Raw genomic sequence first — 109233 nt, 5'->3', positions numbered from 1 at the left:
TCATGGACGCGCCGCACGTTGGCGGTTTGGGCGGCACCTTCGGCGGAAACCCTCTAGCTTGCGCGGCCGCGCTGGCCACCATCGAGACGATCGAGAACGACGGTCTGATCGAACGGGCCCAGCAGTTGGAACGCCTGATCACCGAACCGCTGCTGCGCCTGCAGGCCGCCGACGACCGAATCGGCGACGTGCGCGGCCGGGGCGCCATGATCGCCATCGAACTGGTGAAGTCGGGAACCGCCGAGCCCGACAAAGAACTGACGCAGAAGTTGACCGTCGCGGCCGCCGCGGCCGGCGTGATTGTCCTGACCTGCGGCATGTACGGCAACATCATCCGCCTGCTGCCTCCGCTGACCATCGGCGACGAGCTGCTGACGGAGGGCATCGAAATCCTCGGCGGACTCCTGCGCGACCTGTAAGACCTGGACAAGCGTCCCGTCCCGCGTGGGCAATCTCACAACACCACGAAGGCGGGATCATGGTGGAATACCGTTACTTTAGCTAACGTTCTATGAATCAGCGCGCACAGCGCAAATTGACTCGCTAACTTTCATTCGCAAGGGATCTGTTATGTCGACTGCTATTCATGACGAAGAACTCGACCGCCGCATCGAGCACCTCATTGCCAACGACCCCCAGTTCGCCGCCGCCCGGCCGGACCCGGCGATCACCGCTGCCACCGAACAGCCAGGGCTGCGGCTGCCGCAGATCATCCGGACGGTGCTGGACGGTTACGCCGACCGGCCGGCACTGGGGCAGCGCGTCGTGGAGTTCGTCAAGGACGCCAAGACCGGACGGACGTCGGCCGAGCTGCTCCCGCGCTTCGAGACAGTCACGTATGGCGAACTCGGCGAACGGGTTTCGGCTCTCGGCCGCGCCTGGGCCAGTGACTCGGTAAGCACCGGCGACCGCGTCTGCGTGCTGGGCTTCAACAGTGTCGACTACGCCACCATCGACATCGCGCTGGGGACCATCGGCGCCGTGTCGGTGCCGCTGCAGACCAGCGCGGCGATCTCGTCGCTGGAGCCGATCGTGGCCGAAACCGAGCCCAGCCTGATCGCCTCGAGCGTCAACCAGCTGGCCGACGCGGTGGAGCTGATCCTGGCCGGCGAGCACGTGCCCGGCAAGCTCGTCGTGTTCGACTACCAGCCCGAGGTCGACGACCAGCGCGAGGCTGTGGAAAACGCCGTGGCCCGACTGGCCGACACCGGCGTGGTCGTCGAGAAGCTCGCCGACGTGCTGCAGCGCGGCAAGGACCTACCCCCGGCGCCCGAGCAGCAGACCGACGAGGACTCACTCGCGCTGCTGATCTACACCTCCGGAAGCACCGGCGCCCCCAAGGGCGCGATGTACCCGCAGAGCAACGTCGGCAAGATGTGGCGGCGCGGCAGCAAGAACTGGTTCGGCGAGACCGCCGCGTCGATCACCCTCAACTTCATGCCGATGAGCCACGTCATGGGCCGCGGAATCCTCTACGGCACGTTGGGCAATGGCGGCACCGCCTACTTCGCGGCGCGCAGCGACCTGTCCACCCTGCTCGAGGACCTCGAGTTGGTGCGGCCCACCGAGATGAACTTCGTCCCGCGCATCTGGGAGACGCTGTTCGGTGAATTCCAGCGCCAGGTCGAACGTCGTCTGGCCGACGGCGATGCGGGCCCAGAGGCGCGCGAGACTGTGGCGGCCGCGGTGTTGGAAGAACAGCGTCAGTACCTGCTGGGCGGGCGGTTCATCTTCGCGATGACGGGCTCCGCGCCCACCTCACCGGAGTTGAAGAAGTGGGCCGAGTCGCTGCTGCAGATGCACCTGATGGACGGCTACGGCTCGACCGAGGCCGGAATGGTGTTGTTCGACGGGGAGATTCAGCGCCCGCCGGTGATCGACTACAAGCTGGTCGACGTTCCGGACCTGGGCTACTTCAGCACCGACCGCCCGCACCCGCGCGGTGAGCTGTTGTTGCGGACCGAGAACATGTTCCCCGGCTACTACAAGCGGGCCGAGACCACCGCCAACGTTTTCGACGACGACGGCTACTACCGCACCGGTGACGTGTTCGCCGAAATCGCTCCGAACCGGCTGGTGTACGTCGACCGCCGCAACAACGTGCTCAAGCTCGCACAGGGCGAGTTCGTGACGCTGGCCAAGCTCGAAGCGGTGTTCGGCAACAGCCCGCTGATCCGCCAGATCTACGTCTACGGCAACAGCGCCCAGCCCTACCTGCTGGCCGTCGTGGTGCCTACCGAAGAGGCCTTGGCGGACAACGACATTGAGTCGCTCAAGCCAAAGATCGCCGACTCGCTGCAGAAGGTCGCCAAAGAGACCAACCTGCAGTCCTACGAGGTGCCGCGCGACTTCATCATCGAGACCACCCCGTTCACGCTGGAAAACGGTCTGCTGACCGGGATCCGCAAGCTGGCATGGCCGAAGCTGAAGCAGCACTACGGCGAACGGCTCGAGCAGATCTACGCCGACCTGGCCGCCGGACAGGCCAACGAGCTGGCCGAACTGCGCCGCAGCGGTGCCGAGGCGCCGGTGCTGCAGACCGTGAGCCGCGCCGCGGCCGCCATGCTGGGCGCCGCGACCAGCGACCTGTCCCCCGACGCCCACTTCACCGATCTGGGTGGAGACTCGTTGTCGGCGTTGACATTCGGCAACCTGCTCCGCGAGATCTTCGACGTCGACGTCCCGGTGGGTGTCATCGTCAGCCCGGCCAACGACCTGGCGGCCATCGCCACCTACATCGAGGCCGAGCTGCAGGGCTCCAAGCGGCCGACGTTGGCCGCGGTGCACGGACGCGACGCCACGACGGTGCACGCCAGTGACCTCACACTGGACAAGTTCCTCGACGAGGCCATCCTGGCCGGCGCGCCGAGCCTGCCGAAGCCGGCGACCGAGGTGCGCACGGTGCTGTTGACCGGCGCGACCGGATTCCTGGGCCGCTACCTGGCACTGGACTGGCTCGAGCGGATGGACATGGTCGACGGCAAGGTCATCGCCCTGGTGCGGGCCAAGTCCGACGAGGAGGCGCGCGCCCGGCTGGACAAGACCTTCGACAGCGGCGACCCGGAACTGCTGGCGCACTATCAGGAGCTGGCCGCCGACCACCTCGAGGTCATCGCGGGCGACAAGGGCGAGGCCAACCTCGGCCTGGACCAGCAGACCTGGCAGCGACTGGCCGACACGGTCGACGTCATCGTCGACCCGGCGGCGCTGGTGAACCACGTGCTGCCCTACAGCGAGCTGTTCGGCCCCAACGCCCTGGGCACCGCGGAGCTGATCCGAATTGCGTTGACGTCCAAGCAAAAGCCGTACACGTATGTGTCGACCATCGGTGTGGGCGACCAGATCCAGCCGGGCAAGTTCGTCGAGAACGCCGACATCCGGCAGATCAGCGCCACCCGCGAGATCAACGACAACTACGCCAACGGCTACGGCAACAGCAAGTGGGCCGGCGAGGTGTTACTGCGTGAGGCACACGACCTGTGCGGCCTGCCCGTCACGGTGTTCCGCTGCGACATGATCCTGGCCGACACCACCTATGCCGGACAGCTCAACCTGCCGGACATGTTCACCCGGCTGATGCTGAGCCTGGTCGCCACCGGTATCGCGCCCGGTTCGTTCTACGAGCTCGACGCCGACGGCAACCGGCAGCGGGCGCACTACGACGGTCTGCCGGTCGAGTTCATCGCCGCGGCGATCTCGACGCTGGGAACGCAGATCCTGGACAGCGACACCGGCTTCCAGACGTACCACGTGATGAACCCGTACGACGACGGCATCGGACTCGACGAGTACATCGATTGGCTGGTCGAGGCCGGGTACTCGATCGAGCGCATCCCCGATTACTCCGAGTGGCTACGGCGGTTCGAGACCTCGCTGCGGGCCCTGCCAGATCGGCAGCGTCAGTACTCGCTGCTGCCGCTGTTGCACAACTACCGGAAGCCGGAGAAGCCGATCAACGGCTCGATGGCACCCACGGATGTGTTCCGTGCGGCGGTGCAGGAAGCGAAAATCGGCCCCGATAAAGACATTCCGCATGTGTCGGCCCCGGTGATCGTCAAGTACATCACCAACCTGCAGTTGCTCGGACTGCTCTAACGACAAGAACGCAATCGCCCAGTCCCGCTGCGGGACTGGGCGATTGCTATTGATCGACGCGAACTACCGCTGCGGGTGGGGCCAGCGCAGGTACGCGGCGTTAGTGCCGGCCCCCGCACCGGCGCGGTTCTTGCGCCATCCCCGCTTGGGCTCGGGGTCCGCCGACGGTCGCGGCTTGGTCAGCGCGCCCGAGGAGACCTCGGCCGGCTCGTAGACCGAATCCCGGTAGGGCTCAACGCCCGGCGCCGCGGCGACGGGTTCGCCCGCCACCGGATGCACGTCGCGGGCCAGGCGCACGGCGGTGCGCGCCAGCACCACGCCACCCACGAAGATGATCAGCGCGCCCAGCCCCGAGAAGTACGTGACCTCGAGCACCGCGCGCTTGCGGTCCGTCGCGGCGATAGGATCACCGGCCGAGCCGATTCCCAACAATGGGGCGACCTGGCCGCCCACCACGAACCAGGCGCCGGCCAGCACGGCCAGCCAACCGCCCAGCATGGCGGCGACCCGGTTGCTGGCGACGATCAGTAACAGGCCGCCCAGTGCGGTGGCCGCTCCCGGCGCCACCTCCAGCCAACCCCGGGCCGCGCTCCAAGCCCAGTCTCGGTCGGGTGTGTAGGCGAAATTGAAGTGCGGCCCAACAAACGGTATTAACGCCCCCCAAGCTCCCAAAATGACCAGGAGCAATCCGCTGACCGCGCCGCGCGAGCGCGGCATACTCAGCCCGCGGGGTTGGCCGTCTTCTGCGTATTTCATGACATCCCCTCGTTGAATACCGGGTCGAATTCCGGCCTGGGATGGTTACCCAGCGCCTTCCACTAGTAACCCACGCGGAACTCGAAAGCCACCGGTAGCCGTGGCTTTTGAGGCTGCTGGGACTGGTGTTACTGCTGAAGGCCGAGCAGCAGGAGCACGATGGCGATCGCCGGAATGGTGCCCTGCGTCGCGGCGGCGCGCACCTTGTCGCGGTCGGACGCGATCAGCACCACCGCGGCCGCGGCCATCGACCCAACTCCCGCGAAGATCAGCGCCGCTCCAATCCCCTTGTGCCCCAAGGCAACTGCAGCGATGCCCACACCGGTGACGATGGCCAGGAACAAGTTGTAGAAGCCTTGGTTGAAGGCGAGCAGCTTGGTGGTTTCGGCTTCGGCCGGGGTGGTACCGAAGGTGGCGCGGGTGCGGTCCGAGGTCCAGGTCAACGATTCGATCACAAAGATGTAGACGTGCAGCAACGCCGCCAGTGCGGCGAACACCAACGCGGTGGTGATCATCGCTCCTCCTCGCCGGTCGCGGCCCGTGTGGCGGATACCACATTTCGCTTGTCTCGGCCGGTGAACATTACCGACCGGAGGTTTGCCGGGCCAGCCTGACGCGAAAAGGCCCCGGTAGCCAAGGGCTACCGGGGCCTCCCGCCTCGGAGATTGCGCGCTAGGCGCCGGCGTGGTGGTGGCGCCGGTGGAACAGGCCGCCACCATCACCATCGGCGCGCCGATGGAACAGGCCACCACCCTCGCCCGCGGGGCGCCGACGGAAAAGGCCACCACCGGTGCGCCCGCGGGGCGCCCGCTCGGCCGCCACGGCGTCCGCCCCCGCCCCCGCGGGGCCGCGGGTCTCGTCATACATGGCCGGTTGGGCCGCCGGGACGGCCTCGCCCGCCACCGGCGCCGGTTGCGCCACCACGACGTCACGCGCGTGCCGAACCGCCAGGCGCGCCGCCGCGGCCCCGCCCAGGAACACGATCAGGGCGCCCAGGCCGGTGAAGTAGGTGACCTCGAGCAGGGCTCGTTTCAGGTCCGTCGACGCCATCGGTTGACCGATGTCGCCGATGCCGAGCGTCGCCGCGAACGCGCGGCCGACCACGAACCAGGCGCCGCCGGCGACCGCCAGCCAGCCGCCGAACACGGCGCTGGCACGGTTACCGGACATGAGCACCAGCAGGCCGCCGACCGCGGCGGCGGCCCCGGGGAGCACCTCCAGCCAGCCTTTGGCCGTGGTCCACGTCCATGCCGGGTCGGCCATGTACGCCCAGTCGATGTTGGGCCCGAAGAACGGCACCAACGCGCCCCACGCACCCAGAAGAATCAGGAGTAACCCGGTTAGCGCGCCGCGGGAACGTGGCATGTACAGCGCGCGAGGGCGATCGTAGTCGTGGCTTGTGGTCCTCATCGGAACCTCCTTCAGACAGGTATGACTGCTGTGAGGCTGGTTACCCGACGGCGCCGGGGTGTAACCGGCCACGCGCTGGCTGATGTTTGCTGGGGCCACCCGAACGGGCGCCCGGGGGCGACGGTTGCGGCCGCGCACTCGGCGGCGCCGGCGGCCTGAGCTGGCCGGACGCCGCGCCCGGCGAACGTTCGGACCCGGCCGGGCCTAAAGGTCACGATTTGGCCGCGAAACGGCCGGGGCGATCGCCGCTAGTCAAACAGGCCGGCCTGGCCGAGGCCGGTGACCCCGGCCGGCGGCGTCATGCCGAGGTGCGTCCAGGCCTTGGCGGTGGCCACCCGGCCCCGGGGCGTGCGCGCGATCATGCCGGCGCGGACCAGGAACGGCTCGCACACCTCCTCGACCGTGGCGGCCTCCTCGCCCACCGCCACCGCCAGCGTCGACACCCCGACCGGGCCGCCGCCGAAGCTGCGGGTCAGCGCCGAGAGCACCCCTCGGTCCAGCCGGTCCAGGCCCAGCTCGTCGACGTCGTAGACCGCCAGCGCGGACTTGGCGACGTCGCGGGTGATCACGCCGTCGGCGCGAACCTCGGCGAAGTCGCGGACCCGGCGCAGCAGCCGGTTCGCGATGCGTGGAGTGCCGCGCGAGCGCCGGGCGATCTCCTCGGCCGCCGAGGCGCCGAGCTCGATGCCCAGGATCCCGGCCGAGCGCGCCAGCACCCGCTCCAGCTCGGCGGGCTCGTAGAAGTCCATGTGCGCGGTGAAGCCGAACCGGTCGCGCAGCGGGCCGGTCAGCGCACCGGACCGGGTGGTCGCGCCCACCAGGGTGAACGGCGCCACCTCCAGCGGAATCGACGTCGCCCCGGGGCCCTTGCCGACCACCACGTCGACCCGGAAGTCCTCCATCGCCAGGTAGAGCATCTCCTCGGCGGGGCGGGCGATGCGGTGGATCTCGTCGATGAACAGCACGTCATGCTCGACCAGGTTGGACAGCATCGCGGCCAGGTCGCCGGCGCGTTCCAGCGCCGGGCCGGACGTCACCCGCAGCGACGACCCGAGCTCGGTCGCGATGATCATGGCTAGCGACGTCTTGCCCAGCCCCGGCGGACCGGACAACAGAATGTGATCCGGTGTGTTGCCGCGGTTTTTGGCTCCCTCGATGACGAGCTGCAGCTGTTCGCGCACCCGCGGCTGGCCGATGAACTCGCGCAGCGAGCGCGGTCGCAGGCTGACGTCGATGTCGCCTTCTGCCGGCGCCAGCGCCGCTGAGACTTCCCGAACCTCTCGGTCCTCGTAGTCGTCCGTCATCGGGACTTACCCAGCAACGACAGCGCGGCCCGCAGCGCGCTCGACGTGGTGGCGTCGTGCTCGGCGGCCAGCACCTTGTCGGTGGCCTCCTCCGCCTGCTTGGCCGCAAACCCAAGGCCGACAAGGGCTTCCACGACCGGACTGCGCACCGCGTGGCCATTGAGACCCGCGCCCGCGCCGGCCGGTGTGTCCGCCGCGCCGACGCCGACCTTGTCGCGCAATTCCAAGACCATCCGTTCGGCGCCGCGTTTGCCGATCCCGGGCACCCGGGTCAGCGCGGTGACGTCGCTGTCGTGCAGCGCTTGTCGTAGCGCCCCGGCGTCGTGCACGGCCAGGGTCGCCATCGCCAGTCGCGGGCCTACCCCCGACACCGACAGCAGGGTCAAGAACAGATCGCGGGTCTCGGTGTCGGCGAACCCGTACAGCGTCATGGAGTCCTCGCGGACGACCATCGCGGTGATCAGCCGGGCCTCGGTCCCCGACCGCAGTGCGGCCAGCGTCGACGGCGTCGCGTTCACCCGATAGCCCACGCCGGCGGCCTCGATCACCACGTGATCGAGCGCCACCTCGAGCACCTCCCCACGCACCGAGGCGATCATCGCGCGACCTTCAGCTTGGCGTCGAGCTTGGCCTTGTACTTCTGTCGCTGCTCGGCGGCCATCGCCTCGGCCGCGGCCATCCGGGCGATCATCGGCGCCCGCCAGCAATGACAGATCGCCAGGGCCAGCGCGTCGGCCGCGTCGGCCGGCGTCGGTTTGGCTTGCAGCCCAAGAATTCTGGTGACCATGGTGGTGACCTGTGCCTTATCTGCGGCACCGTTGCCGGTGACCGCGGCCTTGACCTCGCTGGGGGTATGGAAGTGGACATCGATGCCGCGCCTGGCGGCCGCCAATGCGACCACTCCGCCGGCCTGCGCGGTGCCCATCACCGTCGACACGTTGAGTTGGGAGAACACCCGCTCGATCGCCACGACGTCCGGCCGGTGGGTCGCCAGCCAGTGCTCGACGGCGTCGCTGATCTTCAGCAACCGCTCGGCCAGCGGGGCGTCCGCGGGCGTGCGCACCACGTCGACGTCCAGCGCGACGACCGTGCGCCCGCGCCCGCTTTCGACGACCGACAGACCGCATCGGGTCAGGCCGGGATCGACGCCCATCACCCGCATTCCCGCTCCCACCTAGTAGAACAGCTGTTCGATACCTTAGCGGCCGGCGCCGACGGGTCCCTGTAGGACACGCGGCCGTGCCGCCGATTCCCACGCTGACGTTAGGGCGCCGAACCCGAGAAAAAGCTGTTAGCTTTAGCCCCGTTCGCTCGAGCAATGTGGCAACGGAGGGATTGGCGTGGGATCTCTGCTGGTCATGATCGCCGTGGTGCTCTTCATCGCGTCCATCGTGGTGCTCGTGGTGGCTTTGCGGCGGCCGAAGCAACCGGCCCAGCGCGGCGGGCGCCAGGATCCAATGGCCGCCGACGCGATGCCGCAGTTCGGCCCCCGCCAACTCGGGCCCGGGGCCATCGTGAGCTACGGCGGCATCGACTACATCGTGCGCGGTTCGGTCACCTACCGTGAAGGCCCCTTCGTCTGGTGGGAACACCTGCTGGAGGGCGGCGACCAGCCGATCTGGTTCAGCGTCGAGGAAGACGACGGCCGCCTGGAGCTGGCAATGTGGGTCACCCGCAAGGACGTGCCGCTGCGGCCCGGCGACCCATACGTCGTCGACGGCGTGATGTTCCACGAGTCCGAACGCGGCCGCGCCTCCTATACGACCGAAGGGACCACCGGCCTGCCTGCCGGCGGCGAGATGGAATTCGTCGACTGCACCAACGCCGACGAATCGGCGCTGCTCTCGTTCGAGCGCTGGGCGCCGGACATGCCCTGGGAGGTATCGACGGGCAAGTCCGTCTCACCCGGCGAGATCACCGTGTACTCGGCGCCCCCACCCAGCCCGGCGTAGAGCACGAGGTCTCCTCGGTGCCCCTTCATCAGCTCGCAGTGACCCCGGCCGACGTATCCGGCGAACGGCTGGGACTCGCGCTCAACGCGCCCATGCCCGCGCCGCTGGCCAGCTGCCGGCTGGACCACCCAGACGGCGGCGCCGCGCTGCTGCTGGGCGTGCTCGGTGCCTCACACGTCGTCGCCGTCGAGCACGCGTTCTCCGAGGAGATCTCTTGCACCGCACGCAGTCTCGGGGCCGACCTGCCGCAACGCACCGAGGCGCCCGGCTACCGCCTGCACTCCCGCACCGACGCCCATGACGAGACGAGCTTTCGCCGCCTCGCGCGGGACCTGCGCGGCCGTTGCGCCAACCGGGCGGGCTGGCTCGGCGGCACGTTTCCCGGCGATGACGCCGCGCTGACAGTGCTGGCCGCCGAACCCGACGGCGCCGGCTGGCGCTGGCAGACCTGGCACCTCTATCCCGGGCGTCCCGCCGGCAACGGCGGAACGGTGGTGCACACGGCCAGCCGGTGGCGCCCGTGAGCCGCAACCGCCTGTTCGTGATCGCCGGCGTGCTGGGCGCGGCCGGGGTGACATGCCTGATCTTCGGAATCCTCTTGCTGCAGAAGAACATTGCGTCGTATGTCGCGGGCCATTATCACGAGTACGCCCGCGACGTGAACGGGACTCGCTACCAGTGCACCGGGTCGCCCGAACAAGTGGCCGACACACTCGCCGACTACGCCGAACCCGACGCGCGGGCCGACAACGGCAAGACCGAATACCTGCGCTACAGCAACAACATCGTGATCGTCGGCCCCGACGGCACCTACCCGTGCAGCATCCGCGTCGAACCGCTGAGCGCCGGATACAGCCACGGCGCATTCATCTTCCTCGGCCCCGGATTTTCCCCGGGATCCCCATCGGGCGGCGCCGGCGGCACCCCCGGCGGCCCCGGTGGAATCAAGTGAACGCAAAGGAGAACACCATGTATCTCGCCGTCGAGATCGGCACCGTCGACCTCAACCCCGTGCTGAGAGGCGCAGTCGCCACGATCCTGTACTTCGTCGTCGGCATGGCTGTGCTTCTCGTCGGGTTCTACGCGGTCGACGTGCTGACCCCGGGAAAGCTACGCCAGCTGGTGTTCATCGACCGCCGGCCCAACGCCGTGGTGGTCGCAGGCGCGATGTACATCGCCCTGACCGTCGTCATCATCACGGCCATCGCCAACAGCTACAGCCAGCTGGGCCAGGGACTCGTCGGGGTGGCAGTGTACGGGCTGATGGGCGTCATCCTGCTGGGCGTCGCGCTGCTGGCGATGCACCTGCTGATCCCGGGCAGTTTTCACGAGCACATCGACGAGCCCCAGCTGCATCCGGGATCGTTCGCGGTAGCGCTGATACTGCTCGCCGTTGGAGGGGTGACCGCCGCGGCGGTGTCATGAGCGTTGTCGGGTCGGCGGGCGATGTGCGGGCGCCCGAGGGGACACAGCTCGCGGCGGTGTCGGGACGGTGGCGGGCGCTGTTGCTGGCCGCCGTGGCGGCATGCGCGGCGTGCGGCATCATCTACGAACTCGCGCTGCTGACCCTGTCGGCCAGTCTGGACGGCGGCGGGATCGTCGCCACCTCGCTGATCGTCGCGGGCTACATCGCCGCGCTGGGCGTGGGCGCGCTGCTGGTCAAGCCGCTGCTGGCGCACGCGGCGATCGCCTTCATCGCCGTCGAGGCGCTGCTGGGCATCGTCGGTGGGCTGTCGGCTGCGGCGCTGTACGTGGTGTTCGCGTTCCTGGACGGGTCCGTCGGGTCGACGTGGGTGCTGGCGGCGAGCACCGCGCTGATCGGTGGCCTGGTCGGTGCCGAGGTGCCGCTGTTGATGACGCTGCTGCAGCAGGGACGGACGGCGGCAGCCGCCGATGCCGGACGCACGCTGGCCAACCTGAACGCCGCCGATTACCTGGGCGCACTGCTGGGCGGGCTGGTCTGGCCGTTCCTGCTGCTGCCGCAGCTGGGAATGATTCGCGGCGCGGCGGCCACCGGCATGATCAACCTGGCGGCCGCCGCCATCGTAGCGATTTTCCTGCTACGCCAAGTGGTTTCGATGCGCCAGCTAGTGCTGGCGCTGTGCGCGCTGGCCACTGCCGTCGGGCTGCTCGCCACCCTGCTGCTGCGTTCGGCCGACGTCGAAACAACAAGCAGGCAAAGGCTTTACGCCGACCCGATCGTCGCCTACCGGCACACGGCCTATCAGGAGATCGTGGTGACCCGCCGCGGCAACGACACCCGGCTGTATCTCGATGGGGGCCTGCAGTTCTCCACCCGCGACGAGTACCGCTACACCGAAAGCCTCGTCTACCCCGCCCTCGGCAACGGCGCCCATTCGGTGCTGGTGCTCGGCGGCGGCGACGGCCTGGCGGCCCGCGAATTGCTGCGCCAGCCCGGCATTTCCAAGATCGTGCAGGTCGAACTCGACCCCGCGGTGATCGACATCGCGCGCACCACGCTGCGCGCCGCCAACGGTGGTTCGCTGGACAACCCGCGGGTGGCCGTGCTGACCGAGGACGCGATGAACTGGCTACGAGGACCGAACGTGGACCGCTTCGACGCGGTCATCGTCGACCTTCCCGACCCCGACACACCCGTGCTGGGCCGGCTGTACTCGACGGAGTTCTACGCGCTGGTCGCCCGGGCGCTGGCTCCCGGTGGGCTGATGGTGGTGCAGGCGGGCAGCCCGTTTTCCACCCCGACGGCGTATTGGCGCACGGTGTCGACGATCCGGGCGGCCGGCTACGCGGTCACGCCGTATCACGTGCACGTGCCCACGTTCGGCGACTGGGGATTCGCCCTGGCGCAGCGCGCGGACGCCGCACCCACCCCGAAGGTGCCCACCGACGCGCCCCCGCTGCGTTACCTCAACCAGCAGGTGCTCGACGCCGCCGGCGTCTTCGGCGGCGACAACGGCCCGCGCCCGGTGGAGCCGTCGACCCTGGACAATCCGCGCATCGTCGAGGACATGCGGCACGGATACGACTAGCTACTCCTCGTCGAGGGCGGCGAGCACCTCGTCGGACAGGTCGACATTGGTCCAGACGTTCTGCACGTCGTCGCTGTCCTCCAGCGCGTCGACCAGCTTGAACACCTTACGCGCGCCCTCGACGTCGACGGGCACGCTGACCGACGGCTGAAAGCTGGCCTCGGCCGATTCGTAGTCGATCCCGGCGTCCTGCAGCGCGGTGCGCACCGCCACCAGGTCGGTCGGCTCGGAGATCACCTCGAAGCTCTCACCCAGGTCGTTGACGTCCTCGGCGCCGGCGTCCAGCACGGCGGTCAGCACGTCGTCTTCGGTGAGCCCGTTCTTTTCCAGCGTGACGACGCCCTTGCGGGTGAACAGGTAGGACACCGATCCGGGATCGGCCATGTTGCCGCCGTTGCGGGTCACCGCCACCCGGACCTCGCCGGCCGCGCGGTTGCGGTTGTCGGTGAGGCACTCGATCAGCACCGCCACGCCGTTGGGGCCGTAGCCCTCGTACATGATCGTCTGGTAGTCGGCGCCGCCGGCTTCCTCGCCCGCGCCGCGCTTGCGGGCGCGCTCGATGTTGTCGTTGGGCACCGAGGTCTTCTTCGCCTTCTGGATGGCGTCGTAGAGCGTCGGGTTGCCGGCCGGGTCACCGCCGCCGGTGCGGGCGGCGACCTCGATGTTCTTGATCAGCCGGGCAAACTCCTTGCCACGGCGCGCGTCTTTGACGGCCTTCTGATGCTTGGTGGTGGCCCACTTGGAATGGCCGCTCATCGGTGTCCTATCTGGAAGTCCTCTTGTTTTTGTGGCCAGACGAGTCTACGTGGACGGTTGGGGTGAGTTGGCCGTCGACTACCCTGCCGTCTCAGTGGCCCCAGGAGTCACAGCTACGGCCGGTGTGCAAACCGGCCGATCGTCATCCGGTGACGAGGTCGACGAACAGGTGGTGGATGCGCCGGTCGCCCGTCATCTCCGGGTGAAAAGCCGTGGCCAGGTTGCGGCCCTGCTTCACCGCGACGACGTGCCCGGCCGCGCTGGCCAGCACCTCCACGCCATCACCCGCGCGCTCGACCCAGGGCGCGCGGATGAACACCGCGCGCACCGGGTCGCTGAGCCCCACGAACGGAATGTCACCCTCAAAGGAATCGACCTGACGCCCAAAAGCGTTGCGCCGCACCGTCATATCGATCGCACGCAGCGGCAGTGCCTCGCGCCCGCCCGAGCCGGCGTCCAGGATCTCACTGGCCAGCAGGATCATCCCGGCGCAGGCGCCGTAGGCGGGCAACCCGTCCGCCAGCAGGCCCCGCAGCGGCTCCAGCAGGCCTAGGTCGAGCAGCAGGTGGCTCATGGTGGTCGATTCCCCACCGGGAATGACCAGGCCGTCGACCGCCTCGAGCTCGCCACGCCGGCGCACCGGCATCGACTCGGCCCCGGCCTCGAGAAGGGCGGCCAGGTGCTCGCGGGTGTCACCCTGCAGCGCCAGGACCCCGATCCGCGGGGCGCTCACTGCTTGGTCGGCTGGTACCCGCGTTTGAAGCGGGTCAGCCCCTCCTGCATGACGGCCGCGACCATCTCGCCGGACTGCGTGAAGATCTTGCCTTGGCACAGCGCGCGACCGCCGCTGGCCGACGGCGAGCTCTGGTCGTAGAGCAGCCACTCGTCGGCCCGGAACGGGCGCATGAACCACATCGCGTGGTCCAGCGAGGCCACCTGCAGATGGTCGCGCTCATCGAGGTGGGTGACCTGGGCCGAGCCGAGCAAAGTCAGGTCGCTCATGTAGGCCAGCGCGCAGATGTGCAGCACCGGGTCGTCGGGAAGCGGGTCGCGATGCTTGAACCAAACCTGCTGCTGGGCGGCCTTGCCCTGCACCTGATGCACCTGGTCGCGCGGGACGATTCGGATGTCCCACTCCTGGAACTGCTTGAACCCCTCGTCGTCGAACACCTTCATCGACTTCAGCCCCGGCAGCTCGTCCGGCGGTGGCGCCGAGGGCATCACGTCCTGGTGGTGGATGCCCTCCTGGTCGGTCTGAAACGACGCCGACATGGAGAAGATCGTTGCGCCGTGCTGGATGGCGTTGACCCGCCGCGTGCAGAACGAGCCGCCGTCACGTAACCGCTCGACGATGAAAATGGTTGGCGCCGAGGAGTCTCCGGGCCGGATGAAATAGCCGTGCAACGAGTGCACCAGGAAATGCGGGTCGACCGTGCGCACCGCCGACACCAGAGACTGCCCGGCGACCTGTCCGCCGAACGTGCGCTGGAAATTTCCCTGTTCGGGGCTGAACACGCTGCCCCGGTAGATGTTGACCTCGAGTTGCTCGAGATCGAGGATCTCTTCGATCGCCACGGACTGTTTTTACCAGCCGCGTTCGGCCAGCCGATGTGGCTCCGCGATCTGTTCGACGTTGATGCCCACCATCGCCTCGCCCAGCCCGCGCGACACCTTGGCCAGCACGTCGGGGTCGTCGTAGAAGGTGGTCGCCTTGACGATCGCAGCGGCGCGCTGCGCGGGGTCGCCGGACTTGAAGATGCCCGAACCCACGAACACGCCCTCGGCGCCGAGTTGCATCATCATCGCCGCGTCCGCCGGGGTGGCGATGCCGCCCGCGGTGAACAGCGTTACCGGCAGCTTGCCCGCCCGGGCCACCTCGACGACGAGGTCGTAAGGGGCCTGCAATTCCTTTGCGGCGACGTACAACTCGTCTTCGGACAGCGACGTGAGGCGGCGGATCTCGCCGCCGATCGCCCGCATGTGGGTGGTCGCGTTGGAGACGTCGCCGGTCCCGGCTTCACCCTTGGAGCGGATCATGGCTGCGCCCTCGCTGATCCGCCGCAGCGCCTCGCCGAGGTTGGTCGCGCCGCACACGAACGGCACGGTGAACTTCCACTTGTCGATGTGGTGGGTGTAGTCGGCGGGAGTGAGCACCTCGGACTCGTCGACGTAGTCCACGCCGAGGCTCTGCAGGATCTGCGCCTCGACGAAGTGGCCGATGCGGGCCTTGGCCATCACCGGGATGGTCACCGCGGCGATGATGCCCTCGATCATGTCCGGGTCGCTCATCCGCGACACCCCGCCCTGCGCGCGGATGTCGGCGGGCACCCGCTCCAGCGCCATGACGGCGACGGCACCGGCGGCCTCGGCGATCTTGGCCTGCTCGGGGGTGACGACGTCCATGATGACGCCGCCCTTGAGCATCTCGGCCATGCCGCGTTTGACGCGCGCCGTTCCGGTTCGCCCGTTGCTCGGGTGGGCGGTACTCACTGCATGATCTCCTTCAACCGTTGTCGACCCAGTCTAATGAGGCGCTTTGGCCCGCGTTGACCGACGGAGTCAGCGGATGGACAGCAGCGGCCCGGGGGTGCGGCCGCTGGCGAGCGTGGCCGCGTCGGTAAGCAGTCCGGATAGTTGCATGGGGTACACGGTCTCCCCCGCCGCGACCAGCGCAGCGATGTCAGCAGCGTCACACCAGCGGTGGCCGTGGATGTAGCTGCGTTCCAGCTCGGTTCGGCCCGTGCGCGACGGCTCGAACCGCTGGGTGCGATAGACGAAGTAGAACTCCTCGCTGTCGATCAGCGAGCCGTTGAACTCGAAGACCTCGTCGCGCCGCCATACCGGCCCGATCATCTCGGCCGGCGCGACCCGCAGACCGGTTTCCTCGGCCAGCTCCCGCGCGGCGGCCTCGGCCAGCCGCTCCCCTTGCTGCACCTCGCCGCCCACCGTGAACCACCACTTCGGCGCGTGCTGGTGAGCGAGCGCGGGATCCGACCCGCACAGCAGCAGCACCGCGCCGGTGTCGTCGAGCAGCACGATGCGCGCCGAGGTGCGGTGGTTGAGAACGCCGTGGTCACCGTGGGCAAGCGCGTGTGGCCGCTCGACGATCTCGAAATAGCTGGGCAGCGCGGCGGTTCCGCCGAGGCGGAACAGCCGCACCAGGGGCCGTTCGGCCAGCGCCAGGGTGTCGCGGACCGCGTCGTTGTGAAAGCGACGGGCCAGCACCACCCGGGCCTCGGCGTCGGCCAGCTCGGCGATCAGCCCGGCCGGCAGCGACGCCGGATCGACGACGGCCAGCGCGGCCGACAGCTCGTTCTCGGCGTTTTCCCGCGCGGGCCGCGGCGCCCCCTCGGCGGCGTCGGCCAGCGCCGCCAGCCGCCGCCCTTGGGACGCACCGCCGTAGGCGTCGATGGCGACGGCGCGCGACACCACCGCGCGCCGTGCCAGTGCGCCGTCGAGCGCCTGCCACGACAGGTCGTAGCGGACGTGCAGCCGGTCCAGCCGGTTGGCCGTCCGGTACGCCCACGCGCCGAAGACCGCCAGCACCGCGACGAACACCGCGATGGCGACAATCAGCCATGCCATCAACTGGCCACCTCAACCTTGGCGCCTGACGCGGCGACCGTCTCGTACACCCGCATGATCTGGCTGGCCACCACCGACCAGTCGTAGCGCTGGACAGCGTCCGAACCGGCCGTCACATAACGTTCCCGCAGCACATCATCCTCCAGCACCGCGATCAGCGCATCGGCAAGCGCGTCGCCGTCGCCGACGGGCACCAGGCACCCGACGTCGCCGTTGCGCAGCACGCGCCGGAAGGCGTCCAGATCGCTCGCCACCACCGGGGTGCCGGCGGCCAGCGCCTCGACCAGCACGATGCCGAAACTCTCCCCGCCGAGGTTGGGTGCGCAGTACGCGTCGGCGCTGCGCATGGCCGACGCCTTCCCGGCGTCATCGACCTGGCCGAGGAAGCGAATGTGGTCCACCAATTCGCCTGCTTGAGCACGCAACTGGTCCTCGTCGCCGCGACCGACGACCAGCAGCTGGACGTCGGGAAAACGCTCGACCAGCCCCGGCAACGCGTCGAGCAGCACCGACATGCCCTTGCGCGGCTCGTCGTAGCGGCCCAGGAACAGCACCGTCTTGCCGGCGCGGGGATAGCCGTCCAGGCGCGGCGCGGAGGCGAACGAGGCGACATCGACGCCGTTGGGGATCTCCACCGCGTCGGTGCCCAGCGCCTCCATCTGCCAGCGGCGGGCCAGGTCAGAGACCGCGATCCGCCCGACGATCTTCTCGTGCATCGGGCGCAGGATGCCCTGAAAGACCGTCAGGGTGAGCGATTTGGTGGTCGACGTGTGAAACGTAGCCACGATCGGGCCCTCGGCGATGTTGAGGGCCAGCATGGACAGGCTCGGCGCGTTGGGCTCATGCAGGTGCAGCACGTCGAAATCGCCTTCGGCGAGCCACTTTTTCACCTTGCGGTGGGTGGCCGGCCCGAACCGCAGCCGGGCAACCGACCCGTTGTAGGGAATCGGGACGGCCTTGCCCGCCGAGACGACGTAGTCGGGCAGTTCGGCATGAGGCGAGGCCGGAGCGAGCACGCTGACGTCATGCCCCCGAACGCGCATCACCTCGGCCAGCTGCAAGACGTGCGACTGCACCCCGCCCGGAACGTCGAACGAGTAGGGGCAGACCATCCCGATCCGCATCAGGTGTCCTTCAGCCGGGCCTGCTTGGCTTCGGGGAGGTCGGCCAACCACTGCGGCTGCATCATGTGCCAGTCCTGGGGGTAGGCGGCGATGTTCTTCTCGAACTGGTCGGCCATCGCCTGGGTGATGGCGGCGACGTCACCGCTGGTGCAGTCCAGCGGCGACTGTATGTCGACGCCCCAGCCGCGGTCCTCGAACCAGCAGTGCGCCGGCAGCAGGGCCGCGCCGGTCGCGATGGCGAGCTTCGCCGGCCCGGCCGGCAGCCGGGTGGGCTCACCGAAGAAGTCGACCTGCACGCCGGTGCGGGTGAGGTCGCGCTCGGCCATCAGGCACACCACCCGGTTGGCCCGCAGCCGATCGCACAACACGTCGAACGGCGGCCGTTCTCCCCCGGACAGGGGCAGCACCTCGAAGCCGAGGCGTTCGCGGTAGGCAATGAAGCGCCGGTACAGCGATTCGGGTTTGAGTCGCTCGGCGACGGTGGTGAAGGTGCCGTGTGTCTGCGCCAGCCATACCCCGGCCATGTCCCAGTTGCCGCTGTGCGGCAAAGCGATCACCGCGCCGCGACCGCTGTTCAGCGCCGCCTCGATATGGTCTCGCCCCAGTACCGAGTCGTGCAGCTCGCGGCCCAGCGCAACCAGGTCCATCCCCGGCAGCCGGAACGCCTCGCGCCAGTAGCGGGCATAGGAGGCCAGCGAGGCGCGCATCAGCGAGTCGGGCACGTCCTCGGGCGGCACACCGACGACGCGAGCCAGGTTCTTGCGCAGCTGGTCGGGGCCGCCGCCGCGGGCGGCGTAACGCGCCCCGGCCTCAAATGCGTTGCGCGCGGCGAACTCCGGCATCGCCCGCACCGCCATCCAGCCGAACGCGTAGGCCCAGTCGGAGCCCATCCCGCCCGTCAGGCGGCCCACCGTCCGGCTGGCCAACTGGCGGGGCATCCGGCGTTGCGCCTCAATCATTTTCATGCCCGGCGGAGTCGGAATCACGGCTCGCTCACCAACCGATCGGTCGCACCGGGCGAGGTCCGCACCGCGTGCAACCGCTGCGCGCAGGTGAGGAGGCTGGCCACCGCCAGCACCCACATCGCCACGGGCAGCGCAGGCGGCCACGCAACGAACGGAAAGTCGGACACGCCCGCGCCGACGAGCACGATGATCAGCCGTTCCGGCCGTTCGATCAAACCGCCGTCGCCGCGCAGCCCGCTGGCTTCGGCACGAGCCTTGATGTAGGAGATCACCTGCGAGGTGACCAGGCAGATCAGCGTGGCGACCGCCAAAAGCTTGTCGTGCAGGCCGAAGACGATCCACCACAGCAGCCCGCAGAACACGGCGCCGTCGCTGACCCGGTCGCAGGTCGCGTCCAGCACCGCGCCGAATCGGGTGCCGCCGCCGCGTTCCCGGGCCATCGCCCCGTCGAGCATGTCGAAGAGGACGAAGAACGAGACCACACACGCCCCCGCGAACAGCTTGCCCATCGGGAACAGCGTCAGCGCCCCGGCCACCGCGACGATAGTGCCCAGGATCGTGACGACGTCGGGGGTCAATCCCAGCCGCAGGCACGCCCTTGCGGTCGGAGTGGTCAGCCGCGCGAACGCCGCCCGCGACAGGAACGGCATTTTGCTCATGGTTGTTTTGTCCACTCCGTGGCCAGCAGCTGGCGCGTGTCGCGCAGCAACTGCGGGATCCCCTTCGCCCCGCCGATGATGGTGATGAAGTTCGCGTCGCCACCCCAGCGGGGCACCACGTGCACGTGCAGGTGTTCGGCCAGCGACCCGCCGGCTGATGTCCCCAGGTTCAGGCCGACGTTGAATCCGTGTGGCCGCGAGACGTTCTTGATGACGCGAATCGCCTTCTGAATGAAGAACATCAGCTCCGCGCTTTCCGGGTCGGTCAGGTCCTCGAGCTCAGAGACCCGCCGGTAGGGCACCACCATCAGGTGTCCGGGGTTGTAGGGGTAGAGGTTGAGCACGGCGTACACGAGCTCGCCGCGGGCGACCACCAAACCGTCTTCGTCGGTGAGGTACGGAATGTCGGTGAACGGCTGCTCAGTCTTGCCATTGTCGCGCTTCGTCGGCGCTTCGGCCAGGTAGGTCATCCGGTACGGCGTCCACAACCGCTGCAGGTGATCCTCCTTGCCGACCCCGGTGTCTAGGATGGTGTCGTCGGCGTCCCGCTCGGCCGGTTCGCGATCACTCACGGTCACTCACCACTTGACACCTTCACGAGTTCGGCTGTGGGCACTGAATTCTCGCGATCGGCGATCCACTTCACAATGGCATCGACCGCGCTGTCGCGGGGCACGCCGTTGATCTGCGTGCGGTCACCGAAACGGAAGCTGACCGCGCCGGCCTGCACGTCGCGGTCACCGGCCAGCAACATGAACGGCACTCGCTGGGCGGTGTGGTTGACGATCTTCTTGGCCATCCGGTCGTCGCTGGAGTCGACCTCGACGCGCACCCCGCGCGACTTGAGTTGCGCAGCAATGCTTTCCAGGTATTCCACGTGCTCGTCGGCGACCGGGATGCCCACCGCCTGCACCGGCGCCAGCCACGCCGGGAAGGCTCCTGCGTAGTGCTCGGTGAGGATGCCGAAGAACCGCTCGATCGACCCGAACAGCGCCCGGTGGATCAGTACCGGCCGCTGCCGCGACCCGTCGGACGCGGTGTATTCCAGCTCGAATCGGTCCGGCATGTTGAAGTCGAGCTGAATGGTCGACATCTGCCAGCTGCGGCCCAGCGCGTCCTTGACCTGCACCGAGATCTTCGGGCCATAGAACGCCGCGCCACCGGGGTCGGGAACGAAATGCAACCCGGAGGCCTCGGCGACCTCCCGCAGGACTTCGGTGGCCTCGTCCCACATCTCGTCCGAGCCCGAGTACTTCTCCGGGTCCTTGGTGGACAGCTCCAGGTAGAAGTCGTTGAGCCCGTAGTCGGCCAGCAGATCGAGCACGAAGCGCAGCAGCGAGGTCAGCTCGTCGCGCATCTGCTCTCGCGTGCAGTAGATGTGGGCGTCGTCCTGAGTCATGCCGCGCACCCGGGTCAGCCCGTGCACCACGCCCGACTTCTCGTAGCGGTACACGCTGCCGAACTCGAAGAGCCGCAACGGAAGTTCCCGATACGACCGGCCGCGCGACCGGTAGATCAGGTGGTGCATCGGGCAGTTCATCGGCTTGAGGTAGTAGTCCTGCCCCGGCTTGCGCACCGTCCCGTCCGCGTTGAACTCCGCGTCCAGGTGCATCGGCGGGTACATGCCGTCGGCGTACCACTCGAGGTGGCCCGAGGTGATGTACAGCTGCTCCTTGGTGATGTGCGGGGTGTTGACGAACTCGTACCCGGCCTCGATGTGCTTGCGCCGCGAGTACTCCTCCAGCTCGCGACGGATGATGCCACCCTTGGGATGGAAAACGGCCAGGCCGGAACCGATTTCGTCGGGAAAGCTGAACAGGTCCAGTTCGGCACCCAGCCTGCGGTGGTCGCGGCGCTGCGCCTCCTCGAGCAGCTCCATGTGCTTGTCGAGCGCCTCCTGCGACTCCCAGGCGGTGCCGTAAATGCGTTGCAGGCTTGCGTTGCTCTGGTCGCCGCGCCAGTAGGCGGCCGAGCTGCGGGTCAGCTTGAACGCCGGGATGTGCTTGGTGGTCGGGATGTGCGGACCGCGGCACAGGTCACCCCAAACCCGTTCTCGGGTGCGGGGATTCAGGTTGTCGTAGGCGGTGAGCTCGTCGCCGCCTACCTCCATTACGTCGGGATCCCCAGACTTGTCGTCGACGAGTTCGAGCTTGTAGGGCTCGTCGGCCAGCTCCGCACGCGCCGCGTCCTTGGACTCGTAGACGCGCCGGTCGAACAGCTGTCCGTCCTTGACGATCTGGCGCATCCGCTTTTCCAGCTTGGTCAGGTCCTCCGGCGTGAACGGCTCGGTCACGTCGAAGTCGTAGTAGAACCCGTCGGTGATCGGCGGCCCGATCCCCAATTTGGCGTGCGGGAACAGGTCCTGGACAGCCTGGGCCAGCACGTGTGCGGCCGAGTGCCGGATGACGCTGCGTCCCTCGTCGGTGTTGGCGGCCACGGGGACGACGTCGGCGTCGGCGTCGGGCGTCCAGCTCAGGTCGCGCAGTTTGCCGTCAACGTCGCGCACCACCACGATCGCGTCGGGCGTGCCCCGGCGCGGCAGCCCGGCTTCGCCCACCGCGGCGGCCGCGGTGGTCCCGGCAGGCACCCGGATCGGGGCTTGCGGGGTGGGATCTGCGGGGGCGGTCATTGCGGCGGTCTCCAAGGCTCGATGGGTCGACGACCATGCTATCCGGGCGGTCCGTGACCGAGCAGGGCCGCCGAGCTGTGCGCTTCGCAAGGCGGGCGAACGGCTGTCCGACAGGCGGCGATGACGGCCGTGGGTTCGCCGGTTAGCGCCTGGGGCCCGGCCGCCGTGAGCTCATGTATCGCACGGCTTCACGTCGGGCGAGTTCATGTTGCCGCCCTTCTCGACGATGGCGTCTGCCTGGTAACCCTGCTCCTGCAGGGCTTGTACGAATTTGATCCTGTCGGCCGGGTACAGCTGCCGCTTCGGCTTGCGACATTGCGCCTTGGGACTTTCGAAGTTGGCCCCGGATATTTCCCCCTTCACCACCGGGTCTCGCCGGTACTCGCCTCCCGCATCTCTTTGAGGGCGCTTTCTCCCGCTTGCCCTTGAGGATCACGTATTCCGCGTTCGTCCTTTGCTGGGCAATCTCGGCTACTACAAAGCCTTCGTGGTTTGCTCGAACGCACTTCCGTTCGTGCAGTAGGTGAAGCCCAGTTCGACTCGTTCGGGGAGATTCATCTCCAGAAGTCAAGCACTGCACTTGTCCGTCCTTCGCGCGATAAGTGAACGTCTGCTGTGACAATGGGTCTCCGAACCACTGAAGTGGCCGTCCCTGCGGCGGGCGGTGTTTCGGGGGGTTGCGGCGCAAGCGTTGCCACTCCCCCGGTTTTTCTTCCACCCCTGCGGGTAGCCCGCCGCTACCAGATGCGGCGAAGCCGTTCGGCGCACCGCGGTAGGCAAGGAGAAGACTCATGAAGTTCGGTTTGTGCTACTTCCCGACGGACTACGGCATGCGGCCGGACGATCTCGCCGCGGCCGGCGAAGAACGCGGTTTCGAGTCGCTGCTGTTCTGCGAGCACACCCACATCCCGACGAGCAGAAAGTCGCCTTACCCGGGGGGCGGCGAGCTGCCGAAGATGTACGCGCACACCTACGACCCGTTCGTTGCGTGCACCGCGGCCGCGGCGGCCACCCGCCGCCTGAAAATCGGTACCGGCGTGTGTCTGGTGGTGGAGCGGGATCCCATCACGACGGCGAAGGAAGTGGCCAGCGTTGACCGCCTCTCCGGCGGACGGTTCCTGTTCGGGGTGGGGGCGGGGTGGAACCGCGAAGAGATGGCCAACCACGGCACTGATCCGCGCGTCCGGATGTCCGTCATGCGCGAACGCATCGAGGCGATGCGGCAGATCTGGACGTGTGACGAAGCTGAATACCACGGAAAGTTCGTCGACTTCGACCCGCTCTGGTCGTATCCGAAGCCGGTCCAGTCGCCGCTTCCGGTACTCGTCGGAGGGATGGGCCCCACGGTGGAGGACCGCGTCATTTCCTTCGGGGACGGCTGGCTGGCGCAGGATGTGACTCCGGAGAACCTGAACACGTTTGCGGACCGCGCGGCCCGACTGCAGCAGCGCGCGGCCGACGCCGGGCGGGGCCGGATTCCGATCAGCCTTTTCGCCGCATCGTCGGACCGGGGCATGGTGGAGAGATACGCGTCCGCCGGGATCGAACGGTGCCTGTTTCTGCTGCCGGACGCTGGCGACTCAGAGGTCACCAGGGAGCTCGACAGGTTGGCCGAACGAGTCGCGATCGGGCAGAACTCTTAGGGTCATCCTGCCAGCGCGGGGGCAGCAGCGGTGTCGTTATGCGGGACCGCGCCATTTTGGTGATAAGCGCGGTGTACCCACTGAGGGACGAGCGTCTCAGGGCTGGCCAGGCTTGAGCCGTACAAACAGCGCGTCGGCTTCGGTCAGCAACTGATCGCCGTCGGTCAACCGGCCCGACACGAAGATCTTGCGCCCGTCCACCCGTTCGATGCCCGCGTCGAACTGCAGTTCCTTTTCCACCGGGACGATGTGGCGGTAATCGATCTTGAGGTATGCGGTGCGCTGCCTCGGGTTGCCGGTGAGCACCGACGCCGACAACCCAAGGATGGAGTCGAACAGCATCCCCAGCGCGCCGCCGTGCACGGCGCCGTTGCGGCCCAGGTGGAACCGGGCGAAGCGGGCCTGGCCGTGGATCCGGCCGTCCTCGCCCTTATTCGCCGACATCGGGATCGTCAGGATGTTGCCGCGCATCGGCAGGTCCATCCGCCGGCCCGACGGGGACGCCCACTCGTCGGCGTCGAACGGCGCCAGCAGCGCCGACACCTTTTCCAGCAGGTCGGCGGCCTCGGTGATCACCTCGTCGGGCGCGTCGGCGGCCCGGGCGTGGTCCTGCAACGAGCGCACGGCGTCGATGAACCTGCCGTAGTCGGGCCCGCCCTTGGTCGTCGGTTCCGGCGGGTTGAACCCCCCGCCGAGGTGTCGCTGATGTTCGGCCACCACAACACCGTATTGCCCGGCAGACGGGCTTTCCCGCGGTGGTTAGGCGGGCTGCTGCGCCCCGGCGGCGGACAACGTTTCGAATTCGTCGTCGGACAGCTCGATCTGGGCGGCGGCGACGTTCTCCTCCAGGTGCGCGACCTTGGACGTGCCCGGGATCGGCACCATCACCGGCGAACGCTTCAGCAACCACGCCAACGCCAACTGCGACGGCGACGCGCCGTGGTCGGCGGCGATGCGCTGCAGCGGGCCGTCGGGGGCGGCCAGCGGCCCGGCGGCCAGCGGGAACCACGGGATGAAGCCGATGCCCTGTTTGGTCGCGGTGTCCAGCAGCGGCTCGGCGCCACGGGCGGTCAGGTTGTACTTGTTCTGCACCGACACGATCTCGGTGATGCGCTGGGCCGCGTGCAGCTGGTCGACGTCGATCTCGGACAGGCCGATGTGGCGGATCTTGCCCTCGTTCTTCAGGTTGAGCAGTTCGCCCACCTGGTCTTCCAGCGGGAAGTTCGCGTCGATGCGGTGCAGCTGGAACAGGTCGATGGTGTCCACGCCCAGCCGGCGCAGGCTCATCTCGCATTCCTGGCGGAGGTAGTTCGGGTTGCCCAACGGAATCCAGACGTCCGGGCCGGTGCGCAGCAGTCCCGCCTTGGTGGCGATCACCAGGCCGTCGTAGGGATGCAGTGCCTCGTGGATGATCTCCTCGGACACGTAGGGGCCGTAGGAGTCGGCGGTGTCGATGAAGTTCACGCCGAGCTCGACGGCCCGGCGCAGCACCCGGACGCATTCGGCGCGGTCGTCGGGCGGGCCCCACACGCCCTTCCCCGTCAGGCGCATGGCGCCGAAGCCGAGTCGGTTGACGGTCAGGTCGCCGCCGAAGGTGAAGGTTCCGGAGGCGCCTGCAACAGTTTTCGAGTTTTCTGCGGTCACTTTTACGACCGTACGCTCCAAATGCCGCCGCGTATCCCAGCGTGGCAAGCTGAGCACGTGGACCTACGAGCGCTCGAGGAACTCCCCCTGACCTACGCCGAAGTGGGGGCGACGGCTAGCGGCGAACTGCCGGCCGGATACGACCATCAACACAATGAGCGCCAAATCGGCACGGGCGAACAGCGTTTCGAGCAAGCCGCCGCCGCGGTCATGCGCTGGGGCATGCAGCGCGGATCCGGGCTGCGGGTGCAGGCCAGTTCCGAGATCGCCGTCGTGGACGCGGTGGTGGTGGTGAAGATGGGCTTTTTGCCGGCGCCCTGTCGGGTCGTCTACGTCGTCGACGAACCCGACATCCGCGGCTTCGGCTACGGCACCCTGCCGGGCCATCCGGAATCCGGCGAGGAACGCTTCGTGGTTCGCCGCGACCCGGCGACCTATGCGGTGTACGCGGAGGTGTCCGCCTTCTCCCGGCCCGCGACCTGGTGGAGCAAGGCCGGCGGGCCGGCGGTGAAGGTGGGTCAGCGCCTCATCGCCAGGCGGTACCTGCGCGCGGTCTGACGGGTTGACGCGCCGCGACGCCGCCTCCGATTGTGCCGGTGTGCACTCCCTGCGCCAGCCGGGCCAGCGCGACGGCGAGTACGGCCCCACCATGGCCGTGGGGTCCCCTCCTCCGAGAGACGCCGGCGCGGCGCTGCAGCGCGCGGTCGGGGTGCTGCGCCGATACGGCTACGAACCCCGTTTCTCCGAGAGTGAGGTCGAGCTCGCCAACTGCCCGTTCCACGCGCTGGCGCAGGGGCAGACGGAGCTGGCCTGCAACATGAACCACGCGCTGATCACCGGTGTGTCCGATGGGCCCACACCGCACGGTCCCGACGCCCGACTCTGCTCTGCCCCGGCCGGGACCGGTGTTGCGTCGTGCTTACGCCCGGCCGCCGGTAGGTCCCCACCGGGACAGCAATTCCTCGGCACCCGTGCACATCTCGTCGATGACGTCGGCCACCGACGCGTCGTTGCGGATCATCCCGACACCCTGCCCGGCGTCCACCGGCGCGATCCGGTGGTCCTCGGCGGCGATGGCGGCGGCCAGCTCGTCGCAGGCCCCCGCGTCCAGCGCCTCCTCTTGGCCCGTCCAGTGCTCGACGAAGTCGTTGGCCAATACCCGCGACGGGAACCGCGCCGGCCAGGGCAGACCCTTGGCGACGTCGAAGACCCGGGTGACCGCGGTGTCGGTTTCGGTCGCCCTGACCAGAGCGCGACGGCCGGTGTCGCCGGTCAGCGCCTCCGGGCATGCCGACAGCCTGGTGCCCACCCACGCTCCGCTGGCACCGGCGGCCAGCACCGCGGCCAGGCCGCGCGCCGAGGCGACACCGCCGCCGGCCAGCACCGGGACGGAGACGGCGTCCAAAACGGCGTCCAGCATCGGCAGCAGCCCCAGCTTGTCCTCGCCGTGCCCGCCGCCCTCGGACCCGCGCGCGACCAGGATGTCGACGCCGGCGTCGACCGCCTGGCGCGCCCCGGTGCTGTCGTAAACCTGTGTGACGGTAGGGATTCCGGCGTCATGCGCCTTGGCGACCCACGACCATTCGGTGCCGAAGCTGACCGACAGCAGGGCGGGGCGTGCGGCCAGCGCGTCCTCGAGCAGGCCGGCCTCGTTACGCATCACCCAGTCGACCATGCCGATGCCGAACCGCCCGTCGACGTGCCGTAGCTGCTCGGCGAGCAGCTCCCTGGTCGCGACGCTGCCCATGCCAACCATGCCGAGACCACCGGCGGCGGTGACCGCCGCGGCCAGGCGGCCACCGGCGACCCCGCCCATCGGGGCATTGACGATGGGGACCCGCAGACCGAAATTCTTTGACCAGGGCGTCGACAGCATCGGCGGCTAGTGCGCAGAGGGAATCGTCTTCAGCACGGTCAGCAGGACCACCGAGTCCTCGACCGCGTGCAGGGCGTGACGTTCGGGCGGAATCGCGACGTATTCACCGGCCTTGCCGTCCCAGGCGTCGCCGCGGGTCGTCAGGCGCACGTGACCCTCCAGCACCTGCAGCGTGGCCTCACCGGGGCTGTGGTGTTCGGAGAGGTCGTGACCGGCCAGCAGGGCCAGCACCGTCTGGCGAAGCTCGTGGGTGTGACCGCCGTAGATGGTGTGGGCGGCCCGTCCGCTGTGCGATTGCTTGGCTTCGGCGATCTTTTCGGACGAGAGGTCGGTCAGCGAGATGGATTCCATAGTGGGTCCTTCGGAGTTGCAAGGCCCGCACGAGCCTTGAGGGTTGCCGTTAACCGCTCAGTAGCAGTATCCCCGCTACGACGAGGCCGACGACTTTGACCGTCTCCAGGGCGACGTAGGCGTAGTGGACGCGGGAGCGCGGTCCGCCCGATGCCGAGCCCGACCTGCAACGTCACATTGGGCGCCCGGAATTTCAGCGGGGCTTCCAGTCAGCGCGACGGCAATCGCTGCGCCGGTTCTCATTTGGCCGCCCCCTGCAGCGTCAGGTGAGCCAGACACAGATCCGGCTCGACGAACGGGTCGAGCCGGTCTACCGAGACGGGCGCTCCCCAGGTCTCCATGGCTCCCTGCATGAGGCCCAGGTGCACCGAGCAGACGATGCTCGACCGGTTTTCGGCCAATTCCAGGAATGGGCAGTGCCGCAAGCCGACCTGCTGCTGGCCGTCGCTCACCCGGCGCTCGGGCGCGAAACCGAGTTCGTCGAGCACGTCGATCAGGTGGGCGATGGCCTCTTCGGCGCCGTCGGCGTCGTCGGGCAGCGGGTGCAACTCGGCATCCACCTTCTGCCCCCAGGCGCGGCCCGCGGCCAGGGCCTTGGGCCCGGGATCGCGCTCGGTGGCGAAGGCCGTGGCCAGAATCTCGGCCAGCAGCCGATAGTGCCGCGTTCCGCCGCGATCCATCTGCCGGACCGCGCGAAACATCAACGGCGGACGCCCCGGCCCCTTCCGATCGAGTTCGACGTGTTCCACCTGCCCGTCAGCGACCAGGCCGTCGAGGTGGAAGCGGACGGTGTTGGGGTGCACACTCAGCACCTCGGCGATTCCGGCGATGCTCATCGGATCCGGCGAGGCCCGCAGCAGCCGCATCACGGCGCGCCGCCGCCCGGCCGATTCCCCGGTTGACGAGCCCTGCGGCTTCTGGGAATTGTCGGATTTCACAGGGCCCCTCCCACTTCTAGTCCTTCACGCCCCGTCCGAACGGGCGGCACTGGGCTGGCCCGCCACCAGAGGTGTGTCGACGCCGAGCGGCCCGACCTTGGCGGCCCCACCCGGCGACCCCAGAGGGGCGTCGCTACCCGGCAGCGTTTCAGCGAAGAACGCCTCATTGTCGGCCAGGTAGGGTTTGAGGTCCTCAGGCAGATCATCTTCGTAGTAAATCGCTTCCACCGGACATACCGGTTCACATGCGCCGCAATCGACGCATTCGTCGGGATGGATGTAGAGCGCCCGACCGCCTTCGTAAATGCAATCCACGGGGCATTCGTCGACACAAGCGCGGTCCATCACATCGATGCACGGCTTCCCGATCACGTAGGTCATGCGCTAGAGTTTACACAACAATACTTGTAAAAAGTAGAGCAAATGTCGGAGAACCCATGGCCGCCAACGGACTTGACGTACGCCAGCTGCGCGAGCCGGACAAGCACCCGACCATCTTCACGACCTACGCCGCGCTGCAGGTCGGCGAATCGTTCGTTCTGGTCAACAACCACTACCCCAAGCACCTGCACGACGAATTCGAGGCCGACTATCCGGGCCACCAGCTCTGTCATCTCGAGCTGGCCCTGGAGCCACTGGAAAGCTCTGCGCGGCAGGAGATCTGATGCCGGGACAACGAGCAGGTTCCGAACTTCCGCTACCGTCCTCGAGCCGCGCCGACGACGCGGTCGCCGGCCATTGGCTGCTGGCACGGCTCGGCAAGCGCGTGCTGCGCCCCGGCGGTGTCGAGCTGACCCGCACCCTGCTGTCGCACGCGAAGCTGAGCGGCGCCGACGTCGTCGAGCTGGCACCCGGCCTGGGCCGCACCGCCACGGAGATCGTGCACCAGGGGCCGCGGTCGTACGTCGGCGCCGAGGGCGACCCGGACGCGGCCAACCTGGTGCGCGGCGTGCTCAGCGATCTGGGTGCGCAAAACGCGGCCGTCCGGGTCGCGGACGCGGCCGCCACCGGATTGCCGGACGCGAGCAGCGATGTCGTCATCGGAGAGGCGATGCTGAGCATGCAGGGCGACGCGGCCAAGGGGGCCATCGTCGCCGAGGCGGCGCGGGTGCTGCGGCCGGGCGGTCGCTACGCCATCCACGAACTCGCCCTCAGCCCGGACAACGTGCAGGAGGACATCAAGACCGACATCCGGCAGGCGCTCGCGCGGGCGATCAAGGTGAACGCGCGCCCGTTGACGGTCGCGGAGTGGTCGAAATTGCTCGCCGAGCACGGATTGGTGGTCGATCAGGTCGCGACCGCGCCCATGGCGCTGCTGCAGCCGCGCCGGCTGGTGTCCGACGAGGGGCTCTTCGGTGCGCTGCGGTTCACCAGGAACGTGCTCGTGCACCGCGATGCGCGCAAGCGGGTCCTGACCATGCGCCGCACGTTTCACAAACATCGCAAGCAGCTGGCCGCCGTCGCCATAATCGCCCACAAACCGGCGCCGGCGGACACCGCCTGACAATCGCTGCAGCGCTTCGACCTTCGCCTTTGCGACCAATGCCTACTTTGGGCCGGTTCCGCAATCTCTGCGTGATGGTTTAGTTACGTCGCCTGACAAAACTTGGCTGCGGCAGTTGCGGGAGAACAAAGGAGCTTGCCGGTTATGGGTGTTATCCCACCGTTGTTGACGGACTCCGACCTCGATGCGTTGGCGTCGGATTTTCTGCAGTCGCACTACCTCGGGTCCATCTACGCCGATTGGTCACCGGATCGACGGCTCGATATGTTCCTGCGGCGGCGCGGTCTCGCCCGGGTCGCCAACGACGGCGACCTGTCGCACGACGTCCTCGAACGCATCATGGCCCGGCCGCGCCACGCCGGCGCGGCACTGATCGGCCCGACATCTTCCAGGTAGGCGATCCGGTGACCAAAAACCTGAAAAAAACCGGATTTTGCACGGCGAAAATACCGACCACCGCATTGGTACAGACGTACTATTGTGACCTAGAGCGCGAAGCACCTCCGGGGCCGGACGAGGCGTTGACGCTAGCGGGGAGGGGACGATGAATTCACCGAAGTGGACAGTTCATTGGCCGCAGCGCAGGCCGACGGCCACGATCTACCAGTTGACCGACCGCCTCCACAAAGGACACGTCGCTCGCGTGCCCGCACACCAGATCACGGCAACGGTTGCGGCGTGGCTGGCCGACCTGGGAGCCGACAGCCCGTTGGTCGACGAACTCGAGCGCGCCGTCTGTGGCGGCGACTGGGCGGCCGCACACGCGCTCAGCGAGTGCCTGTCCATCGAGATCGCGGTGGCCGACTAGTCAAGTCGTCGTCCAGCAAATCGCCGTTCTTAATCGACATTATTGCTGGTTTTCATCGACAGTTTTGTCGACGTATATCGATGTGCCCAACAGTAACGGGCGTGTCCGACCTCCCGACACAAACGAAGTATCCGCAGGCCTCGAGGGGCCGACGGGCATCGCCCTACCCCAGTGACGACCGCGAGCAGGTGATACTCGCCACCGCCGAGCGGCTGCTGCGGGAAAAGCCGCCGGCCGACTTTTCCGTCGACGACCTAGCAAAGGGCGCCGGGATACCGCGGCCCACCTTCTACTTCTATTTCCGGTCGAAGAACGCGGTGCTGCTGTCGCTGCTGGACCACGCTCAACATGCTGAGCGAGCGGATGATGGCCGCGACGTTCACCGCCGAGGATCAGGCGATCCCCGAAGACCGGGTGATCGACACGCTGCTGCACATCTGGCTGGCCAGCATCTATCAGCGCTGACCGAGCACCCGCGCCGCACGGCCTAGGCTCTCGTCGATCAACCGGTCGGCGGCACCGAAGTACGTCGGCGACGGCTTCTTGCCCACCAGCTCGGCGATCGCCCGCTGCTCTCCGGAAACGTCTGCAGCATCGAGGTTTTCAGCCATACGCTGCGCGTGCACGGTCAACCCGGCGAGCAGCTCGCCGCTCTGGGATCCCGCGACGAGGGTGCGACGGGCCAGCGTGCGCAGCGTGTCCCATTCGGCGTGCCACGCCCCGTCTGGGCGCTCGTCGTTGGCCAGCGCCGCCGCCGTGTGCAGCGTCGCGGCCAACGGCGGCGCGGCGATGGCCGCACGGCGGATCAGAATGGACAGCACCGGGTTTCGCTTGTGCGGCATCGACGACGAGCCGCCGCGGTCGACGGCTGGCGGCTCGCCGAGCTCGGCGATCTCCGGACGGGCCAGGGTGACGACGTCGGAGGCGATGTGGCCCCAGGCGTCGGTGCAGCCGACGAAGGCGTCGGCGGCCGCGGTGATGGGCGCACGGGCGGTGTGCCACGCGGGCCTGTCCTGCAGACCCAATGTGGTTGCAGCGCTTCGCATCAGCTGCAGTGAGATGCCGGCCGGGTCATCCGCGCCGGTGAGCAATGCGGCGAGTTCCGTCGTTGCTGCCAACGTGCCTGCGGCGCCGCCGGTTTGCATCGGCGTGGTCAGCGCGGTCATTCGCTCGAACGCGTCGACGATCCCGGCCAGCCAGCCCGCGGCCTTGACACCGAAGGTGGTGGGCGCCGCGTGCTGGGTGAGGGTGCGGGCCAGCATCGGCGTACCCCGGTGCCCGGTAGTGAGCTCGGTCAGTGTGGAAATCTGCTGTCTCAGCTGGGTTGTCAGGTCGTCGGCGACTCCGCGCACGGCCAGCATCAGGCTCGTGTCCAGGATGTCCTGGCTGGTGAGGCCGCGGTGGATCCAGGGCGCGATGCCCGGTTCGGCCCGCTGCCGCAACAGCTTGACCAGGGGGATGACCGGGTTGCCGCCGTCCTCGGCGGCAACCGCGAGCGACTCATAGTCGGTGTGGGTGACCAGACCCCACAGGTCCGCTTCGGCGCACTCGGCGGGTGCGAGACCGGCGGCAGCCAGCGCGTCCAGCCACGCGCATTCCGCCGCGATCATCGATCCCAGCAGCGCCTCATCGGTCATGTGCTTCCCGGCGCGATGGTCTCCGGGCCACAAGAGGTTGCTCATCGCGCACCTTCGGAGTATGCGAGGAACACGGTCTCGGCCGCGCCCTGCAGGTGGATGTCGAAACGATAAGCGGTGCCGTTGTTTTCGGCGACACAGAACAATGTGGACCGGCGCGCGGCGGCGACGGCCGCCAGCAGTGGATCGGCGTGCGGCTCGGCGCCGGGCAGATAGGCGCGGGTGAACAGCCGGTTCAGCAGCCCCCGGGCGAACACGGTGAGCGCGAAGAACGGCGGACGGCCGGTGGTCGCAGATCCGGGCGCCAGGGTGGTGAAGGAGTAGCTGCCGTCGGCGTCGGTCGCGCAGCGCCCCCAACCGGTGAACGGCGTCGCCTTATGGTGCCGCCCCGCTGCGCCCGGCGCTTGCGCCGCGCTTGCGATCGACACCGTGTGGTCGCGGCACAGCGAACCGGCTTGCCGCGGAACGCGTCCCGCACCGTCGGGTTGCCACAGCTCCACCAGTGCGTCCGGAACGGGGGCGCCGGCCCCGTCGTACACCGCCCCGTGCAGCCGGATGGCCTGCGGATGGCCGCCGTCGACCAGCAGGTTGTCACCGGGATACGGCAACCCCAGGTCGAGGAAGGGGCCGACGGTTTGCCCTGGCGTGCAGGCTGATTCAGTCATGCTCGGCCTCGGTCGGGGTTCGTGTGCCACCTGCCAACACGATGTCCCACCGGTAGCCGGTCGCGTACTCCGGCTCGGTGACGTCGTGGTCGTAGTGGGCGATCAGCCGTTGCCGCGCGGCGGGATCGAGGATCGACTGGAAGATCGGGTCCAGCTCGAACATCGGGTCACCCGGGAAGTACATCTGGGTGACCAGGCGCTGGGCGAAAGCCGTTCCGAATACCGAGAAATGGATGTGCGCCGGGCGCCACGCATTGTGGTGGTTGCGCCACGGGTAGGGGCCAGGCTTGACGGTCAGGAAGCGGTAGGTGCCGTCCGGCCCGGTCAGACAGCGGCCCGCGCCGGTGAAGTTCGGGTCCAGCGGCGCGGGGTGCTGGTCGCGCTGGTGGCGGTAACGCCCGCCGGCGTTGGCTTGCCAGATCTCCACCAGCTGGCCCGCCACCGGCCGGCCGGATCCGTCGAGGACGCGCCCGGTCACCACGACGCGCTCCCCGATCGGCTCGCCCGGATGACCGGCCGTCAGGTCGGCGTCGAGCGGATCGACGTCCTGGTGGCCGAAACACGGCGCCCAGCGTTCGACGCCCTCGGGATCGACGACGACCAGCGGTTGCTTCGGATGGCGCAGGATCGTGCTGCGGTACGGCGGATAGTCGAGCCGCGGCTGCTCCACGCGCCCGACTCCCCCGCCGCCCTGGTATTGCGCTGCGATGCGGGCGATCTCCGCCGTGATGTCACCCTGAGAAGCCACACACTCGGGGTTCATGTGCCGTGAGGCTACTCTCGGTGGCCCACCGAATCCCGCACAAAGCCGGCGGTGTCGTCGGGTCAGAGAGAGCGCACCAGCGCCGCTCGCCCCTTGGTGCGCATCTTGTAGGTGGCCGAGCCGCACACATGCGGCGAACGGCTGTCGTGACCCACCGTAACCGCGGGCTTCCGCCTTTCAATTGCGTGCAACCTGCGAATTAACACCAAGCATTCTTGTAGGAACCTGGTGGTGCGGCTGCCAGGTGATTGACCGGCGCCAAAGATTGCGAGATTCTACTTAGCGGAGAGTAGTTCTGTAAGACAGAGAAATCGCAGAGGGGCCATGCCAGACCAGCGCGGCGAATTGGCCGAGGTATTCGAGAATGTACGCCGGGGCATGATCCCCGCCCACATCTACAACGACCGGGAACTGTTCGCGCTGGAGAAGCAGCGGCTGTTCAGCCGGGCGTGGACGTTCGTGGGACACGAGTCCGAGATCGGCCAGGACGGCGACTACGTGGTGCGCCGCGTGCTCGACGATTCGTTCATCATCACCCGCGATTCGCAGGGCACCGTGCGGGCTCTGTTCAATATGTGCCTGCATCGGGGAATGCAGGTCTGCCGCGCGGAGATGGGCAACGCCTCCAACTTCCGCTGCCCCTATCACGGCTGGACCTACCGCAACGACGGCCGGCTCACCGGATTGCCGTTTCACCGGGAGGCCTACGGCGGCGACGAGGGATTCGCCAAGGACCAAACCCTTTTGCCCGCACCGAATTTCGCGAGCTATAACGGCCTGCTGTTCATCAGCCTGGATCCGAAAGCCGAACCGCTGGAAGAGTTCCTGGGCGACTTCAAGTTCTATCTGGACTACTACACCAAACAAAGCGCCGGCGGTGTCCAGGTGCGGGGGCCGCAACGCTGGCGGATCAAGGCGAACTGGAAGATCGGCGCGGAGAACTTCGCCGGCGACATGTACCACACCCCGCACACCCATGCGTCGATCGTCGACATCGGGCTGTTCCGCGAGCCGAAAGCCCAGAAACGCAAGGACGGTGCCACCTATTGGGCGCATCGCGGCGGTGGGACCACCTACAAACTTCCGCCCGGCGGTTTCGAGGAGCGGATGCGCTACGTCGGCTACCCCGACGACATGATCGGCCGGATCAAAGACGTGTGGACGCCCCAACAGCAACGGGTGGTCGGCGAGGACGGGTTCATGATCTCGGCCGCGACGTGCTTTCCGAACCTCAGCTTGGTGCACAACTGGCCCAAGGTGCACGACGGCGAAGACCAGGTGCTGCCGTTCATCTCGATCCGGTTGTGGCAGCCGATCAGCGAGAACGAGACCGAGGTGTGCTCCTGGTTCGCAGTGGACTCCGCCGCCCCCGCGCAGTACAAACAAGACTCGTACAAGGCCTATCTGATGTGCTTCGGGTCGACCGGCATGTTCGAACAAGACGACGTGGAGAACTGGGTATCGCTGACCACCACCGCGGCCGGTTCCATGGCGCGACGGCTGCTGCTGAACAGCCGGATGGGCCTGCTCGCCGACGACCGTCCGGTCATCGAGGCGTTGTCCCCCAGCGCTTTCCACGGCCCCGGACGCGCGCAGGTCGGCTACAACGAGCACAACCAGCGGGCGCTGCTGAACATGTGGGCCGACTACCTGCAAGGGGTGCCCGCATGAGGAAGCCGTTGCGGTGCCTGCCTTTTAGCGACACTCGTCACCTCCAGGCGCATCAGTTCCTGGTGGACGAGGCGTACCTGCTCGACGCCCAGCAGTATGAGGCGTGGCTGGACACGCTGACCGACGACGTGCGTTACACCATGCCGGTGCGCGTCACGACCGCGCGCGGCGCCGGGTTCGACACGTCGCCGGAAAGGGGGCCCGGCATGGACCATTTCGACGAGGACAAGTACTCGTTGAGCCAGCGGGTCGCGCGGATGGGCACCGAGCACGTGTGGGCCGAGGACCCGCCGTCGCGGCTGCGGCATTTCATCACCAACGTGCGCACCTTTGAGCCCGACGACCCAGAAGACACAGTCCACCTGGTGGTCGAATCGGCCGAACTGCTGTTCCGCAGCAGGGGCGACGTCAACGACAGCGCCCTGATGTCGTGCGGGCGCCAGGACGTGTTGCGCCGCTGCGATGATCGCTGGAAGCTGGCCCGCCGCACGATCATCGCCGACGAGTCGGTGCTACGGATGCAGAACCTGGCGGTGTTCCTGTGAACGATGAACTGCAGCGGCTGCTCGACGGCTCAGTCGGCGAAGCGATCAGCGTCGCAAACGAATTCACCGAGGTCGTGGTGCGCCGGGTCGACACGCGCAACGGATCGCGCTTGCTGATCAGCGCGCCCAGGTCCGGGCAGTGGATCACCCTGGACGCGCTCGAGGTCGAGGCATTGACATGGCAGAACCCCCGTACGCTGGCCGCCATGGTCGGCAATTCCCATGCGCCACTGCTGCCCGACGAGAGCGAAGCTCAGCCGTGACCGGCTGGCTGGAGGGTAAGCGCGCCCTCATCGTGGGCGCCGGTTCGGGAATCGGCCGGGCCGTGGTGGCGGCTTTTGGTGCCGAGGGAGCGAATATCGCTGTGCTGGAACGTGATCCGCGCAAGTGCGACGCGTTGCGCCAGCAGTTGCCGCAGGTGCCGGTGGTCGAGGGTGACGCCACCACCCACGAGTCCAACGACCGCGCCGTCGCCGCGGCGGTGGACGCCTTCGGCGGGCTGGACACCCTGGTCAACTGTGTCGGCGTCTTCGACTTCTACCACGGGGTGGGCGACATCGAGGCCGACGCTCTCCCCGATGCGTTTGACGAGATGTTTCGCACCAACGTGCTGAGCCATCTGCAGTCGGCGAAGGCCGCGCTCCCGGCGCTGCGACGCGCGCGGGGCTCCTCGATCGTGCTGACGGAGTCCGCGTCATCGTTCTATCCCGGGCGCGGCGGCGTGCTCTACGTGTCGTCGAAATTCGCGGTGCGCGGACTGGTCTCGGCGTTGGCGCACGAACTGGCGCCGGACATCCGGGTCAACGGCGTGGCACCCGGCGGCACCCTCAACACCGACCTGCGCGGCCTGTCCAGCCTGGGGCTCGACGAGACGCGCCTGGACGACAGCCCGGACCGCGCCCGGGACGTCGCCGCGCGTACCCCCCTGCACGTCGCGCTCACCGGCGAGGACCACGCGTGGAGTTACGTGTTCCTGGCGTCCGAGCGGTCCCGCGGGATCACCGGCGAAACCGTCCGTCCCGACGGCGGATTCGGGTTGGGCGCACCGCGATGACGGACCTGGATCAGCAGCGCGCCCTGGTGGCGCAGGGTTGCCGCGTCGCTGCGGCGCGCGGACTGGTCGACGGCATCCTCGGCCACCTGAGCCTGCGGGTCGACGACGAGCGCCTGCTGGTGCGCTGCCGAAGCGAGGCCGACAGAGGCGTGGCCTTCACCCGGGCCGACGACATCCGGCTGATCAGATTCGACGGCACCGCCGGTGCCCCGGGCGAACTCGACGGGTATCGCGTTCCCAACGAACTGCCGATCCATGTCGAGACCATGCTGGCAGACCCGGGGCAGGTCGCCGTCGCGCACCTGCATCCCCCGGACGTGGTCGCCGCCGATCTGGCGGGCATCACGATCCGGCCGATCTACGGCGCCCATGACATTCCCGGCGCCTGGCTGGCGCGCGGCGGTGTGCCCGTCTACGAACGCGCGGTGCTGATCCGGAATTCGCGGCTGGGCAAGGAAATGGTGGCGGCGATGCGCGGGCGGCCGGTGGTGGTCTGCCGCGGGCACGGAATCACCAGCGCCGCCGGCACCGTGCAGCAGGCGGTACTGCAGGCGATCAGCCTCGACGCCCTGGCCCGGATGTCGTTGCGGGTGCGCGCGGCCGGCGGCACCCTGCGTGACATTGACGACGCGGACTGGGAGGACCTGCCGGACCTGGGGCCCGCGTTCACCGCCGAGGCAGCCTGGCGCAACGAGGTGGCACGCCTTGCAGATCAGCCGAGCTGATCGCCAATCTCTTTGGCGGCGGCCATAAGTGCGGCGGCCACTGCGGGATACCGGGAGGCCGCAAGCCGGTTTTGCGGCGCGGCGGCGTTGAGCGCGAGCCGCAGCCCTGGCGCACGGGTCGGGATCGGCACGGCGACCGACGCGACGCCTTCCTCACTCTCTTCCCGGTTGGTGGCGTAGCCGCGCTCGCGGATGCCGGCGAGCTCGGCTTCCAACTCGGTACGGCTGCCGATCGAATGCGAGGTGATGCGCTTCAGCTGCTCGCGCGGCAGCAGCGCGCGCAGCTCCGGTTGCGGCAACTGGGCCAGCATGACCTTGCCCGTCGAGGTGCAGTGGGCCGGCATGGCACGGCCCAGCCGCGACGCCACCCGCACCGCCGCCGGCCCCTCCACGGCGGCGACAAAGCGGACGCTGGCGCCGTCGAGCATGCCGACGTGCACCGTTTCGCGCAGTTGTTCGCTGAGGCTGCGCATGACGGGCGCGGCGGATCGCGCGATGTCGATGCGGCCGAAGATCGCGAACGCGACACCGGTCAACGAGGGACCGGGCAGATAGGCCTTGGACACCGGATCCTGGCGGACGAACCCGCGATAAGCCAGCATCGCCAGCAAGCGATGCGCGGTCGACGACGCCACGCCCAGATAGCGGGTCGCCTCGCTCAACCGGATCTGGGGCCGTTCACCCAACAGCAGCAACAGCTTGAGCGCGTTGTCGACCGACTCGATCGGATACTGCGGCGCAAGCGAATCGGCGACGGGCTCGCGCTTCTTCTGCATGACATGACGGTACTCGCGGCGCCGCAGAAATTTGCCTCAGTCAGAGCAGGCTCAGCATGATCGCGCCCAGTAATCCCGCGGCCATCACGACGCCAGTGCTGGCCGCGATGGCCTTCCAGCCGAAGCTGCGGGCGACCATCGCCGCACCCGGGATGCTGACGGCGGGAAGGGTGATCAAGAACGCACCGAGCATTCCCGACGAGGCCCCGAGCAACGCCAGGCTCTGTAGCACCGGGATTTCGCCGGCCGTCGGAATGACGAGGAGAGTGCCGACGATCGCGGCGAGTACGACCATGACGAGGCCCTGCAGCAAGCCATGGTGCACCGGCTGAGCGAGTGTGAGCAGCCAGCCGCGACACGCGCCGACCAGAAGCACCAGGATTGCGTACTCCGGCAACAAGAACACGCACAGGCCCAGCAGCGCTCGCCCGAACCGGCGCCCCGCCGGCTCGCGCGCACCTGGCGATTCGATCGCCGCGGTCACCGGAGGCGGGCTGCCGTCGGCGCGAGTAACCAGCGCCACCGACGCCGCGACCGCAAGCACCGTGGCGACACCGACAACCACTCTGGTCAGCGCCCACTGCCAGGGAGCGACGAAGGACAGGAAGACGATCACCGCCGGATTCAGCAGCGGATTGCCCAGCCAGTACGCGACGGCCGCGGGCGAAGTGACGCCGTTGCGGCGCAACGTCACGGCCACCGGCGCGGCGCAGCACGTGCACATCATCGACGGCATGCCGGCGGCCCCGCCGGCAAGCGCGCTCGAGATCGGATGGCAGCGGTTCAAGGCTCGCGGCAGCCATGAGCGCGGCAACAACGCTTGCACCGACGCGCTGATCAGCAATGCCACCAACAGGGCCGGCCATATCGATGACCAGTACGCGTGGAAGAACGTCGCGGCGGCATGCCACGAAGGGCTGTCGCCGGCGTGTACCGAACCCACTGTCAAGATGTTGCGGCCGGACCAATGATGGGTGCGCCCGGCGCTCACGGCCTTGCTCACATAGGGCATCCACTTGGCCCAGAGCAGTCCGGTCACGAACACCGCCGATGCGACCAAAACGCCTAATGCGACATCCGCACGTTGCAACGTCCCAATTGCCTTGACCGGCAATGGCTTCGCCATGATCCATGACGCTAGACCAAAGCCGGCCCGAAGCGCGCCCTGGGTGGTCCGCAGCCACGGCAGGACGATGCTGCGTTTTCACAAGGTCCGGATTCGGAGGATAGCTATTATTCTCGGCATCGTGAGCGGGGCTATTCACGCTGGATACCGCCGTTACGTGGCCATTGGTGACAGCCAGACCGAGGGCCTGTGGGACGGCGACGACACCGTCGGCCTGCTCGGATTCGCCGATCGGTTGGCGATGATGGTCGATTCGCTGTATCCCGGCCTGCAATACGCCAATCTCGCGATCCGCGGAAAACGGATCAGCCACGTGCTCACCGAGCAGCTTCCGCAGGCGCTGGCGATGCGGCCGGACCTGATCACCGTCTGCGCTGGCATGAACGACGTCATTCAGCCCGGGCGATCCTTCGCGCCCGCCCTGGCCGACCTCGAGCACATCTACGCCGCGCTGGCCGACTCGGGCGCGACGGTGGTGACGACGACCTTCCCGAATGTCGCCCAGTTCCTGCCGCTGGGCCGGCTGGTGGCGGGGCGGCTGGCCCGGATCAACGGGGCCATCAGCGCGGCGGCTCACCGCTACGGGTTTCGGCTCGTCGACCTGTACAACGCGCCGTCGATGCGCGAGTTGGACACCTGGGCCATCGATCGGGTGCACGCGTCCACCAAGGGCCACATGCTGTTCGCCGCCGCGGCCGCCGAGGCACTCAATTTGCCTGACAGCAGCCATGATTGGGCGTGCGGCGGTCTGAATCCCATGCAACGTTCCTTCGCGGCGGGCACGTTCGAGCAGTTGCGCTGGACGCAGGAGAGCTTCTTCCCGTGGATCTGGCGGCGGCTGCGCGGCCTGTCATCGTACGACGGGCGCGAACCCAAACGCCCGCGGCTGGAGGGGCTGGACACCCCGAGCGAGTTCAAGCGCACACCTTGAGGCACGGATCCGCGGCCGGTCAGGCATCCTGGACGCATGAATCTGGAGCCCTTGCTGCACTCGATTCCGCCGCTCGCGGTCTACCTGGTGGTCGGCGGCGTGGTGGGGATCGAGAGCCTGGGCATCCCCCTGCCTGGTGAGATCGTGCTGGTCACGGCGGCGCTGATGTCGTCGCACCATGACCTGGCCGTCAATCCGGTCGGGGTCGGCGTCGCCGCGGTGCTCGGCGCGGTGAGCGGCGATTCGATCGGCTACGCGATCGGCCGCCGGTTCGGCATGCCGCTTTTCGACCGGCTGGGCCGACGGTTCCCGAAGCATTTCGGGCCCGGGCATATCGCGCTCGCCGAAAAGTTGTTCAACCGCTGGGGCGTTCGCGCCGTCTTTCTGGGCCGCTTCATCGCGCTGCTACGAATCTTGGCCGGCCCGCTGGCGGGGGCGCTGAAGATGCACTACCCGCGGTTCCTGGCAGCCAACGTCTCGGGCGCCATCTGCTGGGCGGGCGGCACGACCGCGTTGGTGTACTTCGCCGGCATGGCCGCCGAACGCTGGCTGGAACGGTTCTCCTGGATCGGCTTGGTGATCGCCGTCGTGGGCGGGCTGACCGCTGCAATCCTGTTGCGGGAACGCACATCCCGGATGATTGCGGAATTGGAGGCCGAGCATTACCGCAAGACCGGCGCAGGCGCGTCCGACACCGTCTGACTAGACGGCCTCGCCGGTGTCCGCGGCTGACGGCGGCCGGTGTTCATCGATCAGAAAGCGGGCCATTTTTCTTGCGCGCAGCGCGGCGTCCAGGTCCCCGACGGCGGCCAGAACGATCGCGCCCTTCATCAGAATGTGCCAGGACGAGGCGAATTCCTCGACATCGGTCAAGCCGGCCGCAACGGCGCGGCGCCGCACGATGTCGCGGACGTGGTCGATGTGGGTGATGCAGGCCTGACCGGCCGGGTGATCGGGTCCCACCTCGAACAGAACATTGATGAACGAGCAACCCTCGTAGCGGTCGCTGAGCCGGAACCAGTCGTGCATGACGTCGAAGATCGCCAGCAACTGTTCCTCGGGGGTGTTGCCGCGCTGGCGCGACTGCTCCTCGATCAAGCCGCGGGTCCAGAGCTCCTCGCGGCGCACCAGCACGGCCACTACCAGGTCATTCTTCGTCGCGAAATGGCGGTACAGCGTCGCCCTGGCGACACCGGCCCGTGCGATCACTTCGTCGGTGCCCACCGCGCGGATACCACGCCGGCTGAACAGCTCGTACGCGGCAGTCAGTACGCGTTCGCGAGGCGACGCGGTGGGTGCTCCGACATCCGGGTTGTCATACAGGACTTAACGTACTCTTAGGCCCCCGCCGGTAGACAGACCGCCCTGTCTCGTTATAGAAAAGAGATTCACATCCGCGAACAGTCTGTCTTCAGACATTAGGACGGGCATCCATCGGGGCGCCTCGGGGCGTTTGTCGATCAGGGGGTCCACCATGAATTCCGCCATTGTTGAAGCGATGCCCACCAGTCATCTGACGTTGAGCACCAAACTCGTCTACGAGCTCGGCGACCCCAACTCCACGCTGCGGGCGACCGCGGATCGCAGCGGCCCGTCGGTGGTGATCTACGCCGGGGGCGAGATCGACGCCTGCAACGAGGACACCTGGCGCCACCTGGTGCGCGAGGCGGCCAGCGGCGTCACCGCGCCCGGCTTCTTCGTCGTCGACGTCACCGGGCTCGACTTCATGGGCTGCTGCGCCTTCGCGGTGCTGGCCGAAGAGGCCAAGGGCTGCCGCGACCGCGACATCGACCTGCGCCTGGTGAGCTGCGAGACGATCGTCGAGCGCATCGTCGACGCGTGTGGTCTTGGCAGCGTGTTGCCGATCTACCCCACCGTCGACTCCGCGCTGTCCGCGGCCGCCCGCTGGTAGATCCTCGGGCCGTAATCGGCTCATGGGGGACCATCCCACCGTTGGTGCCGAGGAAGAATTCCTTCTCGTCGATCCGCAGACCGGCGCGCCCGCCCCGCACAACGCCGCGGTGGCCGCGGAAGCCGAGCGGCACGGCGTCGAGCTGCAGCTCGAATTGAGCAGTTGCCAGGTGGAAACCACCTCGCAGGTGGCTTCGACCAGCGACGAGCTCGGCGCGGAGCTGAGCCGGCTGCGGCGCTCCGCGGCGCAGGCCGCCGAGGCCGCCGGCGCCCAGCTGCTGGCCTGCGGGCTTCCGCCGACCACACCGCACGAGTTTCCGGTCACCGACACCCCGCGCTACCGCAGGATCGGCGAAGAGTTCGGAATGATCGCCCACGAACAGGGCATCTGCGGATGCCACGTGCACGTGCAGGTGCCCGATCGCGCCGCGGCCATCCACGTCAGCAATTGGCTGCGGCCGTGGCTGCCGTCTTTGCTTGCACTGTCGGCGAATTCGCGCGTGTACCGCAACGCGGACAGCGGCTACGCGAGCTGGCGCAGCGTGCTGTGGCGGCGCTGGCCCGCCGCCGGGGCGCCGCCGTTCTTCGCCTCACCCGACGAGTACGACGACGCGGTGCGCCGATTGGTCGATGCCGGGGTGATCCTGGACAAGGACATGATCTATTGGGACGTACGCCCTTCCGCGGACTTCCCGACGGTCGAGGTCCGGGTGGCCGACGTGCCCGCCACCGTCGCCGAGACCGTACTGCTCGCCACCCTGATCCGGGCGGCGGTGGTGACCGCGCTAGACTCGCCCGATGACGCTGGGCGGCTACCGGCCGGTGCGCTGCGCGCGGCGTACTGGAAGGCCGCACACGACGGGCTATCCGGCCGCACAATGGATTTGATCCACGGCCGCGGCGCGGTGCCGGCGGGTGAACAATTAGGGGCGCTTGTGCAGCGGGTGCGCCCCGCGCTGGAGTCGCTGGGCGAATACGACCGGGTTCGCCACGAACTCGACCGTGTCATAACCGACGGCAACGGGGCGATGCGTCAGCTGCGGGCCTGGCGCAAGCGCGGCGAGGTGATGGATGTCATCACCGAAGCCGCCGCGGCCACGCTGAGTTGAGCCAAGACAGACGAGGTCAATCCCGTTGCCGTACCAGGTCTCTCGTCAGGCAACAGCGAGCAGGCGATACAGGCCGATCAAACCGACGACCACGATGATCGCGCGCAGCGCGTCGCCCGACAGCCGGCGCCCGTAACGCGCCCCGAGCAGCCCGCCGACCAGTGAGCCCGCCGCAATCAGACCCGCGGCCGGCCAGCTGATCCGGTCGAACGCCACTGACGTATAGGCAACGGCGGCAACCACATTCACCACCAGAGCCAACAGATTCTTGGCCGCGTTCATCCGCTGCACCGACTCCGGCAACAGCGCACCCATCAGGCCGACCAGCAGGATGCCTTGCGCCGCGGTGAAATAGCCGCCGTAGACGCCGACGGCGAAGGTGCCGACCACCAGCGCAACCATCCGGCGCGGGCTGACGTGCTCGGGTGAACGTCCCGCCTCCTCCGCGCGCCGAGCCGTCCACGCCTGGATTCGCGGCCCGATCACCACCAGCACCAGCGCCAGCACCAGCAGCACCGGCACGATCTCGGCGAACACCTTTTCGGGGAGATGCAACAACAGATACGCGCCCACCACCGCACCGGCCAGCGATGCCGGGAGCTGCCACCGCAGCCGATCCCACTGACCGCGCAGCTCGGCGCGATAGCCCCAGGTGCCCGAGACGCTGCCCGCGACCAGACCCGTCGCGTTCGACATGGTGGCCGTCACCGGCGGATAGCCGAGCGCCACCAGGGTCGGGAAGGTGATCAGGGTGCCGGACCCGACCAGCGCGTTGATCGCGCCGGCACCCAGCCCGGCCAGGCATATGAGGAACATCTGAAATGGCGACACCGAAGAAAAACCTTAGCCTGCCGCCGATTTCGGCGCGAGGCGACTGCCGCCTCCGGGACTCCCCGGTCAGGCGGGCGGAGCTTCGGCGCCGCGTTCCACGCCGGTTCGCAGCTTGACCGAGGCGGAATACGCCAGTGTCCGGAAGTGCAGGACCGGATCGTCGGAGGGCTCGATGCCATCGGTGACGCGCATCGGGTCGAACACCACGATGTCGCCCCCGTGCTCGCGTTGGGTGTCCAGGCCCGTGATCGCCAGCGTGCCGACGGTGACGATCTGCGTGCTCTGCCAGGCCGCCGACGGGTCCACCGTCGAATCGGTGGGTCCGGCGATCTGTACTCGGAAGTCGAACCGCACCGGCCCGTCGTCCAGCCGCTGCTTCAGCTCGTCGGTGAGGAAGTCCGGATCCTTGCCGCCGGCATCCGATCCCGACAGGTATTCCTCGGGCGCGGTCGGAACCAGGTGGTAGCGAACGAATCTGGCGCTGCCGTCGGCGGCGATCCACCGAAAGGCGTGCAGGCCGTGGTATTCGGTGGTGGCGTAGCTGGCCGGGACGCGGTTCGCTTCGCGCAGGATGGGCAGCGCGCCGAGCAGCCCCGGATGGAAGAGCAGGTGTTTGGCCAGGCGCAGCGGTGTGGTGAGGCCGGGCCGCAGCGCCTTGAGCAGATCGATGAAGCCGTCCGGCGTACTGGAGACGAACAGGCGGGCGGTCTGCGTCGAGACATCGGTGGTGGAGCCGTCGGGCAAGGTGAACTTCACCGCCATCCCCCGCACACCGGACGCGCCGTCGCGCTGCTCGGGGTTGCCCGATCCGTTGGAGAAGCGAATCAGCGCCGGAACGGTCGAGCCATCGAGATGCTGTGCGCGCGAGAGCATGAGCGCATCGGGGGTCGCCGTGAACGTGCCCCTGTACAGGGCGCCTTTGGCGTGCAATGCGCGACAACCGGGCTGTGCTCCCCCGGCACCCCGGATCGCCTCGATCGCCTGGTCAGGGGTAAGTCCACCGCTCATGGACGAATCTTAGTCAGATCACCTGGGAAAGCCGAAGAGTTCGACGACACCGTGATCGCGACCGGCGGTGTAGCCGCCGTCGACGGCGAGGGCCTGGCCGCTGACGAACGAGGCGTCGGGAGACAGCAGGAAGGCGGCCATGGCGGCGATCTCTTCGGGCTGCCCCAGCCGCTGCAGGGCGTGTTCCCTGGTGATGGAGGCCAGCGGGCCTTCCATCCCGGGGATGCTGAAGACGCTGTGCGCCATGGGCGTTTCGATGAAGCCGGGGCAGATGACGTTGGCCCGGACGCCGCTCGGCCCGTAGTCGAGCGCGATGTTCTTGGTGAGCAGCACAACGCCGCCTTTGGCCGCGTTGTACGAGCTGCCGCCCGCGGTGCCCTCGATGCCCTCGACGCTGGCGACCGTCACGATCGAGCCCCGTTCGCCCTCGGCCCGGGGTTGTTCGATCATTCTGGCCAGGGCCGCCTTGGCCACCAGGAAGGTGCCGGTGAGGTTGATGCCGATCACTCGGTCCCATTCGGCGCGGTCGAGCAGGTGCACCGGGCCTCCCCCGGCGACACCGGCGGCGTGGAAGAGACCGTCGAGGCGGCCCGGCACGGCGGCCAGCACCGCGGCGATCGCGGCTTCGTCGGTCACGTCGGCGGGTACGAAGGTGAACCGCGGGCCCAGGTCGTCGGGTGGGTCGGCCAGGTCGGCGCCGACCACGGTGCCGCCCTCGGCCAGGAGCCGGCGCGCGGTGGCCAACCCGATTCCCGACGCGGCGCCGGTCACGACGAAGGTGCGGGAACGGGCGCGCTCGGGGTTCACCATGTCGGATCCTTGTCTGAGTGGTCAGGCCGGTCGGCCCAGTCATGGTGACACACCGCCCCGCCGAACATCGGGATTGGCGTCAAATCTGTTCGCGCCGTGTGCTTTACAGACTCGTTTGAGGTTTTGATAGGTGGGCTGTATCGAGCTACAGCAAACTCGACTTGGACATTGCCGGCCGCCGCTGGAGGACGATAGGCCCACGGGCGAATTTCGCAGCGGCCGACGGCGTTAGGAACAACGATGTCAGTAACTCAGTTTGGGGCCGCCGTGATCGCCGTGGTCGTCCTGGCCTGCTCGGCCAACCGGGCCGAGCACGCCGCCGCGATCACGCTGGCGTCCGACGACTGCTGCAGGCCGACATCGACCAATTCAGCAGCGGCGCCCCGGCCATCTTGACCGATACGAACCGCCTGAACCCGCCCGACACCAAGCCGCTGCCCGGCGCCAACTTCCAGCAACAAGCCTTCGTCAACTACACCGCGACCGTGGTGAACCCGCAGGGCACGATTCCGGTGATCGGCACGTTCACCGAGCTGCTCAACACCTCGAACGGCCGATCGGCGTTCATCGACTTCCGACGGGACAGCAGCGCGACCACCCAGGCCGCCGGCGACGGCGGAATGATGATCGGCTCCATGGAGTGAGGCGCTAGCGACCTGCGCCGGCCAGGGTCGGCGTGGCGTGCGCGCGACCGACCGCGTATTAACAACGTGAACAAATCGAACGAAGAGGGGTCCATGCCGCCAGCCGACACGACGAACAGCACGGCGGAGACGCTCGCCGGCATCGTGGAACGACACGCACAGCAGCGGCCCGACGCGATCGCCATCCGCTTCGGCGAGCGCCAGTGGTCCTGGGCGGAGTGGAGCTCGCGGATTCGTCGCACGGCCGGGGCGCTGCGCGAGGCCGGCCTGGAGCGGGGCCAGTGCGTGGCCTTCCTGGACAAGAACCACCCCGCCTGCCTCGAAGTGCTCATCGCGGGCGCCTCCATCGGCGTGGTCACCACCGTGCTCAATTGGCGAGTGATCGGCGACGAACTCGTGCACGTCCTGGCCGACAGCGGCGCCCGCGTGCTGCTGGTCGGCACCGAGCTGCGCGCCGCGGCCGAGGCGGCCGCCGAGCGGGCGCCGGGCGTGCAACGCATCATCGAGATCGGCGACGAGTACGAATCGCTGCTCGCCGCGGCGGTGCCGACGCAGCCCGCCCCGAGCGTCGACGAGAACGAGACCGCGCTGGTGATCTACAGCTCCGGCACCACCGGCCGCCCCAAGGGCGTGCTGCTCAGCCAGCGGGCGCTGGTCAATCACGCGTCCAACCTGGCTCCGGCGTTTCCCTTCGCCGGTGCCGACGCGAATCTGGTCGCCATGCCCTTGTTTCATGTCGGCGGGATCGGCTACGCCTTGTTCGGAATCCGTTCCGGGGCAACGACATTCATAACGCGCGAACCTGACGCCGCGACGCTGATCGGGGCGGTGCGCGCGGGCGCCACCCACGCGTTCTTAGTCCCGCCGGTGATCGCCCGGTTCCTGGATGCGGATGAGGCGGCGACCGCCGCGATCGCCGGCTTGCGCTACATCGTCTACGGCGCCGCACCGATGCCGCTGCCCTTGCTGCACCGGGCGCTGTCCACGTGGCCCGACACGAAATTCGTGCAGGTGTACGGGCAGACGGAATTGTGCGGCGCGGTCACCGCGCTGTCCGACGACGATCACCGCGATGCCGCGCGGCCCGAACTGCAGCTGGCGGCCGGAAAGGCGGTGCTGGGCTGCGAGATTCGCGTCGTCGACCCCGAGACCGGAAACCCGTTGCCGCCCGGGGAATCCGGCGAGGTGTGGGTGCGCAGCAACCAGAACATGACCGGCTACCTCAACCGGCCGGACGCGACGGCCGAGACGATCACCGCCGGCGACTGGGTGCGCACCGGAGACATCGGGCGCCTGGACGCCGACGGCTACGTCTACATCGAAGACCGCATCAAGGACATGATCATCACCGGCGGCGAAAACGTGTACGGCCCCGAGGTGGAAAGCGTGCTCATCGAACATCCCGCCGTCGAGGACGCGGCGGTGATCGGGGTGCCCGACGATTTTTGGGGCGAATCCGTCAAGGCGATCGTGGTGACCGACGGCGAGGTCGACGCGAAAGACATCATCGAGTTCTGCCGACAGCACCTGGCCGGCTTCAAATGTCCGCGCACGGTCGACTTCGTGGCGGAACTCCCCCGCAACGCCAGCGGAAAGATCCTGAAAACTGAGCTGCGCGAACCATTTTGGCGCGACCGGGCGCGCGGCATATGAACACTCGCGTGGATGCGGCGCGGCGCGACGGTGCGATCAGCGTGCTGGGCGGCCTGACCGGGGTCGCCCCGCACGGCGAGTGGATCGACTTATAGCCGTCCCTCGATACGCAGCTCGGGGTGCACCCAGTCGGGTGAGCGGCGTTCCTTGAACGAGCGGAAGCCCTCGATGGCCTCGGCGTCGGACAGGCTGGCGGTCATGCCGATGCGGTCATAGAGGCCCAGGTAGTTGTCGATGCTGGACTTGATGACGCCGCGGGCGCGCGGCGCGGTTCGACAGCATTGCGCGAGAATGTCTTTCGCCGCGTCCAGGAGGCCCTCGTGCGGCACCACACGGGTGACCAGGCCCCAGTCGAGGGCTTCGACCGCGGTGAGCACCCTCCCGGTGAACATCAGGTCGCGGGTGCGCACCGGCCCGATGAGGACTCCTCTCTGATCAGCGTCGCCGCGGGTACGTCGCGCCGCAACGCCGCTACGGCTCTTACGGTATCCGCGGTGCCGGGCGCCTACACGTAAGGCAGCGTCGCCGTCTCGGCCCTCGCGGACGCATCGGCGAGCACCGAAGCGAGTCTGGTTTGCAGGGTGGACGTGGTGTCCCCCACCGGCTTATCGCAGAACCTGCAGCGCGTTGTGAAGTTCGGCTGTTCGTGCTCGTCAGGCCAGAACCGGCGCGGCCCGACCTGGGCCCCGGGGTCGAACTGCACGGCCTGATGCGGGGCGTCCTTGAGGATGCGGCCGACGGGATGGCTTTGCGGGCATTCGAGTTTGAGCATGCCGACGCCCTCTTGGTTGCCGACCATGGTTCACCATCCTCTCGCTGTCAATGCAGGATCTGCGCCAGCTTGCGCCACCGCCGGTGCCGGTGGCGGAACATGACCCGGACGAAGGCGCGGGTGAGCAGACCGTGCACGCCGTCGTCGGTTTCGATCTCGTCGGTGTAGCGGCAGCTGCGGTCGTCGATGGGTTCGAACGTCAGGCGGTGATTCCAAGTGTGGACGGGTCCGCCGTGCTCGTTGGTGTAGATCTCGGTCGGGTCGAGTCGCTTGATGGTCAGGTGATGCGTCCATCCCGGGATGACGCCGAACCACCAGAGCCGTGCCGATCCCTGAGTGCCGACCTCGATGCGCTCGGGGACCTCGAGGCGGTAAGCCCGCAGCACCGGGCTGAGGACGTGCTTCATCAACTCGGGCTTGCGCGCCAAGGCGGAGGCCGTCTCGACCGGGATCGGCAGCTCCGTAGTTAGGCTCACCTTACTCATGCAGTTCAGGGTGGCTTAGCCGGCGCGATCAGGCAAGGGCGACGTGGTTCAGTGCGGCGGTTCTGGTGTCGCCGGGCCGGGCGCCGGGGCCGGCGAGGACGGTGCCGGTGGCGGAGCGGCCGACGGCGGACAGTCCGGCATGAAAATCCACACCGACGACCATTTGGCGGTGATCTTGTTGCATGCCACCGCGGTGATCGGCGAGGCGTTACTCGCCGAAATCAGCGCCGCGATGAGTCCGGTCACCAGCACAGGAAGAAGGATGCGGGACACGACAGTCAACATGGTTACCCTCCGCGACCGGCGTCCGTCCGAATGATGCCGCGACGTGCAGGTAACGCTACGGCAGAAGCCCCCGGGCCGCAGCGTGAGAAGTCGACGGCGTGGGATGCCTCGGTGGTGGGCTGGTGCAGTCAACTTTTCATTGACCTGGATTGACCTTGGGTGCGGCCCGTGGGCACGGCCGGCATGACCAGACATGATGAAAACCCTTGCGTGATGTAGCCGCAGCAATTCCCGCAGCTGCGGCTCAAAGGTATGCACTTCGAACCCGCGGGCCGGCGTTATCTCGCCGACTTGATTGGTGCTCCGCGTCGAGCCCATCAACTGACATACCTCCACCGCCCCCGCGACGGCCTCTACCGCGCAGCGTGAAGGTCCATCGGCACTTGAACGGCGTTGTCCCCCGGTGTAGGGGTTAAGAAGGCGAGGTTCGGACCTATCCACAGCACAGTTCCGATACGGCGAAGATCGAGCGCGTACAAGTCCGAAACGGCTCGTGAAGAGGAGAGGGCGATTGATCGGCGAGGAGCATGCCGACACGCACGGTGAGCTCGATCACCGGGCCGCCGAGGTCGATGAGCGCGAAAAGGCTCTCGTGCAACGCGACGCCGACCTACAAAAACGCGAGTGGCTCGTTGACGAGCGAGACCGGATCGCCGACGAGCGAGACCGGATCGCTGACGAGCGAGACCAGACCGCTGACGAGCGAGACCGGATCGCTGGCGACCGAGAGCAGAGTGCAGACACACGCGAGCGGGTCGCTGATGAGCGGGAGGGCACGGCTGCGGAGCGCGAACGCGAGCGACTCCGCCGCACAGCCGACCACGCGGACCGCTTGGCAGCCGGTGACCGGCGGGAACGCGCGGAATACTTGCGCGAGCAAGCCGAAATCTCTCGTGAGATGACCGCAACCAAACGACATCCCGCCGAAGAGTAACTCGTTTCCCGGAGGAGGGGCATTTCCTCACACGTATAGCGTCCGAGCGGTCTAAAACGTGGCCACCGCTGTCGTATGGAGGCACGGTCCTGCAGCGGTATGCGCCAGCAGACGTGAATGCCGCCGTCTGGTGGACTAGTGATCATGCAGTGGCCGCCGAGGTCCTCGGCGCATTGGGCATATTGGCGTCAGCGACGATCGAGCTGCTGCCGCAGCTGTCGGGAGATGAGCGGCCGAGTGATTACGCGAGTCTGGCTGCCGAACAAATCGACCTCGACAACGTAATCAACGAGTTAAAAGTTTTGGCCGGCAATGCTATTGGTCGACGCGAGCCATCAATAGGGCTGGCTGCGTGAACGATTCGCGGGGTGTGACGTCATCTCTGTGACGACGGAACGGCCCTGCCCGCGAGGAGATTCCTGTGCGGCCGCCAGCAGAATATCGACAGAATGCATGATCCCGGTCGCGATATCGTCGACCGCAGGCACATTGTCCGGGCACACACACACGCTCACATCCAGCTCATCACCACGGCAGGTCAGCGCAATGTTTAACCCACTTTCCTCGGCTAGGGGCGCCACCGTATGCATGCCGACGACCTTGGCGCCGGCGCAGTACGCCGGCACCGGCTCAACGGCAATGGAGGAGACACTGCCGTGACAGATCGGCCTGAGCTGATGCCGCAGGCCTGATCCCGTGTAGAGCTGCATACCCACCTGAGCTATGGCCGGCGGCACAAGCGAGGCCATGCTCTCCAAATCGATTGTGGAAGACCTACTTCCGTTGTCGCGGCCCCGGATCGCGTTCAGTCTTTCGGTGGCGGTATGGAGATTGGCGAGGACCTGCACAGGGTCGTCGAGGTGTACCGGGATGCGAAGCCGCCCGATAGTCAACGCCCTGCCAACCCTAGGGGGATACGTGACTGGTAGCTCGAACGGCATCCGCATCAGCAGCGGATCGTCGGGTACGTTGTCGTGCCGTTGCAGCCATGCGCGCAATGACAGTGTGCAGGCAGCTAGAACAACGTTGGTGATGCTGCCCCCGAACGCGGTGCTGACCGTCGTCACGTCTGCCAGCGGGATCGAGGCGAAGGCCACTGCGCGCCGCATGGTCAGCGGCGCGTTGAACACTGTGTGCGGCACCGGACCGCTCATCGACGATGCCACCGGGGCCATCGGGGCCCCTACGCGCATGCGGAGCAGCCGACCACTTACCGCCTGCAGGACACCAGATACTGTCTCGGCGATCAGCCACATTCCGGCGACATGGTTTTCGACGATCTCGGTCATCAGGTCGGTAACGAGGTCGCTGACGGAGGGCGCCGGGCCTAAGCTAGGCTCGGTCGACAAATTGTTGGCCGGGTCGGCGTGCGGTCCGGCGGTCAGCAGCCGCGGCCACAAGGACGCTGCCCCTGCGGCCCCGTCGTTCAGTGCAGGCGACATCTTCACCGCCAACGCCCACCGGCCGCCTGCCAGTCCGTTGATACTCCACGCTTCCCACAGCCGGCTAAGGCCATCCTGTCGCCCGGCACTCAACTCCGCGATGAGATCGGCGAGCTCTCGCCGACCGCCGGGAGCGCGAACCGTTGCGCGATGAATTTGCGAAGAAGGGTCATAGTCGTCAATCTCGGCCCACACGGGCTGCCCCACGCCCAGCGGCTTGGTCACGAGGCGGCTGCGAAATCGCGCCAGTTGCGGCAGCGACGCGGCCACCAGTTGGTGTAGCCGCTGGTGGCTGAGCTGATCGGACGCATCGATGATCACCAGCGTAACCGTGTGCGCAGGTGTCCTCGAGCTCTCTGTGTGCAGCGACAGCGCATTAGTCCCCGACAATCGCATAACCATCAGCGCCCCCCTTTCTGCAACGAAACATCTTGATTCACAACCTCTACCAATACTTGCCAACGGTGATGCGGACAGAACCACTCCACCAGCGGTGCCGCCTTAGTCGGTGACTAGTTGTTCACTTCGCTTGCGCCAGTTGCTTCTTCAATGCGATGAGTTGACTCTTGAGTCCCTAGCTATGGCGCGATGGAGGCGCGAGGGCCGTCGGGGGAAGACGACGGGAAGGTCCGCTCCGGGACCGGGGTGGTTCCCGACGATCGGCTGTTCTGCCCTGCGTTGCGAATTCCCAGCGCTCGCGCGCGGCGTCCCTCCTGGTGCGGCTCTCCCGGTCTTTCACGCTGATCATGAGCAGGGTATCGACGCTTGACACGTTGCCCGGAGCGGCAGCTGCCATCACAATCCCGTGCGCTTGATCGGGGTCGAGGTGAGATGGGACAACCAGCAAGCCAAACTTATTGCCTTTGGAGTCAAGGACTTCGACCGTATTAAACGGATGGCGGCGGTGTCCGTCGAGTTGGACCACGCGTCCGCCGCTCACAAGTTCGGTGGGCGTCATTCTCCATTCGGTGTTGTTGTACATCACACAACTGATCGCGCCCAGACGCATCGACAGAACTGCGATCAAATCTGGCAGTTGCGTCATCAGGTCATCACTGTATGGCCACCATGCACCGTCCACATACCCGATGCCACGCGCGGTGGGTTTCAACCGATACCGCGCCGGATGGATGCCCCGTGTGGTGTCCCACCTCGAGTTGTTGCGGGCTTGCCCTAGCGTCACCGCGACGCTCCCGTCTTGACCGCGATACCGGCCAATCATTCGAATCGGCGACGACATAACCCAGGACGATCACAAACGGAACACCGCCGATACGTTGTCACCCTACTCCGATCTGGCCTGGGACAAAGGGACGCGAGCGACTAACGCTCTGCCGGCCCGGTTTCTGCTACATCATGCCGCCGGACCAGGGATCGAACCCGGCCGAAAGTGATTCACCCGCGAAGGGGCATCAAGACCGAAGGTCCACGCCTTATTACCGGCTCTATCGAAGAGACGTGCTGCGTTTGTACACACAGTGAAGATTCGACGGCGGCCAGCCTAGTGCTGACTGCTTAACACCACAGTTGCGCACCAACGGCCATCTAGCAACAGACTACGAACGCAACTTGCTCAAATCGGTCGCTGGCTCCCAGGGTATGCGATACGCGGCACGGATAGAAGATTGAACGTGGACCAATTGTCGACGGTGTTACCGGGCAATGATGATGATCTTGGGCGGGGCGGACGCGCTGACAAACCACTGTTGCGGCGCCGACGATTTAGGCGTTTTGGGCCCTGCTAAGGATCGCGTTAGGGTCTGGATGAGGCATGTGCAGGGGACGCGTCATCCCTACCCCGCGCCGCCGCACGGCTGGCGAATCCGGAACGACTGGCGGATGATCACGGCATGAGACGCGAAGTGGGCGCCGAGATCGAAGTCGACATCACCGCACCCACGACGCTGGAGTTTCAGATTGCTGTTGCCCCGCATCCACGCACGGAGGTCTTTGAATCGCTGCGCTTCATCTTGGACGGACGGCCTATCCAGGCCGTGGAAGTCAGCGGTGTACATGGCAACCGCATCCACAAGTTCGACGCAGCAGTGGGAACACTGAGAGTCGACTACTCGGCGACGATCGTGGGTCAAACCGATCCGGCTCCGGTGAACGAATACGACCAGTCGATGTATCTGCGACCCAGCCGCTACGCCGAGGCCGATAAGTTCTATGGTTTCGCCGCAACCGAATTCGGCACCTATGGAGATTCGGCAACGCTGTTGGAGAATGTGAGCTCGTGGGTGGGCACGAGGCTGAACTATGTGCCCGGCTCAAGCGATCCGATCGACGGGGCGGTGGAAACCCTGCTCTCCGGCGCAGGCGTGTGCCGCGACTACGCGCATCTGGTGGTGGCGCTGCTGCGTGCGGTCAACGTCCCGGCCCGCCTGGTGTCGGTGTACGCGCCCGGGCTGCACCCGATGGACTTTCACGCGGTGGCCGAGGCTTTTGTCGAGGGGCAATGGCGGGTTGTCGATGCGACGCTGCTAGCGCCGCGGCAAAGCCTGGTGCGGATAGCCACTGGTCGTGATGCCTCCGACACCGCGTTTCTCGACAATCACAGAGGCGCAATCACGCTGAACCGGCTGGTGGTGACCGCCGTCGTTGACGGCGACTTACCCCGGGATTCGATCGACCAACTCGTCTCCATCCGCTGAGAACGCCCGGCCGGCTGGTTGCGACCATCAACGTGCCGTGGTTCGTTCTGGACATCCGAGTAGTGTGGGAACCGTTGGTGATACTTCGTACCTGACTATTCAAAGCCATGTCGTCGCCGATTCGAATGAGTTGGCCGGTCTCGCGGTCAAGACAGGAGCGTCACTATGACGCCGAAACAAGACCAGATGGACATCGGGCGCCGGCAAACCCCACCGGTACACACACCGCGCCTGAGGCTAAAGCCCAAAGCGCCTCAGAGCGGGTCTGTCGATGGGGCATGGTGGCCGCACAGTGACGACCTCATGGCGGAGCTACCGGATCTGCTGGCGGTGCTGTCTGTTCGACTCGGTCCGATTGGCCGCGTGATCTACAACATCGACGAATGGGCAAGGCCGCCCGCTAAGTTCCCGGTCGGGAGACGGATGGTACGACTCGACGGATATCGCCTTCAGCCAATCAACACCATCGAGGTCGTCGGACTCGATCGCAGCAAAATCGTCCTACTGGTCGTTTCACCGCACGCCGACCCAGACCAGGCACACACGATAATGATGACAGCGGCCAGCCCAAACAATTCCTTGACCGTCGAGGGCCTCATGATCAGCGCGGAAGAAAAGGAGACCCGGGTATAGACCCGCGCAGCCAGTCATCGCGCAAACCCATTGGAGATCAATGAAGCTCAGCCGTTTCGGCTTTCACCTGCCGCATCGGACTCTGCCATTCGCCGATTGAGAACCTCATTTGTTACATCGCCGCTCCCGATTTCGTACGTCGTCACAACCGGTAACTTGGCTATGCTGCAGACATCGTGGGTTTATCGAGTGCTGCCTCTTCGGTAGCCATCTGCGATAGCCGAATTAGTAGACCGGAGCGTCACGTGGCGCATCCTTTCCCCGCCTTCGAGCTCTACGGAGGAGGGCCTCCACCTCATGTGTGAGGTTTGCACTTCATGGGAGCGGGAGAGCTGCGCCAACTCGTGCGCAAATGCGCGTCAGGGTTGGAAGGTCGGAGCCATCGGCACCGTTAAATCCGCACGAAAACTCCTGGGGCTGATCGGGTATCACCCTCTTGGTCGATAACGTCACGCGGTGTCACCACTAGAAGATGTTGACCAAAATCTTGGCAGCAGTGGGCCGGTGCGGTCGGCCGAGAGCCGTCGCGGGCTACGTATTGCGAACCCGGTCCGAATCAAAGTCATTGCGGCACAATAGGAAATGCTGAGCATGCTGCAAAGTCGAGATCACCGCCAGGGTCGCCTCCGCGCCCTGGTTAGTGTCCACGCCGTCGGAGCGCAAACCGTCGTATCCACCACCTGTATCCGGGTCCCACATCGGCTCCCCCGCATCGTTGTCTCCCATGAACCAGGCGGCTGCGGCCTCGACGCCGGCCGGCCAAATCGGGTTGGTATCAACGGTGGCGGCGCGCGCGCACGCATCGGCGAGCGTGGACACCTCGGTCGGCCGCTGGTCGAATCCGGGCCGGGTGTCCTCGGCGCCTCTGCCCCCGGCGGGGGTGGGCGACAGATGACCGTCCGCCGTTTCGACTGCGACCAGCCACGCCAACAGCTCCAAACCTCGCCGACGCAGCGGCGCGTCGGCAAGCGCGGCGCCGGCACCGATCATCGCCTCGGGCACAACGGCATTGGCGTAGGTCAGTCGGGGCTCGGGCCACGGCCACCCCAGGTCTTTGTTCGGTGCAGGCACCGACGAGGCATAGTCGGTGAGTAGTGCGCGAGCCGCGCGGTGTGTCGGGTCGAAGACGAGAAGTTCGGCGGCACCGAGCGCCGCGAACGCCATCGCCCGGGGTAATATCGAGCGTTCCTGGGCGGCACGTTCGAACTGCATGATGGCCGACTGGCGGGCCCAGTCGACATTACTGTGCGCGGCTGCGGTCCCCAGACCCCAGATGCACCGCCCCCAGGCGTCCCCGAGGGCGGGTTCGTCGACCCAGCTTCCCGTGCCGTCCATCCGATTGCGGCATGCGCCAGTGAGAGCCTGTGCGTCGTTTAAGAACCGCAACGCAACACCGGCCAGACCGTTCAGTATTCGATCGGGGCCATGGTCTCGGGTGGCGACAACAAGCACCCGCGCCACATCGTCGGTGCAGTAACCGTGCTGGGGCAGGGGTTCGGCGAGCCGCGCGTGCATCAACGTGCCACGACGGTCGGTCAGCCGCAGCAGGTGATCGAAAATCGGCGCCGGAGACGTGGTGCTCATACCCGTGCCCGTCGCTGCGCGAGGACCCGATGCGCCAGCCGCTGGTACGCGCGTGCGACGGTTGGCCAGGCTGTCTCGGGCGCTAATCTCCTGGCCTCGGCCGCCATCGCACCGGCGAGGCGCGGCTCGGTCAGCACCCGGCGCAGGGCACAAGCCAGCGCATCCGGATCGTCATGCGCGACGACGATGCCGGCGCCACTGGCGAGCAGCTCGACGGCGTGCGGGAACGCCGTGGCCACGACCGGGCGGCCGCTCGCTATGGCGTCGACCAGAGCACTGGAGGTGACCTGATCGGTCGAGTCGTACGGCAAGACCACGACCGCCGCGGACTGTAAAAGAGCGGTGAGCATCGGAACGCTGCGGTGATCCGTGTCAAAGCACACCGAATCCGCGACACCGCTGCGCAGCGCCTGATCTATTCGGGCATTCCGGTACGCCTCGCCATCGGCGGCCAGCACCGTCGGGTGCGTTCTGCCCGCAACCAGGTACCGCGGCCGGCCGGGCAGATCACTGAGCGACCCCATTGCCTCGATCACCCGCTCGATGCCCTTGCCCGGACCCAGCAGGCCGCTGGTCAACAGGATGGGTCGACCGCTCCGCATGCAGGGTGCCTTCGTCGGAACGGTCGCGCCGTGTGGGATGGTGGCGACTTTGCGGGGCGCGATGTCGAAGCCCCGGCGCAGCCGTAGGCTGGCCGCCTCGGACATCACGACCACCTGGTCTGCCCGGTCGGCGAGCACCTCAAGAAGCGAACGCTGGTGTGGCGTCGGGTCTTTCGGGATAGTGTGAGCGACCAAGATCGACGGGATGCGCAGTCTGTCGACGATGCCCAATACTTCGGCGCCGTCGACGCCTCCGTAAATGCCGTACTCATGCTGGATGACGACAACGTCGCGCTGGTTCAGCAACTCGGCGCATGCTGCGACGGATGCCGCTGAGCCATTGACCAGCTCTCCGATGACGCGGGTGCTCGCGGATGGCGGGCCGTCGGATACCCGAACGACGCTGACCTCGGCGCCATTGGTGCTCAACCCGTCGGCCAGCGCGGCGCTGAACGACGCCAGCCCCGACGCTGTCGGTGGATACGTACCCAGAATGCCGAAACTCGTGGCGTCGGAAAGCCCTTGCCGCCCAGAGGAGTCCGTCGAACATGGAAATTCAACCAAGGCGCTCAAGGCAATCCCAACTAAAGGTGGCCACCTGCGTGCCCGGTATGAGCGGTTTGCTCGGTGCGATCAGCGGCGTATGACTGACTCAGCCCGGACTGCCTGGATTTCCAACTCCTTTGAGCCTACACCCGCCAATGCGTCGGCGCGACGACCGAATATCCCCGCCGTGGGGTACAGTCGCAGAACCGGGACCCACCCAGGCCCCCATGACGAAGGGGCTAGCGATGTCCGATAAGTCTCCTCGACGAGCCATGAGCAAGAAGTCCGGAAAGTCATTGAAGGAGAGGCGCGCCGACAAGCACGTCAAGGCAGCCCGCCGCGCCGCAGCCACCGATGCGCTGCTTCGCACCGAGAAGAGCTGAGGCGCAACGCCGTTCGTTCGCACTAGCTGTCGCCTGACCGAAATCCACCGCGTGCGTTGAAATTTGCCGGGCCGACTGTGCCCAGTCTGCCCGGCGATCGACGCCGTGTTTGCTCTCTTCCATCGAGCTTGTCCGTCGGGTCCTCGGCGCTCATCGGCGACTCAGGATTCGGAGCCGGCGCAGCCGCCGCGGCGAGCCACCCGACGAGCGCCTAATCGAATAGGCGAAGTCCCATCTCGATGGTTTGACGCAGCAAAACTCTGGAATGCGGATTTCAAGGTGTACGGAACAATCACCAAGTTCAGCAATTTCCGAGCGCCTTGCGGTATCGTTTGTCACGGTTGATTGCGCAGCCCCCGGAAACGTCCGGCGGCGATCGGTAAGAGATCCCCGCCCGCAACGTGACTGGACACCCGGTTAATTCGACGGTCGAAGGATTGTCCTTTCGGACTGCCCCTGACGGAGTCCGATGGTCAGGCGTTGGTTGCCCCCCCGTCCGCAACATCGGCGCGCCCCGCTGGCTGATTGCCCGCAACTATCTACCGTCAGCGTGCCCGAGTGCTCGAGACCGCGCTTCGATCGGAGCGACGAAACATTCATCGTCCACCTCATTTCCCGGCGGACGGCACTCCCAATTTCGACGACAGTTTGGCGCTGCAACACCGACGCATTGGCTTCGTCCGGACGCGCGGGTCCGCAGTTGGATGGCCCGGCGCCCGGCCGGACGCCGACTGCGGCGCTGCTGCGCCGGAACCAAAGGAACGGCCTTGAGCAAATTCACCGAAACCATGTATGACACCGCCCAGTCCAGTTCGAAGGGCCTGGTGACCGGGGAACCGAATTGTCCCGTCCGACACACCTGGGGCGAGGTGCATGAGCGCGCCCGTCGGATCGCGGGTGGCCTGGCCGCTGCGGGGGTCGACCGCGGTGACGCCGTCCCGGTGCTGGCCGGTGCTCCCGCAGAGATCGCGCCCGCCGGGCAGGGAATCTGGATGCGCGGCGCCAGCCTCACTATGCTCCATCAGCCCACGCCACGCACCGACCTTGGGCGCTGGGCCGAGGAAACCGCCGCCGTCATCAAGATGATCGGCGCAAAAACGGTCGTCATCTCGGACCCGTTCGTGGCCGCGGCCCCACTTCTTGCCCAGCTGGGAATGCGGGTGCTGACAATCGAGCAACTGCTCGCCAACCAGCCGATCGATCCAGTCCCGGCCGGCGAAGACGACGTTGCGTTGCTGCAGTTGACGTCTGGTTCTACCGGGTCGCCGAAGGCCGTTCAGGTTTCGCACCGCAATGTCGTTTCCAACGCCGAGGCAATGTTCATCGGCGCAGAAGTCAACATCGATACCGACGTGATCGTGAGCTGGCTACCACTGTTCCACGACATGGGCATGACCGGTTTCTTAACCGTGCCAATGTATTTCGGCGCGGAGCTGGTCAAGGTCACGCCGATGGACTTCCTGCGCGACACGTTGCTGTGGGCGAAGCTCATCGACAAGTACAAGGGTACGATGACCGCCGCGCCGAACTTCGCCTACAAGATGTTCGCCAAACGCCTTCGTAAGGTGGCTCAGCCCGGCCAGTTCGACCTGTCCAGCCTGCGGTGGGCGCTGTCAGGCGCCGAACAAGTCGAACCCGCTGACGTCGAAGACTTTTGCGAAGCGGGCAAGCCGTTCGGGCTACGTCCGGAGGCGATCCTGCCCGCTTACGGTATGGCCGAGACGACCGTGGCCGTGTCATTCTCCGAGTGCGGCGCGGGCCTGATGATCGATGAGGTCGACGCAGACCTGCTCGCCGTGCTCCACCGGGCCGTTCCGGCGACCAAGGGCAAAACCCGGCGACTGACAACACTTGGCCGTCCGCTCAAAGGGCTGGAGGCGCGCATCATCGACGACGACGGCAACATCCTCTCCGCCCGCGGCGTCGGCGTCATTCAGGTGCGCGGCGAACCGGTGACCGAGGGTTACGTGACGATGGGCGGTTTCGTCCCGGCTTTGGACGACCAGGGTTGGTATGACACCGGCGATTTGGGCTACCTCACCGAGACCGGACACCTCGTCGTCTGCGGCCGCGTCAAGGACGTAATCATCATGGCCGGCCGCAACGTCTACCCCGCCGACATCGAACGCGCCGCCGGGCGCGTCTCCGGGGTCCGGCCCGGCTGTGCCGTGGCGGTGCGCCTGGAGGCCGGACGTTCGCGGGAGACGTTCGCTGTCGCGGTGGAGTCCAACGACTGGCAGAACCCGGCCGAGGTGCGCCGTATCGAGCATCAGGTGGCGCACGAGGTGGTCGCCGAGGTCGATGTCCGGCCTCGCAATGTGGTGGTGCTCGAGCCGGGAATGATCCCGAAGACGCCGTCGGGGAAGCTTCGACGCGTCCATACGCTGACGCTCGTCGGCTGACTCTGGGGACGCCGCGAAGAGTAAGTTTGTCGGAGGAGGCGATATTGACCGACTTCGACGCCCAGCCCGGTCGCACAGCGCCGGCACAATCCGAACCCTCCCCCGCCCAACGGGAAGCAGACGAGGCGGAACTGTATGCCGGGCTCCGCGGAGTGGCCGGGATCGTGGCGGGTGCCCAAGCGGTGATCGACCTCCTTGGGGACGTCGCGGAGTTTGCCGCCCAGGCGATTCCCGATGCCGACGGTGTGGGCGTCGCCTTGATCGAACCGGGACACGGCATATCCAGCGTCCGGACGTGGGCGGCCACCGCGACACTCGTCGACGAGATCGACACCGTTCAGTACGACGAACTCAACGAGGGGCCCTGCATCACCTGTATGCAGTCGCGGCGGGCCACAGTCAGCGGATCGCTGGGCAGTGACAGCCGTTGGCCGCACTTCGGCGGCCGCGTGGCGCGGATGCGCGTGCACTCCGCTCTAGCGCTCCCGTTGATCGTCGCCGACGAGGTGATCGGGGCGATCAACGCCTATGCCAAAACCCGCGACGCCTTCGGCGAGCACGCGGTGCGGTTGGGCTCGCAGTTCGCCAGGCCCGCCGCGGTATCGGTGCACAACGCGCAGTTGCTAGCCAACGCCCAGCAACGGACGCTGCGATTGCAGCGCGCGTTGGACAGCCGCGCGGTGATCGACCAGGCGATCGGCATCATCCGTAGCAGGTCGGGCAGCACCGCCGACGAGGCCTTCGGCCGGCTCGCCCACATCAGCCAGACCGAGAACATGAAGCTGAACGTCGTCGCCGAACGGCTGGTCGAAGAGGCCGTGCGGCGTGCCCGCGCACGGCATCGCTGAACCCGTCAGCGCGGTGGCGCGGCCGCGAGTTCGGTCAACTCCGCCAGCATTATCGGGCGGGAAGCCCGATCGGTCATCAATCTGCGGGCGACGTCGGTCAAGTGTTGGCGTTTGGCCCGCGCGTAGGTGCGCAACAGATGGAACGCTTCCTCCACGGACACACCCAGCGTTTCACGAAGGAAGCCTTTGGCCTGCTCGATGATGACGCGACTGGTCAGTGCGGAGCGTAGTTGCGGCATGACGGTGGAAGGTGTGGGCGGGTGTTCCGCCAGGATCGCAACGCATGCGATGTGAGTCAGGGTCTGGCCGACGAGCAGGTCGGCCTCACTGAGCTCGCCCGGGCGGGTGCCGAACAAACCCAACGCGCCCAACACGATGCCGGCGGCGCGCATCGGAACGGCGTGCACGGAGGCGAAGCCCGCCCCCACCGCGGCGGGAACGAACCGCGGCCACCGCCCTGCCACTCGTTGCACGTCAGCTATCGAAACCGGTCGAGCCGTGGTGTAGCAGTCCACGCATGGGCCTTCGTCGGCTTGCAGCTGGAAGAGTTCGAGTGCACGGGCCTGCTCCGAGGTGGCGGCCAGCAGCCGGAGCTGGTGCAGCGGGTCGGCGAGCAGAAATCCCGCGGCCTCGACGTCGAGCAGCTCGGCACATCGCTCGGTGAGGTCGGTCAGCAGGTCGACGATGTCGAAGTCGTCGAGCAGGCTGTCGACGAGCGAGACGACGGCGTCCAGCACCCGGGTTTCACGGGGAGTGTCAGTCACAGTGCCTCCTTCCCGGACGAGTTCCTGCCTGTGCGAGCCCGCATTAGTCGGCCTCTAGCTTCAGCCGGCGCTCGAGGATGTCGCGGGCCACGTCGGTGGCGCTGCGGCCCGTGGCGTAGGCGTGAGCGCGCAGCCGGACAAGGGCCTCGGCCGGCTCAACCTCCAGCTGGGCGACGAGCATTCCGGTGGCCTGGCTGACCTCCGAGCGGCTCAGCGTGTTGAGTTCGGCCCAGGCATTGCTGGTGGGGTCAGCGACGGCTGCCTGCAGGTCGGCGTCCAGGAGGTCCAGCAGCGGGATGCCCGCAAGCTCCGCGGCGGCGACCGCGCCAACCAAATCCTCGTCCGGCGGCGGGCCAGGCTGCACCCGGAACAGGTCGAGGGCGCCGACGAATTCGCCGGCCACGACGACCGGTATCGCATAAACGCTTCTGACGCCGTGAGCCAGCATGGCGGGCCGGTAGGCGGTCCACCGAGCCTCGCCTGGATCGGCGAGGTCGACGACCAGAATCGGAATCCGCCGCGTGACAGAGTCCAGGCACGGTCCCTCGCCGAGCGTGAACTGCAATTCGTCGTACATGCGCGCGGCTGGGCTGCTGGATCCCAGTGTGCCGCTGCTAGCGCCGTCGAAGACGAGCGAAATCGCCGCTGCGTCAACCTCGAGGAAGATTACGCAAGCGTGGCATAGGGAGTCGGCGGCTTCTATCCCGCGCCGGCCGTCGACGGCGGCGATCAGCTGCTCGTGGATCGCCACATTTAACCGAACACGACTCCGGCAGCAGCAGAAGCGCCCGGGGGTCTCCGCATTAGCATCCCTCCACCTTTTCCTAGTTCGAGGGCTGTGACGAGCGTACCGCTGCTACCCGCAGGACTGTTCCGCCTCTCGTGACGCAGAGCGGCCGTGACCACGCATCGGTTCGACAGACAACAAAACGGTGGTTGACCCGTGCGGTTGGCCGGAGAATCCGCAGGGTGATCGCCGGACGATGGTCCGCCGGTCGTCCGCCGCGAAACAGGCGAAAAACTGCGGATTTTCGCCTGTTTCGGATGCGATCTCGAGGCCACCAACCTCGCAGAAACAAGTACCTGTCCTGCATCGTCTTGAGGTGGTCCCGGCTGGGATCGAACCAGCGACCTTCCGCGTGTGAAGCGGACGCTCTCCCACTGAGCCACGGGACCGGCGCCGAGATGGCGAACGACGTCGAAGATTAGCACGCGCCAGCCCCCGACAATACCGGCCTCGTCGTGTGCCAGGTCGTCGCGATAGCGTAGACACGGCTTGTACCAAGAAATTTGTATGTGCCCGCTCACGTGGACTATCGTCGTGCTTCGCACCGGGCGACGATCTCGTCCGAGGCGCGCGGATGTAGCGCAGTTGGTAGCGCATCACCTTGCCAAGGTGAGGGTCGCGGGTTCGAATCCCGTCATCCGCTCGAAGGTGCAAGTGGCGTGGACCCCAACGGTGGAGTGGCCGAGTGGTGAGGCAACGGCCTGCAAAGCCGTGCACACGGGTTCGATTCCCGTCTCCACCTCCAGCTTTTGGTTTCCCGGCGCGATTAGCTCAGCGGGAGAGCGCTTCCCTGACACGGAAGAGGTCACTGGTTCAATCCCAGTATCGCGCACCAAGGTTGCTCCACGTCAGATGTGGTTTTCTACCCCCAATTCTCGATGCGTGAACTGAACGTGAACTGCGTGGCCAGTAAGCACCGAGACTCGTCGGAGTGGGTGGCATCAAATCGCTCTCGCGCCGCGTCCAGATAGTTGGTCGGGTCGACTCTGCTCTCCTCTCGAACTAGCCGAGTTGGGCTACGCCCAGTCGCGGTAATTCTCGTAATTGCCGATGTCAGTACGCGTGAAAGCGCTTACGCTTTCGTCGACGAATCGGGGGCAACGTCGCGATGTTCGGAGGCTCCTGATGGTTACGCGGCGATGGAACGAGTCGGACGAAGCTAAGAGCAGGTACGTCAAGGAGCTGTTTTCGGCGCTGGCGCCGCGCTACGACGTGATGACCGATGTGTGGACGGTGGGGCTTCATCGCGTATGGAAGAAGCAGGCCATCGAGCTTTGCGCCCTTCGGCCCGGCGAACGGGTGCTGGATGTTGCGACCGGGACGGGCGATCTCGCGCTCGTGGAGGAGGCCGCTGTCGGGCCGGCAGGCGAGGTGGTGGCCGTCGACTCCTGCGCGGCGATGCTTGAGGTCGCCCGAGGCCGGCAGCGGGGGGCCGTCGACTTCCAGGAGGGCGACGCCATGGATCTGCGTTTCCCGGATGCATGGTTCGACGTGGTCACAATCGGCTTCGGGCTGCGCAACGTCGCGGATCGCGGGCAGGCGCTACGTGAGTTCTGGCGAGTCCTGCGGCCGGGTGGCCGGTTGATGGTGCTCGACTTCAGTACGCCGAACTCGAAGCCGTTGAAAGTCGTTCATGACTTGCTCTACTTCGGCGTGATGCCGACGGTGGGCTGGGCGTTTTCTTGGCATCGCGACGCCCACCATTACACGTCCGATTCCATCCGCACCTGGCTGTCGCGGGACGAGCTGAGCAAGGCGATGTTGGAAGCGGGCTTCGTTGATGCCCGCTCCGTCTCGCTGAGCACCGGTTTCGGAACGGTCCATTTCGGTTTGCATCCTGCAGATTAAGATCACAACGGCACATGAGACCTAGGCCCGGAAGCCCCAGTGGGGTCCCCGCCCCGCTGGCTAGCCCGTTGGTAAGGCATCGATGCTTGGACCGCCCGGCCCAGCGTGCACTCCCGATGGCCAATCCCCGCCGCGCCCGGTAGGAAAAACCTGAGACCGCATTTCTGCTGCCCACCAGCATCTTTCAGGCCTACCCACCAAGCCGGAGGCTACCTACGCCCTGAAATGGCGGACCGACCGGTATCACGCGAGGTGCTACGTTCCACCGCGGCAGGGGCCTGCTTTTGATGGACTGCCGATCGATTGACTCCGGGCCGTCGTGGACAACGGCGTTAATGTCTATCTCACCGACACGACCAAACCCAGTATCGCGCAACAGAGTTGTTGCAAATATGACGAACCCGGTCGACTTTGGTCGACAACGCAATCCGCCAAATGACGGACCGTGCCAGCACAAGTGGAGTAGTGGACTACTCGTGCCCGCGCCCCGGATCGCGGAAACGATCTAGCCATGAAATCCAACCTTGCACCTCCGACCGGGGCAACCAGGGTCGACGAATGGGAGAACGTCGAGGCAGCGTTCAGGGTTTTCGACGGCCCGGAGTGGAGTATCAACCACGGGCCACAGGCCGATATCGTGGTCTCCGTCATCGGGCGGCAATACGTTGACGGGCACGCTGAGTGTCAGGTCGTCATCGACTGTCCCGATACCCCGATCATCGCGCCGGCCGAAGCCCGAAAGCTGGCCCAGGCGTTGATTGCGGCAGCGGATGCCGCTCACGGATGACTTGCTACGGGCGCTCTTCAATCACACACTGAACAATCCCTTTGGCAAAGGACGGGTCGAATCCCGTCTGCGCTACCCTCTGAGCCTCAGCCGGAGGGGAAACGCCAGAATCGAGATCCTGCTCAATGACGCCGACGAGCTGCAAATTTTGGGGGTCATGTCCCGCCACAGGTTCAGTCATCTTTCCCACGCAGCTGCGGTAACCACTGAAGTCGGCGTGAGCGGACGCGACCATCAGCGTCGCCGGGGCGCTGAACAAGACGGCGATAGCGGTGCCGATCGCGGCGGCGGAGGTGAGACGCACGTCACATGATTACCCAGCTGTAGCGATTGGTAATCAGCAAACGATTGCCGGGCTGACCCGACCAATTCTCAACGAGGCTCAGGCGTCGGTGGTGTGCACGATCAGCACGTCGGTCTTGGCCCTGCGGGAGACGGCGGAAGGAACCGATCCCAGCAGCCGGCCGGCGACGCTGCTCAGTCCGACGTTGCCAACGACCAGCAGGTCGGCATCGACCTCCTCCGCGAGCTGCACGAGCACGTTGATGGGGGCGCCGACAACCGACTTCTCCTCGACGTTCGTGGCCCCGACTTGGTGCGCCCGCTCCCTGGCGTCGCGCAGGATCGCGTAGTACGGGGCCTCGCCCACCGTCCGGTAGTCCTGACCGTGGTCGCTGCCCGGCGGGATGGCGTAGCGGCCGCGTTCCTCGGGAACGGGGAGGTGTGCCGTCACAACGATCAATTTCGCGCCATGATCCGCAGCGATCGCGGCCGCGCGCTCCACCGCGCGCAGCGAGGAGTCCGAGCCATCTGTGCCGACCACGACCGTCTGATAGGCGCTCATTTCTCATGCAGTGTAAGGCCGGCGGCGGCTACTGAGAGGGAAAATCGATGTGGAATCGGTCCCCCACCGAGTTCCGGCCGGGCCGTTATGCACCTTCGAGAGGCGTGTTCACGGTGGCGACCCAAATTCGTGGTTGTCAAAGAACCCGAACGCGCAATAATGCCAGGATGCGTCTTATGTACGCCGCTGCGACGGTCGGCCTCGCCATTGCTGTGCCGATGGGTGCGCCGCCGGCTCACGCTGAAACAGGCGTCAATGGTTACGCTCAGTGCGTCGGGGGTGGCGCGAAGCCTCCCCCACCGGGAGTCAGCGCAGAGAATTGGTTCCCCAGCCTGCATGTGATCGATAACGACATCGGTTCTGGCATACCCTCGGCCGAAGTCGTTCGGAGATTGATCGATATGGGAGTCAAGCCAGAGGACGCCGCCACCCGAGTGCGGTGCTATCTGGCCAACCTGCCGCACTAGCGCAACCACCCCCGGCTAAATCGTCGTAAGGCGCACGTTTAGTTTTTGAAACACGTTGTGCGCCAAGACCTTTAATTACGTCTTGCCGAATGGTGGTGTGGCCGAGCGGGCTTCCCGTCCGCCGGCCGGGTGTCGACATGTGCCCATTCCGCCGATTCTGCGAGTTGAGCCGGGCATTTTTCAAACAGCCGAACCGTCTCCTGAGCTGGGGTTACGATCTGCGCAAGCGCTACAGATTCGAGGGGCTATGCATCGCACCCGACGTCTCGTCACCACCATGATCACCGCCGCCGCGCTGATGTTCGCGGCTGCCACTTTCGCCTACGCACCGCTCTCATCGGCCGATCCGATCTGCGGCGCGCCGGGAACGCCGCCATGCGCGGGTCCCAGCCCGTTGACGCCCGAGCAGCAATGCGCGTTCATCGCGTGGCGATCGATGATGCCGTGCAACTGGCTCGGGGTGCAGGTGCCGGCCGGCACGCCCGGCAGTTGGGACAACCCGCCTGCACCGCCGCAGCCGTGACGCCAGCCTTCATTGGTGGTTCCGGATGCTGGCGTCAACGGGCGCGAACTCGCGGTGAAATCCCCGAATGCGCTATCTTCTGGCAGTGATCAGGCCTGCTCACATGAGCGCACTCGCAGCGACGCTGGCGCTGACGGCGGGTTTGACCGCCCCCCACGTCACCGCCGATCCGAATTCGCAGCAGTCGCCTTTCCCGACGGGAAAATCCGGCACCAGCATCCATGTCACGGAGTACAGCACCGCGACCGCCGACGTCACGCTCAACAACGCGACCTGGGTCTCGTCCGGCTGCTCCGGCGGCGGGGGCTGCAACGTCATCGAACTGACCATCCAAGGCAAGTCCACCGCGCCGTTCAACTACAGCCAGGCCTCACTGACCGCCGCCTCTTCCCCGTGGCGGCAAGACCCGAACCGCGATGTCCAGGGCGGCTCCTCTCTGGTTGATTACCAGAAGATCAACAAGGTGCCGCCGCTGCGCTCGGGCAGCGTCACCAACGGCCAGACCGCCCACGGATTCATCGCCTACGACAGCACAATCAAGCAGGGCGACGTTTACATCGAGTTCAACGATCCCGACGCTCCCGCGGCACCAACCCCATTGGCGGGCTGGAAAGTCCATACCTGAGCGAATTATCTTGCGGGGCAACTGAATCTGCGCGACGGCAACGACGGTGCATAGCACGCGCAGTCGCGAAAGCAGATTCACACGCGCACGGCCGACATATCCATGTCGATCGTGCCCTGGCACGCGCCGCTCAAGATGTCGGTGTGCATGACGCCGGCGAGCGACCCATCGGGTTGGGGCGTGTAGCGCGTCTCGGCTCGGGCCGGATTCCATTGGATCGTGGTGTCAGGCATCATGCAGTCCCACTGAAAATCGTTGGTCTGTGACCAGGATTTTCCATCCCAGGTGAACTGCACCGGCTGCGGAACCGTCGGGTTGGTCGGCGGGGGGCCACTGACGATGGTGGCGACGCACTTCCCGCTGGTACAGGTCGAGCGGAACCCGTAGGTCTCGGTGTGCTGCGTCTCAGGGTCACCGACCGCCATGCTGGTCCCGGCCTTGGGGCCAACCATGAACGTGATCGCGTACTGGCCGTTCCAGGACGGATTGTCGGCGAAAGCCGCCGGGGAAATCTGCAGGGCAATCGCGAGCGAAGAGGCGGATACACCGGCGAAGCCTGTCAGACGGTATGCAGCCATGGTTCCTCCTGCGGGCCCGTACCCATCCAATAGTCATATGCCGAACCGTCGCCGACAAGGTTCTTTTCGCCTCACCAACCCCACTCGTTGTCGTCGAGGACATCCACTGTGAGCGCGTTGTCGGCGGGGCCCTTCGTCCCGTAGGTAAAGGTGAGCATGGTGCGGTCGTCGTCCAGGGGCTCAGTGGCAACGACGGTGGCGTGCCCGATCTTCATCCGGATCCTGTCTCCGGGCTTCAATTCGTCGATTCGCTTAAGGGGCACACTCAACCCATCAGAACCAGTGATCTGCTATTGCCGCAAACGCCTTGGTCATTAATCGCCATCTATCACGGCCAGAATGGGTCGCGAGGTGCCCCACGTTGAAGAGGCCACTAGAAGACGTTAGGGAAGCAGCCATTCCCTCGGTCGGGTTAAATAGTATGTGCCGCAATAAAATACGGCCCTCCCCGCTGTTTAGATCCCCGCGGAATGAGGATTCCTACCCTCAATCGGCTGCCGACGCCTCTTGTACAGCAAACAGGCTATGCGCCCAGTCTGCAAGCACCTCCAGGTTGAATCGAGGGTTGCGAGATCAAACCTTGGTTGCCCCGATGCGCTTAAAGGGATCTAACAACCAAGCTGAGCCACCGGTGTCGCCAACTTGGTCATTGGCACGATCACGGGCTACGCGGCGACGACGGCGGGGATGACGTTGACGGGGCGATGCGCGGTGCTGGATCCGCTCGTCTGGCTACCACCGGGCAGGTGCGGGCGCGTCGATCGTCAGCGGTCGTTGGTAGGACAGGTCGGCCCGATCTCGGGTACCGACAAGATATCCCTTCTCGGTGAAGAAGGAAGACCGCAACACTCTCGCACCGGCAATGAACATGCCCTCAACTGTCGACCGACGAACAGCGATCCGCCACTGGCCATTTCGCCGCTCGAGCCGGTCGATGTAGCGGCCGGTGATGAACTGGGTGCTCTTGGCATCGGGGCCGATGAGCACCACGATGACGTAGCTTTCGGCGTGCGCAGTGTCGCCGTCGAGATGACGACATAGCGATCGAGCGTGTCCCAGGCTGTAGCCATCGCATCCTCCACGAGAGTATGCCGAGTATAGAAGAAACGGATCGGCTCGCGAAGGGTGAATTCGTTCGTGAGACCCGCAGGTGGCCCGACGATTTCGCGCGGCGCCATCGCCGGAGCACAATGTGGGCGTGAGTTGGACGAGGTACACGGGCCGAGCGGACGCGGATATCGCCCTGGACGGCGAGGCACTGCATGCCGAGCTCGAAGACCGCATCCGCGTGGATAATCCGCATCTGACCGACGTCCGGCTCGAGCAGGCAACCGCGACCGAAGCTCGCGACGCCGAACGGAACCGGCGGTGGTACGACGTGACCTACCTGGCCGAAGACCCGGAAGACAACTCGTAGCCTGGCGCCGCGGCGGCCCATTTGCCTGCGCGGTCAGCGTCCTTGGCGCTAAATTCCTCTCCTGAGCATTGCAAAGGAGTGAAGCGGTGCGGTCGATCATTGCCATCGTCGTTGCGGTCGTTACCGGGGTCGTCGCGCTGCCGACGCCGACGGCCCGGGCCGACGACGACTTCGTTGCCCTGGCCGTGTCCGTCGGAACCGGACGAGCCGCCGGCTGGGGCACCGGGGGCAGTCAGGACCAGGCGAACCAAATCGCGCTGGCACACTGCACCGCCGAAGCCGGTGACGCCTGTGAGGTCGTGGCCGGCACGCGCAACGGCTGCGCATCGGTCGCGTTTGACCGCGCCTCCGGCCGTTTCCAGGGCGGCTCGGGTCCCGACACGTCGGCGTCCGCGAACGACGCGCTGGCCAAGCTGGGGTCACCCAACGGCCGGATCAAGACCACACACTGCTCGTCCTGACGTGCGCACGTCGCGCGCGGCATAAGGACACCGACTATCGTTCAAGAAGTCGTCCTTGACTCGCCGCCGATTTGGCCCGCGCACCGAGGGGAGGTCATGTCTTGATCAGGGTTGGGATGTGGTCGGCCGTCGGAGCAATTCTGTCCATCGCCGCGCTGGCCTTCGCAACGCCGGCAACAGCGGATGAAACCGACGACGCGTTCATCGCGGGCCTTGCCAAGGGTGGAATCACCATGCTCGACAACGACAATGCCATCGCGATGGCTCATACGGTGTGCACCAACGTCGCTACCAACCCGAACGTCTCGATGCTTGCGCTACAGCTGGCGAAGCAAACGGCCCTGTCGCCGAAGCAATCTGGCTACTTCATCGGCGCCTCGGTAGTTGCGTATTGCCCGCAATACAAGAACGATGTCGACCCTTCGTTTGGCTGGCTGATGCCACCCCCGCTCATGTGAGCACAGCTAGTGCAGCACAAAATTTTCGCTGTGATCAGCAGTGGTCGGTCCAGCATCGCTGCAGCGGGCAGTAGGTCGAATGCGCAAGGCTCACCATGGATCCGACGTCTCCGAACGTCACGTTCCTCGGATCCAGAGTCTGGTGGACGCTCTGGGCGATCTGGTCATACGTCCAGCCCCACCCGATGTCGTCGCAGATCAGGCGGCCCATTCCGGTGAGGGCCGCGTCGTGTTCGGGCGGCCAACTGAAACCGGCGCCGCGCAACTGGGCAAGGTATGCGTCGTCGAGGGGATCGGCGGTAGCGACCGCGGCGCTGGCAACCAGAGCCGCGCCCGCCAAGAGGGGGGCGGCCAAGGCGGTCAGCCTGCGAGGTGAGGACATCATGCGATTCCTTTCTTCTGGACGTTCACGATGCCGTCGACCCGTAGCGGCATGAAGTCGAAGAATAGGGACAGCCGGGAAAAAATGGCTTATGAACGGCTGAATAATCGGGTTTTTCGCACCGGTGAATGCGCGCGGGCTCGGTGTGGGTGAACAGGCACAGCGACATCGAACCCCAGGGCCTCTACGGCGGCTACAAGCAGAGCGGGTTCGGCCGCACCGGTGGCGTCGAAGGCCTGCACGAGTTTCTGCAGGTGAAGAACATTCGCATCAGCATGAGCTGACGTTCTGGAATTTCCGCCCCCATCGGCAGCGCTTGCCGTGAAACATTGTGCAAACAAAGTATTTCCGATAAAGGGGTAGAGTCGCGGGCATGAATTTGGTCGAGTGGCTCAGGACGCCCCGCTACCTGCGGACGCGTTTCATGATGGAAACGCGGCCGTTGAACCGCCTGGAAATGGAGATCGTGTTCCTCGAGGTCGCCGCCAGCGACGCGCTGGTACGCCTGCCCGTGGCGTTCATGATTCTGCCGAAGAGCCCCCGCCCCTGGCGCGATGGCCCGTCCAACCCAGAGCAGGCCAAGTAGCGGTTCCGCACAGGCACACGTGTCGCTGCGGCGCGACCACCGACGGTGACCATCGACAACCCCTACCGGACGCGGAAGGACTGCGTCGAGATCGACAGCGTCGGCGGCAACCCGGTGGTCGGCTATTTCAGCCTGGACCCCACGGTCGAAGAGAACATGGCCCGCTCCCGAACCGGCAATGGCTCGTACGCCGATACTGCCGGACCGTCCCCGACCCCGACACCGTGCAGTTCGTGGCCGACCACGCGAAGGCGGGTTGCTCGATCCCATAGCGGGCACGGGTTACGGGGCCTACCTGCTCACCCAGCTGGGCGTCGACGTCGTCTGCTACGACCTGAACCCGGGCACCGACCCACGACCAGGACGTCGGCGCGCGAATACTGCTGGCCTACAACGGGAATCGTCTCATCTACGTCGGTGATGGCCGCGGCGGCGGCACGGGTGACGACCAGATGCATCAGATCCTCGAAACACAATGGGCCGAAGTCAATTCCCGCCAACCGGTGCTGTGGTAGGGCCAACGCGACCGCGTGACGGTGTACGAACGGAGGGGTCCGTAAAGGACTTGGGACCCGCCGCCGAGTAGGGCATGCTGGCGGTATGCATGTGATCAACGGAGTGCGTGACCCGGCGGCAAGCTTCCCTCTCGACAACGTGGCGGACGACGCCGGCGAGCGCCGGCAGGCCAATCGCGCCGTTGCCGTCAGCGCCGCCGGGCTCGCGCTGACCGGCCTGGTCGAGTTGGTCATCGCGCTGCTGTCCGGCTCGGTGGCGTTGCTGGGCGACGCGCTGCACAACCTGTCGGACGTCTCCACCAGCGCCCTGGTGTTCATCGGCTTCCGCGCGTCGCGCAAGCTGCCCACCGAGCGGTATCCCTACGGCTACGAACGCGCCGAAGACCTCGCCGGGATCGGGGTGGCGCTGGTGATCTGGGGCAGCGCCGTCGTCGCAGGGTTCGAAAGCGTCACCAAGCTGCTTCGTCACGGCGGCACCGGTTATGTGGGCTGGGGCATCGGCGCGGCGGTCGTCGGCGTGGTCGGCAATCAGCTGGTGGCCCGCTACAAACTGGTGGTGGGCAGGCGAATTCGGTCGGCGACCATGATGGCCGACGCCAAGCATTCGTGGCTGGACGCGTTGTCGTCGGGCGGCGCGGTGCTCGGGCTGATCGGCGTGGCTCTGGGCTGGGGCTGGGCCGACGCGGTCGCCGGGATCGTGGTCACCGGATTCATCTGCCACGTCGGCTGGGAGGTGACCGCCGGTATCGCGCACCGCCTGCTCGACGGCGTCGACCCCGACATCATCACCACCGCCGAGGCCGTCGCCGCCTCGGTCCCCGGTGTGACGCATGCGCACGCCCGGGCCAGATGGACCGGTCGGACCCTGCGCGTCGAGGTGGAAGGCTTTCTGAACGCCGACACCCCGCTGGCGGCCTCCGATCGGATCGGTCGCAGCGTCGCCGCGGCGCTGGCGCCACAGATCCCGGAGATGCAGAGCTTCACGTGGACGGCACGCGCGGCCTAGCGCTTCAGCGACGGAACCGCTCCCGCAGCTGCGGGTCGTTCTCCCACCAAAGCCCCGACGGCGCAGGGGTTTCGGCGCCCTCGCCCTCGGCGCCCCGCGCTCTGGCCTCGGCCTCGTCCAATTCGGCATCGACGGCGACCGCGTGCGCCTTCTCGTCGCGTGACATCGCGCGCATGAGCAGCAGCACGAACGGCCACCCGACGAGGTCCCCGAGGATCCACCAGACGCCCGCACCGATCGTCTGGTCGAGCCGCGGGTCGGGACCCCAAGACCGGTGCAGCCCCGCGTAATACGCAGCACCGATCAACGAGCCCTGCCAGATGACCAGTCCGAGAACGCCGTCACCGAGCGCCTCGGCGACGGTGATCAGCAGCGAGATCGACTGTGGATACCTGCGGGGCACCGGGTCTTCCTGCAGACGGGCATAGAAGTAGCCGAACCCCAACGCCACCAACAGGATTCGCGTCGGCACACCGACCCACTCGTTCTGCAGGGCCGCGGTGTACCAGGGCGTCAGGTACAGCAGCCACGGCGTGGCGAGCATCGCCACCGACGTGGTCGCCGGATGCAGGAGCACTCGCGCGAACCGCGTCGCCAGCAACCGATCGATGCGGTCGCGGCCCGCCGGCCCGACGGCGTCGCGAAAGGCGGTGACCGGCTTGGCCTGCGCGATGAAGAACGGCACGACGTAGAGCAGCAGCAACACCTGCAGCGCGCGCACCCAGAAAAGGACATAGGCGTAGGCACCGAGCGCGCTGATCGTGGCCAGCAGCCACACCAGCATGCCCACACCGAAGCACGCGGCGTTCGCGGCGCGGACCGGACGCTCGGCGCCGCGGGTGCGCCGATAGCACCAGGCGTACCCGGTGGCGAGCACCGCGACGACGGCCGCGGAGACAAGGTCGGCATGCCAAGTCTGGGCGGCCGCATCCCATGTCAGCGGTGCGGGATCGACGCGCACGGCCACCAGCCTATTGCGCTCGAATCAGTTCAGTTGCCGACGGCCCCGTCCGGCTTCGGACCGCGTTCCTCGCCGGTGATGTACTTCGGGCAGTAATGGGCGGCGGACAGGTAGGCGAACTTGGCCGCGGCGGCGCCCTGGAAATCCGGATTCTGGTTCCGCAGGTCAGTCACGACCTTCGCGTCCGACTGGCCGTCGTCGAACAGTTCGCACACCGACTTGCCGATGGTGATCGCGCTGCCGCCGTCCTGGTAGGTGAGGCCGGCATCGCGGAGGTCTTTGAGGAAGTCCTGGTCGTTGTCGATATCCGCGTGCGCAGGCGCAGCCAGAATGATCATGGTCGCGAGGCTGGTCACACCCGGTAAAAATCGCATAACGCAGCGATTGTCGCAAACCTGACGGTGGTCGGCATCTCGTAAGGCGAACGGGAGGTGAACTCTCGCCCACCCCGCCCCCGCGCAACCGACCATCGCGGTGGACAGCAAACCCGTCGGGCCCCGAAAATTGCGGATCGCGATTGCATCGGGAGGCACCGCGAATAGCCGCCGACCACCGCTCAGCAAATCCCACGTCCGCGCGGGAATAGGAGACCCGGATCGTTCACCGCACATGGACGCCCGCGAGCGGGCAACTACGAGGAACCGGTGGTTGTCGCGCTGGGGGCGGGCGTGCTCTTGCCCGACACCACGTACGGGCAGTACGTATTGGCGGCGATCGCCGCGAACTTATTGGCTTTGTCTTCGCTCAGGTCGGAGTTCTTGGATTGCAGCGTCGAAACGACATCGGACATGCCGGTGCCGCCCTGAACCGTCGTACATACCCATTTACCCGCCGCGACGGCTTTATCGCTGTCGGCATAGGTGATTCCGGCCTGATCCAATGACGCGATAAATGCGTCGTCAGTGTCATCGGCGTGCGCGGGCACCGCCATTCCGACTACGGCGGCAAAGCTTGCCGCAATGAGAAGGAGTTTCATATACCTCAGATTGACAGAGAAGCGAACGCCCCGCACCTCGTGGAGCAAACCTTGACGCAGGTTCTTCGCCGCGAACGGGCCGCTGCACCGATTCGGCGTCGACAAAGGCCGGGTCGAGGCGGATCTGATCGCGGCGCTGCAATCCTCGCCGCCGCCGGGAAGGTCGCCCCGGGCGCCGCCGGAAACGGCTGACCGGCGCGGCCGACCCCTCCCTGCGGCCTTGGGCTGTGTGCAATCATGCGAGGGTCCCCGCAACGGCGCCAAGGAGGCCCGACATGGCGAAGATGCGCCGCTGGCTGATGGTCGCTTCCGCCTTTCTGGTCGCCCTTGCCGGCGTCACCGCCGTCGGCGCCGGCGCCATTCCGATGCCCCGGGCGTGGGCGGGTGACGCGCCGATCGGCCACATCGGCGACACGCTGCGGGTGGACAACGGCACGTTCATCGCCGACGTCACCGTGAGCGGCGTGGGGGCCTGCGACCCGCCGCCGGGATTCGGCTACACCCGCGAAGGCACCTACAAGGGCTTTCCCGGCAGCACCGTCGAGCGCGCCGACGTGACCATTCGCGCGATCCGGGTGCCCAACCCGTACGTCATGGCGACGGTGATGGATTTCAACGGCGTGACACCGAACGCCGACGCCTACAAGCCGCGCGCCTCCGATGCGCCCGACGCTCTGGACAACGTGCTCGTCAACGCCCCGAACGGAGCGATCGTGCGCGGCGGCGTGTATTGGGACGCCTACCGCGATCCCGTCTCCACCGTCGTCCTGCTGGACAAGAAGACGGGCTATCACCTCGCGCAGTGGAACCTCTGACTGGAACGCTCCAGATCGCACCGGCCGATTCCGGTGCCGCTGCAGAGCTGGCGGCCGTTGCGGCCCTTACCTTTCCGTTGGCGTGTCCGCCGTGGGCGACCGCAGAGAACATCTCGTCGTTCATCGATGCCAACCTGTCGACGGACCGCTTCGCCGAATACCTCGGCGATCCGGATCGCGCGATCGTGACCGCACGCCAGGACGGCCGGATTGTCGGTTACGCCATGCTGGTTCGCGGCGTCTCCGCGCACGCCGGCGTGCAGCAGGCTGTCAAAATCCGCCCGGCCGCCGAGCTGTCGAAGATGTATGTCCTGCCTGATCGCCATGCGAGCGGGGCCGCGGCGGCGCTGATGGAACGCATGCTGGCCGTCGCGGCCGACTGGGGCATTCGCTGCGTGTGGCTGGGCGTGAACCGGGCAAACCGACGGGCACAACGGTTTTACCTCAAGAGCGGGTTCACGATCAATGGCACCAGGACGTTTCAACTGGGCGCCGGCGTCGAGAGCGACTATGTCATGATCCGCGAGCTGGATTAGCCGCCGCGGTCAGCGCCAGGAGCCGGGAAGTGGCCCGCAGATACTTCTTTCGGTATCCCCCGGCCAGCATTTCCTCGCTGAAGATGGTGTCCAGCTTGGTGCCCGAGGCCACCACGGGAATGCCCGCGTCATAGAGCCGATCGGTCAGCGCCACCACCCGCAGCGCGACGTTCTGATCGTCGAGGCCGTGCACGCCGGTGAGGAACACCGCACTCACCCCCTCGATCAGCGTCAGATACCGCGACGGGTGCATGGTGGCCAGATGCGCGCACAGCGCGTCGAAGTCGTCGAGCGTCGCGCCGTCGACCCGCGCAGCGCGCAGCGCCACCTCGTCGTCGGACAGCGGTTGCGGTGCGGGCGGCAGCCCGCGGTGCCGGTAGTCGGGGCCCTCGATCCGCACGGTCGTGAAAATGCTTGCCAGCGTATTGATCTCGCGAAGGAAATCCTGCGCCGCGAACCGGCCCTCACCGAGCTGCTCGGGCAGCGTGTTGGAGGTGGCGGCCACCGAGACCCCGCGCTCGACCAGCGACGAGAGCAGTCGCGCGATCAGCGTGGTGTTGCCCGGGTCGTCGAGTTCGAATTCGTCGATGCAGACCGCCGTGTAATCGGCCAGCAGGTCGATGCATTCGACGAAACCGAACACCCCGGCCAGCTGGGTCAGCTCACCGAACGTCGCGAACGCCTTGGGCGCCGGGCCATCCGGCGACCCGCCGGGACCGTGGCCGGGCAGCTCGTAGTAGGCCGACGCCAGCAGGTGCGTCTTGCCGACGCCGAACCCACCATCGAGGTAGAGACCGACGCCGGGCAGAGTTTCCCGTCGGCCCAACAATTTTCGCCGGCCGGCGCGACGCTCGACGGCCTGCCGGCAGAACTCCTGACACGCCACCACCGCGGCGGCCTGCGTCGGCTCCACCGGATCGGGCTGATACGTCGCGAAGCTCACGTCGGCGAAGGTGGGGGGTGGCCGCAACTGGGCGATCAGCCGCTGCGGCGACACCGTCGGATGCCGATCCACCAAATGAGCCACGCCGCCCGAAGCGCCCGCGGAGGTGGACCCGTGCATGCAGGAACTGTAGCGGCGTGCTGCAATCAGACTCATGCCCGACTCTGGTGGCCCGGAGACTTCCGCGAACTCGGACACGCCGCTGTCGCTGCTCGGCTCGGTTCGCGGACTCGACGACGGCGACCTCCCCCGGCTCTACGACTATCCCGAACACGGCGGGACGTGGGTGCGGGCCAACTTCATCGCCAGCGTCGACGGCGGGGCCACCACGGGCGGCAGCAGCGGCGCGATGGGCGGCCCGGGCGACCGGTTCATCTTCAACCTGCTGCGCGAGCTCGCCGACGTCATCGTGGTGGGCGCGGGCACCGTGCGGATCGAGGGCTACTCGGGCGCGCAGGTCGGCGCCGCCGAGCGTCAGCGGCGGCAGGCCCGCGGCCAAAGCGAGGTCCCGCAGCTGGCGATCGTGACCGGCTCGGGCCACCTCAACCGGGATATGGGGGTGTTCACCCGCACCGAGGTGCAGCCGCTGGTGCTCACCTGCACCGCCGCGGCCGAGCAGACGCGCCGCGCGCTCAGCGGCCTGTGCGAGGTGCTCGACTGCTCCGGCCGCGATCCCGAGAAGGTCGACGAGGCCGCGCTGCTGGCGGCCCTCGGCGCGCGCGGCATGCGCCGCATCCTCACCGAGGGCGGGCCGACGCTGCTGGACTCGCTGATGCAGCGCGACATGCTCGACGAGCTGTGCCTGACAATCGCGCCCTGCCTCGTCGGCGGCCAGGCCCGACGCATCGCGACCGGCTCGGGGCAGCTGCTCACCCGGATGCGGTGTGCCCACGTCCTGATGGACGACGCCGGCTACCTTTACACCCGCTACGTCAAGGCCTAGCTACTGTGGTCGGCATGAGTCGGCCGTACACGTGCGCCACGATCCTGGTTGCGGTGACCGCCTTGCTGGCCGGCTGCGTCCCGGTCCTGGCCGCCGATCCGCGGTTCGCCACCAATTCCGGTGCGCGACCGCAGGGGGCGGCGACCTCGAAGCCGGGGCCCAGCGGCCCACCGCCGATCGCCGCACCCAAGAACGACTTGGCGTGGCACGACTGCACCTCCAAGGTGTTCGCCGACGCGGCCGTCCCCGCCGCCTCCGGCGTCCAACTGGACTGCGCGAACTACGACGCCGACCTGGACCCGGTCAACGGCGGGGGCGGCACCCTGAGCATCGGCGTGGTGCGCGCCCGCTCCGACAAGACACCCCGGGACGCCGGACCCCTGGTCTTCACCACCGGCTCGGATCTGCCGTCGTCGGCGCAACTGCCGATCTGGCTGTCGCGGGCCGGCGCCGACGTGCTCGCCACCCACCCCATCGTGTCGGTGGACCGCCGCGGCATCGGGATGTCGAGCCCCATCGACTGCCGCGACAAGTTCGACCGTCAGCAGATGCGCGACCAGTCGCAATTCCAGACCGGCGACGACCCGGTGGCGAACCTCTCCGAGGTCTCCAACACCGCGACCACCAACTGCGGCGACGCGGTCGGGATCGGGCCCAACGCCTCCTCCTACGACGACGCGCACGCCGCCTCCGACATCGAGCGGTTGCGCACCCTGTGGGACGTACCCACGCTCGCGCTGGTCGGCATCGGCAACGGCGCGCAGGTGGCGCTGGCCTACGCCGGATCGCGGCCGGACAAGGTGGCCCGGTTGATCCTCGACTCACCGGTTGCGTTGGGCACCAACGCCGAGGCCGCCGCCGAGCAGCAGGTCAAGGGGCAGCAGGCCGCGCTCGACGCGTTCGCCGCGCAATGCATCGCGGTGACCTGCGCGCTGGGCCCCGACCCGAAGGGTGCCGTCAGCGCCCTGCTGGCCGACGCCCGCGCCGGTAAAGGCCCCGGCGGCGCGTCGGTGGCGCAGGTTGCCAACGCCATCACCGTCGCGCTCGGCTACCCCGCCGGCGGCCGCGTCAACACCACCACCAACCTGGCCGACGCGCTCGCAAGCGCCCGCTCCGGCGACACCAACGCGCTGAACAATCTGATCAACCACGCCAACGCCATCCAGGACTCCGACGGCCAGTTCGTCAACGTGTGCAGCGACGCGGTCAACCGCCCCACCCCGGACCGGGTGCGCGAACTCGTCGTCGCCTGGGCCAAGCTCTATCCCGAGTTCGGGACCGTCGCGGCGCTCAACATGGTCAAGTGCGTGCACTGGCCCACCGGCTCACCGCCGCCCACGCCGAAGACCCTCAAGGTCGACGTGCTGCTGCTCGGCGTGCAGAACGACCCGATCGTCGGTACCGACGGCGTCGCGGCAACCGCGGCCAGCATCATCAACGCCAACGCCGCCAGCAAGCGGGTGATGTGGCAGGGCATCGGCCACGGCGCCAGCATCTTCTCGGGCTGCGCCGTTCCGCCGCTGATCGGCTACCTCACCAGCGGCAAATTGCCCAACACCGACACCTACTGCCCGGCCTGACGCTGCTTTCCGGCGTCCATGGGCGCCGGTGTACGGTGCGCTGGTGACGGCAGCTGAATCGACCCGAACCGGCTTGCGTGATTGGACCCTGACCGCCTTCGGCCCCCGCACAGGCCCGCCGAGCACGTCGACGGTGCTGCGGATGGCGCTGTGGCCGGTGGCCATCATGTCGGTGTTGCACCGAAGCATCATCCTCACCCTCAACGGCAACATCACCGACGACTTCAAACCGGTGTACCGCGCGGTCCTCAACTTCCGGCACGGCTGGGACATCTACAACGAGCACTTCGACTACGTCGACCCGCACTACCTGTACCCGCCGGGCGGCACGCTGTTGATGGCGCCGTTCGGATACCTGCCCTTCACGCCGTCGCGCTACCTGTTCATCCTGATCAACACCGTGGCCATCCTGATCGCCTGGTATCTGCTGTTGCGGATGTTCAAATTCACGCTGTCCTCGGTCGCCGCGCCCGCCCTGCTGCTGGCCATGTTCTGCACGGAGAGCGTGACCAGCACGCTGGTGTTCACGAATATCAACGGCTGTGTGCTGCTGGCGGAGGTGCTGTTCTTCCGGTGGTTGCTGGACGGGAGGGCCGGGCGCCAGTGGTGGGCCGGCTTGGTGATCGGCCTGACGCTCACGCTCAAACCCGTGCTGGGCCCACTGCTGTTGCTGCCGCTGCTGAATCGCCAGTGGCGGACGCTGGTGCCGGCCATCGCGATTCCCGTCGTCGTCAACGTGGCAGCATGGCCGTTGGTGAGCGATCCCATGGACTTCGTCACCAAAACGGTGCCCTACTTCCTCGGCACCCGGGACTATTTCAACAGCTCCGTCGAAGGCAACGGTGTGTACTTCGGCCTGCCCACCTGGCTGATCGTGTTCATGCGAATCCTGTTCACCCTGCTGATGATCGGTGCGATGTGGCTGTTGTACCGCTACTACCGCACCCGAGACCCGCTGTTCTGGTTCACCAGCTCGTCGGGTGTGCTGCTGCTGTGGTCGTTCCTGGTGTCGTCACTGGCCCAGGGCTACTACTCGATGATGCTCTTCCCGTTCCTGATGACGGTGGTGCTGCGTAACTCGCTGATCCGCAACTGGCCGGCCTGGCTCGGGATCTATGGCTTCATGGCGCTGGACGACTGGCTGATCTACAAGTACATGAGATACGGCCGCGCCTTGCATTACCTCAAGATCACCTACGGCTGGTCGCTGCTGCTGATCGTCGCCTTCACCGTGCTGCTCTTCCGTTATTTGGATGCCAAGGCCGAAAACCGGCTGGACGACGGCATCGATCCTGCGTGGCTGACGGCCGAGCCCGACCACGAGGCGATCGCGCCCGCAAGCGCAGCGGAGCCGGAAGCAGCGGGTCACCGCCAATCGCGCTAGCGTGGGTGCATGACCCCTGCCGCCAGCGACGATGCAGAGCGAAGCGATGAGGAGTGGTGCCGATGACCAGTGATGTGTCGCAGCCCAAGCTGCACCTGAGCGACGACGAGTGGCGCAAGAAACTCAGCCCGGAAGAGTTCCACGTGCTGCGCCGCGCCGGCACCGAGCGGCCCTTCACCGGTGAATACACCGACACCAAAACCGAAGGCGTGTACCAGTGCCGGGCCTGTGGTGCCGAATTGTTCCGCAGCACAGAGAAGTTCGAGTCGCACTGCGGCTGGCCGTCATTCTTCGACCCGGCGAAGTCCGACGCGGTGATCCTGCGGCCCGACCATTCCATGGGCACGACGCGCACCGAGGTGCTGTGCGCGAACTGCCACAGCCACCTGGGCCACGTGTTCGCCGGCGAGGGCTACCCGACGCCGACCGACCAGCGGTACTGCATCAACTCGGTCTCGCTGCGGCTGGTGCCGGCGGGCGGATAGCCCGGGGCCCGTTGCCGTCTCGGCGACACTTAAACCACGCACACGACACGCCGACAACCGGCGCCGTGGTTTATGTTTCGCGGTACTAGCACGTGGCGCTGACGGCGATTCAGTCCACCCGGGTGGCGTGCACTTCCCAGAACGGGGCGTGCGCCCGGTCCCCCTCGAGCCACGGCTCGATCACCCGGAAGCGCTCCAGTAACTTCTCCGCCTGGTCGGCCATGTCGGGGTTGCGCTTGGCCATCGCCTCGATGGACTCCACGCTGACGTTGACCCGATAGGTGGTCGTGCCCAGATAGGTGATCTCCCAGCCACCGTCCGGGAGCACGTCGCGAAAGTCGTTCTCCGACAACGACCGCAGCATCTTGAAGCCATTGACGTCGTGCTCGCCGAACTCGAACATGTACAGCCGCGCGCCCGGTTTGGTGGCGCGGTGCAATGCCTGCACATAGGACCGGCGCAACTCGGGCTCGGTGCTGAAGGTGTGGTAGAAGGCGCAGTCGACCACCGTGTCGAACCGGCCGTCGAACCCTTCCAGCTTCGTCGCGTCGGCCAGCTCGAAATTGACCGACACCCCGGCCTTTTGGGCGTTCTCCCGGGCGCGCTCGATGGCGCCCGCCGACCCGTCGATGCCGGTCGCCGAATAGCCCTTGGACGCGTAGTAGATTGCGTGATGGCCCGGGCCGGTGCCCGGGTCGAGCACCTCACCCTTGATGGCGCCCAGCGCGACGAGCTGCTGGACCACCGGCTGCGGGCCGCCGATGTCCCACGGTGTGGCGGCCGGCAGGCCGTGCGATGTGCGCTGGTCGCGGTACATCTCCTCGAAGCGGGTGGGGTCGGTCGGGTCGAACTCAGTCATCAGCGCCGCTCCTCGACGTCATTTTTGGCGCTACGCGCCATATCGTCGCCGGCGCGGTCATGGCAGGGCGTTCACCAGCTGCTCGACGGGAACCCGGGGGCCGGTGAAGAACGGCGTCTCCTCGCGGGTGTGCCGGCGGGCGTCGGTGGCGCGCAGTTCCCGCATCAGGTCCACGATGCGGTGCAGTTGGGGAGCCTCGAAGGCCAGCAGCCATTCGTAGTCGCCGAGCGCGAACGCCGGGACCGTGTTGGCGCGGACGTCCTTGTATTCGCGCGCGGCCATGCCGTGCTCGGCGAGCATGCGGCGACGTTCTTCGTCGGGCAGCAGGTACCACTCGTAGGACCGCACAAAGGGATACACGCAGATGTAAGCGCCGGGTTCCTCGCCGGCCAGGAACGCCGGGATGTGGCTTTTGTTGAACTCGGCCGGCCGATGCAACGCCACGCTGCTCCACACCGGCGAACTGGCCCGCCCCAGCGCCGTGGTGCGCCGGAAATCGGCGTAGGTGGCCTGCAGCGCTTCGACGCGTTCGGCGTGGGTCCAGATCATGAAGTCGGCGTCGGCGCGCAGCCCCGCGACGTCGTAGAGGCCACGCACCACGACGCCGCGCTCCTCCTGCTGCTTGAAAAACGTCGACGCTTCATCGATGACGTCGTCGCGCTGTTCGCCGAGCTCACCGGGCTCCACGGAGAACACCGAGAACATCAGGTAGCGGATCGTGGAGTTGAGCGAGTCGTAGTCGAGCTTGGCCATGGAACCTATCGTGCCACCTGCGCGTCCAAGTCTCCGATGGCCCCGATCACACGCTCCGCTGCGCGCCCGGCTGCACTGACGCAGGCCGGCACGCCGATGCCGTCGAGGTAGCTGCCGGCCACCGCGAGCGTCGGGGGCAGGCCCGCCCGCACCTCGGCGACCAACTCGGCGTGGCCGGGCCCGTACTGTGGCATCGCGTCGATCCAGCGCTGGATGCGGACGTCGACGGGGTCGACGGTCAGGCCGAACACGGTGGCCAGGTCGCCCAGCGCCCAGGTCAGCAGCTCGTCGTCGGACGCGTCGGCCGCCACGCGGTCGCCGAACCGCCCGAACGACAGGCGCAGCAATTGGGCGTCACTCCGGGCACCCCACTTGCGCGACGACAGCGTGATGGCCTTGGCCCGCAATCGCTCACCGGTGGCCACCAGCACGCCCGAACAGTCCGGGAATGGGGTATCGCCGGGCACGGCGAGCGCCATCACCACCGACGATGCGCTGGCGATGCGGCCGGCCGCGGCGACGCTGCGGGGGGCGATCTCGGCTAGCAGCCGGCAACACCGCCCCGCCGGCACGGCCAGGATCACCGCGTCGGCGGCCCAGTGCGCGCCGGTGTCGTCGAGCACCGTCCAGCCGGCGCCCGCGCGCTCGAGCCGCGATACCGCGGCGCGCACCCAGCGCGGGCGTCCGCGCGCGAGCAGCTCGTCGATCAGCACCTGGTAGCCGCCCTCGAGCGACCCGAACACCGGCGCGCCGGTGGCCGGCGGCAGCGCCCGCCCCACGGCGTCGGTGAGGCTGGTGGCGCCGCTGTCCAGCGCCGCCGCCACGGTCGGGACGGCCGCGCGCAGGCCGATGGTCGCCGCCGAACCCGCATAGACCCCGCTCAGAAGCGGATCCACCGACCGGGCCACCACCTGATCGCCGAATCGCTCGCCCACCAGGTCGGCCACCGCGGGATCGCCGCCCGGTTCCCATGCCAGCGGGCGGGTGGGCTCGGCCTCGATGCGGGCCACCGTGGCCTCGTCGACCAGTTCCGCCACCGACGACGCCGACGACGGTATCCCGACCACGGTGCCCGCGGGCAGCGCACGCAGTTCCTGCCGGCTGTAGATCAGCGGGCGCGCGCCCGTCGAAACACGTTGTCGTCCAGACAAATTCAGTTCATCCAACAGTGCAGGCATTTCGGGTCGGCGCAGCACAAACGCCTCGGCACCTAAGTCCATCGGTACCCCGCCGACCACCTCCGTGCGCAGGACGCCGCCGAGCCTGTCTCCCGGATCGAACAGTGTGATCGCGGCGTCGTCGCCGACGACCCTCCGGAGCCGATAGGCCGCCGTCAGACCCGAAATACCGCCCCCCACAACACAATACGAGGGAGAAGTCATAGGGAGTGGACCAGCGACACCAGGTCGGTCAACACGCCGGGATCCGTTTCGGGCAGCACGCCGTGGCCGAGGTTGAAGACGTGGCCGGCGGCGCCGGCGTCGATCGCCCGCCGGCCGTCGTCCACGACCGCGCGCGCCGCGCGCTCCACCACCGGCCAGCCAGCCAGCGCCACCACAGGATCGAGGTTGCCCTGCAACGCCGTACCGGGCTGCACGCGGGTGGCCGCGTCGGCCAAGGAGGTTCGCCAATCCACGCCCACCACGTTCGCGCCGACCGAGGACATGGCGCCCAGCAGTTCGGCGGTGCCGACCCCGAAGTGGGTCATCGGCACGCCGTAGTCGGCCAGCGCGGCGAACACCCCGGCGCTGTGCGGCTGCACGTAGCTGCGGTAATTCGCCAGGGACAGCGCCCCGGCCCACGAGTCGAACACCTGGATGGCGTCCACCCCGGCCTCCAGCTGCACCCGCAAGAAGCTCACGGTGATCTCGGTCAACTTCTCCATCAGCGCGTGCCAGGTGTCCGGCTCCGCCAGCATCATCGCCTTGGTGCGGGCGTGGTGGCGACTGGGGCCGCCCTCGATCAGATAGGACGCCAACGTGAACGGGGCGCCCGCGAAGCCGATCAGCGGGACGTCGCCGAGCGCGGCCACCAGCAGCGACACCGCGTCGGAGACCGGCTGAACCCGTTGCCGCTCAAGGGTTTTGATTGCAGCCACGTCGGCGGCGGTGCGCACCGGCGACTCGATGACCGGCCCAACCCCGGCGACGATATCCAGGTCGATGCCCGCACCGAGCAACGGCACCACGATGTCGGAGAACAGGATCGCCGCGTCGACGTCGTGGCGGCGCACCGGCTGCAGGGTGATCTCGCAGACCAACTCGGCGTCGAAGCAGGCCGACAGCATGTCGGTCTGGGCCCGCAGCGCCCGGTATTCAGGCAGCGAGCGACCGGCCTGCCGCATGAACCACACCGGCACCCGGTTGGGTTTGCGGCCGCTCACGGCGGCCAGATACGGCGACTCGGGAAGGTCGCGGCGAGTACTCATCAGCCTTAATGCTGCCATGACGGGAGAACATCGAACTGCGCTGCGTACGATCAACGACCGCGACCGTTTGAACGTCAGGAGCTCGGAGATGCCAGTGAGTCAGCCCCCAGCGAGTTACGACGCGTTTCCCAGCCTGCGCTGCGAACTCGGGGACAACGGTGTGCTGACGCTGGTTCTCGACTCCCCCGGCCTGAATTCGGTCGGGCCGCAGATGCACCGCGACCTCGCCGACATCTGGCCGGTGATCGACCGCGATCCCGCCGTGCGCGCGGTGCTGGTCCGCGGTGAAGGCAAGGCCTTTTCGTCCGGCGGCAGCTTCGACCTGATCGACGAGACGATCAACGACTACGAGGGCCGGCTCCGCATCATGCGCGAAGCCCGAGACCTGGTGCACAACCTGATCAACTGCGACACCCCCGTCGTGTCGGCAATCCGGGGGCCGGCGGTGGGCGCGGGCCTGGTGGTGGCCCTGCTCGCCGACATCTCGGTGGCGGGCCGGACCGCGAAGCTGATCGACGGGCACACCAAGCTGGGCGTGGCGGCCGGCGACCACGCCGCCATCTGCTGGCCGCTGTTGGTCGGCATGGCCAAGGCCAAGTACTACCTACTGACCTGCGAGACGCTGCTGGGCGAGGAAGCCGAGCGGATCGGGCTGGTGTCCACCTGCGTCGACGATGACGACGTGCTGTCCACCGCCGCCCGCATCGCCGAGAGCCTGGCGCAGGGCGCCCAGAACGCGATCCAGTGGACCAAGCGCAGCCTCAACCACTGGTATCGCATGATGGGCCCCACCTTCGAGACCTCGGTGGGCTTGGAATTCCTCAGTTTCAGCGGCCCTGACGTGCAGGAGGGGCTGGCCGCGCACCGCGAGAAGCGCGAGGCGCGTTTCACCCGCTGATCGCGGCCTGAGCTGCATATATAGCTTTGGTGGAGGCCTGGTAACGGCTCGGTCGCGGGCGGTTTGAAACGCGGCGCGCCTGTCGCGGCGTGTCGGGCTGTAGGTCTAGCGTCGATCCCTGTGACCCGTGCCGTGACGACGCAGAACGGTCGGGATGAACAGGAGCGGCGCCAAGTGACCTCATCCGAACCGGCCCCATTCCGCGAGGCGGTGGAGGCGATGAACGCCGTCGTCGTGCGGTCGGAGATCGAGTTGGGTCCCATCCGGCCGCCGCAACGCTTGGCTCCCCACAGTTACGCCTTGGGCGCCGAGGTCAAACATCCCGATAGCGACATCATTCCCGAGCGGTCCGACGGCGACGCCTTCGGACGGTTGATCCTGCTGTACGACCCCGAAGGCGCCGACGCGTGGGACGGCACCATCCGCATGGTCGCCTACATCCAGGCCGACCTTGACCCCAGTGAGGCGGTCGACCCGCTGCTGCCCGAAGTAGCGTGGAGCTGGCTAGTCGAGGCACTGGAGTCACGTATGGAACAAGTCGTCGCCCTGGGCGGCACCGTCACCGCCACCACATCGGTACGCTACGGAGACATCTCCGGGCCGCCGCGCGCCCACCAGCTCGAGCTGCGTGCGTCGTGGACCGCGACGTCGCCCGCGGTCGGCGGGCACGTCGAGGCGTTCTGCGAGGTACTGGAGCACGCCGCGGGCCTACCCCCCGCCGGAGTCACCGACCTGAGCTCGCGGTCACGCGCCTAGCATGGGCGAACCGTCGGCCGACGGGCCGGGTAGCAGCGCGCCCGGTGACGTAGGCACCGACCCCGCGCCCACCCCGCTGCCGCACCCCTCCGGGGGTGTGCCGCCCATCTCGGTGAGCGTGCACGAGATCGAAGCCGCCGCGCAGCGACTGGACCGTGGGCGCGGGCCGTTCGCGGTGGACGCCGAGCGTGCGTCGGGGTTCCGCTACTCCAACCGGGCCTACCTGATCCAGATCCGCCGGGCCGGTTCCGGCACCGTGCTGATCGATCCGGTGAGCCACGGCGCCGATCCGCTCGAAGCTTTGCGGCCGGTGGCCGAGGTGCTGGCCAGCGACGAATGGATCCTGCACTCCGCCGATCAGGACCTGCCCTGCCTGGCCGAGGTGGGCCTGCGGCCGCCGGCGCTGTACGACACCGAACTCGCCGGACGGCTGGCCGGGTTCGAACGCGTGAACCTGGCGACCATGATCGAGCGGCTGCTGGGTTTCGGGCTGGCCAAGGGGCACGGCGCGGCCGACTGGTCCAAGCGGCCCCTGCCCGCCGATTGGCTCAACTACGCCGCCCTGGATGTGGAACTGCTCATCGAGCTGCGCGCCGCGATCGCCGACGTGCTGGCCGAGCAAGGTAAAACCGATTGGGCCGCACAGGAATTCGAGTATCTGCGCGAAGTGGGTTCGAAAGATCCGGCCGTGCGGCGGGACCGGTGGCGGCGAACGTCGGGCATCCATCGGGTGCGCGATCAGCGTGGCCTGGCCGCGGTCCGCGAATTGTGGCTGACGCGCGACCGGATCGCGCAGCGCCGCGACATCGCGCCGCGCCGCATTTTGCCCGACTCGGCCATCATCGATGCCGCCCTGGCCAACCCGACAACCGTCGAGGAGCTCGTCGCCTTGCCGGTGTTCGGTGGGCGCAATCAGCGGCGCAGCGCCGCGACGTGGCTGGGGGCGCTGGAAGAGGCCCGGCGGACCAAGAACCCACCCGGGGACAGCGAGCCGCCGAACGGTCCGCCGCCGCCGGCGCGGTGGGGCAGGCGCAAACCGGAGGCCGCAGCCCGGCTGGAAGCCGCGCGCTCGGCGCTCTCGGAGGTCTCCGAGCGGGTCCACGTCCCCACCGAGAACCTGGTCTCGCCCGACTTGGTGCGACGGCTGTGCTGGGACTGGACGCCCGTGCCCGATCCGTTCGACGCCGTCGAGAGGTTCCTGCGCGCCGGGCAGGCACGGCCGTGGCAGCGCGAATTGGTGGATCCGGTTCTGGCCCGGGCGTTGCAGGAGCCGCCGGAGGCCGCGCAGGACGACGACTAGCCGCAAATAGCGCCGTCCTCCCAGATTGCTACGCGCCCCGACAAGGTCCCGGGCGGCCCAAGTTGACGGCCTGACGGTGGTGTCGGCGCGCCCGGATTGTGACGACCCGGTAGCCGGCGATATCGGGTTTCGAGCAGCGCCGCCCTTATCCCCCTTGGATATCCCTTGGACCGTTCCGGCGCCGGGCAGCATTGACCGTACGCGTAAGTTACGCGTAAGTTGACGGCCATGCGAGAGCAGATCCGGTCAGCCGATTCGAGCTCGGTGGTGCCTGAGCTGACTCACGAACGCATTGTGGACGCTGCCGCAGCCGTCATTGCCGCCGACGGGTTCGGCGGGCTGAGTATGCGCAAGCTCGGCGATCGGCTGGGCTGTGCGGCGATGTCGCTGTATCGATACTTCCCGACCAAGGAAGATCTGCTCAGTGTGCTGGCGGATCGCTTGGTAACGGAAGTTGAGTTGGCGGGTCGCGAACTGCCGTGGGATGCCCGGATCGTTGACTATTTCATCAAAGTCGAGCAGTTGTTTCGGCGCCACCCGGAGCTTGCGGAGATCTCCGCGCGCCAACACCTCAACTCCACGGCGGCATTTCGAGGCGTGGAGATGGTCTTGGGCGCACTGCGCGAGGCGGGTTTGGACTCGGAGCAGGCAGTGAGCGCGTGGTATGCACTGACATTCTTTACGGCGGGCTTCGCGCAGCGGCGCGCAGCCGAAGTCGCCGACCGGGATCGTGACGGCGGCCGTCGCCGTCGCATCGGCGCGCTCCCGCGCGATGAGTTCAAGCACTTCTCCGAGATCGCCGCGATGTATGCGAGTGGGCTTTCGGATCGGGATTTCGAATCAGCGCTACGAGTTGTGCTCGCCGGGGTGGCAGCGCTCGGAAAGGAAGCACAGTGACCGATTTGTGCCCAGTCATCGAACGCAACGAGGTGATCGACGATCTGAGCGCATTCGTCATCGCGGGACGGGTCAAGGCATCCCCGCACGGCCGCTACGAGACTGACGAGCGCTCACCGCGGCAGGGTGTCGCCGACGGTGCGGAGGCCGAACGGATCGGCTTTCGACGCATTTTCCTCTCAGAACGATGGAATCTGAAAGAGGCGGGCGCAATCCTCGGTGGCGTCGGCGCGCTGACGTCGCGAGTCGGTCTCGCCACCGGCGTGGTGCCGGCGTTCGCGCGGCACCCGATGCACGCCGCGGCCTTCGCGTCGACCATGCAGGCGGCGTACGGGTCGCGGTTCGTCCTCGGCCTTGGCCGCGGTGGTGGCGGTGGTGCCGGCTATGAACACCAGAATGGATTTCGCGCGCTGGAGGACTACGTGCGTATCGTGCGGCGCCTGTGGGCCGGCGAGCAGGTCCACTACGACGGCCCCGCCGGCTCGTTCACCCGCCTGAAGATGGACGACCGTCACGACGGTCCCGATCCTCAGGTGTGGTTCGGGACGTTCGGGCTCCCCCGCGGCGCGACGGCCGCGGCGCGAGTCATGGATGGTGTGCTGCTGATACCGAACATGACCCCGGAGGCGACCCGCGACGCGGTCCAACGGCTACACCACGCGTGCGAAGCCGTTGGCCGCGACCCCGCGACACTGCGGATCGCGCAATGCGTGGTGACTGCGCCAGAACTCGACGACACCGAAACGCGTCAACTCTGCCACGCGCGGGCCCTCACCTACCTCCAGGCCCCCGGCTGGGGCGACGCGCTGTGCACGATGAACGGCTGGAACCTAGACACATTGGCGCAGATCCGATCTCATCAATCCCTGCAGGGTCACGACTCGATCGCTGACTCCGCCTACCACCGCGCCGAAATGGCGGAGCCGGCCCGCGCCGTGCCGGACGACTGGATGCAGGAATCGTGTGCGATCGGATCGGTTGCGCACTGTGTTGACCGGTTGCGCGCCTACCGCGATGCCGGCGCCGACGAAATCGTTACCTACGGCTCGACTCCCGGACAAAACGCCGAACTCGCCGCCGCCTGGCGAGCACAACGGGTTAAAGCAGCATGAAGGCCACAGCCCCCAAGGCGCCCCTGGATCCGCGTTTCGCCCAGCTGGACGCAAGCTGGGTGGACCGGGTGCTGCGCGACGGCGGGCACACTGGCGCTCCGGTAAAGGCGGTGGTCCCAGAACCACTGGCTTTCGGCGGTGCGACGACAGAAATCGCGCGTTTGCGAATCGATTACGCCGATGGTGAGCCCGGACCGGCCTCACTCGTGGGCAAGCTGCGCGGCCAGGGCGACGTCCATCGTCAAATGGAGGCGGCGATGGGACTATTCGACCGGGAGGTGCGTTTCTATCGGGAGTTCGCCGCCGATCTCCCGATAGAAACGGCGGCGTTGTTCCATCCCGGCGACGGGCACAAGGCACCGCTGCTGCTGGAAGATCTGGCCGCACTGCGTCCCGGCGATCAGGCGGCCGGATTGAGCGCCTCCGACGCCGAGCAGTGCCTCGATGCGCTTGCGGCCCTGCATGCCGCGCATTGGGAATCTCCAACTCTCGGGAGCCCGTGGTTGACCAACCCTTGCGAAGGCACGTTCCGTCAGATGACGGCCCAGCTGATGGTCAGCGGAATCGATGCACTCGAGGCATATGCGACGCCCAGCCAGCGCCAGCAGATCCCGACGGACCCGGCCCGCTGGGAAGATCTCATCGCGCGCCTCGGCGAGGGTCCTCATACGTTGGTACACAACGACTGTCGCCTGGATAATATCTTTTTCCGCGAAGACGGGCGCCCGGTGATCATCGACTGGCAGACCCTAGCCGCCGCGCGCAGCAGCATGGACGTCGCCAACCTGCTCGGCGGAAGTATGGAACCCGATGATCTGTCCGCCAGCTGGGAACTCCTACTTCGCCGCTACCATGACGGCCTGGTGCAACACGGGGTTCAGGGCTACAGCCTCGACGAATTGCAGTTGCACTACCGCCAGAACGTCATCTGGCCCCTCGGTCAAGGGCTCGCACTGATCGGTGCGCTCAAGGGCAACGACGCAAGAGGCGTCGGTCCGAAGAACATTGCCCGCGCGCTATCGCATGTCGTCGAGGTCGACGCGTTCGCCGCACACGCCGAAGCCTGACCACAGGACGATCGAAGGAGGAATTCACCCGTGCTCGAGACATGTGTCGGTATCTGGACCGACCGCCACTTTCCCGCCAGCATCATCGCCGATCAATGCCGCGCACTGCAGGACAGCGGCCACGTCGACGGCGTCCTCGTGCCCGACCAGCTGGCCGGCTTTGCGCCACAACAGCTTTGGACTCCGGAGAATACCCCGCTCGCGGGGCTGATAGGCGATCCGGACTCCGCAATGGACGCGTTCATGGTCGCCCCCTACATCCACGCCGCGGCGCCGAATCTGAACCTGCACTTAACATCCGACAGCGTCCGGCGCGGCCCAGCCGAGATAGTGCAGTCGATGCTGACGCTCGCGCACCTGACCGAAGGCCGCGCGAACTTCCAGATCGGCGGCGGAGAACTCAAGCAGACGGCACCCTTCGGACATCCGACCAACCAAGGAATGTCGCGTATGAAGGACCTGTTTCAGATCTACCGGCAGATCCTCGACAACGACGGACCGATCGACTTCGACGGCAAACGCTGGAAATTCAAGCGCGCCTACCTCGGCGGGGCCAAGCAACATCGCCCGACGCTGTGGGCGCTGGGCGGCGGTCCGCAACTGCTCGACTACGCGACATCCTGGGCTGACGGAATCGCGATCGCGGTGCCCAACGCGCTCACCTCGCCAGAAGAGACCGCGGACTCAATCCAGCTAATCCGTCACCAGGTCGAACAAAAAGGCCGCGACCCCGAGCAGTTCCGCATCGCGCTGTGGGTGTCTGTTCTCCTCCACCCCGACCAGTCCAAGCTCCAAGCCGCCTTCGACAACCCCCTGATCAAGTGGGTGTCCTCGGCGGTGGGACGAGTCGACACCGACATGTGGGCGAAGGAAGAACGCTCACTACCATTCCCTCCCGGCTGGAGCTACTTCCGAGACATGCTCCCCTACGACACCGACTCCGAGTTCATCGACCAGATCGTCACCGCCACTACGCCCGACCATGTGCGCGCGGCCTGGCTCCTCGGTTCCCCCGACGACGTCGCCAAACAGGTCCAGCCCTACCTCGATGCCGGAATCGACTGGGTCATGCCCTTCGACTACCTGCCCGTCGTCGGTGACCCAGCCGATGCCGCACTGGCCGTCGGCTGGATGATCGAACTCTGCGCGGCCATGAAACGCAACAACAACGCCTGAGCAGCAAACACATATCGGGCGGGCAGGGAACCTGCGTGGGACAACCCGATGGCAGACTCACGCTGGCGGCCGGGATTCGTAGAGGCGGTACCAGATAATGTTGCCAAGTTCGTCGATGAGCGCACGCGCGTCAGTCGGCGCCGCGTTGCGAACCAATTGGTAGACACCGCGCTCGATCATCCAGATCAACCATTGGGCGGTCTCGACAGGACGCACATCACTTCGGATGCTGCCTTCCCCCTGCCCACGGCGAATATGGGTCGCAGCATCAGCAATGACTTGCTCCATCAGGCTGATCCAATGAGCTCGAACGACGGCGTCGTATCCCGCCATTTCGACAATCGCGGCCAGCAGATCCGCGTGGGGCAAATAGACCTCCACTAGGTGCAAAAGACCGTTGGTGACGTCCTCGCGAGTTGTGTTGGCGGGGAGGTCCCAGCACACGCTGGCCGCGGTGGCGAGTTCATCGGCGATGTCCGACGTGAGCGCCCGCAGAAGCTCACCCTTATCGGCGAAATGCACGTAGAACGTCGAGCGACTGACCCCCGCTTCGGCGATGAGGCGTCCCACGCTCATTTCGGTGAAGGACTCCCCCCGGCTGAGCAGGCGCTCCACCGCAAGCAGCAGGCGTTGCTTCGTTGGCGTCCTACTATCCGCCCGCCCAGGCCGTTTCTTGCGGGTAATGGACGCCATGACCAGTCAGATTAGCCGATCGCCACCGTGTCGAACGCATTGTCCGATAATATGTCCGATGTCGTTGTCCCGGACCTCGAAAGAGCGCTCGATGACCGTTGATTCCCGCCCGATTCCCACCGCCACGACCAAGCCCGACAAGCGGTACGCGCCCGCGCTCAATCCGGCCTACCCGGCGTCATGGTGGATAGTCGCACTCTCGACGGACGTCGCTCGCGGCCGCAGCGAACCGGTCCGAGCACTGGAAAAAGACCTGGTGCTTTGGCGCGATGACGACGGCTGTTTGCATTGCCAGGCCGCACACTGCCTGCATCTCGGTGCGCACCTTGGTTACGGCGGGATGGTTCGCGGGACCACTCTGCATTGCCCATTCCATGGCTGGGGCTACGACCCCACGGGCTCGGTGGTCAGCCAGGTGGGTCCCTCCCGGCAGCTAAAGAATCGCTGTCTGCCGACATACCGGATCATGGAGCGCGACGGGGCCGTCTACCTGTGGAACGGCGACGGCGAGCCTGATCATGTGATTCCAGACCTCTACGAGCACTACGGCGTTTCGCCGCGAGACTTCATCACGGTGCCACACCGGCTGTACATGCCCTTCCCGGCGAAGTATTTCGCCGAAAACATCTGCGACGGTATGCATCTGGCCTTTGCGCACGGTGCCGCGGAGTGGGGGGAAGCGGTAGCCCTGGAAGAGACCTCGACGATGATCAAGATCGAAAACCGGCTGCACAGCTACCGGCCCTGGTACACATGGGCGAACCTGAAGCGCCTCTATCGACAGGGGGAACTGGTCAACATCTTCACCCCTGTCCGAGGCAGTCTGATCGCAACGAGTTTCGGTGCCACCATTCACTTGACCCACATCGAGAACACCGGCAATTGGGGTGACCACCTCGTCTGTTGGACTCCGTGCAACGAGGACGACCACCACTTCTTCGCGATCGACGTCGTGCCGCGCCCGCGAGTACCCATCGTGGGACCACTCCTGGAGACGCTGATGACTAAAGTGCTCCGCTTGGGGCTTTACTCAACCGCCGCCCAAGACGTTGCGCTACTGAGGCACCGCGTCGAAGGCCCTAAGCCACCCTATGCCCCCTTCGACAAGGGCCTCATCGCATTCCGCCGCCACTGGGACTCGCGCATCCCTGGCGACGGCAACATGGACAGCGGCGCGATCCGCTCCAACGGACCCCGCGCCGGGATCAGCTCGGGTTTGCACGCCAGGAAGGCCGGCGAATGAGCATCGGGCGCCCGTCGGCGAAATGGATCTGGCTCGCCGGTGCAGCCGCGCTCGCCGCTTTGACTACTCGCAGCATGAGCCGGAGACCACAACCAGAACCGGGCCTGGGCCTGATCGGCAAGAACGACGGCTACACCTACCGCTACGCAACGCGGCACCCGCGCCAACGACTTTGATCAGCGGGCCGGGTCCTATGAGCGGAAGTCACCAGACCTGTAACAGGAGCCGCTGTCTGTCAACACATCCGGGACCGTGATACCACATTGGTTGAATCACGTGTTGGCGCGCATCCAAAACACGGCCGCCGTTTCCTTGCGTTCGTCGGCTAACAGCTCGCCGTAGGCCATGCGTGAGTGCCCGTCGACAGCGCTGCGCCCCGACTAGTCGAGGTGCTCGCGGATCTCCGCTTCGGCGACGCCGCTGCCCAGCGCGGCGACCCAACCGGTGATGCGGCGGGCCACGTCCTGATCGGTCAGCGCCAGGTCTGACAGCAGCTCACCGCGCGAGGCGTGCTCGTAGAACTGCTGCGGCAGCCCCACATCGCGGCACGGAACGTCGATCTCGGCGCGGCGCAGGGCGGCGGACACCGCCGAGCCCACCCCGCCGTTGACCCCGTTGTCCTCGCATGTGACGACGAGCTTGTGCTGGGCCGCCAATTCCAGAAGGCTCTCCGAGACCGGGAGCACCCAGCGCGGGTCGATGACCGTGACGCCGATCCCCTGGTCCTGCAGCCGCCTGGCCACCGCCAGCGCCATCGGCGCGAACGCGCCGACGCCGATCAGCAGGACGTCGTGGTTGCAACCGGCGGCCGGGACCGCGAGCACGTCGACGCCCGTGGTGCCCGATCCACGGCGCTCGATCGCCGGGATGTCCTCGCCCACATCACCTTTGGGGAAGCGCAGCGCCGTGGGGCCGTCGTCGACATCGAGCGCCTCACCGAGTTCCTCGCGCAACCGGGTGGCGTCCCGGGGTGCAGCCACCCGCATGCCGGGGACGATGCCCAGCATCGACATGTCCCACATGCCGTTGTGGCTCGCGCCGTCCGAACCGGTGATGCCGGCCCGGTCGAGCACCATGGTGACGGGCAGCTTGTGCAGCGCCACGTCCATCATGATCTGGTCGAAGGCCCGGTTGAGGAACGTCGAATAGATGGCCACCACCGGGTGCATGCCACCCATGGCCAGGCCGGCCGCCGACGTCATCGCATGCTGCTCGGCGATGCCGACGTCGAACAAGCGGTCCGGGAACTGCTGCCCGAACGGGGTCAGCCCGGTCGGGCCTGGCATGGCCGCGGTGATGGCCACGATGTCGCGGCGCTTCCGGGCGTAGCCGATGAGGGCGTCGGAGAACGTCGCCGTCCAGCCCGGGCCGGCGACCTTGGTCGCCTGGCCGGTGACCGGGTCGATGACGCCGCACGAATGCATCTGCTCGGCCTCGTCGTCCTCGGCCGGCGCAAAACCCATCCCCTTGCGGGTCACCACGTGCACGATCACGGGGCGGCCGAAGCCGCGGGCGTGGCGCAGCGCGGCCTCCACCGCGCGTTCGTCGTGACCGTCGACGGGGCCGACGTACTTCAGGCCCAGATCGGTGAACATCAGCTGCGGCGACAGCGAGTCCTTGATGCCGGCCTTGACGCTGTGCATGACGCGGTAGGCGATCTTGCCGACCAGCGGCAGCGCGCGCAGCGCGTCGCGGCCCTTCTCCAGCGCCTGCTCGTAGGCCGGCTGCAGCCGCAGCGAGGCGAGATGGTCGGCGACACCGCCGATCGTCGGGGCGTAGCTGCGGCCGTTGTCGTTGACCACGATGATGACCGGGCGGCCGGAGGCGGCGATGTTGTTCAGCGCCTCCCAGCACATGCCGCCGGTGAGCGCGCCGTCGCCGACCACCGCGACCACGTGCCGGTTGCGGTGCCCGCTCAGTTCGAAGGCCTTGGCCAGGCCGTCGGCGTAGGACAAGGAGGCGCTGGCGTGGCTGGACTCCACCCAGTCGTGCTCGCTCTCGGCGCGCGACGGATATCCGGACAGCCCGCCCTTCTTGCGCAGGCTCTCGAAGTCGTGGGAGCGGCCCGTCAGCATCTTGTGCACGTAGGCCTGATGGCCGGTGTCGAAGATGATCGGATCGTGGGGTGAGTCGAACACCCGGTGCAGGGCGAGCGTCAGCTCGACCACGCCCAGATTCGGCCCCAGGTGTCCCCCCGTGGCAGCAACCTTGTGAATCAGAAACTCGCGAATCTCGGCGGACAGTTCGCGAAGTTCATGTTGGGAAAGGTGCTGCAGATCGGCGGGCCCACGAATCTGTTCCAGCATCCAGTCAGTCTACGCAGCTCGTGGCGGGTGGCCCCTTAGACAGTTTCAATCTCGCCGTCGGGCCCTCGGACCGCGACTTTGGTAACCTCACTGCACGGTGTGCCGGGAAGCCTGGTCGGCGTTGCTGTTCAGCGACTCCAGGAGGTATAGCTTGCGGCGCCGCCACCGATCGGGCCGTCTGACGGCTGAGCCGGATATTGACGAATTCTTGAGGCGTGGCCGCGGTGCCACAGCCGTCCACCCGCCGTACGGTAACGGCATGCGCGCGGGCGAGATCGCGGAGAAATTCCCGATCGTGAGCATCGACTCCGACGCGCTGGACGCGGTTCGCCTGCTCGCCGCGCACCGGCTGACCGGGCTCGTCATCGATACCGGCAAGGCCGAAGCGCCGTTCGCAGTGCTGACGGCATCCCAGGTGGTCAGATTCATCCTGCCCAGCTATGTGCAGGAAGATCCCGCACTGGCCGGCGTGCTGACCGAATCCGTCGCCGACCACGCTGCAGAAAGACTGGGCGGCAAGTCGATTCGCGATGTGATGCCACAGCAACGGCAGCACATTCCCGTCGTCGACGCCGACGACACGATCATCGAGCTGGCCGAAGTCATGTCGCGCCTGAACAGTCAGCTGGTCGCCGTGGTCAAAGGCGGTGAGTTGTTAGGGGTGGTCACGGCATCGCGCCTGCTGGCCGTGGCTTTGAACCAGTGATCGGTCTCGCGGGGAGGCGGCGCCGATGATGTACTACGCGATCGCGGTGTTCCTGGTCACGTATGCCTTCTTGATCAGCGAACGCTTCAGCAAAACAACGGTCGCGCTGGTGGGCGCCGGGCTGGTGGTCATGCTGCCGGTGATCGACTCGCCCGACGTGTTCTACTCCCAGGACAACGGAATCGACTGGGACGTCATCTTTCTGATGCTGGGGATGATGATGATCGTCAGCATCCTGCGCCATACCGGCGTCTTCGAGTACGTCGCGATCTGGGCCGTCAAGCGTGCCAACGGCTCCCCGCTGCGCATCATGATCCTGCTCATGCTGGTGATGGCGCTCGCCTCGGCCGTGCTGCCCAACGTCGTCTCGGTGTTGCTGATCGCCCCCGTCACCCTGCTGGTTTGCGACCGGCTGGAGATCAACCCGGTGCCGATGTTGATCGCGGAGGTCTTCGCCTCCAACATCGGGGGCGCGGCGACGCTGGTCGGTGACCCGCCCAACATCATCATCGGCGCCCGCAAGGGCCTGTCGTTCAACGCCTTTCTGGTCAACATGGCACCGATCGTGGTCATCGTGCTGCTGGCCCTCATCGCCGTGTCACCGCTGTTGTTCCGCGGCTTTTCGACCGTCAATCCCGAACGCATCGCCGACGTCATGGCACTGCAGGAGCGCGAAGCCATCCGAGATCGCTTGCTGCTCATCAAGTGCGGGGTCGTCTTGGCCGCCGTATTCGCCGGGTTCGTCTTGTCCCCGGCGATACACGTCGCGCCATCACTGGTGGCATTGCTCGGCGCCGGTGTGCTCATTCTGGCGTCCCGGTTGGAAACGTCCGACTACCTCTCCCACGTCGAATGGGACACGCTGCTGTTCATGGTCGGGCTGTTCGTAATGGTCGGCGCCCTGCTCAAAACAGGCGTCATCGGCATTGTGGGCCGGCTGGCGGCCAACGTCACCGGCGGCAACGCGCTGCTCGCGACCATGCTGATCCTGGGGTTCTCAACGGTGGTGTCCGGCGTCATCGACAACGTCCCGTATGTGGCCACGATGACACCGATCGTCAGTCACCTCGCTACGACCATCCCCGGCCAGACGCACCATAACGCACTGTGGTGGTCGCTGGCGCTCGGTGGCGACCTCGGCGGCAACCTCACCGCAGTCGGCTCCACTGCGAACATCGTCATGGTGGGCATCGCCCTGCGTTCCGGCAATCCCATCTCTTTTTGGGAATTCACCCGCAAGGGCGTGCTGGTGACCGTGCTCTCCACCACACTGTGCGCGCTCTACCTATGGCTTCGGTACTTCGTACTCACCTAACGGGTCAGCAGCGCGACGCATTCCGTGTGATGGGTCAGCGGGAAGGCGTCGAACACCTTGATCTTCTCGACGGTGTAACCGTGCCCGAGGTAGATCCCGATGTCGCGAGCGAATGATGCTGCCTCACAACCGATGTGCACCACCCTCGGGACATCGGCGGCGGCCAGCAGATCGAGGACCTCGCGCCCGGCCCCCGCCCGCGGTGGATCGAGCACCGCCACGTCGGCGCGCCCGCGCTGCGCCGCCAGCGCCCGCCGCACCGAGTCGGTGACGATCTGCACCTGGGTCAGATCGGCCAGGGCGGCCCGGGCGGCCCGGGTAGACGCACGTGAGGTGTCGACACTGAGCACCCGCCCCGACGGGCCCACGGCATCACCGAGCACCGCGGCGAAAACGCCTGCGCCGCCGTATAAATCCCACGCGCGCATCCCGGTGCCCAGCTGCGCCCAATCGGCGACCAGCTCGCTGTACACCCCCGCAGCGTCGCGGTGCGCCTGCCAGAAGGCTGTCACCGGCACCTGCCAGCTGCGCCCGGCCACTCGCTGCACCGCCTCGTAGCGACCCTCCATCACCTTGGTAGCGGTCTGCCTGCCCTGCCGCAGCGTGCGCACCACGTGGCGCGCGCCGTCGTCGTCGACGGCCACGTGCAGCTGGGCGGCGGGCGGCCACTCGAGGTCGGCGATCCCGTCGAGCATGCCGGCCGGGAGCTGCGCACAACGCAGGTCGGTCACCAAATCGTCGCTGTGGTACCGGTGAAAGCCCGGGCGACGGTCGGGGCCCACGTCGAGCCGAACGCGGGTGCGCCACCCGGTCGGCGCGGAATCCGCCAGCGGCTCGGCCTCGCCGCTCCACGCATGCCCGCCGAGGCGCTCGAGCTGGTTGGCCACCACCTCGGCCTTCAGCGTGCGGGTCACTTCGGGGTCGGCGAACGCCAGGTCGCAACAGCCGGCGCCGTCCACCCCGGCGATGGGGCACAGCGACGCGATACGGCCGGCCGCAGCGTCGAGAACTTCGATAACCTCTGCGTGCCAATAGGATCCGCGATCCGTGGTCACCCGGGCACGCACCCGCTCACCGGGCAACGCATACCGGACGAACACCACCCGGCCTTCGTGATGCGCCACGCAGCTGCCGCCGTTGGCCGGGGCATCGGTGGTCAAGGTCAGCTCGCCCACGGGGGGTGGTCCCGCGCGCCGCGCCCGTGTCGATTCGCGGCTCAATCGAAGATCCCCCGGCGAGCGTCACCGGGCGCCACGTGCGGCTGCAAAGTCTTGCGGCGTTCCGACGAACTCAACTGCCACGGAACCGAAGTCACCATGACGCCCGGCATGAACAGCAGGCGGCCCTTGAGCCGAAGAGCGCTCTGGTTGTGCAGCACCTGCTCCCACCAATGGCCCACCACGTACTCCGGAATGAACACCGTCACCACGGTGCGCGGCGATTCTTCCCTGGCCCGTTTGACGTAGTCCAAGACGGGACGGGTGACTTCGCGATACGGCGACGCGATGACCTTGAGCGGGACGCTGATATCGCTTTCCTCCCACTTGTGCACCAGGTCGCGGGTTTCCGCGTCGTCGACGCTGACCGTGATCGCCTCGAGAACGTCGGGCCGGGTGGCCCTGGCGTAGGCCAGCGCTCGCAGCGTCGGCAGGTGCAGCTTCGACACCAGCACCACGGCGTGATTGCGGCTGGGCAACACCACGTTGTCCTGCGCGGCGGCCTGCTCCTCCAATTCGCGGTTCACGGTGTTGTAGTGCCGGTGAATCATTTTCATGATCCCGAACAGCAGGCTCATCGCGAACAGTGCGATCCACGCCCCGGAGGCGAACTTGGTCACCAGAACCACCAACAACACCGCGCCGGTGGACAGCAGTCCGATCGTGTTGACCACCCGCGAGCGCATCATCTTGCGCCGCACCCGCGGATCGGTTTCGTTGCGCAGCAAGCGGGTCCAGTGCCGGACCATGCCGATCTGACTCAGTGTGAACGAAATGAACACGCCGACGATGTAGAGCTGAATCAGCGCGGTGACCTCGCCCCGGAACGCGATGATCGCCAGCAGCGCCGCCCCGGACAGGAACAGGATTCCGTTGGAGAACGCCAATCGGTCTCCACGGGTGTGCAATTGGCGCGGCAGATAGCTGTGCTGCGCCAGGATCGAGCCGAGCACCGGAAACCCGTTGAAGGCGGTGTTGGCCGCCAGCACCAGGATCAGAGCGGTCACCGTGGCGATCAGCAGGAACCCGATGTGGAAGCTGCCGAACACCGTTTGCGCCAGCTGGGTGACCAGGGTCTTCTGGTAGTAATCCTTCGGCGCCCCGCCCAGTTGCGTCGCGGGATCCTCTACGAGCTGAACCCCGATCTGCTGGGCCAGCACGATGATGCCCATCAGCAGGGTCACCGCGATGCCGCCCAGCATCAGCAGGGTGGTCGCCGCGTTGCGCGACTTGGGTTTCTGAAAAGCCGGCACCCCGTTGCTGATCGCCTCGACACCCGTCAGCGCCGCACACCCCGACGAAAACGACCGCGCCACCAAGAAGGCCAGGGCGAAACCGACCACCTGGCCATGTGCGGAGTGCATCTGGAATCCGGCGGACTCGGCCCGCAGCGGATTGCCCAGCACGAAGATCCGGAACAGACCCCAGCCGATCATCACCAGCACCCCGATGATGAACGCATAGGTCGGGATGGCGAACGCCAACCCGGACTCGCGCACCCCCCGCAGGTTCAGCGCCATCACCAGCAGGACGGACAACACACAGAAGAAGACTTTGTGCTGGGCCACGACCGGGATCGCCGAGCCGATGTTCGCCATCGCCGACGCCGTCGAAACCGCAACGGTGAGAACGTAATCCACCATCAACGCACTGGCGACCACGAGGCCGGCGGTGTCGCCGAGATTGGTGGTGACCACCTCGTAGTCGCCGCCGCCAGACGGGTAGGCGTGGACGTTCTGCCGGTAGCTGGCCACCACCACCAACATGACGGCGGCCACCGCAAGCCCGATCCACGGTGTCAGCGCATACGCCGTCACCCCGGCCACCGAGAGCATCAAGAAGATCTCCTCGGGCGCGTACGCAACGGAGGACAACGCGTCGGAGGCGAACACCGGCAAGGCGATCCGCTTGGGCAGCAGTGTGTGACTCAGCCGGTCGCTGCGGAACGGGCGACCGATAAGCAACCGACGGGTGGCGGTTGAAAGTTTGGACACGAGAGCCAAGAGTAAGCCCAGACGGGTTTGGCGGTAGCGTTCGTAGGAGAATGTTCGCCGACCGAAACGGCTGGCCGACGTGGTTTGCCGGTGGAGGGCGCAGGACGCGGCCGAGAGGACCTCAAGTTGCGAGTAGTGGTGATGGGCTGCGGCCGGGTCGGTTCCTCGGTCGCCGACGGACTCTCCCGCATCGGTCACGACGTCGCGGTCATCGACCGGGACAGCACCGCGTTCAACCGGCTCAGCCCCGAATACGCCGGCGAGCGGGTGCTGGGGCAGGGATTCGACCGGGATGTATTGCTGAGGGCCCGTATCGACGAAGCGGACGCGTTCGCCGCGGTGTCGTCCGGCGACAACTCGAACATCATCTCGGCGCGACTGGCCCGGGAGACTTTCGGCGTCAAGCGGGTCGTGGCCCGCATCTACGACGCCAAGCGGGCCGAGGTCTACGAGCGCCTGGGCATCCCCACCATCGCGACCGTGCCCTGGACCACCGACCGCCTGCTCAACGCGCTGCTGCGCGAGACCGAGACGGCCAAGTGGCGCGATCCGACCGGCACCGTCACCGTGTGCGAGGTCGTCCTGCACGAGGACTGGATCGGGCATCGGGTCACCGATCTCGAGCAGGCCACCGGCGCCCGGGTGGCGTTCCTCATCCGTTTCGGGGCCGGCGTGTTGCCGGAGCCCAAATCGGTTATCCAGGCCGGCGACCAGGTGTATGTCGCCGCGATCTCCGGCCGCGCCGCCGAGGCGGTGGCCATCGCCGCCCTACCACCCAGTGAAGACCTGTGATGCATTCGAGCGTTGAGGAGCGGCTCAGATGAAAGTAGCTGTAGCCGGCGCCGGTGCGGTCGGCCGCTCGGTCACCCGCGAACTCATCGGCAACGGCCACGATGTGACGCTGATCGAACGTAATCCCGATCATGTCGACGTCGACGCCATCCCGGCCGCGCACTGGCGGCTGGGCGACGCCTGCGAACTGAGCCTGCTGGAGTCGGTGCACCTGCAGGAGTTCGATGTGGTGGTCGCCGCGACCGGCGATGACAAGGCCAACGTCGTGCTAAGCCTTTTGGCCAAAACCGAATTCGCGGTGCCGCGGGTGGTGGCGCGGGTTAACGATCCCCGCAACGAATGGCTGTTCACCGACGCCTGGGGGGTCGACGTGGCGGTGTCGACGCCGCGCATGCTGGCGTCGTTGATCGAAGAGGCCGTCGCCGTCGGCGATCTGGTGCGGCTGATGGAATTCCGCAAGGGGCAGGCCAACCTGGTCGAGATCACGCTGCCCGACGACACGCCGTGGGGCGGCAAGCCGGTGCGCAAACTGCAGCTGCCGCGGAACGCCTCGCTGGTGACGATCCTGCGCGGCCCACGGGTGATCGTGCCCGAGGAGGACGAGCCGCTGGAGGGCGGCGACGAGCTGCTGTTCGTCGCGGTTGCCGAGGCGGAAGAGGACTTGCAGAAGCTGTTGTTGGGCAGCCACAATCCGGCCGGCGGCTGATCAGTCGGTGACGGCGCCGGGTTCCACGTCGACTGCGGGGCCGTCGGCGGCGGCGATGGCCCGTTGCGCCGACTTGATCGCCGCGTAGGTGGCCAACGCGGCCAGCAAGGTCAGCGGCCAGCCCATCGCGATCCGCGCCACCGCCAGCCACCCGGTCCGGTCGGCGTCATAAAGCAGTCCCTGAACCACGAACCGCGCGGTGAACACCAGCACCCAGCCGACCGAGGCGATGTCGAACGCGTAGACGGCCCGGGGCACGTTGCGCCAGCCGTCGCCACGCCCGGTGGCCCAGCTCCACCCGTAGCCGACCAGGGGACGGCGGATCAGCACCGAGGCCGCGACCACCACGGCCCACACCAGCGACATCCAGATGCCCAACAGGAAGTAGCCCTTGGACTCCCCCAGCACGTAGGCGATCAGCGCGCACAGCGCGACGCCGAAGAAACCGGAGAACGCCGGTTGCGGGGATTCGCGGCGAATCAGCCGCCACATCAGGATCAGCGCGGCCACCGCCAGCGCGGCCACGACCGCGGGAACCAGTCCCGACACGCTCGAGGCGACGACGAAGACCACCACCGGCAGCGACGAGTAGATGACACCACTGACCCCGCCTGCCTGTGCCAGCAGCCGTTCCGGGTTGATGCGGTTAGAGGTCATTTGTTCCGATGCGCCCGACTCCCGCGGGGTTGCCCCCAGATCTTGGGGTTCGGTCACCGCTGAATTTCGTAGTGCGGGTTGTAGATCGCCTTGGTTCCGTTCTCCAGCTTGCCGAGGCGCCCACGCACTCGCAGGGTGCGGCCCGAGTCGATGCCCGGGATGCGGCGTTGCCCCAGCCACACCAGCGTGACGGTGTCGCTGCCGTCGAACAGTTCGGCGCGTACTCCGCCGGCGCAGGCCCTGCCGTTGCACTCGACGCTACGGAGCGTGCCCACCATCGTGACCTCTTGGCCACGCTCGCAGTCGATCGCCCGCTGCGCGCCGGTGCTTGCGACCTCGTCGGACAGTTCCTCCGAGTCGAGCTGCTCCGGATCCTCCGTCAACCGACGGGTGAGCCGGCGCAGAAACCCTTGGGCCCCCATGGCCACTCCTGACAATGCTGATAAGCCTCGACGCTTCCATCTATGCCAACGGACACCGTAGACCTCTTAGTTCCCCAGCGCCAACCGCCTCAAACGTCGTGTTGGAGGGCAGGTGAACGACGGGGCACTATCAAGAGGTGGTGGTCGATCTGCGCGGTGTCACGACGGTGTTGTTGCCCGGAACCGGCTCCGACGACGACTACGTTCACCGGGCATTCTCCGGTCCCTTGTCCGAGCTCGGCGCGCGGCTGGTGACCCCGCCGCCGCGGCCCGACCGGTTGATCGAGAGCTACTTGGCGGCGCTGGATGACGCGGGCCACCGCGGGTCCATCGCTGTGGGCGGGGTCTCGATCGGCGCCGCGGTGGCGGCCGCCTGGGCGTTGGCCCATCCCGACCGGACGGTCGCGGTGCTGGCCGCGCTGCCGGCATGGGCGGGCGCGCCCGGGGCCGCGCCCGCGGCGCTTGCGGCGCGGTATTCGGCGTCACAGTTGCGCGCCGACGGGCTGGCGGTGACCACGACCCAGATGCGGGCGTCCAGCCCGCCCTGGCTGGCCGACGAGCTGACTCGGTCGTGGGGCGCACAATGGCCGCATCTGCCCGACGCCATGGAGGAGGCGGCCGCTTACGTGGCGCCGAGCTGCGACGAGCTGGCCGGGCTGGCCGCGCCGCTGGGCGTGGCGTCCGCGGTCGACGACCCGATCCATCCGTTGCAGTCCGGGCTCGACTGGGTCGCCGCCGCGCCGCGCGCGGCGCTGCGGACGGTGACGCTGGATCAGATCGGCGCGGATCCGGCCGCCCTGGGGGCAGCCTGCCTGCGCGCGCTGGCCGACCTGTAGCCGGCTCAGCCGCCGGTGGTGGTGCGCAGCTGTTGCATCGCCGAACCGTCGACGCTGCGGCGCGCGGCCGGCTCGTTGGGCGGTGCCTGCCCCTCGGCCTGTTGGGCGCCGTCCTGCTGCGCGGCCTGTTGCGCGGCGGCGGCCTCGCGCAGTTGCTGCGCCATCGGCTCGGGCAGCTGCACGGTCAGCGGTGTGCGCACCGGAAGCGGCGTGTCGCCACGCCGAACCACGGTGTCCGCCAAGGCCGCTCGCGCCTCATGCTCCAGGGCTTCCATCGTCTCGTGTGGGCCGTTGATGACGCAGCGGATCATCCAGCGGTAGCCGTCGACGCCGATGAAGCGCACCACGCCGGTCGCGGTGCCCACCACCTCGCGACCCCACGGCCCGTCCTTGATGCTGACCTGGGCCGAGTCGTTGCGCAGCGACTCGGCGAGCTCGCCGGCCACTTCGCGCCACAGGCCGCCGGTCTTGGGCGCGGCGTAGGCGGCGATGGTGAAGCGCCCGTTGGGCGTGACGACCCAGACCGCGCTCGGCACACCGGTTTCGGTCAGCTCGACCTGCAGCTGGCCGGCCTCCGGCATGGGGATCAGCACGGAGCCCAGGTCGAGCCGCGCCAGCTCCGCGACCGCGGGGTCGTCGAAGTCCTCGATGTCGAACGGGCCCTCGAGCTCTTCGGGGGCGGCGACCTCGTCGGCCGCCGAGGTGTCGGCGCCCGAGGCGTCGTCGTCTTTGGGTGTGCGTTTACCGAATGCCATCACAAACTCGCATGTCCGCCGGAGGAACCGTGACCACCATCGCCACGGGATGTTTCGGCCAGCCCGGCCTCGTCGAACGACGACACCTCGACCAACTCCACTAATTCGACTCGCTGCACCAACAACTGGGCGATGCGATCGCCGCGGTGCACCACGATCGGCTCGGTCGGGTCCAGGTTGATCAGCGCAACCTTGATCTCGCCGCGGTAGCCCGCGTCGATGGTACCCGGACTGTTGACGATCGAAAGTCCAACTCGCGCAGCCAGTCCCGACCGTGGATGCACCAGGCCGACCATTCCGAACGGGATGGCGACCGCGACCCCCGTCCGCACCAGGGCGCGCCGCCCGGGTTCCAGTTTGACGTCTTCGGCGCTGAACAGATCGATCCCGGCGTCGCCCTCGTGGGCACGGCTGGGCAGCGGAAGCTCGGGGTCAAGACGGACGATGGCCAGACTGGTCGACACGGGGCCACAGACTACCCTTGACTGCGTGTCCGATACGCGCGTCGCGCCGCACAACGTGCGGTATCGCGAACGATTGTGGGTTCCGTGGTGGTGGTGGCCACCGGCCTTCGCGCTGGCCGGCATCATCGCCTTCGAATTCAACATGGGCGTCACCCGCCAGTCGTCCTGGTGGCCGTACGCGACGCTGTTCGCGGTGGCGGCAGCGGCGCTGCTGTGGCTGGGCCGCATCGAGATCCGGGTCACCGCCGACCCGGCGGCGCCGGGCGAGGTGCAGCTGTGGGCCGGCCAGGCGCATCTGCCGGTCACCGTGATCTCCCGGTCCGCGGAGATAGCACTCTCGGCCAAGTCCGCCGCCCTGGGCCGGCAACTCGACCCGGCGGCGTATGTGCTGCATAGGGCATGGGTAGGGCCGATGATCCTGGCGGTACTCGACGATCCGGACGATCCGACGCCGTACTGGTTGGTGAGCTGCCGTCACCCCGAGCGGGTGCTGTCGGCATTGCGCAGCTGACCGATCAGGCCGCGCAGTCGGTACAGATCATCACGCCATTCTTCTCGCTGGCCAGCCGGCTGCGGTGTTGCACCAAAAAGCAGCTCGAGCAGGTGAACTCGTCGGCCTGCTTCGGAATCACGCGCACCGACAGTTCTTCACCAGACAGGTCGGCACCAGGCAGTTCAAAGTTCTCAGCGGATTCAGATTCGTCGACATCGACGACGGCCGACGCCGCCTCGTTCCGTCGCGCTTTGAGCTCCTCCAGCGAGTCCTCCGAG

126 protein-coding genes, 4 tRNA genes and 6 pseudogenes (2 of these 136 running past the window's edge) are annotated in these 109233 nt (G+C 67.1%); 69 read left to right on the top strand and 67 right to left on the bottom strand.

Going from position 1 to position 109233, the window contains the following annotated elements:
- Positions 1-419: the final stretch of a 4-aminobutyrate--2-oxoglutarate transaminase gene (gene gabT / locus B8W69_RS14800; RefSeq protein WP_085290542.1), read on the top strand. 922 nt of this gene lie to the left of the window's left edge; only the last 419 of its 1341 coding nucleotides appear in the window; its start codon lies beyond the left edge, outside the window; the stop codon is at positions 417-419.
- 151 nt (positions 420-570) lie between these two features.
- Positions 571-4095, top strand: a complete 3525-nt coding sequence (gene car, locus B8W69_RS14795) for a carboxylic acid reductase (protein WP_085290522.1) — start codon at positions 571-573, stop codon at positions 4093-4095.
- A gap of 63 nt (positions 4096-4158) precedes the next feature.
- On the opposite strand, the gene B8W69_RS14790 is transcribed toward car, so the two are convergent.
- From B8W69_RS14790 to ruvC, 6 genes are all read right to left on the bottom strand, one after another.
- The gene (locus B8W69_RS14790) at positions 4159-4851 is read right to left on the bottom strand and encodes a hypothetical protein (RefSeq protein WP_085290521.1); all 693 of its coding nucleotides are present in this window, start codon (positions 4849-4851) and stop codon (positions 4159-4161) included.
- Positions 4852-4979: 128 nt separating this feature from the next.
- Positions 4980-5366: a DUF1304 domain-containing protein gene (locus tag B8W69_RS14785; RefSeq protein ID WP_085290520.1), complete on the bottom strand. Its 387-nt coding sequence runs from the start codon at positions 5364-5366 to the stop codon at positions 4980-4982.
- 157 nt (positions 5367-5523) lie between these two features.
- Positions 5524-6261 (bottom strand): hypothetical protein, encoded by a 738-nt coding sequence (locus B8W69_RS14780; protein ID WP_085290519.1) that lies wholly within the window; start codon positions 6259-6261, stop codon positions 5524-5526.
- 248 nt (positions 6262-6509) lie between these two features.
- Positions 6510-7565 (bottom strand): Holliday junction branch migration DNA helicase RuvB, encoded by a 1056-nt coding sequence (ruvB, locus tag B8W69_RS14775; protein WP_085290518.1) that lies wholly within the window; start codon positions 7563-7565, stop codon positions 6510-6512.
- The gene (gene ruvA / locus B8W69_RS14770; protein WP_085290517.1) at positions 7562-8164 is read right to left on the bottom strand and encodes a Holliday junction branch migration protein RuvA; all 603 of its coding nucleotides are present in this window, start codon (positions 8162-8164) and stop codon (positions 7562-7564) included. The genes ruvB and ruvA overlap by 4 nt, the downstream gene beginning before the upstream one ends.
- Complete coding sequence (ruvC, locus tag B8W69_RS14765) at positions 8161-8727, bottom strand: crossover junction endodeoxyribonuclease RuvC (RefSeq protein WP_085290516.1); 567 nt, start codon at positions 8725-8727, stop codon at positions 8161-8163. Before ruvC ends, ruvA begins: the two co-directional genes overlap by 4 nt.
- A gap of 178 nt (positions 8728-8905) precedes the next feature.
- Between ruvC and B8W69_RS14760 the strand changes: the two genes are divergently transcribed.
- Genes B8W69_RS14760 through B8W69_RS14740 form a run of 5 tightly spaced genes read left to right on the top strand, consistent with a single transcriptional unit; the run spans position 8906 to position 12528 of the window.
- On the top strand, positions 8906-9517 hold the full coding sequence (locus B8W69_RS14760; RefSeq protein WP_085290515.1) for a DUF4178 domain-containing protein: 612 nt from the start codon (positions 8906-8908) through the stop codon (positions 9515-9517).
- A gap of 17 nt (positions 9518-9534) precedes the next feature.
- Entirely contained in the window at positions 9535-10041 is a 507-nt protein-coding gene (locus B8W69_RS14755; protein ID WP_085290514.1) for a DUF2617 family protein, read from the top strand.
- Positions 10038-10469, top strand: a complete 432-nt coding sequence (locus B8W69_RS14750) for a DUF4247 domain-containing protein (RefSeq protein ID WP_085290541.1) — start codon at positions 10038-10040, stop codon at positions 10467-10469. Before B8W69_RS14755 ends, B8W69_RS14750 begins: the two co-directional genes overlap by 4 nt.
- A 17-nt stretch (positions 10470-10486) precedes the next feature.
- Entirely contained in the window at positions 10487-10942 is a 456-nt protein-coding gene (locus B8W69_RS14745; RefSeq protein ID WP_085290540.1) for a DUF350 domain-containing protein, read from the top strand.
- Positions 10939-12528 (top strand): polyamine aminopropyltransferase, encoded by a 1590-nt coding sequence (locus B8W69_RS14740; RefSeq protein WP_085290513.1) that lies wholly within the window; start codon positions 10939-10941, stop codon positions 12526-12528. Before B8W69_RS14745 ends, B8W69_RS14740 begins: the two co-directional genes overlap by 4 nt.
- Here the strand turns inward: B8W69_RS14740 and B8W69_RS14735 are convergent, their stop codons facing one another.
- From B8W69_RS14735 to B8W69_RS14685, 11 genes are all read right to left on the bottom strand, one after another.
- Complete coding sequence (locus B8W69_RS14735; RefSeq protein WP_064954805.1) at positions 12529-13284, bottom strand: YebC/PmpR family DNA-binding transcriptional regulator; 756 nt, start codon at positions 13282-13284, stop codon at positions 12529-12531.
- 142 nt (positions 13285-13426) lie between these two features.
- Positions 13427-14017 (bottom strand): pyridoxal 5'-phosphate synthase glutaminase subunit PdxT, encoded by a 591-nt coding sequence (gene pdxT / locus B8W69_RS14730; protein WP_085290512.1) that lies wholly within the window; start codon positions 14015-14017, stop codon positions 13427-13429.
- Positions 14014-14859, bottom strand: coding sequence for an acyl-CoA thioesterase II (gene tesB, locus B8W69_RS14725; protein ID WP_085290511.1), 846 nt, complete (start codon positions 14857-14859; stop codon positions 14014-14016). The genes pdxT and tesB overlap by 4 nt, the downstream gene beginning before the upstream one ends.
- Before the next feature lie 9 nt (positions 14860-14868).
- Positions 14869-15774 carry a pyridoxal 5'-phosphate synthase lyase subunit PdxS gene (gene pdxS / locus B8W69_RS14720; protein ID WP_077091724.1) on the bottom strand — a complete coding sequence of 302 codons (906 nt, stop codon included), beginning with the start codon at positions 15772-15774 and terminating at the stop codon, positions 14869-14871.
- 69 nt (positions 15775-15843) lie between these two features.
- Positions 15844-16869: an NUDIX domain-containing protein gene (locus tag B8W69_RS14715; protein ID WP_085290510.1), complete on the bottom strand. Its 1026-nt coding sequence runs from the start codon at positions 16867-16869 to the stop codon at positions 15844-15846.
- Positions 16869-17993 carry a glycosyltransferase family 4 protein gene (locus B8W69_RS14710; protein ID WP_085290509.1) on the bottom strand — a complete coding sequence of 375 codons (1125 nt, stop codon included), beginning with the start codon at positions 17991-17993 and terminating at the stop codon, positions 16869-16871. Before B8W69_RS14710 ends, B8W69_RS14715 begins: the two co-directional genes overlap by 1 nt.
- Positions 17993-18958, bottom strand: a complete 966-nt coding sequence (locus B8W69_RS14705) for a phosphatidylinositol mannoside acyltransferase (RefSeq protein WP_085290508.1) — start codon at positions 18956-18958, stop codon at positions 17993-17995. Before B8W69_RS14705 ends, B8W69_RS14710 begins: the two co-directional genes overlap by 1 nt.
- A gap of 17 nt (positions 18959-18975) precedes the next feature.
- The gene (gene pgsA, locus B8W69_RS14700) at positions 18976-19617 is read right to left on the bottom strand and encodes a phosphatidylinositol phosphate synthase (RefSeq protein WP_085290507.1); all 642 of its coding nucleotides are present in this window, start codon (positions 19615-19617) and stop codon (positions 18976-18978) included.
- Positions 19614-20189 carry an ATP adenylyltransferase gene (locus tag B8W69_RS14695; protein ID WP_085290539.1) on the bottom strand — a complete coding sequence of 192 codons (576 nt, stop codon included), beginning with the start codon at positions 20187-20189 and terminating at the stop codon, positions 19614-19616. The genes pgsA and B8W69_RS14695 overlap by 4 nt, the downstream gene beginning before the upstream one ends.
- 2 nt (positions 20190-20191) lie before the next feature.
- On the bottom strand, positions 20192-22246 hold the full coding sequence (gene thrS / locus B8W69_RS14690) for a threonine--tRNA ligase (protein ID WP_085290506.1): 2055 nt from the start codon (positions 22244-22246) through the stop codon (positions 20192-20194).
- Positions 22247-22417: 171 nt separating this feature from the next.
- Positions 22418-22612 carry a hypothetical protein gene (locus B8W69_RS14685; RefSeq protein ID WP_085290505.1) on the bottom strand — a complete coding sequence of 65 codons (195 nt, stop codon included), beginning with the start codon at positions 22610-22612 and terminating at the stop codon, positions 22418-22420.
- Between the two features lie 425 nt (positions 22613-23037).
- Between B8W69_RS14685 and B8W69_RS14680 the strand changes: the two genes are divergently transcribed.
- The gene (locus B8W69_RS14680; protein WP_085290504.1) at positions 23038-23889 is read left to right on the top strand and encodes an LLM class F420-dependent oxidoreductase; all 852 of its coding nucleotides are present in this window, start codon (positions 23038-23040) and stop codon (positions 23887-23889) included.
- 96 nt (positions 23890-23985) lie between these two features.
- On the opposite strand, the gene B8W69_RS14675 is transcribed toward B8W69_RS14680, so the two are convergent.
- The gene (locus tag B8W69_RS14675) at positions 23986-24609 is read right to left on the bottom strand and encodes a PaaI family thioesterase (RefSeq protein ID WP_085290503.1); all 624 of its coding nucleotides are present in this window, start codon (positions 24607-24609) and stop codon (positions 23986-23988) included.
- A gap of 39 nt (positions 24610-24648) precedes the next feature.
- Positions 24649-25533 (bottom strand): aldo/keto reductase, encoded by an 885-nt coding sequence (locus tag B8W69_RS14670; protein WP_085290502.1) that lies wholly within the window; start codon positions 25531-25533, stop codon positions 24649-24651.
- A gap of 57 nt (positions 25534-25590) precedes the next feature.
- Between B8W69_RS14670 and B8W69_RS14665 the strand changes: the two genes are divergently transcribed.
- Positions 25591-26091, top strand: a complete 501-nt coding sequence (locus B8W69_RS14665; protein ID WP_085290501.1) for a DUF1990 domain-containing protein — start codon at positions 25591-25593, stop codon at positions 26089-26091.
- Between the two features lie 361 nt (positions 26092-26452).
- On the opposite strand, the gene B8W69_RS14655 is transcribed toward B8W69_RS14665, so the two are convergent.
- The 4 genes from B8W69_RS14655 to fdxA form a co-directional block, all read right to left on the bottom strand.
- A complete protein-coding gene (locus B8W69_RS14655; RefSeq protein WP_085290500.1) occupies positions 26453-27409 on the bottom strand; it encodes an NAD(P)H-dependent flavin oxidoreductase in 957 nt (318 codons plus the stop codon).
- 6 nt (positions 27410-27415) lie between these two features.
- Positions 27416-27760 carry a cupin domain-containing protein gene (locus tag B8W69_RS14650; protein ID WP_085290499.1) on the bottom strand — a complete coding sequence of 115 codons (345 nt, stop codon included), beginning with the start codon at positions 27758-27760 and terminating at the stop codon, positions 27416-27418.
- A 239-nt stretch (positions 27761-27999) separates the two neighbouring features.
- Positions 28000-28626 carry a helix-turn-helix transcriptional regulator gene (locus B8W69_RS14640; protein ID WP_245843253.1) on the bottom strand — a complete coding sequence of 209 codons (627 nt, stop codon included), beginning with the start codon at positions 28624-28626 and terminating at the stop codon, positions 28000-28002.
- 96 nt (positions 28627-28722) lie between these two features.
- A complete protein-coding gene (gene fdxA, locus B8W69_RS14635; RefSeq protein ID WP_085290497.1) occupies positions 28723-29079 on the bottom strand; it encodes a ferredoxin in 357 nt (118 codons plus the stop codon).
- Between the two features lie 56 nt (positions 29080-29135).
- Between fdxA and B8W69_RS14630 the strand changes: the two genes are divergently transcribed.
- From B8W69_RS14630 to B8W69_RS32245, 6 genes and pseudogenes are all read left to right on the top strand, one after another.
- Complete coding sequence (locus B8W69_RS14630; protein WP_085290496.1) at positions 29136-29363, top strand: DUF2249 domain-containing protein; 228 nt, start codon at positions 29136-29138, stop codon at positions 29361-29363.
- Entirely contained in the window at positions 29363-30202 is an 840-nt protein-coding gene (locus tag B8W69_RS14625; protein ID WP_085290495.1) for a class I SAM-dependent methyltransferase, read from the top strand. The genes B8W69_RS14630 and B8W69_RS14625 overlap by 1 nt, the downstream gene beginning before the upstream one ends.
- Before the next feature lie 165 nt (positions 30203-30367).
- Positions 30368-30598, top strand: coding sequence for a hypothetical protein (locus tag B8W69_RS14620; protein ID WP_181447408.1), 231 nt, complete (start codon positions 30368-30370; stop codon positions 30596-30598).
- 148 nt (positions 30599-30746) lie between these two features.
- Positions 30747-31010 (top strand): Rv2628 protein family, encoded by a 264-nt coding sequence (locus tag B8W69_RS14615; protein WP_065026745.1) that lies wholly within the window; start codon positions 30747-30749, stop codon positions 31008-31010.
- Positions 31011-31090: 80 nt separating this feature from the next.
- A pseudogene (locus B8W69_RS14610) lies at positions 31091-31420 on the top strand (TetR/AcrR family transcriptional regulator); the annotation flags it as partial.
- Positions 31374-31475, top strand: coding sequence for a hypothetical protein (locus B8W69_RS32245; RefSeq protein ID WP_439330616.1), 102 nt, complete (start codon positions 31374-31376; stop codon positions 31473-31475). The pseudogene B8W69_RS14610 and the gene B8W69_RS32245, both read left to right, overlap by 47 nt.
- On the opposite strand, the gene B8W69_RS14605 is transcribed toward B8W69_RS32245, so the two are convergent.
- The 3 genes from B8W69_RS14605 to pcaH are packed head-to-tail and all read right to left on the bottom strand — an operon-like array spanning position 31466 to position 34075.
- Complete coding sequence (locus B8W69_RS14605) at positions 31466-32692, bottom strand: lyase family protein (protein WP_085290493.1); 1227 nt, start codon at positions 32690-32692, stop codon at positions 31466-31468. The genes B8W69_RS32245 and B8W69_RS14605 overlap by 10 nt on opposite strands.
- Positions 32689-33312 carry a protocatechuate 3,4-dioxygenase subunit alpha gene (gene pcaG, locus B8W69_RS14600; RefSeq protein ID WP_085290492.1) on the bottom strand — a complete coding sequence of 208 codons (624 nt, stop codon included), beginning with the start codon at positions 33310-33312 and terminating at the stop codon, positions 32689-32691. Before pcaG ends, B8W69_RS14605 begins: the two co-directional genes overlap by 4 nt.
- Positions 33305-34075 (bottom strand): protocatechuate 3,4-dioxygenase subunit beta, encoded by a 771-nt coding sequence (gene pcaH, locus B8W69_RS14595; protein ID WP_085290491.1) that lies wholly within the window; start codon positions 34073-34075, stop codon positions 33305-33307. Before pcaH ends, pcaG begins: the two co-directional genes overlap by 8 nt.
- 324 nt (positions 34076-34399) lie before the next feature.
- Here pcaH and B8W69_RS14590 point away from each other — a divergent pair, with 324 nt between their 5' ends.
- Genes B8W69_RS14590 through phtC form a run of 5 tightly spaced genes read left to right on the top strand, consistent with a single transcriptional unit; the run spans position 34400 to position 38070 of the window.
- Complete coding sequence (locus B8W69_RS14590) at positions 34400-35746, top strand: Rieske 2Fe-2S domain-containing protein (protein ID WP_085290490.1); 1347 nt, start codon at positions 34400-34402, stop codon at positions 35744-35746.
- Positions 35743-36291 carry a 3-phenylpropionate/cinnamic acid dioxygenase subunit beta gene (locus B8W69_RS14585; protein ID WP_085290489.1) on the top strand — a complete coding sequence of 183 codons (549 nt, stop codon included), beginning with the start codon at positions 35743-35745 and terminating at the stop codon, positions 36289-36291. The genes B8W69_RS14590 and B8W69_RS14585 overlap by 4 nt, the downstream gene beginning before the upstream one ends.
- Entirely contained in the window at positions 36288-36554 is a 267-nt protein-coding gene (locus B8W69_RS14580) for a dihydrodiol dehydrogenase (protein ID WP_085290488.1), read from the top strand. Before B8W69_RS14585 ends, B8W69_RS14580 begins: the two co-directional genes overlap by 4 nt.
- Entirely contained in the window at positions 36551-37345 is a 795-nt protein-coding gene (gene hcaB / locus B8W69_RS14575) for a 3-(cis-5,6-dihydroxycyclohexa-1,3-dien-1-yl)propanoate dehydrogenase (protein WP_085290487.1), read from the top strand. The genes B8W69_RS14580 and hcaB overlap by 4 nt, the downstream gene beginning before the upstream one ends.
- Positions 37342-38070: a 3,4-dihydroxyphthalate decarboxylase gene (phtC, locus tag B8W69_RS14570; protein ID WP_085290486.1), complete on the top strand. Its 729-nt coding sequence runs from the start codon at positions 37342-37344 to the stop codon at positions 38068-38070. The genes hcaB and phtC overlap by 4 nt, the downstream gene beginning before the upstream one ends.
- On the opposite strand, the gene B8W69_RS14565 is transcribed toward phtC, so the two are convergent.
- Both B8W69_RS14565 and B8W69_RS14560 read right to left on the bottom strand, forming a co-directional pair.
- Positions 38058-38846 (bottom strand): IclR family transcriptional regulator, encoded by a 789-nt coding sequence (locus B8W69_RS14565; protein WP_085290485.1) that lies wholly within the window; start codon positions 38844-38846, stop codon positions 38058-38060. The two genes, phtC and B8W69_RS14565, sit on opposite strands and share 13 nt — an antisense overlap.
- 40 nt (positions 38847-38886) lie before the next feature.
- The gene (locus B8W69_RS14560) at positions 38887-39972 is read right to left on the bottom strand and encodes a permease (RefSeq protein WP_085290484.1); all 1086 of its coding nucleotides are present in this window, start codon (positions 39970-39972) and stop codon (positions 38887-38889) included.
- A 121-nt stretch (positions 39973-40093) separates the two neighbouring features.
- On the opposite strand from B8W69_RS14560, the gene B8W69_RS14555 reads away from it, so the two are divergent.
- Both B8W69_RS14555 and B8W69_RS14550 read left to right on the top strand, forming a co-directional pair.
- On the top strand, positions 40094-40903 hold the full coding sequence (locus B8W69_RS14555; protein ID WP_085290483.1) for an SGNH/GDSL hydrolase family protein: 810 nt from the start codon (positions 40094-40096) through the stop codon (positions 40901-40903).
- 36 nt (positions 40904-40939) lie between these two features.
- A complete protein-coding gene (locus B8W69_RS14550) occupies positions 40940-41605 on the top strand; it encodes a DedA family protein (RefSeq protein WP_085290482.1) in 666 nt (221 codons plus the stop codon).
- Here the strand turns inward: B8W69_RS14550 and B8W69_RS14545 are convergent, their stop codons facing one another.
- On the bottom strand, positions 41606-42226 hold the full coding sequence (locus B8W69_RS14545) for a TetR/AcrR family transcriptional regulator (RefSeq protein WP_085290481.1): 621 nt from the start codon (positions 42224-42226) through the stop codon (positions 41606-41608). It abuts the gene before it with no gap.
- 151 nt (positions 42227-42377) lie between these two features.
- Here B8W69_RS14545 and B8W69_RS14540 point away from each other — a divergent pair, with 151 nt between their 5' ends.
- Together B8W69_RS14540 and B8W69_RS14535 are read left to right on the top strand one after the other, a co-directional pair.
- Positions 42378-42815 carry an anti-sigma factor antagonist gene (locus tag B8W69_RS14540; RefSeq protein WP_085290480.1) on the top strand — a complete coding sequence of 146 codons (438 nt, stop codon included), beginning with the start codon at positions 42378-42380 and terminating at the stop codon, positions 42813-42815.
- A gap of 22 nt (positions 42816-42837) precedes the next feature.
- A complete protein-coding gene (locus tag B8W69_RS14535; protein WP_085290479.1) occupies positions 42838-43923 on the top strand; it encodes a glutamate--cysteine ligase in 1086 nt (361 codons plus the stop codon).
- 45 nt (positions 43924-43968) lie between these two features.
- Here the strand turns inward: B8W69_RS14535 and B8W69_RS14530 are convergent, their stop codons facing one another.
- The 3 genes from B8W69_RS14530 to B8W69_RS14520 all read right to left on the bottom strand — a co-directional run bounded on the left by B8W69_RS14530 (position 43969) and on the right by B8W69_RS14520 (position 46572).
- Positions 43969-44739, bottom strand: a complete 771-nt coding sequence (locus tag B8W69_RS14530; protein ID WP_110881939.1) for a sulfite exporter TauE/SafE family protein — start codon at positions 44737-44739, stop codon at positions 43969-43971.
- Positions 44740-44820: 81 nt separating this feature from the next.
- Positions 44821-45762, bottom strand: coding sequence for a catalase family peroxidase (locus B8W69_RS14525; RefSeq protein WP_085290477.1), 942 nt, complete (start codon positions 45760-45762; stop codon positions 44821-44823).
- Between the two features lie 18 nt (positions 45763-45780).
- Complete coding sequence (locus tag B8W69_RS14520) at positions 45781-46572, bottom strand: SDR family NAD(P)-dependent oxidoreductase (protein WP_085290476.1); 792 nt, start codon at positions 46570-46572, stop codon at positions 45781-45783.
- 240 nt (positions 46573-46812) lie between these two features.
- Between B8W69_RS14520 and B8W69_RS30635 the strand changes: the two genes are divergently transcribed.
- The 3 genes and pseudogenes from B8W69_RS30635 (at position 46813) to B8W69_RS14510 (ending at position 48869) form a co-directional block, all read left to right on the top strand.
- Complete coding sequence (locus B8W69_RS30635) at positions 46813-46968, top strand: hypothetical protein (RefSeq protein WP_165762611.1); 156 nt, start codon at positions 46813-46815, stop codon at positions 46966-46968.
- A pseudogene (locus B8W69_RS14515) lies at positions 46917-47216 on the top strand (hypothetical protein); the annotation flags it as partial. The gene B8W69_RS30635 and the pseudogene B8W69_RS14515, both read left to right, overlap by 52 nt.
- Before the next feature lie 93 nt (positions 47217-47309).
- Entirely contained in the window at positions 47310-48869 is a 1560-nt protein-coding gene (locus B8W69_RS14510) for a long-chain-fatty-acid--CoA ligase (RefSeq protein ID WP_085290538.1), read from the top strand.
- 89 nt (positions 48870-48958) lie between these two features.
- Here B8W69_RS14510 and B8W69_RS14505 read toward each other — a convergent pair.
- The 4 genes and pseudogenes from B8W69_RS14505 to B8W69_RS30630 form a co-directional block, all read right to left on the bottom strand.
- Positions 48959-49291: pseudogene (locus tag B8W69_RS14505) on the bottom strand (enoyl-CoA hydratase/isomerase family protein); the annotation flags it as partial.
- Positions 49292-49374: 83 nt separating this feature from the next.
- Positions 49375-49668, bottom strand: coding sequence for a hypothetical protein (locus B8W69_RS14500; protein ID WP_085290475.1), 294 nt, complete (start codon positions 49666-49668; stop codon positions 49375-49377).
- Between the two features lie 20 nt (positions 49669-49688).
- A complete protein-coding gene (locus tag B8W69_RS14495) occupies positions 49689-50126 on the bottom strand; it encodes an Rv1443c family protein (RefSeq protein ID WP_165762617.1) in 438 nt (145 codons plus the stop codon).
- Positions 50127-50174: 48 nt separating this feature from the next.
- Positions 50175-50411 carry a hypothetical protein gene (locus tag B8W69_RS30630; protein ID WP_165762616.1) on the bottom strand — a complete coding sequence of 79 codons (237 nt, stop codon included), beginning with the start codon at positions 50409-50411 and terminating at the stop codon, positions 50175-50177.
- A gap of 511 nt (positions 50412-50922) precedes the next feature.
- On the opposite strand from B8W69_RS30630, the gene B8W69_RS14485 reads away from it, so the two are divergent.
- On the top strand, positions 50923-51345 hold the full coding sequence (locus B8W69_RS14485) for a hypothetical protein (RefSeq protein ID WP_085290472.1): 423 nt from the start codon (positions 50923-50925) through the stop codon (positions 51343-51345).
- Positions 51346-51494: 149 nt separating this feature from the next.
- Entirely contained in the window at positions 51495-51701 is a 207-nt protein-coding gene (locus tag B8W69_RS30315) for a hypothetical protein (protein ID WP_133058000.1), read from the top strand.
- Here the strand turns inward: B8W69_RS30315 and B8W69_RS14480 are convergent.
- Together B8W69_RS14480 and B8W69_RS14475 are read right to left on the bottom strand one after the other, a co-directional pair.
- The gene (locus B8W69_RS14480; protein ID WP_245843252.1) at positions 51681-53183 is read right to left on the bottom strand and encodes a wax ester/triacylglycerol synthase domain-containing protein; all 1503 of its coding nucleotides are present in this window, start codon (positions 53181-53183) and stop codon (positions 51681-51683) included. The genes B8W69_RS30315 and B8W69_RS14480 overlap by 21 nt on opposite strands.
- A gap of 178 nt (positions 53184-53361) precedes the next feature.
- Positions 53362-53898, bottom strand: a complete 537-nt coding sequence (locus B8W69_RS14475) for a DUF5994 family protein (RefSeq protein ID WP_281255227.1) — start codon at positions 53896-53898, stop codon at positions 53362-53364.
- A 739-nt stretch (positions 53899-54637) separates the two neighbouring features.
- Here B8W69_RS14475 and B8W69_RS14465 point away from each other — a divergent pair.
- Both B8W69_RS14465 and B8W69_RS14460 read left to right on the top strand, forming a co-directional pair.
- Positions 54638-55441, top strand: coding sequence for a transglutaminase-like domain-containing protein (locus tag B8W69_RS14465; protein WP_181447404.1), 804 nt, complete (start codon positions 54638-54640; stop codon positions 55439-55441).
- A 165-nt stretch (positions 55442-55606) separates the two neighbouring features.
- Complete coding sequence (locus B8W69_RS14460; protein ID WP_085290468.1) at positions 55607-56074, top strand: DUF5994 family protein; 468 nt, start codon at positions 55607-55609, stop codon at positions 56072-56074.
- Positions 56075-56605: 531 nt separating this feature from the next.
- Here the strand turns inward: B8W69_RS14460 and B8W69_RS14455 are convergent.
- Together B8W69_RS14455 and B8W69_RS14450 are read right to left on the bottom strand one after the other, a co-directional pair.
- Positions 56606-57658 carry a glycosyltransferase gene (locus B8W69_RS14455; RefSeq protein WP_085290467.1) on the bottom strand — a complete coding sequence of 351 codons (1053 nt, stop codon included), beginning with the start codon at positions 57656-57658 and terminating at the stop codon, positions 56606-56608.
- Positions 57655-58824: a glycosyltransferase gene (locus B8W69_RS14450; protein ID WP_245843248.1), complete on the bottom strand. Its 1170-nt coding sequence runs from the start codon at positions 58822-58824 to the stop codon at positions 57655-57657. The genes B8W69_RS14455 and B8W69_RS14450 overlap by 4 nt, the downstream gene beginning before the upstream one ends.
- A gap of 227 nt (positions 58825-59051) precedes the next feature.
- Between B8W69_RS14450 and B8W69_RS30625 the strand changes: the two genes are divergently transcribed.
- The 3 genes from B8W69_RS30625 to B8W69_RS14440 all read left to right on the top strand — a co-directional run bounded on the left by B8W69_RS30625 (position 59052) and on the right by B8W69_RS14440 (position 62439).
- Positions 59052-59189 carry a hypothetical protein gene (locus tag B8W69_RS30625; RefSeq protein ID WP_165762615.1) on the top strand — a complete coding sequence of 46 codons (138 nt, stop codon included), beginning with the start codon at positions 59052-59054 and terminating at the stop codon, positions 59187-59189.
- A gap of 767 nt (positions 59190-59956) precedes the next feature.
- Positions 59957-61591, top strand: coding sequence for a fatty acyl-AMP ligase (locus B8W69_RS14445; RefSeq protein WP_085290536.1), 1635 nt, complete (start codon positions 59957-59959; stop codon positions 61589-61591).
- A 44-nt stretch (positions 61592-61635) separates the two neighbouring features.
- The gene (locus tag B8W69_RS14440; RefSeq protein WP_085290465.1) at positions 61636-62439 is read left to right on the top strand and encodes a GAF and ANTAR domain-containing protein; all 804 of its coding nucleotides are present in this window, start codon (positions 61636-61638) and stop codon (positions 62437-62439) included.
- Positions 62440-62444: 5 nt separating this feature from the next.
- Here the strand turns inward: B8W69_RS14440 and B8W69_RS14435 are convergent, their stop codons facing one another.
- The 3 genes from B8W69_RS14435 to B8W69_RS14425 form a co-directional block, all read right to left on the bottom strand.
- Complete coding sequence (locus B8W69_RS14435; protein ID WP_085290464.1) at positions 62445-63203, bottom strand: GAF and ANTAR domain-containing protein; 759 nt, start codon at positions 63201-63203, stop codon at positions 62445-62447.
- Between the two features lie 43 nt (positions 63204-63246).
- The gene (locus B8W69_RS14430; RefSeq protein ID WP_085290463.1) at positions 63247-63954 is read right to left on the bottom strand and encodes a GAF and ANTAR domain-containing protein; all 708 of its coding nucleotides are present in this window, start codon (positions 63952-63954) and stop codon (positions 63247-63249) included.
- A gap of 353 nt (positions 63955-64307) precedes the next feature.
- Positions 64308-64379: transfer RNA gene (locus B8W69_RS14425), tRNA-Val, on the bottom strand.
- Between the two features lie 181 nt (positions 64380-64560).
- Between B8W69_RS14425 and B8W69_RS14420 the strand changes: the two genes are divergently transcribed.
- The 5 genes from B8W69_RS14420 (at position 64561) to B8W69_RS14400 (ending at position 66625) form a co-directional block, all read left to right on the top strand.
- Positions 64561-64633, top strand: a tRNA-Gly gene (locus B8W69_RS14420).
- Between the two features lie 28 nt (positions 64634-64661).
- Positions 64662-64735 (top strand) — tRNA-Cys (locus tag B8W69_RS14415).
- Between the two features lie 15 nt (positions 64736-64750).
- Positions 64751-64825 (top strand) — tRNA-Val (locus B8W69_RS14410).
- A gap of 215 nt (positions 64826-65040) precedes the next feature.
- Complete coding sequence (locus B8W69_RS14405; RefSeq protein WP_085290462.1) at positions 65041-65838, top strand: ubiquinone/menaquinone biosynthesis methyltransferase; 798 nt, start codon at positions 65041-65043, stop codon at positions 65836-65838.
- 511 nt (positions 65839-66349) lie between these two features.
- Complete coding sequence (locus B8W69_RS14400) at positions 66350-66625, top strand: hypothetical protein (protein ID WP_085290461.1); 276 nt, start codon at positions 66350-66352, stop codon at positions 66623-66625.
- 4 nt (positions 66626-66629) lie between these two features.
- Here B8W69_RS14400 and B8W69_RS14395 read toward each other — a convergent pair whose 3' ends face one another.
- Together B8W69_RS14395 and B8W69_RS14390 are read right to left on the bottom strand one after the other, a co-directional pair.
- Positions 66630-66929: a hypothetical protein gene (locus tag B8W69_RS14395; protein ID WP_085290460.1), complete on the bottom strand. Its 300-nt coding sequence runs from the start codon at positions 66927-66929 to the stop codon at positions 66630-66632.
- A 78-nt stretch (positions 66930-67007) separates the two neighbouring features.
- Positions 67008-67469: a universal stress protein gene (locus B8W69_RS14390; RefSeq protein WP_085290459.1), complete on the bottom strand. Its 462-nt coding sequence runs from the start codon at positions 67467-67469 to the stop codon at positions 67008-67010.
- Positions 67470-67636: 167 nt separating this feature from the next.
- Between B8W69_RS14390 and B8W69_RS31995 the strand changes: the two genes are divergently transcribed.
- The 3 genes from B8W69_RS31995 (at position 67637) to B8W69_RS14375 (ending at position 69084) form a co-directional block, all read left to right on the top strand.
- On the top strand, positions 67637-67936 hold the full coding sequence (locus tag B8W69_RS31995; RefSeq protein ID WP_085290458.1) for a hypothetical protein: 300 nt from the start codon (positions 67637-67639) through the stop codon (positions 67934-67936).
- Positions 67937-68183: 247 nt separating this feature from the next.
- Positions 68184-68459, top strand: a complete 276-nt coding sequence (locus B8W69_RS14380; RefSeq protein WP_085290457.1) for a hypothetical protein — start codon at positions 68184-68186, stop codon at positions 68457-68459.
- A gap of 103 nt (positions 68460-68562) precedes the next feature.
- On the top strand, positions 68563-69084 hold the full coding sequence (locus B8W69_RS14375; protein WP_085290456.1) for a hypothetical protein: 522 nt from the start codon (positions 68563-68565) through the stop codon (positions 69082-69084).
- A 77-nt stretch (positions 69085-69161) separates the two neighbouring features.
- On the opposite strand, the gene B8W69_RS14370 is transcribed toward B8W69_RS14375, so the two are convergent.
- The 3 genes from B8W69_RS14370 to B8W69_RS31795 all read right to left on the bottom strand — a co-directional run bounded on the left by B8W69_RS14370 (position 69162) and on the right by B8W69_RS31795 (position 70946).
- The gene (locus tag B8W69_RS14370) at positions 69162-69662 is read right to left on the bottom strand and encodes an Rv2253 family sensor-like surface protein (RefSeq protein ID WP_085290455.1); all 501 of its coding nucleotides are present in this window, start codon (positions 69660-69662) and stop codon (positions 69162-69164) included.
- A 71-nt stretch (positions 69663-69733) separates the two neighbouring features.
- Complete coding sequence (locus B8W69_RS30620; protein WP_165762614.1) at positions 69734-69877, bottom strand: hypothetical protein; 144 nt, start codon at positions 69875-69877, stop codon at positions 69734-69736.
- A 517-nt stretch (positions 69878-70394) separates the two neighbouring features.
- Positions 70395-70946, bottom strand: a complete 552-nt coding sequence (locus B8W69_RS31795; RefSeq protein WP_281255226.1) for a nuclear transport factor 2 family protein — start codon at positions 70944-70946, stop codon at positions 70395-70397.
- Between B8W69_RS31795 and B8W69_RS14360 the strand changes: the two genes are divergently transcribed.
- The 3 genes from B8W69_RS14360 (at position 70861) to B8W69_RS14350 (ending at position 71998) form a co-directional block, all read left to right on the top strand.
- Positions 70861-71079, top strand: coding sequence for a hypothetical protein (locus B8W69_RS14360; protein ID WP_085290535.1), 219 nt, complete (start codon positions 70861-70863; stop codon positions 71077-71079). The genes B8W69_RS31795 and B8W69_RS14360 overlap by 86 nt on opposite strands.
- 86 nt (positions 71080-71165) lie before the next feature.
- Entirely contained in the window at positions 71166-71540 is a 375-nt protein-coding gene (locus B8W69_RS14355) for a DUF4189 domain-containing protein (RefSeq protein ID WP_085290453.1), read from the top strand.
- Positions 71541-71656: 116 nt separating this feature from the next.
- Positions 71657-71998 carry a DUF732 domain-containing protein gene (locus B8W69_RS14350; RefSeq protein ID WP_085290452.1) on the top strand — a complete coding sequence of 114 codons (342 nt, stop codon included), beginning with the start codon at positions 71657-71659 and terminating at the stop codon, positions 71996-71998.
- A 34-nt stretch (positions 71999-72032) separates the two neighbouring features.
- Here B8W69_RS14350 and B8W69_RS14345 read toward each other — a convergent pair whose 3' ends face one another.
- Positions 72033-72383, bottom strand: coding sequence for a DUF732 domain-containing protein (locus B8W69_RS14345; protein WP_439330615.1), 351 nt, complete (start codon positions 72381-72383; stop codon positions 72033-72035).
- Positions 72384-72508: 125 nt separating this feature from the next.
- On the opposite strand from B8W69_RS14345, the pseudogene B8W69_RS14340 reads away from it, so the two are divergent.
- From B8W69_RS14340 to B8W69_RS14330, 3 genes and pseudogenes are all read left to right on the top strand, one after another.
- Positions 72509-72664 (top strand): annotated as a pseudogene (locus tag B8W69_RS14340) (aldehyde dehydrogenase family protein); the annotation flags it as partial.
- Between the two features lie 89 nt (positions 72665-72753).
- Positions 72754-72966 (top strand): hypothetical protein, encoded by a 213-nt coding sequence (locus tag B8W69_RS14335; protein WP_085290451.1) that lies wholly within the window; start codon positions 72754-72756, stop codon positions 72964-72966.
- Between the two features lie 600 nt (positions 72967-73566).
- Entirely contained in the window at positions 73567-74487 is a 921-nt protein-coding gene (locus B8W69_RS14330; RefSeq protein ID WP_085290450.1) for a cation diffusion facilitator family transporter, read from the top strand.
- Between the two features lie 4 nt (positions 74488-74491).
- Here B8W69_RS14330 and B8W69_RS14325 read toward each other — a convergent pair whose 3' ends face one another.
- From B8W69_RS14325 to B8W69_RS14315, 3 genes are all read right to left on the bottom strand, one after another.
- The gene (locus B8W69_RS14325; protein WP_085290533.1) at positions 74492-75448 is read right to left on the bottom strand and encodes a cytochrome c oxidase assembly protein; all 957 of its coding nucleotides are present in this window, start codon (positions 75446-75448) and stop codon (positions 74492-74494) included.
- 29 nt (positions 75449-75477) lie between these two features.
- Positions 75478-75822 (bottom strand): DUF732 domain-containing protein, encoded by a 345-nt coding sequence (locus B8W69_RS14320; RefSeq protein ID WP_085290449.1) that lies wholly within the window; start codon positions 75820-75822, stop codon positions 75478-75480.
- A 257-nt stretch (positions 75823-76079) separates the two neighbouring features.
- The gene (locus B8W69_RS14315) at positions 76080-76379 is read right to left on the bottom strand and encodes a DUF732 domain-containing protein (RefSeq protein WP_245843245.1); all 300 of its coding nucleotides are present in this window, start codon (positions 76377-76379) and stop codon (positions 76080-76082) included.
- Between the two features lie 329 nt (positions 76380-76708).
- Here B8W69_RS14315 and B8W69_RS14310 point away from each other — a divergent pair, with 329 nt between their 5' ends.
- Together B8W69_RS14310 and B8W69_RS14305 are read left to right on the top strand one after the other, a co-directional pair.
- Positions 76709-77239, top strand: coding sequence for a hypothetical protein (locus B8W69_RS14310; protein WP_245843250.1), 531 nt, complete (start codon positions 76709-76711; stop codon positions 77237-77239).
- A complete protein-coding gene (locus tag B8W69_RS14305; RefSeq protein ID WP_085290446.1) occupies positions 77227-77775 on the top strand; it encodes a GNAT family N-acetyltransferase in 549 nt (182 codons plus the stop codon). The genes B8W69_RS14310 and B8W69_RS14305 overlap by 13 nt, the downstream gene beginning before the upstream one ends.
- Here the strand turns inward: B8W69_RS14305 and zapE are convergent.
- Positions 77753-78874, bottom strand: coding sequence for a cell division protein ZapE (gene zapE, locus B8W69_RS14300; RefSeq protein ID WP_110881938.1), 1122 nt, complete (start codon positions 78872-78874; stop codon positions 77753-77755). The two genes, B8W69_RS14305 and zapE, sit on opposite strands and share 23 nt — an antisense overlap.
- Between zapE and B8W69_RS14295 the strand changes: the two genes are divergently transcribed.
- The 4 genes from B8W69_RS14295 (at position 78873) to msrB (ending at position 83110) form a co-directional block, all read left to right on the top strand.
- Positions 78873-79661, top strand: a complete 789-nt coding sequence (locus B8W69_RS14295; RefSeq protein ID WP_085290444.1) for a pyrimidine reductase family protein — start codon at positions 78873-78875, stop codon at positions 79659-79661. The two genes, zapE and B8W69_RS14295, sit on opposite strands and share 2 nt — an antisense overlap.
- Before the next feature lie 14 nt (positions 79662-79675).
- A complete protein-coding gene (locus tag B8W69_RS14290; RefSeq protein ID WP_085290443.1) occupies positions 79676-81241 on the top strand; it encodes an alpha/beta hydrolase in 1566 nt (521 codons plus the stop codon).
- A 28-nt stretch (positions 81242-81269) separates the two neighbouring features.
- Positions 81270-82625: an arabinofuranan 3-O-arabinosyltransferase gene (aftC, locus tag B8W69_RS14285; protein WP_085290442.1), complete on the top strand. Its 1356-nt coding sequence runs from the start codon at positions 81270-81272 to the stop codon at positions 82623-82625.
- A gap of 74 nt (positions 82626-82699) precedes the next feature.
- Positions 82700-83110, top strand: coding sequence for a peptide-methionine (R)-S-oxide reductase MsrB (msrB, locus tag B8W69_RS14280; RefSeq protein WP_110881942.1), 411 nt, complete (start codon positions 82700-82702; stop codon positions 83108-83110).
- A gap of 109 nt (positions 83111-83219) precedes the next feature.
- Here msrB and B8W69_RS14275 read toward each other — a convergent pair whose 3' ends face one another.
- The 4 genes from B8W69_RS14275 to hemE are packed head-to-tail and all read right to left on the bottom strand — an operon-like array spanning position 83220 to position 87150.
- A complete protein-coding gene (locus tag B8W69_RS14275) occupies positions 83220-83972 on the bottom strand; it encodes a class I SAM-dependent methyltransferase (protein ID WP_110881937.1) in 753 nt (250 codons plus the stop codon).
- Between the two features lie 54 nt (positions 83973-84026).
- Positions 84027-84722 carry a hydrogen peroxide-dependent heme synthase gene (hemQ, locus tag B8W69_RS14270; RefSeq protein WP_085290440.1) on the bottom strand — a complete coding sequence of 232 codons (696 nt, stop codon included), beginning with the start codon at positions 84720-84722 and terminating at the stop codon, positions 84027-84029.
- 5 nt (positions 84723-84727) lie between these two features.
- The gene (locus B8W69_RS14265) at positions 84728-86104 is read right to left on the bottom strand and encodes a protoporphyrinogen oxidase (protein ID WP_085290439.1); all 1377 of its coding nucleotides are present in this window, start codon (positions 86102-86104) and stop codon (positions 84728-84730) included.
- Positions 86101-87150 carry a uroporphyrinogen decarboxylase gene (gene hemE / locus B8W69_RS14260; RefSeq protein WP_085290438.1) on the bottom strand — a complete coding sequence of 350 codons (1050 nt, stop codon included), beginning with the start codon at positions 87148-87150 and terminating at the stop codon, positions 86101-86103. The genes B8W69_RS14265 and hemE overlap by 4 nt, the downstream gene beginning before the upstream one ends.
- A gap of 88 nt (positions 87151-87238) precedes the next feature.
- On the opposite strand from hemE, the gene B8W69_RS14255 reads away from it, so the two are divergent.
- The 7 genes and pseudogenes from B8W69_RS14255 to B8W69_RS14225 all read left to right on the top strand — a co-directional run bounded on the left by B8W69_RS14255 (position 87239) and on the right by B8W69_RS14225 (position 94356).
- A complete protein-coding gene (locus tag B8W69_RS14255) occupies positions 87239-88048 on the top strand; it encodes an enoyl-CoA hydratase/isomerase family protein (protein ID WP_085290437.1) in 810 nt (269 codons plus the stop codon).
- An 89-nt stretch (positions 88049-88137) separates the two neighbouring features.
- A pseudogene (locus B8W69_RS14250) lies at positions 88138-88804 on the top strand (DUF3000 domain-containing protein).
- Between the two features lies 1 nt (position 88805).
- Entirely contained in the window at positions 88806-90104 is a 1299-nt protein-coding gene (locus B8W69_RS14245; RefSeq protein ID WP_085290436.1) for an HRDC domain-containing protein, read from the top strand.
- 228 nt (positions 90105-90332) lie between these two features.
- A complete protein-coding gene (locus B8W69_RS14240; protein ID WP_085290435.1) occupies positions 90333-91001 on the top strand; it encodes a TetR/AcrR family transcriptional regulator in 669 nt (222 codons plus the stop codon).
- Positions 90998-92113: a TIGR03857 family LLM class F420-dependent oxidoreductase gene (locus B8W69_RS14235; protein ID WP_245843244.1), complete on the top strand. Its 1116-nt coding sequence runs from the start codon at positions 90998-91000 to the stop codon at positions 92111-92113. The genes B8W69_RS14240 and B8W69_RS14235 overlap by 4 nt, the downstream gene beginning before the upstream one ends.
- Positions 92114-92172: 59 nt before the next feature.
- Positions 92173-93180 (top strand): phosphotransferase, encoded by a 1008-nt coding sequence (locus B8W69_RS14230; protein ID WP_165762613.1) that lies wholly within the window; start codon positions 92173-92175, stop codon positions 93178-93180.
- Positions 93181-93210: 30 nt separating this feature from the next.
- Entirely contained in the window at positions 93211-94356 is a 1146-nt protein-coding gene (locus tag B8W69_RS14225; protein WP_085290433.1) for an LLM class flavin-dependent oxidoreductase, read from the top strand.
- 57 nt (positions 94357-94413) lie between these two features.
- Here the strand turns inward: B8W69_RS14225 and B8W69_RS14220 are convergent, their stop codons facing one another.
- Complete coding sequence (locus B8W69_RS14220) at positions 94414-95049, bottom strand: TetR/AcrR family transcriptional regulator (protein WP_085290530.1); 636 nt, start codon at positions 95047-95049, stop codon at positions 94414-94416.
- Positions 95050-95140: 91 nt separating this feature from the next.
- Between B8W69_RS14220 and B8W69_RS14215 the strand changes: the two genes are divergently transcribed.
- Together B8W69_RS14215 and B8W69_RS30310 are read left to right on the top strand one after the other, a co-directional pair.
- The gene (locus B8W69_RS14215; protein WP_220084553.1) at positions 95141-96292 is read left to right on the top strand and encodes a Rieske 2Fe-2S domain-containing protein; all 1152 of its coding nucleotides are present in this window, start codon (positions 95141-95143) and stop codon (positions 96290-96292) included.
- Entirely contained in the window at positions 96289-96468 is a 180-nt protein-coding gene (locus B8W69_RS30310) for a hypothetical protein (protein ID WP_133057999.1), read from the top strand. Before B8W69_RS14215 ends, B8W69_RS30310 begins: the two co-directional genes overlap by 4 nt.
- 21 nt (positions 96469-96489) lie before the next feature.
- Here the strand turns inward: B8W69_RS30310 and B8W69_RS29915 are convergent.
- A pseudogene (locus tag B8W69_RS29915) lies at positions 96490-96663 on the bottom strand (IS481 family transposase); the annotation flags it as partial.
- Positions 96664-96672: 9 nt separating this feature from the next.
- A complete protein-coding gene (dxs, locus tag B8W69_RS14210; protein WP_085290431.1) occupies positions 96673-98598 on the bottom strand; it encodes a 1-deoxy-D-xylulose-5-phosphate synthase in 1926 nt (641 codons plus the stop codon).
- Between the two features lie 259 nt (positions 98599-98857).
- Between dxs and B8W69_RS14205 the strand changes: the two genes are divergently transcribed.
- Both B8W69_RS14205 and B8W69_RS14200 read left to right on the top strand, forming a co-directional pair.
- Positions 98858-99304 carry a CBS domain-containing protein gene (locus tag B8W69_RS14205; RefSeq protein ID WP_085290430.1) on the top strand — a complete coding sequence of 149 codons (447 nt, stop codon included), beginning with the start codon at positions 98858-98860 and terminating at the stop codon, positions 99302-99304.
- A 25-nt stretch (positions 99305-99329) separates the two neighbouring features.
- Complete coding sequence (locus B8W69_RS14200) at positions 99330-100619, top strand: ArsB/NhaD family transporter (protein ID WP_085290429.1); 1290 nt, start codon at positions 99330-99332, stop codon at positions 100617-100619.
- Here the strand turns inward: B8W69_RS14200 and B8W69_RS14195 are convergent.
- Together B8W69_RS14195 and B8W69_RS14190 are read right to left on the bottom strand one after the other, a co-directional pair.
- Positions 100616-101839 (bottom strand): class I SAM-dependent RNA methyltransferase, encoded by a 1224-nt coding sequence (locus B8W69_RS14195; RefSeq protein WP_439330614.1) that lies wholly within the window; start codon positions 101837-101839, stop codon positions 100616-100618. The two genes, B8W69_RS14200 and B8W69_RS14195, sit on opposite strands and share 4 nt — an antisense overlap.
- A complete protein-coding gene (locus B8W69_RS14190) occupies positions 101836-103830 on the bottom strand; it encodes an APC family permease (RefSeq protein ID WP_085290529.1) in 1995 nt (664 codons plus the stop codon). Before B8W69_RS14190 ends, B8W69_RS14195 begins: the two co-directional genes overlap by 4 nt.
- Positions 103831-103956: 126 nt before the next feature.
- Between B8W69_RS14190 and B8W69_RS14185 the strand changes: the two genes are divergently transcribed.
- A complete protein-coding gene (locus B8W69_RS14185; RefSeq protein ID WP_165762618.1) occupies positions 103957-104622 on the top strand; it encodes a potassium channel family protein in 666 nt (221 codons plus the stop codon).
- A 28-nt stretch (positions 104623-104650) separates the two neighbouring features.
- Entirely contained in the window at positions 104651-105328 is a 678-nt protein-coding gene (locus tag B8W69_RS14180) for a potassium channel family protein (protein WP_085290426.1), read from the top strand.
- Here the strand turns inward: B8W69_RS14180 and B8W69_RS14175 are convergent, their stop codons facing one another.
- The gene (locus tag B8W69_RS14175) at positions 105329-105985 is read right to left on the bottom strand and encodes a DUF3159 domain-containing protein (RefSeq protein WP_085290425.1); all 657 of its coding nucleotides are present in this window, start codon (positions 105983-105985) and stop codon (positions 105329-105331) included.
- Between the two features lie 53 nt (positions 105986-106038).
- Positions 106039-106407: an OB-fold nucleic acid binding domain-containing protein gene (locus B8W69_RS14170; RefSeq protein ID WP_085290424.1), complete on the bottom strand. Its 369-nt coding sequence runs from the start codon at positions 106405-106407 to the stop codon at positions 106039-106041.
- Positions 106408-106544: 137 nt separating this feature from the next.
- On the opposite strand from B8W69_RS14170, the gene B8W69_RS14165 reads away from it, so the two are divergent.
- Positions 106545-107243, top strand: coding sequence for a hypothetical protein (locus tag B8W69_RS14165; protein ID WP_085290423.1), 699 nt, complete (start codon positions 106545-106547; stop codon positions 107241-107243).
- Between the two features lie 5 nt (positions 107244-107248).
- Here B8W69_RS14165 and B8W69_RS14160 read toward each other — a convergent pair whose 3' ends face one another.
- Complete coding sequence (locus tag B8W69_RS14160) at positions 107249-108001, bottom strand: DUF3710 domain-containing protein (protein WP_085290422.1); 753 nt, start codon at positions 107999-108001, stop codon at positions 107249-107251.
- Positions 107998-108462 carry a dUTP diphosphatase gene (gene dut, locus B8W69_RS14155; RefSeq protein ID WP_007774869.1) on the bottom strand — a complete coding sequence of 155 codons (465 nt, stop codon included), beginning with the start codon at positions 108460-108462 and terminating at the stop codon, positions 107998-108000. The genes B8W69_RS14160 and dut overlap by 4 nt, the downstream gene beginning before the upstream one ends.
- Positions 108463-108487: 25 nt before the next feature.
- On the opposite strand from dut, the gene B8W69_RS14150 reads away from it, so the two are divergent.
- Complete coding sequence (locus B8W69_RS14150; protein WP_085290421.1) at positions 108488-108973, top strand: DUF3093 domain-containing protein; 486 nt, start codon at positions 108488-108490, stop codon at positions 108971-108973.
- A 4-nt stretch (positions 108974-108977) separates the two neighbouring features.
- On the opposite strand, the gene B8W69_RS14145 is transcribed toward B8W69_RS14150, so the two are convergent.
- A protein-coding gene (locus tag B8W69_RS14145; RefSeq protein ID WP_036468275.1) for a DUF4193 domain-containing protein crosses the window boundary here: on the bottom strand, positions 108978-109233 show its 3' portion. 47 nt of this gene lie beyond the right edge of the window; 256 of the gene's 303 nt are visible here — the last part of the coding sequence; its start codon lies off the right edge, out of view; its stop codon occupies positions 108978-108980.

The sequence above is a fragment of the Mycolicibacterium vulneris genome (assembly GCF_002104765.1).
In the GTDB taxonomy this organism is placed as follows: Bacteria; Actinomycetota; Actinomycetes; order Mycobacteriales; family Mycobacteriaceae; genus Mycobacterium; species Mycobacterium vulneris.
This window is presented reverse-complemented; position numbering and strand designations above follow the sequence as displayed.

Excerpts from the sequence above, each read along its gene's own strand:
- car (WP_085290522.1), top strand. The coding sequence starts at position 571 with ATGTCGACTGCTATTCATGACGAAGAACTCGACCGCCGCATCGAGCAC.
- B8W69_RS14790 (WP_085290521.1), bottom strand. The coding sequence starts at position 4,851 with ATGAAATACGCAGAAGACGGCCAACCCCGCGGGCTGAGTATGCCGCGC.
- B8W69_RS14785 (WP_085290520.1), bottom strand. The coding sequence starts at position 5,366 with ATGATCACCACCGCGTTGGTGTTCGCCGCACTGGCGGCGTTGCTGCAC.
- B8W69_RS14780 (WP_085290519.1), bottom strand. The coding sequence starts at position 6,261 with ATGAGGACCACAAGCCACGACTACGATCGCCCTCGCGCGCTGTACATG.
- ruvB (WP_085290518.1), bottom strand. The coding sequence starts at position 7,565 with ATGACGGACGACTACGAGGACCGAGAGGTTCGGGAAGTCTCAGCGGCG.
- ruvA (WP_085290517.1), bottom strand. The coding sequence starts at position 8,164 with ATGATCGCCTCGGTGCGTGGGGAGGTGCTCGAGGTGGCGCTCGATCAC.
- ruvC (WP_085290516.1), bottom strand. The coding sequence starts at position 8,727 with ATGCGGGTGATGGGCGTCGATCCCGGCCTGACCCGATGCGGTCTGTCG.
- B8W69_RS14745 (WP_085290540.1), top strand. The coding sequence starts at position 10,487 with ATGTATCTCGCCGTCGAGATCGGCACCGTCGACCTCAACCCCGTGCTG.
- B8W69_RS14740 (WP_085290513.1), top strand. The coding sequence starts at position 10,939 with ATGAGCGTTGTCGGGTCGGCGGGCGATGTGCGGGCGCCCGAGGGGACA.
- B8W69_RS14735 (WP_064954805.1), bottom strand. The coding sequence starts at position 13,284 with ATGAGCGGCCATTCCAAGTGGGCCACCACCAAGCATCAGAAGGCCGTC.
- B8W69_RS14715 (WP_085290510.1), bottom strand. The coding sequence starts at position 16,869 with ATGGCATGGCTGATTGTCGCCATCGCGGTGTTCGTCGCGGTGCTGGCG.
- B8W69_RS14710 (WP_085290509.1), bottom strand. The coding sequence starts at position 17,993 with ATGCGGATCGGGATGGTCTGCCCCTACTCGTTCGACGTTCCGGGCGGG.
- B8W69_RS14705 (WP_085290508.1), bottom strand. The coding sequence starts at position 18,958 with ATGAAAATGATTGAGGCGCAACGCCGGATGCCCCGCCAGTTGGCCAGC.
- pgsA (WP_085290507.1), bottom strand. The coding sequence starts at position 19,617 with ATGAGCAAAATGCCGTTCCTGTCGCGGGCGGCGTTCGCGCGGCTGACC.
- thrS (WP_085290506.1), bottom strand. The coding sequence starts at position 22,246 with ATGACCGCCCCCGCAGATCCCACCCCGCAAGCCCCGATCCGGGTGCCT.
- B8W69_RS14680 (WP_085290504.1), top strand. The coding sequence starts at position 23,038 with ATGAAGTTCGGTTTGTGCTACTTCCCGACGGACTACGGCATGCGGCCG.
- B8W69_RS14655 (WP_085290500.1), bottom strand. The coding sequence starts at position 27,409 with ATGCTGTCGACGCCCTGGTCAAAGAATTTCGGTCTGCGGGTCCCCATC.
- B8W69_RS14650 (WP_085290499.1), bottom strand. The coding sequence starts at position 27,760 with ATGGAATCCATCTCGCTGACCGACCTCTCGTCCGAAAAGATCGCCGAA.
- B8W69_RS14640 (WP_245843253.1), bottom strand. The coding sequence starts at position 28,626 with ATGCGGCTGCTGCGGGCCTCGCCGGATCCGATGAGCATCGCCGGAATC.
- fdxA (WP_085290497.1), bottom strand. The coding sequence starts at position 29,079 with ATGACCTACGTGATCGGGAAGCCGTGCATCGATGTGATGGACCGCGCT.
- B8W69_RS14630 (WP_085290496.1), top strand. The coding sequence starts at position 29,136 with ATGGCCGCCAACGGACTTGACGTACGCCAGCTGCGCGAGCCGGACAAG.
- B8W69_RS14625 (WP_085290495.1), top strand. The coding sequence starts at position 29,363 with ATGCCGGGACAACGAGCAGGTTCCGAACTTCCGCTACCGTCCTCGAGC.
- B8W69_RS14615 (WP_065026745.1), top strand. The coding sequence starts at position 30,747 with ATGAATTCACCGAAGTGGACAGTTCATTGGCCGCAGCGCAGGCCGACG.
- B8W69_RS32245 (WP_439330616.1), top strand. The coding sequence starts at position 31,374 with ATGATGGCCGCGACGTTCACCGCCGAGGATCAGGCGATCCCCGAAGAC.
- B8W69_RS14605 (WP_085290493.1), bottom strand. The coding sequence starts at position 32,692 with ATGAGCAACCTCTTGTGGCCCGGAGACCATCGCGCCGGGAAGCACATG.
- pcaG (WP_085290492.1), bottom strand. The coding sequence starts at position 33,312 with ATGACTGAATCAGCCTGCACGCCAGGGCAAACCGTCGGCCCCTTCCTC.
- pcaH (WP_085290491.1), bottom strand. The coding sequence starts at position 34,075 with ATGAACCCCGAGTGTGTGGCTTCTCAGGGTGACATCACGGCGGAGATC.
- B8W69_RS14590 (WP_085290490.1), top strand. The coding sequence starts at position 34,400 with ATGCCAGACCAGCGCGGCGAATTGGCCGAGGTATTCGAGAATGTACGC.
- B8W69_RS14585 (WP_085290489.1), top strand. The coding sequence starts at position 35,743 with ATGAGGAAGCCGTTGCGGTGCCTGCCTTTTAGCGACACTCGTCACCTC.
- phtC (WP_085290486.1), top strand. The coding sequence starts at position 37,342 with ATGACGGACCTGGATCAGCAGCGCGCCCTGGTGGCGCAGGGTTGCCGC.
- B8W69_RS14565 (WP_085290485.1), bottom strand. The coding sequence starts at position 38,846 with ATGCAGAAGAAGCGCGAGCCCGTCGCCGATTCGCTTGCGCCGCAGTAT.
- B8W69_RS14560 (WP_085290484.1), bottom strand. The coding sequence starts at position 39,972 with ATGGCGAAGCCATTGCCGGTCAAGGCAATTGGGACGTTGCAACGTGCG.
- B8W69_RS14550 (WP_085290482.1), top strand. The coding sequence starts at position 40,940 with ATGAATCTGGAGCCCTTGCTGCACTCGATTCCGCCGCTCGCGGTCTAC.
- B8W69_RS14540 (WP_085290480.1), top strand. The coding sequence starts at position 42,378 with ATGAATTCCGCCATTGTTGAAGCGATGCCCACCAGTCATCTGACGTTG.
- B8W69_RS14535 (WP_085290479.1), top strand. The coding sequence starts at position 42,838 with ATGGGGGACCATCCCACCGTTGGTGCCGAGGAAGAATTCCTTCTCGTC.
- B8W69_RS14530 (WP_110881939.1), bottom strand. The coding sequence starts at position 44,739 with ATGTTCCTCATATGCCTGGCCGGGCTGGGTGCCGGCGCGATCAACGCG.
- B8W69_RS14525 (WP_085290477.1), bottom strand. The coding sequence starts at position 45,762 with ATGAGCGGTGGACTTACCCCTGACCAGGCGATCGAGGCGATCCGGGGT.
- B8W69_RS14520 (WP_085290476.1), bottom strand. The coding sequence starts at position 46,572 with ATGGTGAACCCCGAGCGCGCCCGTTCCCGCACCTTCGTCGTGACCGGC.
- B8W69_RS30635 (WP_165762611.1), top strand. The coding sequence starts at position 46,813 with ATGTCAGTAACTCAGTTTGGGGCCGCCGTGATCGCCGTGGTCGTCCTG.
- B8W69_RS14510 (WP_085290538.1), top strand. The coding sequence starts at position 47,310 with ATGCCGCCAGCCGACACGACGAACAGCACGGCGGAGACGCTCGCCGGC.
- B8W69_RS14500 (WP_085290475.1), bottom strand. The coding sequence starts at position 49,668 with ATGGTCGGCAACCAAGAGGGCGTCGGCATGCTCAAACTCGAATGCCCG.
- B8W69_RS14495 (WP_165762617.1), bottom strand. The coding sequence starts at position 50,126 with ATGAGTAAGGTGAGCCTAACTACGGAGCTGCCGATCCCGGTCGAGACG.
- B8W69_RS30630 (WP_165762616.1), bottom strand. The coding sequence starts at position 50,411 with ATGTTGACTGTCGTGTCCCGCATCCTTCTTCCTGTGCTGGTGACCGGA.
- B8W69_RS14480 (WP_245843252.1), bottom strand. The coding sequence starts at position 53,183 with ATGCGATTGTCGGGGACTAATGCGCTGTCGCTGCACACAGAGAGCTCG.
- B8W69_RS14465 (WP_181447404.1), top strand. The coding sequence starts at position 54,638 with ATGAGACGCGAAGTGGGCGCCGAGATCGAAGTCGACATCACCGCACCC.
- B8W69_RS14460 (WP_085290468.1), top strand. The coding sequence starts at position 55,607 with ATGACGCCGAAACAAGACCAGATGGACATCGGGCGCCGGCAAACCCCA.
- B8W69_RS14455 (WP_085290467.1), bottom strand. The coding sequence starts at position 57,658 with ATGAGCACCACGTCTCCGGCGCCGATTTTCGATCACCTGCTGCGGCTG.
- B8W69_RS30625 (WP_165762615.1), top strand. The coding sequence starts at position 59,052 with ATGTCCGATAAGTCTCCTCGACGAGCCATGAGCAAGAAGTCCGGAAAG.
- B8W69_RS14405 (WP_085290462.1), top strand. The coding sequence starts at position 65,041 with ATGTCAGTACGCGTGAAAGCGCTTACGCTTTCGTCGACGAATCGGGGG.
- B8W69_RS14400 (WP_085290461.1), top strand. The coding sequence starts at position 66,350 with ATGAAATCCAACCTTGCACCTCCGACCGGGGCAACCAGGGTCGACGAA.
- B8W69_RS14390 (WP_085290459.1), bottom strand. The coding sequence starts at position 67,469 with ATGAGCGCCTATCAGACGGTCGTGGTCGGCACAGATGGCTCGGACTCC.
- B8W69_RS31995 (WP_085290458.1), top strand. The coding sequence starts at position 67,637 with ATGCGTCTTATGTACGCCGCTGCGACGGTCGGCCTCGCCATTGCTGTG.
- B8W69_RS14380 (WP_085290457.1), top strand. The coding sequence starts at position 68,184 with ATGCATCGCACCCGACGTCTCGTCACCACCATGATCACCGCCGCCGCG.
- B8W69_RS14375 (WP_085290456.1), top strand. The coding sequence starts at position 68,563 with ATGAGCGCACTCGCAGCGACGCTGGCGCTGACGGCGGGTTTGACCGCC.
- B8W69_RS14370 (WP_085290455.1), bottom strand. The coding sequence starts at position 69,662 with ATGGCTGCATACCGTCTGACAGGCTTCGCCGGTGTATCCGCCTCTTCG.
- B8W69_RS30620 (WP_165762614.1), bottom strand. The coding sequence starts at position 69,877 with ATGAAGATCGGGCACGCCACCGTCGTTGCCACTGAGCCCCTGGACGAC.
- B8W69_RS31795 (WP_281255226.1), bottom strand. The coding sequence starts at position 70,946 with ATGCGGTCTTCGAGCTCGGCATGCAGTGCCTCGCCGTCCAGGGCGATA.
- B8W69_RS14350 (WP_085290452.1), top strand. The coding sequence starts at position 71,657 with ATGTGGTCGGCCGTCGGAGCAATTCTGTCCATCGCCGCGCTGGCCTTC.
- B8W69_RS14345 (WP_439330615.1), bottom strand. The coding sequence starts at position 72,383 with ATGATGTCCTCACCTCGCAGGCTGACCGCCTTGGCCGCCCCCCTCTTG.
- B8W69_RS14335 (WP_085290451.1), top strand. The coding sequence starts at position 72,754 with ATGAATTTGGTCGAGTGGCTCAGGACGCCCCGCTACCTGCGGACGCGT.
- B8W69_RS14330 (WP_085290450.1), top strand. The coding sequence starts at position 73,567 with ATGCATGTGATCAACGGAGTGCGTGACCCGGCGGCAAGCTTCCCTCTC.
- B8W69_RS14320 (WP_085290449.1), bottom strand. The coding sequence starts at position 75,822 with ATGCGATTTTTACCGGGTGTGACCAGCCTCGCGACCATGATCATTCTG.
- B8W69_RS14315 (WP_245843245.1), bottom strand. The coding sequence starts at position 76,379 with ATGGCGGTGCCCGCGCACGCCGATGACACTGACGACGCATTTATCGCG.
- B8W69_RS14310 (WP_245843250.1), top strand. The coding sequence starts at position 76,709 with ATGCGCCGCTGGCTGATGGTCGCTTCCGCCTTTCTGGTCGCCCTTGCC.
- B8W69_RS14295 (WP_085290444.1), top strand. The coding sequence starts at position 78,873 with ATGCCCGACTCTGGTGGCCCGGAGACTTCCGCGAACTCGGACACGCCG.
- zapE (WP_110881938.1), bottom strand. The coding sequence starts at position 78,874 with ATGAGTCTGATTGCAGCACGCCGCTACAGTTCCTGCATGCACGGGTCC.
- B8W69_RS14290 (WP_085290443.1), top strand. The coding sequence starts at position 79,676 with ATGAGTCGGCCGTACACGTGCGCCACGATCCTGGTTGCGGTGACCGCC.
- hemQ (WP_085290440.1), bottom strand. The coding sequence starts at position 84,722 with ATGGCCAAGCTCGACTACGACTCGCTCAACTCCACGATCCGCTACCTG.
- B8W69_RS14265 (WP_085290439.1), bottom strand. The coding sequence starts at position 86,104 with ATGACTTCTCCCTCGTATTGTGTTGTGGGGGGCGGTATTTCGGGTCTG.
- hemE (WP_085290438.1), bottom strand. The coding sequence starts at position 87,150 with ATGAGTACTCGCCGCGACCTTCCCGAGTCGCCGTATCTGGCCGCCGTG.
- B8W69_RS14255 (WP_085290437.1), top strand. The coding sequence starts at position 87,239 with ATGCCAGTGAGTCAGCCCCCAGCGAGTTACGACGCGTTTCCCAGCCTG.
- B8W69_RS14245 (WP_085290436.1), top strand. The coding sequence starts at position 88,806 with ATGGGCGAACCGTCGGCCGACGGGCCGGGTAGCAGCGCGCCCGGTGAC.
- B8W69_RS14240 (WP_085290435.1), top strand. The coding sequence starts at position 90,333 with ATGCGAGAGCAGATCCGGTCAGCCGATTCGAGCTCGGTGGTGCCTGAG.
- B8W69_RS14220 (WP_085290530.1), bottom strand. The coding sequence starts at position 95,049 with ATGGCGTCCATTACCCGCAAGAAACGGCCTGGGCGGGCGGATAGTAGG.
- B8W69_RS14215 (WP_220084553.1), top strand. The coding sequence starts at position 95,141 with ATGACCGTTGATTCCCGCCCGATTCCCACCGCCACGACCAAGCCCGAC.
- B8W69_RS30310 (WP_133057999.1), top strand. The coding sequence starts at position 96,289 with ATGAGCATCGGGCGCCCGTCGGCGAAATGGATCTGGCTCGCCGGTGCA.
- dxs (WP_085290431.1), bottom strand. The coding sequence starts at position 98,598 with ATGCTGGAACAGATTCGTGGGCCCGCCGATCTGCAGCACCTTTCCCAA.
- B8W69_RS14205 (WP_085290430.1), top strand. The coding sequence starts at position 98,858 with ATGCGCGCGGGCGAGATCGCGGAGAAATTCCCGATCGTGAGCATCGAC.
- B8W69_RS14200 (WP_085290429.1), top strand. The coding sequence starts at position 99,330 with ATGATGTACTACGCGATCGCGGTGTTCCTGGTCACGTATGCCTTCTTG.
- B8W69_RS14180 (WP_085290426.1), top strand. The coding sequence starts at position 104,651 with ATGAAAGTAGCTGTAGCCGGCGCCGGTGCGGTCGGCCGCTCGGTCACC.
- B8W69_RS14175 (WP_085290425.1), bottom strand. The coding sequence starts at position 105,985 with ATGACCTCTAACCGCATCAACCCGGAACGGCTGCTGGCACAGGCAGGC.
- B8W69_RS14170 (WP_085290424.1), bottom strand. The coding sequence starts at position 106,407 with ATGGGGGCCCAAGGGTTTCTGCGCCGGCTCACCCGTCGGTTGACGGAG.